Origin of the sequence: Knoellia pratensis, from assembly GCF_042666395.1 — a bacterium.
GTDB lineage: Bacteria > Actinomycetota > Actinomycetes > Actinomycetales > Dermatophilaceae > Knoellia > Knoellia pratensis.
The window spans coordinates 226,833-340,305 of record NZ_JBHTDJ010000004.1; the positions used below are offsets into that span (position 1 = coordinate 226,833).

The 113,473-nt window shown below is 68.3% G+C and carries 106 protein-coding genes, 3 tRNA genes and 2 pseudogenes (2 of these 111 only partly in view); 80 read left to right on the forward strand and 31 right to left on the reverse strand.

Translation table 11 applies throughout. The features are described 5' to 3' along the window. The 4 genes from ACFQRE_RS17215 to ACFQRE_RS17230 form a co-directional block, all read left to right on the forward strand. On the forward strand, window positions 1-2,123 hold the 3' portion of the coding sequence (locus ACFQRE_RS17215; protein ID WP_380124779.1) for a bifunctional acetate--CoA ligase family protein/GNAT family N-acetyltransferase. Its footprint begins 553 nt before the window's first position; 2,123 of the gene's 2,676 nt are visible here — the last part of the coding sequence; the start codon falls outside the window, past its left edge; its stop codon occupies window positions 2,121-2,123. A gap of 39 nt (window positions 2,124-2,162) precedes the next feature. After that, window positions 2,163-2,834, forward strand: a complete 672-nt coding sequence (locus ACFQRE_RS17220; RefSeq protein ID WP_380124781.1) for a DUF5998 family protein — start codon at window positions 2,163-2,165, stop codon at window positions 2,832-2,834. 104 nt (window positions 2,835-2,938) lie between these two features. Further along, on the forward strand, window positions 2,939-4,081 hold the full coding sequence (locus tag ACFQRE_RS17225; RefSeq protein ID WP_380124783.1) for an alkaline phosphatase family protein: 1,143 nt from the start codon (window positions 2,939-2,941) through the stop codon (window positions 4,079-4,081). Between the two features lie 11 nt (window positions 4,082-4,092). Then, the gene (locus ACFQRE_RS17230) at window positions 4,093-4,767 is read left to right on the forward strand and encodes a thymidine kinase (RefSeq protein WP_380124785.1); all 675 of its coding nucleotides are present in this window, start codon (window positions 4,093-4,095) and stop codon (window positions 4,765-4,767) included. A gap of 114 nt (window positions 4,768-4,881) precedes the next feature. Here the strand turns inward: ACFQRE_RS17230 and sepH are convergent, their stop codons facing one another. Further along, complete coding sequence (gene sepH, locus ACFQRE_RS17235) at window positions 4,882-6,105, reverse strand: septation protein SepH (RefSeq protein ID WP_380124787.1); 1,224 nt, start codon at window positions 6,103-6,105, stop codon at window positions 4,882-4,884. A gap of 115 nt (window positions 6,106-6,220) precedes the next feature. On the opposite strand from sepH, the gene ACFQRE_RS17240 reads away from it, so the two are divergent. The 7 genes from ACFQRE_RS17240 (at window position 6,221) to ACFQRE_RS17270 (ending at window position 11,066) form a co-directional block, all read left to right on the forward strand. After that, window positions 6,221-7,339, forward strand: a complete 1,119-nt coding sequence (locus ACFQRE_RS17240) for a ferrochelatase (RefSeq protein ID WP_380124789.1) — start codon at window positions 6,221-6,223, stop codon at window positions 7,337-7,339. Between the two features lies 1 nt (window position 7,340). Next, window positions 7,341-8,207, forward strand: coding sequence for an inositol monophosphatase family protein (locus tag ACFQRE_RS17245; RefSeq protein ID WP_380124792.1), 867 nt, complete (start codon window positions 7,341-7,343; stop codon window positions 8,205-8,207). Window positions 8,208-8,363: 156 nt separating this feature from the next. After that, on the forward strand, window positions 8,364-8,663 hold the full coding sequence (locus ACFQRE_RS17250) for a DUF4193 domain-containing protein (RefSeq protein WP_009774670.1): 300 nt from the start codon (window positions 8,364-8,366) through the stop codon (window positions 8,661-8,663). Window positions 8,664-8,738: 75 nt separating this feature from the next. After that, on the forward strand, window positions 8,739-9,233 hold the full coding sequence (gene dut, locus ACFQRE_RS17255; protein WP_380124794.1) for a dUTP diphosphatase: 495 nt from the start codon (window positions 8,739-8,741) through the stop codon (window positions 9,231-9,233). Further along, window positions 9,230-10,021 carry a DUF3710 domain-containing protein gene (locus tag ACFQRE_RS17260; RefSeq protein ID WP_380124796.1) on the forward strand — a complete coding sequence of 264 codons (792 nt, stop codon included), beginning with the start codon at window positions 9,230-9,232 and terminating at the stop codon, window positions 10,019-10,021. Before dut ends, ACFQRE_RS17260 begins: the two co-directional genes overlap by 4 nt. Further along, window positions 10,021-10,389, forward strand: a complete 369-nt coding sequence (locus ACFQRE_RS17265; protein WP_380124798.1) for an OB-fold nucleic acid binding domain-containing protein — start codon at window positions 10,021-10,023, stop codon at window positions 10,387-10,389. The genes ACFQRE_RS17260 and ACFQRE_RS17265 overlap by 1 nt, the downstream gene beginning before the upstream one ends. Continuing rightward, window positions 10,386-11,066: a DUF3159 domain-containing protein gene (locus tag ACFQRE_RS17270; protein ID WP_380124800.1), complete on the forward strand. Its 681-nt coding sequence runs from the start codon at window positions 10,386-10,388 to the stop codon at window positions 11,064-11,066. The genes ACFQRE_RS17265 and ACFQRE_RS17270 overlap by 4 nt, the downstream gene beginning before the upstream one ends. A gap of 13 nt (window positions 11,067-11,079) precedes the next feature. On the opposite strand, the gene ACFQRE_RS17275 is transcribed toward ACFQRE_RS17270, so the two are convergent. Together ACFQRE_RS17275 and ACFQRE_RS17280 are read right to left on the reverse strand one after the other, a co-directional pair. Next, window positions 11,080-11,766, reverse strand: coding sequence for a potassium channel family protein (locus tag ACFQRE_RS17275; protein WP_380124802.1), 687 nt, complete (start codon window positions 11,764-11,766; stop codon window positions 11,080-11,082). Window positions 11,767-11,784: 18 nt separating this feature from the next. Beyond that, window positions 11,785-12,447 carry a potassium channel family protein gene (locus ACFQRE_RS17280; protein WP_380124804.1) on the reverse strand — a complete coding sequence of 221 codons (663 nt, stop codon included), beginning with the start codon at window positions 12,445-12,447 and terminating at the stop codon, window positions 11,785-11,787. 64 nt (window positions 12,448-12,511) lie between these two features. Between ACFQRE_RS17280 and ACFQRE_RS17285 the strand changes: the two genes are divergently transcribed. The 4 genes from ACFQRE_RS17285 to acnA are packed head-to-tail and all read left to right on the forward strand — an operon-like array spanning window position 12,512 to window position 19,591. Beyond that, a complete protein-coding gene (locus ACFQRE_RS17285; RefSeq protein WP_380124806.1) occupies window positions 12,512-14,521 on the forward strand; it encodes an APC family permease in 2,010 nt (669 codons plus the stop codon). Further along, entirely contained in the window at window positions 14,518-15,828 is a 1,311-nt protein-coding gene (locus ACFQRE_RS17290; RefSeq protein ID WP_380124808.1) for a class I SAM-dependent RNA methyltransferase, read from the forward strand. The genes ACFQRE_RS17285 and ACFQRE_RS17290 overlap by 4 nt, the downstream gene beginning before the upstream one ends. Further along, window positions 15,825-16,733 carry a hypothetical protein gene (locus tag ACFQRE_RS17295; protein ID WP_380124810.1) on the forward strand — a complete coding sequence of 303 codons (909 nt, stop codon included), beginning with the start codon at window positions 15,825-15,827 and terminating at the stop codon, window positions 16,731-16,733. The genes ACFQRE_RS17290 and ACFQRE_RS17295 overlap by 4 nt, the downstream gene beginning before the upstream one ends. Window positions 16,734-16,777: 44 nt before the next feature. Next, on the forward strand, window positions 16,778-19,591 hold the full coding sequence (acnA, locus tag ACFQRE_RS17300) for an aconitate hydratase AcnA (RefSeq protein ID WP_380124813.1): 2,814 nt from the start codon (window positions 16,778-16,780) through the stop codon (window positions 19,589-19,591). Window positions 19,592-19,674: 83 nt separating this feature from the next. On the opposite strand, the gene ACFQRE_RS17305 is transcribed toward acnA, so the two are convergent. The 6 genes from ACFQRE_RS17305 to ACFQRE_RS17330 are packed head-to-tail and all read right to left on the reverse strand — an operon-like array spanning window position 19,675 to window position 26,137. Beyond that, window positions 19,675-20,202, reverse strand: a complete 528-nt coding sequence (locus tag ACFQRE_RS17305) for a DinB family protein (protein WP_380124815.1) — start codon at window positions 20,200-20,202, stop codon at window positions 19,675-19,677. Continuing rightward, on the reverse strand, window positions 20,178-21,431 hold the full coding sequence (cobA, locus tag ACFQRE_RS17310; protein WP_380124817.1) for a uroporphyrinogen-III C-methyltransferase: 1,254 nt from the start codon (window positions 21,429-21,431) through the stop codon (window positions 20,178-20,180). The genes ACFQRE_RS17305 and cobA overlap by 25 nt, the downstream gene beginning before the upstream one ends. After that, the gene (locus ACFQRE_RS17315; RefSeq protein WP_380124820.1) at window positions 21,419-22,762 is read right to left on the reverse strand and encodes a sulfate adenylyltransferase subunit 1; all 1,344 of its coding nucleotides are present in this window, start codon (window positions 22,760-22,762) and stop codon (window positions 21,419-21,421) included. Before ACFQRE_RS17315 ends, cobA begins: the two co-directional genes overlap by 13 nt. Next, a complete protein-coding gene (cysD, locus tag ACFQRE_RS17320; RefSeq protein WP_380124822.1) occupies window positions 22,762-23,724 on the reverse strand; it encodes a sulfate adenylyltransferase subunit CysD in 963 nt (320 codons plus the stop codon). Before cysD ends, ACFQRE_RS17315 begins: the two co-directional genes overlap by 1 nt. Beyond that, the gene (locus ACFQRE_RS17325; RefSeq protein WP_380124824.1) at window positions 23,721-24,437 is read right to left on the reverse strand and encodes a phosphoadenylyl-sulfate reductase; all 717 of its coding nucleotides are present in this window, start codon (window positions 24,435-24,437) and stop codon (window positions 23,721-23,723) included. The genes cysD and ACFQRE_RS17325 overlap by 4 nt, the downstream gene beginning before the upstream one ends. Next, window positions 24,434-26,137, reverse strand: a complete 1,704-nt coding sequence (locus ACFQRE_RS17330; RefSeq protein ID WP_380124826.1) for a nitrite/sulfite reductase — start codon at window positions 26,135-26,137, stop codon at window positions 24,434-24,436. Before ACFQRE_RS17330 ends, ACFQRE_RS17325 begins: the two co-directional genes overlap by 4 nt. Before the next feature lie 158 nt (window positions 26,138-26,295). Between ACFQRE_RS17330 and ACFQRE_RS17335 the strand changes: the two genes are divergently transcribed. From ACFQRE_RS17335 to ACFQRE_RS17440, 22 genes are all read left to right on the forward strand, one after another. Further along, window positions 26,296-29,244 carry a helix-turn-helix transcriptional regulator gene (locus tag ACFQRE_RS17335; RefSeq protein ID WP_380124828.1) on the forward strand — a complete coding sequence of 983 codons (2,949 nt, stop codon included), beginning with the start codon at window positions 26,296-26,298 and terminating at the stop codon, window positions 29,242-29,244. A gap of 176 nt (window positions 29,245-29,420) precedes the next feature. Then, a complete protein-coding gene (locus ACFQRE_RS17340) occupies window positions 29,421-29,657 on the forward strand; it encodes a hypothetical protein (protein WP_380124830.1) in 237 nt (78 codons plus the stop codon). 64 nt (window positions 29,658-29,721) lie between these two features. Then, complete coding sequence (locus ACFQRE_RS17345; RefSeq protein ID WP_380124831.1) at window positions 29,722-30,153, forward strand: hypothetical protein; 432 nt, start codon at window positions 29,722-29,724, stop codon at window positions 30,151-30,153. A gap of 126 nt (window positions 30,154-30,279) precedes the next feature. Next, window positions 30,280-32,157, forward strand: a complete 1,878-nt coding sequence (gene dxs, locus ACFQRE_RS17350; RefSeq protein WP_380124833.1) for a 1-deoxy-D-xylulose-5-phosphate synthase — start codon at window positions 30,280-30,282, stop codon at window positions 32,155-32,157. Window positions 32,158-32,311: 154 nt separating this feature from the next. Further along, window positions 32,312-32,638 carry a hydrogenase maturation nickel metallochaperone HypA/HybF gene (locus tag ACFQRE_RS17355; protein ID WP_380124835.1) on the forward strand — a complete coding sequence of 109 codons (327 nt, stop codon included), beginning with the start codon at window positions 32,312-32,314 and terminating at the stop codon, window positions 32,636-32,638. 136 nt (window positions 32,639-32,774) lie between these two features. Beyond that, entirely contained in the window at window positions 32,775-33,443 is a 669-nt protein-coding gene (gene hypB / locus ACFQRE_RS17360; protein ID WP_380124837.1) for a hydrogenase nickel incorporation protein HypB, read from the forward strand. A gap of 137 nt (window positions 33,444-33,580) precedes the next feature. Next, on the forward strand, window positions 33,581-34,636 hold the full coding sequence (locus tag ACFQRE_RS17365; RefSeq protein ID WP_380124839.1) for an NADH-quinone oxidoreductase subunit B family protein: 1,056 nt from the start codon (window positions 33,581-33,583) through the stop codon (window positions 34,634-34,636). 76 nt (window positions 34,637-34,712) lie between these two features. Further along, window positions 34,713-36,473: a nickel-dependent hydrogenase large subunit gene (locus ACFQRE_RS17370; protein ID WP_380124841.1), complete on the forward strand. Its 1,761-nt coding sequence runs from the start codon at window positions 34,713-34,715 to the stop codon at window positions 36,471-36,473. Window positions 36,474-36,475: 2 nt separating this feature from the next. Next, on the forward strand, window positions 36,476-37,393 hold the full coding sequence (locus ACFQRE_RS17375; protein ID WP_380124843.1) for a NifU family protein: 918 nt from the start codon (window positions 36,476-36,478) through the stop codon (window positions 37,391-37,393). After that, window positions 37,390-38,055: a DUF5947 family protein gene (locus ACFQRE_RS17380; protein WP_380124845.1), complete on the forward strand. Its 666-nt coding sequence runs from the start codon at window positions 37,390-37,392 to the stop codon at window positions 38,053-38,055. Before ACFQRE_RS17375 ends, ACFQRE_RS17380 begins: the two co-directional genes overlap by 4 nt. After that, window positions 38,052-38,693: a DUF6084 family protein gene (locus ACFQRE_RS17385; RefSeq protein WP_380124847.1), complete on the forward strand. Its 642-nt coding sequence runs from the start codon at window positions 38,052-38,054 to the stop codon at window positions 38,691-38,693. Before ACFQRE_RS17380 ends, ACFQRE_RS17385 begins: the two co-directional genes overlap by 4 nt. Continuing rightward, a complete protein-coding gene (locus ACFQRE_RS17390; protein ID WP_380124849.1) occupies window positions 38,690-40,057 on the forward strand; it encodes a hypothetical protein in 1,368 nt (455 codons plus the stop codon). Before ACFQRE_RS17385 ends, ACFQRE_RS17390 begins: the two co-directional genes overlap by 4 nt. After that, window positions 40,054-40,173: a DUF6893 family small protein gene (locus ACFQRE_RS17395; RefSeq protein WP_380124851.1), complete on the forward strand. Its 120-nt coding sequence runs from the start codon at window positions 40,054-40,056 to the stop codon at window positions 40,171-40,173. Before ACFQRE_RS17390 ends, ACFQRE_RS17395 begins: the two co-directional genes overlap by 4 nt. 34 nt (window positions 40,174-40,207) lie before the next feature. Next, entirely contained in the window at window positions 40,208-40,414 is a 207-nt protein-coding gene (locus ACFQRE_RS17400) for a hypothetical protein (protein ID WP_380124853.1), read from the forward strand. Between the two features lie 25 nt (window positions 40,415-40,439). Next, a complete protein-coding gene (locus ACFQRE_RS17405) occupies window positions 40,440-40,754 on the forward strand; it encodes a hypothetical protein (RefSeq protein WP_380124855.1) in 315 nt (104 codons plus the stop codon). A 2-nt stretch (window positions 40,755-40,756) separates the two neighbouring features. Continuing rightward, complete coding sequence (locus ACFQRE_RS17410; protein ID WP_380124857.1) at window positions 40,757-41,236, forward strand: hydrogenase maturation protease; 480 nt, start codon at window positions 40,757-40,759, stop codon at window positions 41,234-41,236. Continuing rightward, the gene (locus ACFQRE_RS17415; RefSeq protein WP_380124859.1) at window positions 41,236-41,478 is read left to right on the forward strand and encodes a HypC/HybG/HupF family hydrogenase formation chaperone; all 243 of its coding nucleotides are present in this window, start codon (window positions 41,236-41,238) and stop codon (window positions 41,476-41,478) included. Before ACFQRE_RS17410 ends, ACFQRE_RS17415 begins: the two co-directional genes overlap by 1 nt. After that, window positions 41,471-43,750 (forward strand): carbamoyltransferase HypF, encoded by a 2,280-nt coding sequence (gene hypF / locus ACFQRE_RS17420; protein ID WP_380124861.1) that lies wholly within the window; start codon window positions 41,471-41,473, stop codon window positions 43,748-43,750. The genes ACFQRE_RS17415 and hypF overlap by 8 nt, the downstream gene beginning before the upstream one ends. A 28-nt stretch (window positions 43,751-43,778) precedes the next feature. Next, window positions 43,779-44,063 carry a HypC/HybG/HupF family hydrogenase formation chaperone gene (locus tag ACFQRE_RS17425; protein WP_380124863.1) on the forward strand — a complete coding sequence of 95 codons (285 nt, stop codon included), beginning with the start codon at window positions 43,779-43,781 and terminating at the stop codon, window positions 44,061-44,063. Beyond that, a complete protein-coding gene (hypD, locus tag ACFQRE_RS17430; RefSeq protein WP_380124865.1) occupies window positions 44,060-45,187 on the forward strand; it encodes a hydrogenase formation protein HypD in 1,128 nt (375 codons plus the stop codon). The genes ACFQRE_RS17425 and hypD overlap by 4 nt, the downstream gene beginning before the upstream one ends. Then, window positions 45,184-46,242, forward strand: coding sequence for a hydrogenase expression/formation protein HypE (hypE, locus tag ACFQRE_RS17435; protein ID WP_380124867.1), 1,059 nt, complete (start codon window positions 45,184-45,186; stop codon window positions 46,240-46,242). The genes hypD and hypE overlap by 4 nt, the downstream gene beginning before the upstream one ends. A gap of 12 nt (window positions 46,243-46,254) precedes the next feature. Further along, window positions 46,255-46,977, forward strand: a complete 723-nt coding sequence (locus ACFQRE_RS17440) for a DUF6390 family protein (protein ID WP_380124869.1) — start codon at window positions 46,255-46,257, stop codon at window positions 46,975-46,977. A gap of 136 nt (window positions 46,978-47,113) precedes the next feature. On the opposite strand, the gene ACFQRE_RS17445 is transcribed toward ACFQRE_RS17440, so the two are convergent. Both ACFQRE_RS17445 and ACFQRE_RS17450 read right to left on the reverse strand, forming a co-directional pair. Continuing rightward, window positions 47,114-48,127, reverse strand: coding sequence for a hypothetical protein (locus ACFQRE_RS17445; protein ID WP_380124871.1), 1,014 nt, complete (start codon window positions 48,125-48,127; stop codon window positions 47,114-47,116). Window positions 48,128-48,166: 39 nt separating this feature from the next. Next, the gene (locus tag ACFQRE_RS17450; RefSeq protein ID WP_380124873.1) at window positions 48,167-50,032 is read right to left on the reverse strand and encodes a helix-turn-helix domain-containing protein; all 1,866 of its coding nucleotides are present in this window, start codon (window positions 50,030-50,032) and stop codon (window positions 48,167-48,169) included. A gap of 163 nt (window positions 50,033-50,195) precedes the next feature. Here ACFQRE_RS17450 and ACFQRE_RS17455 point away from each other — a divergent pair, with 163 nt between their 5' ends. From ACFQRE_RS17455 to ACFQRE_RS17480, 6 genes are all read left to right on the forward strand, one after another. After that, window positions 50,196-50,999, forward strand: coding sequence for an ABC transporter ATP-binding protein (locus ACFQRE_RS17455; protein WP_380124875.1), 804 nt, complete (start codon window positions 50,196-50,198; stop codon window positions 50,997-50,999). Beyond that, window positions 50,992-51,699 (forward strand): ABC transporter ATP-binding protein, encoded by a 708-nt coding sequence (locus ACFQRE_RS17460; protein ID WP_380124877.1) that lies wholly within the window; start codon window positions 50,992-50,994, stop codon window positions 51,697-51,699. Before ACFQRE_RS17455 ends, ACFQRE_RS17460 begins: the two co-directional genes overlap by 8 nt. A 69-nt stretch (window positions 51,700-51,768) precedes the next feature. After that, entirely contained in the window at window positions 51,769-53,019 is a 1,251-nt protein-coding gene (locus ACFQRE_RS17465; RefSeq protein ID WP_380124879.1) for an ABC transporter substrate-binding protein, read from the forward strand. 21 nt (window positions 53,020-53,040) lie between these two features. Next, entirely contained in the window at window positions 53,041-53,910 is an 870-nt protein-coding gene (locus ACFQRE_RS17470; protein WP_380124882.1) for a branched-chain amino acid ABC transporter permease, read from the forward strand. Then, on the forward strand, window positions 53,907-54,944 hold the full coding sequence (locus ACFQRE_RS17475) for a branched-chain amino acid ABC transporter permease (protein ID WP_380124884.1): 1,038 nt from the start codon (window positions 53,907-53,909) through the stop codon (window positions 54,942-54,944). The genes ACFQRE_RS17470 and ACFQRE_RS17475 overlap by 4 nt, the downstream gene beginning before the upstream one ends. Next, window positions 54,937-55,686 (forward strand): 3-hydroxybutyrate dehydrogenase, encoded by a 750-nt coding sequence (locus ACFQRE_RS17480; protein ID WP_380124886.1) that lies wholly within the window; start codon window positions 54,937-54,939, stop codon window positions 55,684-55,686. The genes ACFQRE_RS17475 and ACFQRE_RS17480 overlap by 8 nt, the downstream gene beginning before the upstream one ends. Before the next feature lie 83 nt (window positions 55,687-55,769). On the opposite strand, the gene ACFQRE_RS17485 is transcribed toward ACFQRE_RS17480, so the two are convergent. Together ACFQRE_RS17485 and ACFQRE_RS17490 are read right to left on the reverse strand one after the other, a co-directional pair. Next, on the reverse strand, window positions 55,770-56,885 hold the full coding sequence (locus tag ACFQRE_RS17485; RefSeq protein ID WP_380124888.1) for a methyltransferase: 1,116 nt from the start codon (window positions 56,883-56,885) through the stop codon (window positions 55,770-55,772). A gap of 11 nt (window positions 56,886-56,896) precedes the next feature. Next, window positions 56,897-58,432 (reverse strand): helix-turn-helix domain-containing protein, encoded by a 1,536-nt coding sequence (locus tag ACFQRE_RS17490; RefSeq protein WP_380124890.1) that lies wholly within the window; start codon window positions 58,430-58,432, stop codon window positions 56,897-56,899. A gap of 94 nt (window positions 58,433-58,526) precedes the next feature. Here ACFQRE_RS17490 and ACFQRE_RS17495 point away from each other — a divergent pair, with 94 nt between their 5' ends. Further along, entirely contained in the window at window positions 58,527-59,021 is a 495-nt protein-coding gene (locus tag ACFQRE_RS17495) for a hypothetical protein (RefSeq protein WP_380124892.1), read from the forward strand. Beyond that, window positions 59,018-59,902, forward strand: coding sequence for a hypothetical protein (locus tag ACFQRE_RS17500; protein WP_380124894.1), 885 nt, complete (start codon window positions 59,018-59,020; stop codon window positions 59,900-59,902). Before ACFQRE_RS17495 ends, ACFQRE_RS17500 begins: the two co-directional genes overlap by 4 nt. Before the next feature lie 18 nt (window positions 59,903-59,920). On the opposite strand, the gene ACFQRE_RS17505 is transcribed toward ACFQRE_RS17500, so the two are convergent. Together ACFQRE_RS17505 and ACFQRE_RS17510 are read right to left on the reverse strand one after the other, a co-directional pair. After that, entirely contained in the window at window positions 59,921-61,189 is a 1,269-nt protein-coding gene (locus tag ACFQRE_RS17505) for an HRDC domain-containing protein (protein ID WP_380124896.1), read from the reverse strand. A 1-nt stretch (window position 61,190) separates the two neighbouring features. Beyond that, on the reverse strand, window positions 61,191-61,778 hold the full coding sequence (locus ACFQRE_RS17510) for a DUF3000 domain-containing protein (RefSeq protein ID WP_380124898.1): 588 nt from the start codon (window positions 61,776-61,778) through the stop codon (window positions 61,191-61,193). Window positions 61,779-61,896: 118 nt separating this feature from the next. Here ACFQRE_RS17510 and ACFQRE_RS17515 point away from each other — a divergent pair, with 118 nt between their 5' ends. The 6 genes from ACFQRE_RS17515 to hemE are packed head-to-tail and all read left to right on the forward strand — an operon-like array spanning window position 61,897 to window position 68,910. Then, window positions 61,897-63,414, forward strand: coding sequence for a pyridoxal phosphate-dependent decarboxylase family protein (locus ACFQRE_RS17515; RefSeq protein ID WP_380124900.1), 1,518 nt, complete (start codon window positions 61,897-61,899; stop codon window positions 63,412-63,414). After that, window positions 63,414-64,712, forward strand: a complete 1,299-nt coding sequence (locus ACFQRE_RS17520) for a lysine N(6)-hydroxylase/L-ornithine N(5)-oxygenase family protein (protein ID WP_380124902.1) — start codon at window positions 63,414-63,416, stop codon at window positions 64,710-64,712. Before ACFQRE_RS17515 ends, ACFQRE_RS17520 begins: the two co-directional genes overlap by 1 nt. Next, window positions 64,709-65,251, forward strand: a complete 543-nt coding sequence (locus ACFQRE_RS17525; protein WP_380124904.1) for a GNAT family N-acetyltransferase — start codon at window positions 64,709-64,711, stop codon at window positions 65,249-65,251. Before ACFQRE_RS17520 ends, ACFQRE_RS17525 begins: the two co-directional genes overlap by 4 nt. Next, entirely contained in the window at window positions 65,248-67,026 is a 1,779-nt protein-coding gene (locus tag ACFQRE_RS17530; RefSeq protein WP_380124906.1) for an IucA/IucC family protein, read from the forward strand. The genes ACFQRE_RS17525 and ACFQRE_RS17530 overlap by 4 nt, the downstream gene beginning before the upstream one ends. Window positions 67,027-67,035: 9 nt before the next feature. Continuing rightward, window positions 67,036-67,869, forward strand: a complete 834-nt coding sequence (locus ACFQRE_RS17535) for a DMT family transporter (protein ID WP_380124908.1) — start codon at window positions 67,036-67,038, stop codon at window positions 67,867-67,869. Between the two features lie 12 nt (window positions 67,870-67,881). Then, window positions 67,882-68,910 carry a uroporphyrinogen decarboxylase gene (gene hemE, locus ACFQRE_RS17540; RefSeq protein ID WP_380124910.1) on the forward strand — a complete coding sequence of 343 codons (1,029 nt, stop codon included), beginning with the start codon at window positions 67,882-67,884 and terminating at the stop codon, window positions 68,908-68,910. Here the strand turns inward: hemE and ACFQRE_RS17545 are convergent. Further along, window positions 68,899-69,867, reverse strand: a complete 969-nt coding sequence (locus ACFQRE_RS17545; RefSeq protein WP_380124912.1) for a DUF4349 domain-containing protein — start codon at window positions 69,865-69,867, stop codon at window positions 68,899-68,901. The genes hemE and ACFQRE_RS17545 overlap by 12 nt on opposite strands. Before the next feature lie 266 nt (window positions 69,868-70,133). On the opposite strand from ACFQRE_RS17545, the gene ACFQRE_RS17550 reads away from it, so the two are divergent. The 12 genes from ACFQRE_RS17550 to ACFQRE_RS17605 all read left to right on the forward strand — a co-directional run bounded on the left by ACFQRE_RS17550 (window position 70,134) and on the right by ACFQRE_RS17605 (window position 83,441). Beyond that, window positions 70,134-71,291, forward strand: coding sequence for a DegT/DnrJ/EryC1/StrS family aminotransferase (locus tag ACFQRE_RS17550; protein WP_380124915.1), 1,158 nt, complete (start codon window positions 70,134-70,136; stop codon window positions 71,289-71,291). After that, window positions 71,288-73,129, forward strand: a complete 1,842-nt coding sequence (locus tag ACFQRE_RS17555) for a hypothetical protein (protein ID WP_380124917.1) — start codon at window positions 71,288-71,290, stop codon at window positions 73,127-73,129. The genes ACFQRE_RS17550 and ACFQRE_RS17555 overlap by 4 nt, the downstream gene beginning before the upstream one ends. Further along, window positions 73,129-74,361 (forward strand): hypothetical protein, encoded by a 1,233-nt coding sequence (locus ACFQRE_RS17560; RefSeq protein ID WP_380124919.1) that lies wholly within the window; start codon window positions 73,129-73,131, stop codon window positions 74,359-74,361. Before ACFQRE_RS17555 ends, ACFQRE_RS17560 begins: the two co-directional genes overlap by 1 nt. After that, on the forward strand, window positions 74,358-75,365 hold the full coding sequence (locus ACFQRE_RS17565) for a TauD/TfdA family dioxygenase (RefSeq protein ID WP_380124921.1): 1,008 nt from the start codon (window positions 74,358-74,360) through the stop codon (window positions 75,363-75,365). The genes ACFQRE_RS17560 and ACFQRE_RS17565 overlap by 4 nt, the downstream gene beginning before the upstream one ends. Then, complete coding sequence (locus tag ACFQRE_RS17570; protein WP_380124923.1) at window positions 75,362-76,639, forward strand: ATP-grasp domain-containing protein; 1,278 nt, start codon at window positions 75,362-75,364, stop codon at window positions 76,637-76,639. Before ACFQRE_RS17565 ends, ACFQRE_RS17570 begins: the two co-directional genes overlap by 4 nt. After that, the gene (locus ACFQRE_RS17575) at window positions 76,636-77,154 is read left to right on the forward strand and encodes a hypothetical protein (RefSeq protein ID WP_380124925.1); all 519 of its coding nucleotides are present in this window, start codon (window positions 76,636-76,638) and stop codon (window positions 77,152-77,154) included. Before ACFQRE_RS17570 ends, ACFQRE_RS17575 begins: the two co-directional genes overlap by 4 nt. Before the next feature lie 61 nt (window positions 77,155-77,215). Next, window positions 77,216-78,241, forward strand: coding sequence for a cytosylglucuronate decarboxylase (blsE, locus tag ACFQRE_RS17580; RefSeq protein ID WP_380124927.1), 1,026 nt, complete (start codon window positions 77,216-77,218; stop codon window positions 78,239-78,241). Between the two features lie 52 nt (window positions 78,242-78,293). Then, window positions 78,294-78,983 (forward strand): hypothetical protein, encoded by a 690-nt coding sequence (locus tag ACFQRE_RS17585; protein WP_380124929.1) that lies wholly within the window; start codon window positions 78,294-78,296, stop codon window positions 78,981-78,983. Between the two features lie 28 nt (window positions 78,984-79,011). Next, on the forward strand, window positions 79,012-80,127 hold the full coding sequence (locus ACFQRE_RS17590) for a hypothetical protein (protein ID WP_380124931.1): 1,116 nt from the start codon (window positions 79,012-79,014) through the stop codon (window positions 80,125-80,127). 34 nt (window positions 80,128-80,161) lie between these two features. Then, window positions 80,162-81,589 carry a protoporphyrinogen oxidase gene (gene hemG, locus ACFQRE_RS17595; RefSeq protein WP_380124933.1) on the forward strand — a complete coding sequence of 476 codons (1,428 nt, stop codon included), beginning with the start codon at window positions 80,162-80,164 and terminating at the stop codon, window positions 81,587-81,589. A 4-nt stretch (window positions 81,590-81,593) separates the two neighbouring features. After that, on the forward strand, window positions 81,594-82,322 hold the full coding sequence (gene hemQ / locus ACFQRE_RS17600; RefSeq protein ID WP_380124935.1) for a hydrogen peroxide-dependent heme synthase: 729 nt from the start codon (window positions 81,594-81,596) through the stop codon (window positions 82,320-82,322). 207 nt (window positions 82,323-82,529) lie between these two features. Next, window positions 82,530-83,441, forward strand: a complete 912-nt coding sequence (locus tag ACFQRE_RS17605; protein WP_380124937.1) for a type IV toxin-antitoxin system AbiEi family antitoxin domain-containing protein — start codon at window positions 82,530-82,532, stop codon at window positions 83,439-83,441. A 102-nt stretch (window positions 83,442-83,543) separates the two neighbouring features. Here ACFQRE_RS17605 and msrB read toward each other — a convergent pair whose 3' ends face one another. Then, window positions 83,544-83,978, reverse strand: coding sequence for a peptide-methionine (R)-S-oxide reductase MsrB (gene msrB, locus ACFQRE_RS17610; protein ID WP_380124940.1), 435 nt, complete (start codon window positions 83,976-83,978; stop codon window positions 83,544-83,546). A 105-nt stretch (window positions 83,979-84,083) separates the two neighbouring features. On the opposite strand from msrB, the gene ACFQRE_RS17615 reads away from it, so the two are divergent. The 4 genes from ACFQRE_RS17615 to ACFQRE_RS17630 all read left to right on the forward strand — a co-directional run bounded on the left by ACFQRE_RS17615 (window position 84,084) and on the right by ACFQRE_RS17630 (window position 89,973). Next, window positions 84,084-86,225 carry an ATP-dependent DNA ligase gene (locus tag ACFQRE_RS17615; protein ID WP_380124942.1) on the forward strand — a complete coding sequence of 714 codons (2,142 nt, stop codon included), beginning with the start codon at window positions 84,084-84,086 and terminating at the stop codon, window positions 86,223-86,225. Next, complete coding sequence (locus tag ACFQRE_RS17620; protein ID WP_380124944.1) at window positions 86,218-87,384, forward strand: alpha/beta hydrolase family protein; 1,167 nt, start codon at window positions 86,218-86,220, stop codon at window positions 87,382-87,384. The genes ACFQRE_RS17615 and ACFQRE_RS17620 overlap by 8 nt, the downstream gene beginning before the upstream one ends. 181 nt (window positions 87,385-87,565) lie before the next feature. Continuing rightward, window positions 87,566-88,984: a dicarboxylate/amino acid:cation symporter gene (locus tag ACFQRE_RS17625; protein WP_380124946.1), complete on the forward strand. Its 1,419-nt coding sequence runs from the start codon at window positions 87,566-87,568 to the stop codon at window positions 88,982-88,984. Continuing rightward, on the forward strand, window positions 88,981-89,973 hold the full coding sequence (locus tag ACFQRE_RS17630) for an LLM class flavin-dependent oxidoreductase (RefSeq protein WP_380124948.1): 993 nt from the start codon (window positions 88,981-88,983) through the stop codon (window positions 89,971-89,973). Before ACFQRE_RS17625 ends, ACFQRE_RS17630 begins: the two co-directional genes overlap by 4 nt. Here the strand turns inward: ACFQRE_RS17630 and ACFQRE_RS17635 are convergent. Then, on the reverse strand, window positions 89,963-90,643 hold the full coding sequence (locus ACFQRE_RS17635) for a dihydrofolate reductase family protein (RefSeq protein WP_380124950.1): 681 nt from the start codon (window positions 90,641-90,643) through the stop codon (window positions 89,963-89,965). The genes ACFQRE_RS17630 and ACFQRE_RS17635 overlap by 11 nt on opposite strands. A gap of 50 nt (window positions 90,644-90,693) precedes the next feature. On the opposite strand from ACFQRE_RS17635, the gene ACFQRE_RS17640 reads away from it, so the two are divergent. After that, on the forward strand, window positions 90,694-91,620 hold the full coding sequence (locus ACFQRE_RS17640) for a polyphosphate kinase 2 family protein (RefSeq protein WP_380124952.1): 927 nt from the start codon (window positions 90,694-90,696) through the stop codon (window positions 91,618-91,620). 17 nt (window positions 91,621-91,637) lie between these two features. On the opposite strand, the gene ACFQRE_RS17645 is transcribed toward ACFQRE_RS17640, so the two are convergent. Both ACFQRE_RS17645 and ACFQRE_RS17650 read right to left on the reverse strand, forming a co-directional pair. Continuing rightward, window positions 91,638-92,300 carry a hypothetical protein gene (locus ACFQRE_RS17645; RefSeq protein ID WP_380124954.1) on the reverse strand — a complete coding sequence of 221 codons (663 nt, stop codon included), beginning with the start codon at window positions 92,298-92,300 and terminating at the stop codon, window positions 91,638-91,640. A 44-nt stretch (window positions 92,301-92,344) separates the two neighbouring features. Further along, window positions 92,345-93,988 (reverse strand): acyl-CoA dehydrogenase family protein, encoded by a 1,644-nt coding sequence (locus tag ACFQRE_RS17650; RefSeq protein ID WP_380124956.1) that lies wholly within the window; start codon window positions 93,986-93,988, stop codon window positions 92,345-92,347. A 115-nt stretch (window positions 93,989-94,103) separates the two neighbouring features. Between ACFQRE_RS17650 and ACFQRE_RS17655 the strand changes: the two genes are divergently transcribed. From ACFQRE_RS17655 to ACFQRE_RS17675, 5 genes are all read left to right on the forward strand, one after another. Further along, complete coding sequence (locus tag ACFQRE_RS17655; protein WP_380124958.1) at window positions 94,104-95,201, forward strand: YihY/virulence factor BrkB family protein; 1,098 nt, start codon at window positions 94,104-94,106, stop codon at window positions 95,199-95,201. A gap of 78 nt (window positions 95,202-95,279) precedes the next feature. Beyond that, window positions 95,280-95,352: transfer RNA gene (locus tag ACFQRE_RS17660), tRNA-Gly, on the forward strand. A gap of 24 nt (window positions 95,353-95,376) precedes the next feature. Then, a tRNA-Cys gene (locus tag ACFQRE_RS17665) sits at window positions 95,377-95,447 on the forward strand. 17 nt (window positions 95,448-95,464) lie between these two features. Beyond that, window positions 95,465-95,539 (forward strand) — tRNA-Val (locus ACFQRE_RS17670). A 137-nt stretch (window positions 95,540-95,676) separates the two neighbouring features. Continuing rightward, the gene (locus tag ACFQRE_RS17675; protein WP_380124960.1) at window positions 95,677-96,036 is read left to right on the forward strand and encodes a LuxR family transcriptional regulator; all 360 of its coding nucleotides are present in this window, start codon (window positions 95,677-95,679) and stop codon (window positions 96,034-96,036) included. A gap of 7 nt (window positions 96,037-96,043) precedes the next feature. Here the strand turns inward: ACFQRE_RS17675 and narI are convergent, their stop codons facing one another. Genes narI through ACFQRE_RS17700 form a run of 5 tightly spaced genes read right to left on the reverse strand, consistent with a single transcriptional unit; the run spans window position 96,044 to window position 104,193 of the window. Next, window positions 96,044-96,772 carry a respiratory nitrate reductase subunit gamma gene (gene narI, locus ACFQRE_RS17680; protein WP_380124962.1) on the reverse strand — a complete coding sequence of 243 codons (729 nt, stop codon included), beginning with the start codon at window positions 96,770-96,772 and terminating at the stop codon, window positions 96,044-96,046. Next, window positions 96,769-97,485: a nitrate reductase molybdenum cofactor assembly chaperone gene (gene narJ / locus ACFQRE_RS17685; protein ID WP_380124964.1), complete on the reverse strand. Its 717-nt coding sequence runs from the start codon at window positions 97,483-97,485 to the stop codon at window positions 96,769-96,771. Before narJ ends, narI begins: the two co-directional genes overlap by 4 nt. Continuing rightward, on the reverse strand, window positions 97,482-99,131 hold the full coding sequence (gene narH, locus ACFQRE_RS17690) for a nitrate reductase subunit beta (RefSeq protein ID WP_380124966.1): 1,650 nt from the start codon (window positions 99,129-99,131) through the stop codon (window positions 97,482-97,484). The genes narJ and narH overlap by 4 nt, the downstream gene beginning before the upstream one ends. Beyond that, window positions 99,131-102,847: a nitrate reductase subunit alpha gene (locus tag ACFQRE_RS17695; RefSeq protein WP_380125849.1), complete on the reverse strand. Its 3,717-nt coding sequence runs from the start codon at window positions 102,845-102,847 to the stop codon at window positions 99,131-99,133. The genes narH and ACFQRE_RS17695 overlap by 1 nt, the downstream gene beginning before the upstream one ends. Before the next feature lie 35 nt (window positions 102,848-102,882). Continuing rightward, window positions 102,883-104,193, reverse strand: a complete 1,311-nt coding sequence (locus ACFQRE_RS17700; RefSeq protein ID WP_380124970.1) for an MFS transporter — start codon at window positions 104,191-104,193, stop codon at window positions 102,883-102,885. A 196-nt stretch (window positions 104,194-104,389) separates the two neighbouring features. Between ACFQRE_RS17700 and ACFQRE_RS17705 the strand changes: the two genes are divergently transcribed. The 7 genes and pseudogenes from ACFQRE_RS17705 (at window position 104,390) to ACFQRE_RS17735 (ending at window position 109,480) form a co-directional block, all read left to right on the forward strand. Beyond that, window positions 104,390-104,812, forward strand: a complete 423-nt coding sequence (locus ACFQRE_RS17705; RefSeq protein WP_380124973.1) for a VOC family protein — start codon at window positions 104,390-104,392, stop codon at window positions 104,810-104,812. A 15-nt stretch (window positions 104,813-104,827) separates the two neighbouring features. Next, on the forward strand, window positions 104,828-105,226 hold the full coding sequence (locus ACFQRE_RS17710; protein ID WP_380124975.1) for a DUF2237 family protein: 399 nt from the start codon (window positions 104,828-104,830) through the stop codon (window positions 105,224-105,226). Between the two features lie 49 nt (window positions 105,227-105,275). Continuing rightward, window positions 105,276-106,052: an isocitrate lyase/PEP mutase family protein gene (locus ACFQRE_RS17715; RefSeq protein WP_380124977.1), complete on the forward strand. Its 777-nt coding sequence runs from the start codon at window positions 105,276-105,278 to the stop codon at window positions 106,050-106,052. A 208-nt stretch (window positions 106,053-106,260) separates the two neighbouring features. Continuing rightward, window positions 106,261-107,385 (forward strand): annotated as a pseudogene (locus ACFQRE_RS17720) (GAF domain-containing protein); the annotation flags it as partial. A gap of 149 nt (window positions 107,386-107,534) precedes the next feature. Further along, window positions 107,535-107,798, forward strand: a complete 264-nt coding sequence (locus ACFQRE_RS17725) for a sensor histidine kinase (RefSeq protein ID WP_380125851.1) — start codon at window positions 107,535-107,537, stop codon at window positions 107,796-107,798. A gap of 127 nt (window positions 107,799-107,925) precedes the next feature. Beyond that, window positions 107,926-108,792, forward strand: a pseudogene (locus ACFQRE_RS17730) (universal stress protein); the annotation flags it as partial. 40 nt (window positions 108,793-108,832) lie between these two features. After that, entirely contained in the window at window positions 108,833-109,480 is a 648-nt protein-coding gene (locus ACFQRE_RS17735; protein WP_380124979.1) for a response regulator, read from the forward strand. Here ACFQRE_RS17735 and ACFQRE_RS17740 read toward each other — a convergent pair. From ACFQRE_RS17740 to ACFQRE_RS17765, 6 genes are all read right to left on the reverse strand, one after another. Beyond that, on the reverse strand, window positions 109,447-110,079 hold the full coding sequence (locus ACFQRE_RS17740; RefSeq protein ID WP_380124981.1) for a CBS domain-containing protein: 633 nt from the start codon (window positions 110,077-110,079) through the stop codon (window positions 109,447-109,449). The genes ACFQRE_RS17735 and ACFQRE_RS17740 overlap by 34 nt on opposite strands. A gap of 98 nt (window positions 110,080-110,177) precedes the next feature. Then, the gene (locus tag ACFQRE_RS17745) at window positions 110,178-111,263 is read right to left on the reverse strand and encodes an acetyl-CoA hydrolase/transferase C-terminal domain-containing protein (protein ID WP_380124983.1); all 1,086 of its coding nucleotides are present in this window, start codon (window positions 111,261-111,263) and stop codon (window positions 110,178-110,180) included. A gap of 152 nt (window positions 111,264-111,415) precedes the next feature. Further along, the gene (locus ACFQRE_RS17750; protein ID WP_380124985.1) at window positions 111,416-111,904 is read right to left on the reverse strand and encodes a pyridoxamine 5'-phosphate oxidase family protein; all 489 of its coding nucleotides are present in this window, start codon (window positions 111,902-111,904) and stop codon (window positions 111,416-111,418) included. Between the two features lie 132 nt (window positions 111,905-112,036). Further along, window positions 112,037-112,639 (reverse strand): hypothetical protein, encoded by a 603-nt coding sequence (locus tag ACFQRE_RS17755; protein WP_380124987.1) that lies wholly within the window; start codon window positions 112,637-112,639, stop codon window positions 112,037-112,039. A 102-nt stretch (window positions 112,640-112,741) separates the two neighbouring features. Next, entirely contained in the window at window positions 112,742-113,146 is a 405-nt protein-coding gene (locus ACFQRE_RS17760) for a DUF1003 domain-containing protein (protein ID WP_380124989.1), read from the reverse strand. A 106-nt stretch (window positions 113,147-113,252) separates the two neighbouring features. Further along, window positions 113,253-113,473: the 3' portion of a hypothetical protein gene (locus tag ACFQRE_RS17765; protein WP_380124991.1), read on the reverse strand. 175 nt of this gene lie beyond the right edge of the window; only the last 221 of its 396 coding nucleotides appear in the window; its start codon lies beyond the right edge, outside the window — the gene reads right to left on this strand; it ends in the stop codon at window positions 113,253-113,255.

Consider the following 113,473-nt stretch of genomic DNA (forward strand, 5'->3'; position numbering starts at 1 on the left):
CCAAGGCCGTCGCGATGTCACGTGAGCATCGCGCCGAGGCGATCAGCGTCAGCCGGATGCTGCGCCCCCAGACGGTTGCCGTCATCGGGGCCGGACGCTCGACGGACTCCATGGGGCACCACTTCCTCAAGAACCTCCTCGACGGGGGCTTCACGGGCAAGGCCCACCCCGTCAACCGCAATGCCAGGAAGATCCTCGGTCGCAAGACCTACGACACGATCGGTGACGTCCCCGGCCCGGTGGACCTCGCGGTCATCGCGGTCCCGGCCGACAAGGTCCTCAAGGTCGTCGACGAGTGTGCCGCCGCCGACGTCGACGCGCTGCTCATCGTCAGCGCGGGCTTCGGTGAAGGTGGGGGAGAGGGCGGTGACGAGCTGCAGAGCGAGCTCGTCCGGCGCGCTCGCGGATCGGGCATGCGCATCGTCGGACCCAACTCCTTCGGGCTCATCAACACCGACCCCGCGCTCTCGCTCAACGCCTCGCTGTCGCCCGGCATGCCACGGATAGGGCACCTGGGGCTCTTCGCGCAGTCAGGGGCCCTGGGCATCGCGGTCCTCGCGTCCGCGGCCCGACGCAACCTGGGCATCTCGTCGTTCGGGTCGGCCGGCAACCGCGTCGACGTCTCCGGCAACGACTTCATGCAGTACTGGATCGACGACGCAGACACCCACGCGGTCGGTCTCTACCTCGAGTCCATGGGCAACCCGCGCAAGTTCTCGCGCATTGCCCGCAACCTGGGCCGGATCAAGCCGGTCATCGTCGTCCAGTCCGGTATCTCGGCCTACGGCGCACCTCCCGGACACCGCGTGCGACGGACCAAGGTGCGCCCGGCGGTCTTCGCGGCGATGCTGCGCCAGGCCGGGTGCATCCGCGTCTCCAACGTCCACCAGATGTTCGACGTCGCCCAGCTCGTCGTCCACCAACCGCTCCCTGCAGGGCGCCGCGTCGCCATCGTCGGAAACTCCTCGGCCCTGGGTGCCCTCTCGGCCGGTGCGGTCGCGGGTCGCGGGCTCAAGGTCACGCACGGCCCCGTCAACCTCCCGTCGGAAGCCACGGCCCAACAGTTCCGCGAGGCTCTCACCAAGGCGTTCCAGGACCCCGACGTCGACTCTGTGCTGACCTGCTTCATCCCGCCGATCGTCGCCCACGACGAAGAGGTCACCGAAGCTGTTCGCTCGGCGGCCCGCAACTCCGACAAGACCTGCGTCGCAACGTTCCTCGGCATGCGCGGGGTCAACTCGTCGACCCACATGGATGAGGGCGGGACGGGACAGGCGATCCCGATCTATGCGATGCCCGAGGATGCGGCCTACGCCCTTGCGAAGGCGACCAAGTATGCCGAGTGGCGCAACAAGGACCACGGTGTCCCCGTGGCGCCCATCGGCATCAACCGGCGGGTGGCCGAGGACGTCGTCCAGACGGTGCTGTCGGTCAGCCCGGAAGGTCGTCGACTCGACCCCGACGAGACCTTCGCTCTCCTCACGGCATACGGGATCGAGGTCTGGCCCTCACGCAAGGTGACGACGATCGGGGAGGCCGTCGAAGCGGCCGAGGGCATCGGCTATCCGGTGGTCCTCAAGTCTGCGGCCCCGATGCTGCGCCACCAGGGCGGGATCACGGGGGTGCGCGTCGACCTTGGGACGGAGCAGTCCGTCCGTGAGGCGTGGGCGTCCCTGCACGAACGCCTCTCGCCCCTGGCGGCCGGGCAGCTCGAGGTCCAGCGCATGGCCACGCCCGGAGTGGCCTGCGTCGTGACCGCGGTCGAGGACCCGCTCTTCGGCCCCGTCGTGAGCTTTGGCGTCGCCGGACTGCCCACCGAACTGCTCGACGACATCGCCCACCGCATCCCGCCCCTCACCGACGTCGCCGTGTCAGAGCTGATCTCCTCGGTCAAGGCGGCACCCGTGCTCCATGGTCACCGGGGCTCCACGCCGGTGCACCGCGCAGCACTCGCGGACCTCATCGCTCGGGTGTCGGCCATCAGCGACGACATGCCCGAGATCGCGTCGCTTCGCCTCAACCCGGTCAACGCCCACCCCGGCGGGGTCGAGGTCCTGGGGGCCGAGGTGACGATCGCGCCGACCGCCCGACGCACCGATCCCGGGCGGCGCTCGCTCACCTGACCTGTGGACGGGCGGGCACCGCGGCCGCGGTGCGGCAGAATGGACCCCATGATGCGTTCGTTCGACGTCCCCACCCTGCCGGTGGACCTCACTGCGGCGATCGAGCGAGCCGGTTACTACCCGGCGCTCGTTGGCGATGTCGTCGCTGCGGCGCTCGCCGGTGAGCAGGTGCGTTCACACCTCGTCCACCTCGAGACGACGTTCGACCGCGACGTCATCCGCCGCCACGTCACCGTGCTCGTGCTCACGCCGTCGCGTCTCGTGATCGCTCACGCCGACGACCACGCCGATGAGGCTGCTGGCGCTGGTGTGACCGACGGCGTCGGTTCGGGCGGGGTTGCCGCGTCCGATGGCGCTGCTGAGGGTGCGGGACTCGGTGGCCAGGAAGTCGCCACCGCCACGACCGAGAGCATCCCCCTGTCAGCCGTGCGTGGCGTCATGTTGACCCACGTCGTGGCCGACCCCCAGAACTACGTCCCCGGCTCGCTCGGGCGCGAGTTGACTCTGACGCTCGGCTGGGGCGCCGTGAGCCGCGTCGACCTGCTCCCCGCCACCTGCGGTGACCCCGGGTGCGATGCCGACCACGGCTACGACGGCACGATCTCCAGCGACGACATCGCCCTGCGCGTTTCGGCGACGGCAGACGGCGACGTGGCCCTGCAGCAGGCGATCGCCTTCGCCCACGCCCTCTCGGGTTCGCTGGGCCAGTGACGGAGCAGGAGCCGCCGGTTTCGCGCAAACCGCGCAAACCGCGGCACTCGCGCGCGTCCCGTGGTTCATCCCCTGCAGCCCCGGGATCGCAGCCTGCCCCTTCGGTGTCCCCCGTGCTCGGCGTGCCGGCGCCGGCGTATGGCGAGGGTGGACTCAGCGACGTCCTCCCATCGGTTGCCGCATCGATCGGCGTCCCCGGTGGCGCGGCCCGATGGGCACTCCCGCCGGCGCGCAGTGCTGTGGTGGTGCTCGTGGACGGGTTGGGCTACGACCTCCTGCGGCGCCGCGTCGGCCACGCTCCTTGGCTGCGCTCCCTCTTCGATGACGGACGACGTGTTGTCAGTGGCTTCCCCTCGACGACCGCGTCCTCCATGGGGTCCTTCGGCACGGGCCTCGTCCCCGGAACTCACGGCATGCTGGGCTACGAAGTCCTCGTGCCCGGGGAGGACCGGCTCCTCAACGAACTGTCGTGGGAGGACGGACCCGTCCCCGAGAGATGGCAGCCGCGGGCAACCTGGTTCGAAAAGGCCGCGGCAGCCGGGATTGACGTCATGCGGACCGGCCCGGGCTTTTTCGACGGGTCCGGCCTCACCCGTGCTGCCCTGCGAGGTGGGCGTTTCGTCGCAGCCAAGGAACTCGACGCGCGCATAGACGCGACCCTGGCACACGCGCGCTCGCAACCAGCCACGCTGACCTACCTCTACTGGGGCGACCTCGACAAGGTCGGTCACGTCCACGGCTGCGAGTCGTGGCAGTGGGGCGACGAGCTCGAGACCATCGACCGCGCGTTGGCGCGACTCGCCGACGGCCTGCCCGCCGACTGCTCGCTGACCATCACCGCCGACCACGGCATGGTCGACGTGCCCATGGCCGACCGGATCGACGTCGCCCACGATGCCGAGCTCGCGGCCGGGGTGCGGCACACCGGGGGAGAGGCTCGAGCTCCCCAGCTCTACTGCGAGACAGGCGCTGCCGATGACGTGCTGGCGACCTGGCGCGCTCGCATCGGTGATTTCGCCTGGGTGCTCTCTCGCGACGAAGCCGTCGCCACTGGGTTGTTCGGCGCGGTGCGATCCGAGCACCTCGCACGCATCGGGGACGTCGTCGTCGCCATGCGCGAAGCCCGTGCTGTCGTCGACTCCCGCCATCAACGGCCGGAACTGTTGGCCCTCATCGGACTGCACGGCTCGCTCACCGAGGACGAAGTACCCGTGCCGATGTTCCATGTCCCACCGAAGTCGATCTAAGGTGTCGCCTCGTGGCTGAGTTGGTGTTCTTCTCCGGGACGATGGACTGCGGCAAGTCGACCCTCGCGCTCCAGATGGATCACAACCACCGGGCACGCTCTCGGGTGGGACTGATCTTCACCAAGCTCGACCGCATGGGTGAGTCGGTCCTGTCCTCGCGGCTCGGGCTCTCGACCCAGGCCCACGAGGTCCACGACGACCTCGACTTCTGGGACGTCGTCGTCGATTTCCTCACCCGCGGGCAACGAGCCGACTACCTCATCTGTGACGAGTCGCAGTTCTACACCGCGCCGCAGATCGAGCAGCTCGCCCGCGTCGTCGACGAACTCAACATCGACGTGAACTGCTTCGGCATCACCGCCGACTTCCGCACCGAACTCTTCCCCGGATCCAAACGACTCTTCGAGCTCGCCGACCGCGTCCAGGTCCTCCAGGTCGCGGCTCTGTGCTGGTGCGGCGCGCGAGCCACCCACAACGCCCGCCTCATCGACGGTGTCATGGTCGTCGAAGGTGAGCAGGTCGTCGTCGGAGACACCGCAGCCAGCGACAGCCTCGTCGAGTACGAAGTCCTCTGCCGACGTCACTACATGCGCCGCATGAGCAGCCACGCCGCGCGCCTTGCCTCGGCCACCCCGGACGTCCTCCCGTTCGACCTCGACGTCTGCGCTGTGCCTCCGCGCGACTGATTCTCGGGTATGCCGCGTCATTTCGGCGCCGCTGGCGCGAGGGACGCAGAGCGTGGTCGGGGGCGCAACTAAGGCTGCGCCTTTCGTCAGGATGAGCGCCGCTGGTGCCGAGCGTCAGGTGGTGCTGCCTCCGCGCCCGCCGCCGAACATGATGTCGTCCCAGCTGGGAACACTCGGACGGCCCTTGCGGCCCGAGGTCTTGCGGGGAGTCGGCTTCGGCGCGACGGGCTCGGGCTCGGCTTCGTCGAGGTCACCTACGACGTCGTCGTCAGCCTCGAGGTGTGCGTCATCCACGTCAGGGTCATGCAGGTCGAGGTCGTCGTCCGCGTCGCCGGCGGTGGCGCTGAGGTGGGTGACGTTGGTCAGGGCGCCCTCGTCGAGGTCGTCCTCGTCCATGTCGTCGAGCTCGTCTTCGGGGGCTTGGTCGTCGAGGTGGGCGGCGACGGGGTGCTTGCCACGAGCGGCGGGAGGTTCGGGCGCGTCGGCGGTGTCAATGACGAGGTCCTCGAGGGGGAGGGCGTCATCGCGGGGGGATTCCTCGACCGGAGTGTGCGTGGGTGAGGAGCGACGGCGACCGCGGCGGGACCGGTTCGACTGCTCCCGCATCGCGGCCATGAGGTCGATCGGCTCACGAGACTTCGCGCGAGGGGAGGGCTTTTCGGATTCCACCCCGCCTTCGGCCTCGACGTCGAAGACGGCACTCGCGCGGTTGGCGTTGGTGGCGACGTGGGGTGTGGGGATGGCCGAGTCGGCCGAGGTCTGTTCGCTCAGCCACCTGGCCTCGTCGTTGCCGGGCACGAGCGAACGCAGGCGGGGGTCGAAGCGCCAGGAAGCAGTGCGCTCACGGCCACCAGCAGGGAAGAGGGCGGTCACCGTCCACTGGCCGTCGTCGAGTCGGGCGGAGTCCCAGCGCACGAGCTCGCCCGGGACGCCGCGTGCCTTGAACCGCTCTTCAGCGCGACCGCCGAGGGTCTGCTCGGCGCCGGCGTTGCGGCCAGCGCCCGAGTTCGTCCCGACGATGCAGTTGCGAGCCTGGTTGGCGACGTACTCACGTTCGGCCAGGACAGGACCCTCGAACCGCTGCACCTTCTGGATGGTCCACCCGGCGCGATCTGCGACCTCCTCGGTCGACAAGCCGGAACGGATGAGCGACTGGACGTCGCGCGGACGCAGGCCTCCATCGATCTCGATCTGCAGCTGGCCCAGCCGGGGCCGGTCGCGGCGCGCGGCAGCGCGCATCGCCTCGTCGAGGGCAACGCGGTAGCGCTTCCCGTCGGCGTCGGAGAGAAGGACGTGCTCGCCGTCCTCATGGACGCCGATGAGACGAAGGTCCTGCATCACAGATCTCCCGGGCAGTGGTCAGGTCACCCTCGACTGTGCCACCCCGAGCCCCTTCGACAAAGCAGCCCACGCCGGTCGTGGGCAACGATCCGCGGCTCGTTAGGTTGGAACCATGCCGAACATGTCCGACGACGACGCTCTTGCCCCCTATGACGCTGTGCTCCTGCTCTCCTTCGGTGGGCCCGAGGCCCCCGACGAGGTGGTGCCGTTCCTGCGCCGGGTGACCGCCGGACGCGACGTCCCGCAGGAGCGGCTCGAGGAGGTGGCGACGCACTACCACCACTTCGGTGGCGCCAGCCCGATCAACGGCCAGAACCGGCAGCTCCTGGCCGCGCTCGAGGCCGAGCTGACCCGTCGCGGGTCGACCGTTCCTGTCCTCTGGGGCAATCGCAACAGCGAGCCGTTCGTCACCGACACCCTGCGCGCGGCCCGGGCCGAGGGACAACTGCGCATCTGCGTCGTCGTGACTTCTGCCTACTCGTCGTACTCCGGCTGCCGTCAGTACCGCGAGGACCTCGCCGCCGCCACGGAGGAGCTCGGTCTCGCCGCAGTGGACCTGGAGATCGACAAGGTGCGTCCCTACGCCCTGCACCCCGGCTTCACCGCCGCCAACACCGAGCACCTCGTGGACTCGGTGGCCGCCATCGACGCGTCGAAGCTTCCGATCACCCGCCTCCTGTTCGTCACCCACTCGATCCCCGAGGCCATGGACGACACGTCCGGCCCGGGCGACGCTGACGGCAACCTCTATGTCGAGCAGCACCTGCGGGCAGGCCACCTCATCGCGCAGGGACTCGCCGAGCGTTCCGGCGTGACCCTGCCGCAGGAGCTCGTCTTCTGCTCGCGGTCGGGCAGCCCGCGCACGCCTTGGCTCGAGCCCGACGTCAACGACCGGATCGAGGAACTCGCCGCCGAAGGTGTGACGACGGTGGTGCTCGCCCCCATCGGATTCGTGTCCGACCACATGGAGGTCGTCAACGACCTCGACCGGGAGGCGCGCGAGACCGCCGAGCGGCTGGGCCTCGAGGTCGTGCGCGTCCCCACGGCCGGCACCCACCCCCTCTTTGTCGAAGCCCTCGTCGACCTCCTCGAGGAACGGGCCGCCGAGGCGCGCGACGAAGTCGTCATCCCTGCACAGGCCGACGGCGGCGATCTGCGACCCTCAATCTGTGACCCGGGCTGTTGTCCCAACCTCCGGGCGGCACTCCCGGCCCTCTGCGGACAGGACTGACATGCCACCGACTGCTCATGACCTCACGCTCCCTGACGATGCGCTGGCCGCAACGCTCGAGGCACTTGCCGCCGACATTGCCCGGTCCGCAGGCCGACTCGTCGTCGACGAGCGGCCGGACGCCGTCGAGGTGGCCACGACGAAGTCGAGCGCGACCGACGTCGTCACCGTCATGGACCAGCGCTCGCAGGACCACCTCATCGCCCGCCTTCGCGAGGCACGCCCCGATGACGCGGTCCTCGGCGAGGAGAGCGGGGGAGCCTCCGGCACGTCCGGCATCACCTGGGTCATCGACCCGATCGACGGAACGGTGAACTACCTCTACGGCATACCCGCGTATGCCGTGTCCGTCGCCGCCGTCGTCGGCGACCCGAAGACGCACGGGGCCTGGCGACCGTTCGTGGGCGCGGTCTTCAACCCGGTCACCGACGAGCTCTACCTCGCGCGTGCCGGTGGTGGGTCGCGTGTCGTCGTCGCCGGTGGCGTCGAGCGCCAGCTGTCGCCCACGGCCTGTGACGAGCTCGGTCAGGCCCTTGTCGGAACCGGCTTCGGGTATGCCGCGGAGCGCCGTGACCGTCAGGGTCGCCTTGTGCTCGACCTGCTCCCGCAGATCCGGGACATCCGCCGGATCGGCAGTGCGGCGCTCGACCTCTGCGCCGTGGGAGCGGGTCAGCTCGACGCGTACTACGAGACCGGACTCAACCCGTGGGACCTCGCTGCGGGCTGGCTCATCGCCACCGAGGCCGACGCCGTCGTCGGGGGCCTCGACGGACCCGGCGAGGCGCTCACCTGGGCGTGCGCTCCCGGGCTCGACCCGATCTTCGGAAGCCTGGTCGTAGAGGGCACTGCGCGGCACCTCAGGGACTAGTCTCAGATCCCCGGTGGCGCTTTGCGCCCAGATGATGCACAATCGCCGCTCGCACGGGCACAAAATCAACACTTCATGCGTTGACTGGGCCAGCAGGGATGCCAGCCTCCGACATTTCGCCGGAGGAAGGCCACACGACATTGGGAAAGGAGAGCCATGGCGACCGATTACGACGCCCCACGCAAGACTGACGATGAGCTGTCGGAGGACTCCATCGAGGAGCTGAAGACTCGTCGCAACGACAAGCGGTCCTCCAGCGTCGACGTCGACGAGACCGAGCAGGCCGAGGGATTCGAGCTCCCCGGAGCTGACCTCTCAGGTGAAGAGATGTCGGTGCGGGTCATCCCGCGTCAGGCCGACGAGTTCACCTGTTCGCGGTGTTTCCTCGTGCACCACCGCAGCCAGCTGGCGAGCGAGAAGGCGGGCCAGATGGTCTGCCGCGAGTGCGCCGCCTGAGCGTCATCAATGCAAGACCAGCGTGGTCGACAGTGTGGTCTGATCACGCCGGTGTCCGAGATAGGGTCAGTCCCCGTGACTGGCCCTTCTCGCATTCCGGTCGCCTTCCGGCGGCTCTCCCCGAAGGCCCGCATCCCGGCATACGCCTCTGATGGCGACGGTGGTGCGGATCTGACCGCAGTGGCCTCCGTGACTCTCGCCCCCGGCGAGCGGGCGCTCGTGCCGACCGGCATCGCCATCGCGCTTCCCCCGGGAACGGTCGGGCTCGTCCACCCGAGGTCGGGGCTGGCAGCGCGGCACGGGATCACCGTCGTCAACGCCCCCGGAACGGTCGACTCCGGTTATCGCGGAGAGATCCTCGTGAATCTCGTGAACCTGGATCCACGCGAGACGTTCACCGTCGCCGTGGGCGATCGCATCGCCCAAATCGTCGTGCAGGAGTATCTCCACGCCGACTTCAGCGAGACCGACTCGCTCCCGGACAGCGTCCGGGGTGACACTGGACATGGATCCACCGGAGGCTTCGGCACGACGCCTTCGGACACCATCGAGGAAGTGACCACACCGTGAGCATCTTTCGCCGGCGCAAGGCCGACGCAGAGACCGCCGTCGAGGCAGAGTTCGCAGTCGACGCCGACCTTGACGCCGACGCGTCCGAGAACGCGTCCGAGAACGCGTCCGACGACGTGACGGCGACCGTTCCTGACGCGCCCGTCGACCGATCGTCCGGGCCGTTCGACGCCACCGAGGTCGACGACGACGACGGCCGCCTCGACCTGGGCTCGCTGCGCGTCAGCGGCGCGGAGGGGATGGAGCTGCGCCTCGAGATCGACCAGGAGCAGCAACACGTCATTGCCGCCACGGCAGTCATCGGCGAGTCCGCCCTGCAGCTGCAGGCCTTCGCCGCTCCTCGCTCGGGTGGCCTGTGGGCGCAGATCCGCTCCGAGATCGCTGTCGCGATCGAGACCCAGGGCGGCACGGCTGACCTGGAATACACCGAGTTCGGCACCGAGCTGCGCACGCGCATGCCCAGCGCGGGCCCTGATGGCCGCACCGTGTTCGCACCCGCGCGTTTCATCGGCGTTGACGGCCCCCGCTGGTTCCTTCGCGGAGTGATCTCCGGTCGCGGAGCGATCGACGAGGCCTCTGCCGCACCGCTGCTCGACATCTTCCGCGAGACGGTCGTCGTTCGTGGCAGCGACCCGATGGCACCGCGCGAGCTGCTGCCGTTGGCCCTTCCGCAGGAGGAAGCGGCTCCCATGCCTGCCGCTCCCGACGGCGAGACCGCGCCCGAGGCGACCTCCACCGACGACCTCAATCCGTTCGAGCGTGGGCCAGAGATCACCGAGGTGCGTTGATGGGACTCAAGGAACGACTGCGGGACCTCGCTCGGACCGACACCCAGCTCGAGGCCGACGAGATCCGTCAGCGCACGATCTCCGACCCCGGCGCCGCCGTGGCGTGCGCGGGCAAGCTCGTCGAGCGCAAACAGGCCACGGTGGCGGGCTCCGTCCGCTGCATCACCCTGCCGCCGCGCCAGGGGATGCCGGTGCTCGTGGCCGAGCTCTTCGACGGCGAACGCTCGGTCAACCTGGTCTGGATCGGTCGGCGTCGCATCGCCGGCATCGAGCCAGGCGTCTTCCTCGTCGCAGACGGTCGGATCGCCATGGTCAAGGGCCAGCCGGCGATCTTCAACCCCACGTACCAGATCGTTCCGACGAAGTGACCTCAGACGCGGGCCCGCACGTGGGTGCTGACGAGAGATCGGCCGCCGAGACGGTCGAGGAGCTCATCCGCCACCGCCTGTCGGCGGCACTGGGCGGCTGGCGTGGCTCGCTCGAGACGGCCCTGCCCACCATTGCGTTCATTGCGCTGTGGAGCTGGCGCCAGGACCTCAAGCTGGCCGTCTGGACCGCCGTTGCGGTCGCCGTGGTGCTGGCCGTGGTGCGACTCGTCCAGCGCTCGAGCCTCCAGCACGTCTTCGGTGCTGTGATCGCCACCGGCTTGGCTGCCTTCTTCGCGATGCGCAGCGGCAAGGCTGAGGACGCGTTCCTGCCGGGCATGCTCATCTCCGGCGCCTACCTCGTCGGCACCCTCGCCTCGATCCTCGTGAAGTGGCCCGTCGTCGGCTTCCTCGTCGGCGCTGGCGACCCCCGGGTCGCCGAGGATCCCTTCGGGTGGCGACGTGACGCGGGCATGGTGCGGGTCTGCTCGCGCCTCACCTGGGTCCTCGTCGCGCTCTACGTCATAAGGCTCTCCATCCAGATCCCGCTCTACCTCGCAGCGCAGGTGGAGGCTCTCGGCGTCGCCAAGATCGTCCTCGGCTGGCCGTTGTGGCTCGGGGGAGTCGCCGTCATGGGCTGGCTGCTCGTGCGCGGCAACACGCCCCAACAGCGCGACTGAACCCCGAGGTCACTCAGTCGTCGAGCTGACGCTTCTGACGCGTTCCCGGGCTGAGCATCGACTCGAGGTCTGACTCACCGTCGGTCGTCGTGATGAAGAGCAGCTCGTCCAACGGCTCGAGCGCGTCATCACGGCTGGGCGCGATCGGCGCACCTCCACGGATGATCGCGGTCAGGACCGTGTCGGGAGGGAAGGCGATGTCGCCAACTCGACTTCCGGCATACGGGCTGCCTTCCGGCAACGTCATCTCGACCATCGCGGCACGACCCTGCTGGAACTCGAAGATGCGCACGAGGTCACCGACCGAGACGGCTTCCTCGATGAGGGCGGTCATGAGTCGCGGGGTCGAGACGGCCACGTCGACGCCCCAGGCGTCGTCGAACATCCACTCGTTCTTGGGGTTGTTGACGCGAGCAACGGTGCGGGGAACGCCGAACTCGGTCTTGGCCAGGAGCGAGACGACGAGGTTGGCCTTGTCATCACCGGTGGCGGCCACGACGACGTCGCAGTCGGCGACCCCGGCCTCGGTGAGGGCGCTGAGCTCACAGGCATCGGCCTGCAACCACGCGGCATCCGCGACCTTGGCGACTCGCTCGCCATCGGCGTCACGGTCGATGAGGAGGAGCTGGTGTCCGTTGCGGATGAGCTCGCGGGCGATGGACCGACCCACACTTCCGGCTCCGGCGATGACGACGCGCATTGCTTGTGGTCCTTGCTGTCAGTTGGCCGGGGGAGCGGCGTCGAGGATCCGCTCGGCCTCAGCGAGGCGAGCACGGTCGAGTGCGAAGTGGACGAGGTCGCCGTCCTGGTGGACGGTGTCGCCCGTCGGAATAAGGCCCTCGCCGAGTCGCGTGACGTAGGCGACGCGTCCGCCGACGATCTCCTCGATGTCGAAGACCCTGCGGCCCACCCAGCCGGTGTTGACGGGCATCTCGGCGATGACCACCCGGCCGCTGGGGTCGGTGAACTCGGGGACGTGGCCCTGGGGGAGCAGCCGGCGCAGGACCTGGTCACTCGTCCACTTGACGGTCGCGACCGTGGGGATGCCGAGGCGCTGGTAGATCTCGGCGCGACCGGGGTCGTAGATGCGCGCGACGACGTTCTCGACGCCGAACTTCTCTCGCGCCACCCGCGCCGCGAGGATGTTGGAGTTGTCGCCGCTGGAGACTGCAGCGAAGGCGTAGGCGTCGGCAATCCCGGCCTCCCGCAACGTATCCCGGTCGAATCCGAGACCGACGACGCGCCGCCCCTCGAAGGACGCACCCAGTCGTCGGAAGGCCGACTCGTCCTGGTCGATGATCGCAACCTCGTGGCCGGCTCGTTCGAGAGCTCTGGCCAGGGAGGCGCCGACGCGGCCGCAGCCCATGATGACGAAATGCACACTCCGACGCTACACCGGCGAACGAGTGTCCCGCCGGGGTGCGCTGATGCATAGAGTGGCGCACGTGAGTTCCTCAGGTCGCGTGGTCAAACGCGTCATCCTCGGGCGGGCCATGCGATCGGACCGATTGGGCGAGACCTTGCTCCCCAAGCGCCTCGCCCTTCCCGTCTTTGCCAGCGACGCCCTCTCCTCCGTGGCGTACGCGCCCGACGAGATCCTGCTGACCCTCGGCCTGGCCGGAGGTGCCCTCGCGGCAACGCACTCCTGGCAGATCGCGCTCGGTGTCGTCCTCGTCATGGCCGTCGTCGTCATGAGCTATCGCCAGAACGTGCACGCCTACCCGTCCGGTGGTGGCGACTACGAGGTGGCCAGCGTCAACCTCGGGCCCAAGGCCGGCCTCACCGTCGGCAGTGCACTCCTCGTCGACTACGTCCTCACCGTCGCGGTGTCCGTGTCGTCGGGTGTCCAGAACGCAGCCTCGGCCTTCGAGTTCCTGCGCGGGCACGAGGTCGCGACGGCGGTGACGCTCGTCGTCCTCCTGACGGCCATGAACCTGCGCGGAGTCCGCGAGTCGGGCAAGGCGTTCGCCGTTCCCACCTATCTGTTCATGGTCACGATCATCGGCATGGGCATCGTGGGGTTCTTCCGCGAGGCCACCGGATCGCTTCCGCCCGCCGAGAGCGCGGCCTACGAGCTGGCTCCCGAGCCCGGAATGGGAGCCCTGGGCACGGCCGCGATGGCGTTCCTGCTGCTGCGTGCCTTCTCGTCGGGCTGTGCTGCCCTCACCGGTGTCGAGGCCATCTCCAACGGTGTCCCGGCCTTCCAGAAGCCCAAGAGCCGCAACGCCGCGACGACGCTCCTGCTCATGGGGGTCATGTCCGTCACGATGCTCGCGTCGATGGTGGCGCTGGCCCGCTGGACCGGTGTCAAGATCGCCGAGGACCCCGAGACGCAGCTCCTCAAGGACGGTGTGCCGATCGGCGCGGGCCACGTGCAGGACACCGTCATGGGGCAGGTGTCCAAGTCCGTGTTCGACGGGTTCCACCCCGGCGTCGTCCTCGTCTCGATCGTCACCGGCCTCATCCTCATCCTTGCGGCCAACACGGCTTTCAACGGGTTCCCGGTGCTCGCCTCGATCCTCGCGCGCGACGGCTTCCTCCCGCGCCAGCTCCACACCCGCGGCGACCGGCTCGCCTACTCCAACGGCATCCTCATCCTGGCCGGGGCCGCGGCGGCGCTGATCGCCCTCTACGACGCCCAGGTCACCAAGCTCATCCAGCTCTACATCGTGGGCGTCTTCGTCTCGTTCACGCTGAGTCAGGTCGGCATGATCCGGCACTGGAACCGCCTCCTGGCGGTCGAGCGTGACGGACGCACCCGGGCCCGCATGCACCGCAGTCGCACCATCAACGGCGTCGGCGCCGTCATGTCCGGCCTGGTCCTCCTCGTGGTCCTCGCCACGAAGTTCATGCACGGCGCCGGCTACGCCATCGCCGCCATGGCCGTCCTCTTCTTCCTGATGATGCGGGTCCGCCGCCACTACGACCGGGTGCGTGACGAGTTGCGGGTCGACGAGTCCGACACCCAGCAGCAGCTCCTTCCCTCACGGGTGCACGCCATCGTGTTGGTGTCCAAGGTTCACAAGCCGACCCTGCGCGCGCTCGCCTATGCCAGGGCGACCCGTCCCTCGCTCCTCGAAGCCCTCACCGTCGATGTCGACCCCGAGGAGACCAAGGCGCTGCAGGCCGAGTGGGATCGGCGCGACATCCCCGTTCCGCTCAAGGCCCTCGACAGTCCCTACCGCGAAATCACGCGTCCCGTCGTCGACTACGTCAAGTCGATCAGGTCGGGCAACCCGCGGGACATCGTCGTGGTCTACATCCCCGAATACGTCCTCGGCCACTGGTGGGAGCAGGCGCTGCACAACCAGAGCGCGCTCCGACTCAAGGGGCGCCTCCTCTTCACGCCCGGCGTCATGGTGTCGAGCGTGCCGTGGCAGCTGGCATCGTCTGCCGGCGCCGAGCAGCGGTTGGACGGGCCCGTCGCTGGTGACGTCCGCCGCGGTGAGGGATGAGCGAGATCCCTGCGGCGCCAACCGCCGACGAGCTCACTGTCGGCGACGAGGTCGTCGTCGAGTCCGGACCCATCGCCCACGGTGGCTTCGTCGTCGCCCGGCACGAGGGCCGCGTGCTCTTCGTCCGGCACACCCTCCCGGGTGAGCGCGTTCGGGTGCGCATCACCGAGGGCGGTCCGGGCGACCGCTTCCTGCGGGCTGACGCCGTCGAGGTCCTCGAGGGCTCACCTGCGCGAGTCGAGCCGCCCTGCCCGTATGCCGGCCCCGGACTGTGCGGTGGCTGCGACTTCCAGCACGTGGACCTGGCAGAACAACGCCGCCTCAAGGCGTCCGTCGTCATGGAACAACTGCAGCGACTGGCGCACGTCGAGCGTGACGTCGTCGTCGAGCCGGTGCCCGGCGACGACAACGGTTTGCGCTGGCGCAGCCGCACCGAGTTCGCCGTGGGCGCGGATGGTCGTGCGGGCATGCGTCGGCACCGAAGCCACGACCTTTTGGCCATTGACGACTGCCTCATCGCCAGCGAGCGCGTTGTGGGCACCGGTGTCCTGCACGGCTATTGGGCTGGTGAGAAAGCTGTCGACGTGGTCGCTCCCAGCGAGGGTGCTCCTGTCGTCGTCCGCATCCCCTCAGACGAGAGCGTGGCACCGGTGGTCACCGAAACGGTTGCAGCGCAGTCACTCTCACGCGACTTCGACGTCAGCGCGCGCGGCTTCTGGCAGGTTCACCCCGGCGCGGCCGCGACCTTCGTCGACGCCGTCATCGACGGACTGCGACCCCAGCCGGGTGAGCGTGGCCTCGACCTCTACGCCGGTGTCGGGGTTTTCACGTCGGCTCTCGCCCAGGCCGTGGGGGAGCGCGGACAGGTCATCGCCGTCGAGTCCGATGCCACTGCCGTGGCTCAGGCCCGACTCAATGTCGAGGCTGTCACGCCCTGGGTCCACTACGTCCAGGGTCGCGTCGACCACGTCTTCGGCGTCGAGTCGACCGGTCGCGTGGCCGGGTCCCGCAAGGGTGGTCGACGCCGGGCCGCACCTCGCCGTCCCAACAGCGCCATGCCGCCGACCGCCGACGTCGTGGTCCTCGACCCACCCCGCACCGGAGCCGGCAAGGCCGTCATCACCGCGGTCGTCGCCCTCACGCCTCGCGCCCTCGCCTACGTCGCGTGTGACCCGTCTGCGCTCGCCCGCGACACGGCATACCTCATGGAGCGCGGCTACGCGCTCACGTCCTTGCGGGCCTTCGATGCCTTCCCCATGACGCACCACGTCGAGTGCGTCGCGATCTTCGAGCGCGACGAGACGTGACCTCAGCGGCCGGCGACACGGCATACCGGGTTCTCGATGCAGGGACGCGCGCCTTCTGGCGCACCGTGGGCCGCCGCGTCGACCTTGACGGTGAGCATGCATGGCTGCGGGCACCGGCCGCTGACACCGGCACGATCGGTGAGTCCTGGCTCGATGCGGCCGCAGCGTCCATCGACGGGTCGGTTGACCGTGGCACAGGGGGAGGCCTCGTGCCCGACCTCGGCGCCTTAGACGGCCCCAGCTTCGCGGCTGACTCGCTCGACCCTGCCGTCCGACACTTCTATGAGCACACCGACGAGTGGACGATGGACGCCTGGTCGAGCTGGTCCCCCGTCTTCCAACCCGGTGGCCTCCTGGTCGAGCACCTCTTCGGGCGCCGGCTCCAACAGCTGGCCCTTCCTGTCCAGCCGCTCGACGTGAGCCACGGAATCGACAGCGAGATCGTGGCGATCCGTGGCGCGGACGACGTCCAGGTGTGGGCCGCGTGGTTGCGTCGGCTTCGTCGCAGCGGTCAGTTCCTCTTCAGTGGTGCGTATGCCGTCCGCGCCCTTCCCGGGGCCGATCGGCCCGGCATCCACGTCACCTTCCCGCTCGAGGGCGGCAACGTCCAGGTCTTCCTGCGGCCGTGGGTGAGGGACGACGGTGCCCTCGTCCTGACGTCGACGAGAGGTCCGTTCGGCGGTCACGGTGCCTACGTCCTCGTCCACGGGCGAGGTGACGACGCCTGGGCGGCGAAGGTGCCGATCCACGAGGAGTTCATCGTCTTCGTCGACGACCGGGGAGACCTGCGGACCGATCACGAGCTCAGGTTCGGGCCGGCGCGCGCACTGCGTCTGCACTACCGGATGCGGCGTGGGAAGGTTGGACAGGACGGCCCCTCCACTAGTATCTTGACATCAAGATAATTGGTGGACCGACACACGCGATGACGCGCGGAAGGAGCAGGCTCGTGACGAGCACTGACAGCTTCAAGGCACACGGCGAACTCCAGGTGGGCGACAACGCCTACGACATCTATCGCCTTTCGGCGGTCGAGGGGAGCGAGACGCTTCCCTACAGCCTCAAGGTCCTCCTCGAGAACCTCCTGCGGACCGAGGACGGCGCCAACATCACGGCCGACCACATCCGCGCCATCGGCAGCTGGGACGAGAACGCCGACCCCGACACCGAGATCCAGTTCACGCCCGCCCGCGTGATCATGCAGGACTTCACCGGTGTGCCCTGCGTCGTCGACCTCGCCACCATGCGCGAAGCCGTCGCCGACCTGGGTGGCAGCCCCGAGAAGATCAACCCGCTGGCTCCCGCCGAGCTGGTCATCGACCACTCCGTCATCATCGACGTCTTCGGCCGCTCCGACGCCTTCGAGCGCAACGTCGAGATCGAGTACGAGCGCAACAACGAGCGCTACAAGTTCCTTCGCTGGGGCCAGACCGCCTTCGACGACTTCAAGGTCGTCCCCCCGGGCACCGGCATCGTCCACCAGGTCAACATCGAGCACCTCGCCCGCACCGTCATGACCCGCGAGCTCGACGGCAGGACTGTCGCCTACCCCGATACGTGCGTCGGCACCGACAGCCACACGACCATGGTCAACGGCCTCGGCGTTCTCGGCTGGGGCGTCGGTGGCATCGAGGCCGAGGCGGCCATGCTCGGCCAGCCCGTCTCGATGCTCATCCCGCGGGTCGTGGGCTTCAAGCTGTCCGGCTCGATCCCCGACGGTGCCACGGCGACCGACGTCGTCCTCACGATCACCGAGACCCTGCGCAAGCACGGCGTCGTCGGCAAGTTCGTCGAGTTCTACGGTGAAGGCGTCTCGGCCGTGCCGCTCGCCAACCGCGCGACCATCGGCAACATGAGCCCCGAGTTCGGCTCGACCTGTGCGATCTTCCCGATCGACGAGGTCACGCTCGACTACCTGCGCCTCACCGGCCGGTCCGATGAGTCCGTCGCGCTCGTCGAGGCCTACGCCAAGGAACAGGGCATGTGGCTGCACGCCGGCCCCGACCAGCCCGAGGCCCGCTACTCCGAGCGTCTCGAGCTCGACCTCTCCACGGTCGTCCCCTCGATCGCCGGCCCGAAGCGCCCGCAGGACCGCATCGCGCTCACCGACGCCAAGGAGGCCTTCCGCAAGGTCCTCCCGACGTACGTCTCGCACGAGGAGGGTGACGACGGCTCCGCCTCGTCGTTCCCGGCCAGCGACCCGACTCCGCAGGGTGCGCCCGAGGGCCAGAACGGTGGCGACAAGCCGGCCGACTCCGGCTCCGGCAGCGACCGTCCGACCAAGAAGGTCGCGATCACGATCAACGGTCAGGCCACCGAGGTCGACCACGGCATCGTCGCGATCGCCTCGATCACGTCGTGCACCAACACGTCCAACCCGTCGGTGATGATGGCCGCGGCCATGCTCGCCAAGAACGCCGTCGAGCGAGGCCTGACGGTCGCCCCGTGGGTCAAGACGTCCATGGCGCCGGGCTCCAAGGTCGTCTCGGACTATTACGAGAAGGCCGGCATGTGGCCCTACCTCGAGAAGCTCGGCTTCCACCTCGTGGGCTACGGCTGCACGACCTGCATCGGCAACTCGGGCCCGATCATCGACGAGGTGAGCCAGGCCGTGAACGACAACGATCTTGCCGTCGTCTCGGTCCTGTCGGGCAACCGCAACTTCGAGGGGCGCATCAACCCCGACGTGAAGATGAACTACCTGGCGTCGCCGCCGCTCGTCATCGCCTACGCCCTCGCGGGCACGATGGACTTCGACTTCGCGACCGACTCCCTGGGCAAGGACAAAGACGGCAACGACGTCTTCCTCAAGGATTTGTGGCCGACGCCGCAGGACGTCGAGAACACGATCGCGACGTCGATCACCAAGGAGATGTTCACGACCGACTACGCCGATGTCTTCGCCGGTGACGAGCGTTGGCAGAGCCTGCCCACCCCCGAGGGCAACACCTTCGACTGGGATGCCGACTCGACCTACGTCCGGAAGCCTCCGTACTTCGACGGCATGAAGATGGAGACCACGCCGGTCACCGACATCGACGGCGCGCGCGTTCTCGCCAAGCTCGGCGACTCGGTCACGACCGACCACATCAGCCCGGCCGGTTCGATCAAGGGCGACAGCCCCGCGGGTGTCTACCTCGCCGAGCACGGTGTCGAGCGCAAGGACTTCAACTCCTACGGCTCGCGTCGCGGCAACCACGAGGTCATGATCCGCGGCACGTTCGCCAACATCCGGCTCAAGAACCTCCTGCTCGATGGCGTCGAGGGTGGCTTCACCCGCACCTTCATCGACACCCCGGACGTCAAGGCCGGCGAGCAGTCGACGATCTATGACGCGTCGGCTGCCTACCAGGCCGCTGGTGTGCCGCTGGTCATCCTGTCCGGCAAGGAGTACGGCTCCGGCTCGTCTCGTGACTGGGCTGCCAAGGGCACTGCGCTCCTGGGTGTGCGCGCCGTCATCGCCGAGAGCTACGAGCGCATCCACCGCTCCAACCTCATCGGCATGGGCGTCATCCCGCTGCAGTACCCGGCGGGCCAGAACGCTGAATCGCTCGGCCTCGATGGCACCGAGACGTTCTCGATCTCGGGGATCACCGCCCTCAACGACGGCACGACCCCCAAGACGGTCAGGGTCTCGGCCGTGCGCGATGGTGGCACCCCGGTGGAGTTCGAGGCGGACGTCCGCATCGACACCCCCGGTGAGGCCGACTACTACCGCAACGGCGGCATCCTCCAGTACGTCCTGCGCTCCCTCGTGAAGTAGCGAGCCACGTCGCAAGGACGACGACGCCGGTATGCCGTGAGGTCACGGCATACCGGCGTCGTTGCGTTTGTCGGTGGCTGGGCTCAGCCCATCGTCTTCTGGCCGTCGAGGGCTTCGCGGATGATGTCGGCGTGGCCCGAGTGCTGCGCGGTCTCGGCGATGATGTGCAGGAACGAGCGCCGGGCACTGCGCACCGCGCCGTCCTCGAACCACGGCGCCTTCGGGAGCGGCTGCGTCGCGCTCAGGTCCGGCAGGGACTCGACGAGGGCGTCCGTGCGCGCGGCAACCTCCTCGTAGTCGGCGAGCAGTCCCGTCAGGCTCTCGTTCTCGGTCATGCGGTGGGAATCCATGAAGGCGGCTGCCTCGGGTGGAGGGTTGCTCCAGTCGACGTTGTCCCAGTCGATCTCGGGACTCTCGCGCGGACCGTCGACGATGAACCGAGCCCACTCGGCCTCGGTCGCGGCCACGTGCTTGATGAGACCACCCAGCGTCAGCTCACTGACGGTGGTGCGCTCTCGCGCCTGGTCGTCGGTGATGTCCTGGGTGGTGAACCGGAGGAAGCGACGGTGCTGTCTGAGTGATTCGATCAGGTCAGAACGTTCGGTGTCCATGAGGTGACGCTATCGGTGGCGAGCGACAGGCGCACGACATCGCCGACGACGACGACTGCGGGTGACTCGACGCCGCGGAAGAGCGCGAGGTCGGCGATGTCCGCCAACGTGCCGATCGTGACGCGCTGGGTCGGGAGGTAGCCGCGTTCGATGATGGCGACGGGGCAGTCGCCTGAACGTCCCTCTGCCACAAGGGCATTCGCGCTGGCACGAAGGGTGGACACGCCCATGAGGAGGACCAGGGTGTGGTCAGAGCCGGGTGGGAGTGTCGGGATCTGCTCGTGGCCCGAGACCACGGTGAACGCCTTGGCGACGCCGCGGTGGGTGAGGGGGATGCCGGCCGCCGCAGGCACGGAGACTGCGCTCGTGACGCCGGGGACAACCTCGACGGGTATGCCGTGTGCCTCGCACGCGAGGCGTTCCTCACCTCCGCGTCCCAGGACATAGGGGTCGCCACCCTTGAGGCGAACGACTCCATGGCCGCGCTCGGCCTCCTCGACGAGGATCGCGTTGATGCGGTCCTGGGGGACGGGGTGGTGGCCGGGGGTCTTGCCCACGTCGATGATCCGCACCGACTCCGGGAGTCGCGACACGACACCGCGGGGAGCGAGGCGGTCGACGACCACGACGTCGGCGCTGGCAAGGAGCTCGTGGCCGCGGACGGTGAGCAGGCCGTCATCACCGGGGCCGCCACCGACGAGGGCGACCCATCCGGTGGTGCGCGGGCGGTGTCGACGGAGGTCGAGGCCACCACTGCGCAGGGCGAGGTCGATGCCGTCACGCACGGTGGTTGCCAACAGGGGGTCGCCGCCGGCATGGATGGCCACCGTGACGCTGCCGTCATGAGTGGTGACCTTGGTGCGGGCGGGGATGCTCGCAGCGGTTGCCCGCGAGTCGGTGGCGTCGACGCACCACACCCTCAGCGCGTGGGAATCGGTACTGATCGTGGTGTCGACGTCGGGGTCACCAGTGGCCGTATGGGCAAGCCAGGCGCCGTCGAGGTCGCTCGGCCCGACGTAGTCACGCTGGAGCCAGGTCACCCGGTCGGGGTGCTCCGCGACGAGGTCGTGGACCTCTTCGCAGATCCAGGGGGAGACCAACCGCACGACCGCGCCTTCGTCGAGGAAGGCCTGGAGGCGGCGACCCGTGACCGGTCCGCCACCGAAGACGGCGACGAGTCGGCCGGTCAGGTCGAGGACGACCGGCAGGGCAGACTTCAGATCTCCCATGCCTCATCACCCTCGGGCTGCGTCGGCGCATCTGCTGCGGTCGGCAACGTCGCTCCCACCATGCCGGCAGCGACCGTGCGACCGTCGTGGGCGTCGATGAGGAGGAAGGACCCGCCCAGTCGGGAGGTCGAGTAGTTCTCGACGGGGACAGGGCTCGCGAGACGGAGCGTCACCAGTCCGATGTCGTTGAGCTCCAGGACATCTGCCGGGTCCGACGTCATGGAATCGAGGTCGAGTGCGCCGTCGATGGTGCGCACTGCGGACTGCACCGTGCGCGACCCGTGCTTGAGCAGGAGCCGTTGGCCGGGACGGAGTGGGGCATCGCCGAGCCAGCACACGACGGCCTTGATGTCCTGGGTGGGCTCGGGTGCATCCGCCACCGAGGAGATGACGTCTCCGCGGGAGATGTCGATCTCGTCGGCGAGACGCAGGGTCACCGACTGGGGCGCGAACGCCTTGTCGAGGGAGCGGTCGCCGAGGTCGATTCCGGTCACGGTCGTCCGACGTCCGGAGGGAAGCACGACGACCTCGTCACCGACGCGGACGACGCCCGAGGCGACCTGTCCGGCATACCCCCGGTAGTCGCGGTGGGCCTGATCGCGCGCCGCGCCCTGCGGGCGGATGACGAGCTGGACCGGGAGCCGGAAGGCCGCGTGGGACGGATCCTCCGACGGCGGCAGCTGCTCCAGCAGTTCGAGCAGGCTCGGCCCGGAGTACCACGGCGTTCGCGACGAGCGCGTCGCGATGTTGTCGCCATCAAGAGCGCTCACCGGGATGGCGATGGCGTCCTCGACACCAAGTTCACGGGCAACGGTCTGAACCTCGGCGTTGACCCGCTCGTAGACCGCTTGCGAGAAGTCGACGAGGTCGATCTTGTTGACGGCCACGATGACGTGGGGGACCCGGAGCAGGGCGGTCACGGCGAGGTGGCGTCGGGTCTGCTCGAGGACCCCCTTGCGGGCGTCGACGAGGAGCACGACGACGTCGGCCGTCGAGCTCCCGGTGACGGTGTTGCGGGTGTATTGCACGTGACCGGGGCAGTCGGCGAGGACGAAGGAGCGCTGGGCTGTCGCGAAGTAGCGGTAGGCGACATCGATGGTGATGCCCTGCTCGCGTTCGGCACGGAGGCCGTCGGTGAGCAGCGCGAGGTCGGCCGCCGTGAGGCCGCGATCGCGCGACACCCGCTCGACGGCGGCGAGCTGGTCGGACAGGACGGACTTGGTGTCGTGGAGCAGGCGACCGACGAGGGTGGACTTCCCGTCGTCCACGGAGCCGGCTGTCGCGAGGCGCAGGAGAGTTCCCCTGGTCGGTGCCGTCGTGGTGGTAGTCATCAGAAGTAGCCCTCCTTCTTGCGGTCTTCCATGGCGGCCTCGGAGACCCGGTCATCGGCGCGCGTGGCACCGCGTTCGGTCAGGGTGGAGGCGGACACCTCGACGACGATCTCGGCGTTCGTGCGCGCGGGCGACTCCACGGCACCTGTGCAGGACATGTCGCCGACGGTGCGGTAGCGGACGAGACGTGTCTCGACCGGCTCGTCGTCGCGCGGCTGGCTGTAGGGACCGACCGACAGCCACATGCCGTCGCGGCTGAAGACCTCACGCTCATGGGCGTAGTAGAGGGGGGCCAGGGGGATGTCCTCGCGCTCGATGTACTTCCAGACGTCGACTTCGGTCCAGTTGCTGATCGGGAAGGCGCGCACGTGCTCGCCCGGCCGGTGCCGCGGGTTGTAGAGGTTCCACAGCTCGGGCCGCTGGTTCTTGGGGTCCCACTGGCCGAACTCGTCACGCAGGGAGACGATCCGTTCCTTGGCGCGAGCCTTCTCCTCGTCGCGCCGTCCGCCGCCGAAGACACCGTCGAAGCGGTGCTCGTTGATGGCGTCGAGCAGTGGCACGGTCTGCAGGGCGTTGCGCAGTCCATCGGCGCGCTCGCGCAGGCGCCCGTCGTCGAGGTAGTCCGGCACACTGGCGACCTCGAGACGGAGCCCGAGTCGCTCGACCGTCTCGTCGCGGTAGGCCAGCACCTCGGGGAAGTTGTGGCCGGTGTCGATGTGGAGCACGGGGAACGGGATCGGCGCCGGCCAGAAAGCCTTCGCCGCCAGGTGCAGCATGATGACGGAGTCCTTGCCACCGCTGAAGAGCAGGACGGGCCGCTCGAGCTCACCGACGACCTCACGGATGATGAGGATGGCCTCGGCCTCGAGGGCGTCGAGCTGGCTCAGGACGTGCACGTCGTCGAGGACTGCGCGCTCGACGGCATCGGTGTCGGCTTCGGTGTCGATGATGGAGGCGCTCATGTGTGGATCCCGCATTCGGTCTTGGAGAGTCCGGCCCAACGGCCTGATCGGGGGTCCTCGCCGGGTGCGACCCGCTTGGTGCACGGCTCGCAGCCGATCGACGGATACCCGTCGGAGAGAAGGAGGTTGATGGGCACGCCGTTGTCGAGGGCGTAGTCCGTGCCGTCATCGAGGGACCACGTGACGAGGGGGTTGATCTTCACGAGGCCGTGCTTCTCGTCGAAGGTGACGAGGGGAGTCTCGATGCGGGTCGGTGCCTCGTCGCGTCGGACCCCGGTCACCCACGCCTCGTAGCCGGCCAGGGTGCGGGCCAAGGGCTCCATCTTGCGCATCGCGCAGCAGGAGGCCGGATCGCGCTCATACAGACGAGCGCCGAACTTCGCGTCCTGCTCGGCGACGGTCAGCTCGGGGAGCACGTCGACGATGTTGACATCGAGCTCGTCGGCGACCCGGGCGCGGGTCCCGATGGTGTCGGAGAAGTGATAGCCCGTCTCGAGGAAGAGGACGTCCACGCCGGGCGAGCTCTGCGAGATCAGGTGCGGGAGAATGCCTTCGGCCATGCTGCAGGCGACGGCAAGTGTGCCCGGGAAGTTCTCGGCAGCCCATCGGGCGACACCTGCGGCGTCGGTGTCGTCGAGCAGGGCGCCCTCGGCAGCGAGAGCGCGAAGCTCCTCCTCGCTGCGCTTGGTGCTGCGCCTGGTCAGGGTGCTCATGTCAGCTCCTCGTCAGTGACTCGGTGTGCCCAGGTGGCGAAGGACTCGCCACCGGTCCGCTGCTCCAGGAAGCGACGGGTGATGCGTTCGACGTAGTCGGCGAGGTCGGTCGACGCGATCTTGAGGCCGCGAACGGTGCGACCCAGACCGGCCTCGTCGCGCTCGGGGGAGGCGAGGCCGCCACCGAGGTGGACCTGGAAGCCGGGTACGTTCTCGCCGGCGTCGTTGGTCGTGATGAGTCCTTTGAGCCCGATGTCGGCGGTCTGGATGCGGGCGCACGAGTTCGGGCAACCGTTGACGTGCAACGAGATCGGGGTGTCCAGCTCGACTCCGGCGAGGCGCTCCTCGAGCTCGGCGATCACCGCGGTCGCGGTGTCCTTGGTGTCGACGATCGCGAGCTTGCAGTACTCGATGCCGGTGCAGGCCATGGTCGTGCGACGGAACGGGCTGGGTGCCGCGGTGAGCCCGAGCTCCTCGAGGCCGGCGGTGAGCTCGTCGACGCCCTCCTTGGGGATGCCGAGGACGACGAGCTTCTGGTGGGCGGTGAGGCGCACCCCGTCGCCACCGACACGTTCGATGAGGTCACCGAGCCGGCTGAGGATGGTGCCGCTCACGCGACCGACGATCGGGGCGGCGCCGACGTAGAAGCGGCCGTCCTTCTGCGGGTGCACGCCGATGTGGTCACCGGGACCCTTGGCCGGCGCGGGGGCCGGGCCGTCGGGAAGCGTGCGGCCGAGGTACTCGGTCTCGAGGATCTCGCGGAACTTCTCGGGACCCCACTCCGCGAGCAGGAACTTCAGGCGGGCCTTGGTGCGCATCCGGCGATAGCCGTAGTCGCGGAAGATCTGGATGACGCCGTGCCACACGTCGGGGGCGTCAGCCTCGGACACGAAGACGCCGAGACGTTCGGCGAGTCGGGGCGCGGTGGAGAGAGCACCACCGACCCAGAGGTCGTAGCCCACCCCGAGCTCCGGGTGCACGACCCCGACGAGCGAGATGTCGTTGATCTCGTGCACGACGTCCAGGCTCGGATGGCCGGTGATCGCCGTCTTGAACTTGCGCGGCAGGTTGGAGAGCTCGGGGTCGCCGAGCCAGCGGTCGGTGATGACGCGGATCAGTTCGGTGGGGTCGATGATCTCGTCGGCGGCGATCCCGGCCACGGGGCTGCCGAGGAACGCGCGAGGCGTGTCGCCACAGGCCTCGGTCGTCTGCAACCCGACGGCCTCGAGTCGGCGCCAGATCTCGGGCACGCTCTCGATGGCGATCCAGTGGTACTGGATGTTCTGCCGGTCGCTGATGTCCGCGCTCTCGCGCGCAAAGTCGGACGAGATCCCACCGAGGACGCGCAACTGGTCGGGGGAGAGGACCTGGCCGTCGGTGCGCACACGCAGCATGAAGAACTTGTCCTCGAGCTCGTGCGGCTCCAGCGACGCGGTGCGTCCGCCGTCGATGCCGGGCTTGCGCTGCGTGTAGAGGCCCCACCAGCGGAAGCGGCCGTGCAGGTCGTCGCCCGGAATGGCGTCGAACCCGTCACGCGCATAGATCGTCTCGATGCGCTCGCGCACGTTGAGGCCGTTGTCCTGCGCCTTGAACGTCTCATTGGGGTTGAGCGGCTCGCGGCCGTCGACGGCCCACTGGCCGTTGGACCGGCCGGTGCGCGGCGGCCGCAGTGCGCGGCTGCCGGAGGCGACGCTCGTCATGGATCCTCGTTCCTCAATGGGGTGCCAACACTGATGGAAAGCATAAGCGTCAGTTATGGCGCTGGAACGGCGGTCCACGATGTGGCCAGGACCAAGCCCTGAGAATGTGGGGATTCTGGGGCCCTGCGCTATGGCGGCTGCAGGTGGATGATCGGCTCATGGATGTCCAGCCGGTTCTGGTCGGCCGCGAGCGTGAGCGTGCGGTCCTCCAGTCGGTGGTGGACCGCGCCTTCTCCGGCGAGCCCGGCCTGGTCCTCGTGCACGGAGAGGCAGGTATCGGGAAGACGAGTCTGGTTCGTGAGGTCACCCGGTCGGCCGAGGCTGTTGGCGTCCACCTCCTGCTCGGTCTGTGTCTTCGCTTCGGGTCCGACGTGACGAGTTACCTCCCCTTCACCCAGGCCCTGACCCACTGGTTGCGAACCAGCACAAGTGACCTGCCGCAGAAGTTGAGTTCCTTTGGTCGCCTCGACGACCTCATTCCCGCGTTGGGCAACAGGCCGGTCGGCGTGGCGCTACTCCAGATCGGTACGGTGCTGGACGCGCTGCAGGCCGACCGGCCCACGGTTCTCGTCATTGATGACCTTCAGTGGGCCGACCCCAGCTCGTTGGATGTCCTGTCGTACCTCGTTGCTGGGTTTGCGAGCGGGCAACGGCTGGCAATTCTGGCCAGCTATCGGGACACGGATCTGGTTGACGGCCATCGGTTGCATGGCTGGCTGGCCGATGCCGCCCGGATGCCGTCGGTGAGCAAGCTGCCGCTTGGGCGGCTGGATGTGTGGTCGGTGGAGGAGATGGTCCTGTCCCGAGGCGGACCCGACGCTGACGCCGGCCTGGCTCAGGAGGTCCTTCGGCGCTCAGGCGGCAATCCCTACTTGGCAGACCTGCTCATCAGCGACGCCCGGGCGAAAGGTGCAGGTGTGACGGCGTCGGGTGGACGTCTGGCCGACGCGCTGTTGGCCTCCTGGCACCGACTGTCGGCTCCCGGCAGGAAGGTGACGCAACTCCTCGCCGTCGCTGGCGCCCCAGTGGCCTTCGAAGTCCTGCGGGACCTAGCGGCCCGCCACGCGGTCGACCCAGAGGGCACCGCCCAGGCGGTGCGTGAGGCTTCTGCGCAGGGCATTGCGATCGAGACCGAGTCAGGTGCCATCTGGTTCAGGCATCCTCTGCTTGCCGAGGCAATTGCGGGCGGCATGAACGGCTGGGAGGCGGCACAGCTGCATGGCGAGTTCGCCGCTGCTTGGCAGGACGCAGTCACAGTCGATGAGCGGGATCGGGCCAGCTTCTTGGCGTTGCACTACGTGGCGGCCCGTGACTACGACAAAGCCTTCGCCTGGTCTCTGAGAGCTGCTGATGAGGCGGAACTGGTTCGGGCTTGGGAGGAGGTGGCCAGCCACCTGTCGACAGCAGTAGGGCTGTTGGAGAAGGTATCCCGGGGGGAGACAGAACAGGTGGACCACGTGGGCCTGCTGCTCCGTGCGGGACGCGCGTGCGAAGCCTCGGGTGACGATCGTGCGGCAGTCAGTCACTACGAGGCGGCCCTTGCGAGGGTGGACCGCGCAGAAGATTCACTTCTGGCGTCACGGATCCTCCTTGAACTGCACGTGCTTCGTGACATGGCTGGGTACGGATCGACGTACTTGTCCCTTGTCGAGCCAAGGGAAGTGCTCGAACTGACCGAAGGCTCGCCCCATGCGCCCGAACGATCCCTGGCCTTTGCGCACCTGGCATTTGCCGAGGTCTTCAACGGCATGGCAGAGGCGGGCGCGCATGCCGAGATGGCTGTGAAACTCGCCGAGACGGTCGACAGTCCTGCGGCCATGATCTGGGCACTGGGGACCCGGGCACAGACCAAGTGGGGGACGGCCGAGGGCATTGCGGATGCTGAACGAGCATTCGCCCTGTCAGTGGAAACGCAAGATCCACAGTTGCTGTGCCGATGCGCCATCTTTCTCAGCAACAGCTATCAATCGGCGGGGCGGTACGCCGATGCAGCGAACGTGACAGGAGGTGCGTACTCCACCCTGTTGGATGCAGGTCAGTTCGATTACGCCTCATCTGTGGGCGCGACAGCCGCATTATGCAATTTTGTCCTGGGGCGCTGGGACACGGTCCGGCCCGTGGTGCGCGAATTGCTCACGCTCGCGCGCAGCGACAACACTGCTGGGGAGGCGCGCTGTGTGGCGGCATTGCTCACGGCTCACGAGGGCAACGTGCGAGCGGCTGCACTCCATCTGCGTCGGGCACAAGAACTCATGACCACGGCCGCCCCCGTCGGCGACATCTTGGCCTATACCCAGATTCAGTTCAGCATCATCACTGGCCACCCGCTGGATGCGCTCGAACTCATCGAACGGCACATGGCCGAAGTGGTCCAGATCGACGCCGTCGCTGCTGACGAGTGGCTCGAACTCGCCTCCCGGGCCGCCGCTTCGGTGGCTGAGTTCGAGCCGAGCATTGATGCGCAGAACTTCGCCTTGGCCTGCTTCGAGAGGATCGAGGCCGCTCGGGGGCTCGAGCCCTCACCATTCGCGGCTGCAGAGACGCGAGACTTGGTCCACCCGGCGTTCGGTGCGCTCCATGCGGCCCAGCGCGCGCAGTGCCGGGGAGTTCGGACGGGACTGGTCGAACTGTGGGAGGCGGCATCCACCGCCACCGAGCGGGCCGGCATGCAGTACGAGCATGCACGCGCGCTCTACTGTCTCGCCCGACACCTTCTCACCCACCGGCTCGATCGGAGAAGGGCTACTGCGGCGCTCGTCACGTCACGCCAACTCACGAGACAACTGGGAGCAGCGACCCTGAGCCACGACGTGGACAACTTGGCCGCGCAGGCCCATATTCACCTGCCCATGAACGATTCGGGTGGCCAAAGGACAGAAAGGGCCACATCTACGCTCCTGGCCAGCCCTCCCTTGACCAAGCGAGAGCGAGAAGTCGCGGACGGCCTGCTGTCAGGGGAGACGTACGCCCAGATCGCCGCCCGCCTCTTCATCAGCGACAAAACAGTGAGCAGTCACGTTTCCAGCGTGTTGAGGAAAACCGGCACAGCGAGCCGGATCGAACTGGCAGAGCTGGCACACAGACGTCGGGGTGCAAGCGGAAAGTGACGGCGATCGTGTGCGGCCGGCTCACACGGGCTGCGACCGATGCGTCCATGGTGGGGACCAGGGCGGATCTGAGGGTCTTGACCCGAAAGCTGAGGGGCCGAGTCGGATGCCGGTGAGGGTCCCGTGGCGGGAGCGTGAAGAGGTCGAAACAACACCTCCCCACCAAGGACACTCACATGAACTCCTGCCCGAACCGCACACGGCGAGTCTTCGCCGTGGCAGCCACCACGACGCTGCTCTTGGGCGTCACTACCTTCCCAGCCTCCGCGCGTCCCGACCCCGGCGAGGCGCTTGCCACCACCATTGACACCTGGCACCAGTGCCCCCTCGAACGCTTGGACACCCAGTACGTCAGGTGCGACAACCTCACCGGCAACGGTGTGCCAGCACCGACGTGGGTGCCCGAGTATTGAGGGCCACCACTCTTGATGTCGCCAACTGGTCGCTGATCCCCGCGACTGGCATAGAATCGAACGTATGTTCGATACGTCTGCACGGCCGCCGCTGCGCCGTGCAGCGAGCCCCGGGGCGCCGGGGGGAGCAAGCCGGCCCGGGCCACCGGGATGGCCCGACCGGGTGCCACCTCCCGAGGCGCCGGGCTGGGAGGTGCCAGCCGTCGGCTGGCTGCTCGACCACTGTCCATCGGACTACCGCATGTATGCCGTGTGGCGCCGACATCCGATCGCCCTCGCCTGGGTGACCACGCACCACCTGGACGGACAGCTGGGAGCCATGCGGGCGGCATACCGGGGTCTTCGGGTCGACCTCACCGACCACGTCGAGCCCGAAGGGATCGCTGCCGCGCTCGCGGCCCTCGAGGCCGAGGGCGCTCGACTTCTCGCGGCCCGCCGCGCCGCTGGGCTGCTGCTGGAGGCGATGCACGGCCACGCCTTCGTCCCGCGCCTGTGAAGTGGACGGGTGTGGGGTCCGTGAACGTTGTGTGTGGGAGGTGTCGTGGTCACCGGCGGGGGCGGCGGTGAGCACGGCAGCGCCTAGACTCTTGCGGATGGACAACGGCACCGAGAAGGAGAGCGCGTGAGCGTGTTGGAGCGCATCCAGGGACCTGAGGACCTCAAGGCCCTGACCCGCCCCGAGCTGGCGACGTTGGCGCAGGAGATTCGGACCTTCCTCGTCGACGAGGTCTCCCGCACCGGTGGCCACCTCGGACCCAACCTCGGTGTCGTCGAGCTGACGATCGCGATCCACCGGGTCTTCGACAGTCCACGTGATGCCGTTGTCTTCGACACGGGTCACCAGTCCTACGTCCACAAGCTCCTGACCGGCCGCCACGACTTCTCCTCCCTGCGCAAGCAGGGTGGCTTGTCCGGATATCCCAGCCGGGCCGAGTCCGAGCACGACGTCGTCGAGAGCTCCCACGCCTCGAGCTCGTTGTCGTGGGCCCACGGCATCGCAGCGGGACGTGTCATTGCAGACGAGCGCGACCGGCATACCGTCGCGGTCATCGGCGACGGCGCACTCACCGGTGGCATGGCCTGGGAAGCCATCAACAACATCGCCGCCGAGAAGGACCTGCCGCTCGTCATCGTCGTCAACGACAACGAACGCTCCTACGCCCCGACCCGCGGCGGACTCGCGGACCACCTCGCGACCCTGCGCACGACGCGCGGCTACGAGCGGTTCCTCGACTGGGGCAAGTCGGCCCTGAACCGCACACCCGTCGTCGGTGGCGCGATGTACGAAACGCTCCACGGCGTGAAGAAGGGCATCAAGGACATCGTCGCGCCGCAGGGGCTCTTCGAGGACCTCGGCCTCAAGTACGTCGGCCCCGTTGACGGCCACGACGAGGCGGCGCTCGAGCAGACGCTGCGTCGCGCCAAGGCGTTCGGTGGCCCGGTGCTCGTCCACGTCATCACCCAGAAGGGCAAGGGCTACGACCCCGCCGTCAACGACGAGAGCGACCAGTTCCACGCCGTGGGTGTCATCAACCCCGAGACCGGCCTGCCGCTCGAGATCTCCGGGCGCAGCTGGACCGACGAGTTCAGTGACGCCCTCGTCGAGCTGGGGGAGGAGCGCGATGACATCGTCGCGATCACCGCGGCCATGATGATCCCGGTCGGGCTCGACGCGTTCTCGAAGCGCTTCCCCGACCGCACCTTCGACGTCGGCATCGCCGAGCAGCACGCCACGACGATGGCTGCAGGACTTGCGTATGCCGGCCTGCATCCGGTTGTCGCGATCTATGCCACCTTCCTGAACCGCGCCTTCGACCAGTTGCTCATGGACTGCGCACTGCACAAGGCTGGTGTGACGTTCGTCCTCGACCGCTCGGGTGTGACCGGCCCCGACGGCGCCTCGCACCACGGCATGTGGGACATGTCGCTCGCCGGCATCGTCCCCGGTCTGCACCTCGCCGCTCCGCGTGACGGCTTCCAGATCCCCTTGGCCTTGCGCGCGGCGGTCGACATCGCCGACGCGCCGTCGGTCATCCGCTTCCCCAAGGGGTCGGTCGGTGACCCGATCGAAGCGGTGCGTTCGGTCGATGGGGTCGACGTGCTCGTCGATCCCGACTCGAGTGACGACGAGGTCGACCTGCTCCTGGTCGGCATCGGTTCCATGGTCGCGACGGCTCTCACCGTCGCCGACAAGCTCGCCGCCGAGGGGCTACGCGTGCGCGTCGTCGACCCGGTCTGGGCGTTGCCGGTCAACCCGGTCCTGGCAGAGCTGGCCGGTTCGTCCCGTCGCGTCGCCGTCCTCGAGGACAACTCGGTGTCCGGCGGAATCGGTTCGCACATCATGAAGTCGTTGCGAGACAGCGGCATCGACGCTCCCGTGGACCTCTTCGGGCTGCCGCGCGAGTTCCTCGACCACGGTTCGCGCGGACAGGTTCTCGACCGTGTCGGGCTCACGCCCGACGCCATCTCGACACGGCTCCTCGACGCCGTCCGCGTCTGACCCCAGCGAGGTTCGTGACCAGTAGGTCACGCAGGCCGGGCCCGGCGAGGTCGACCATGCGCATCACGGCACCCCTGACGGGAGGTTGTACTGGCTCCCGAGCCGTTGCGAGTTCGGGGCCCGCGGACCTACGGTGGGGACGAGAGGCGGACCCATGCACGAGCTGGCCATCGCGGAGAGCGTGGTGTCGACGGTGCTCGAACGCACCAGTGGCCGGGTGCGCGTCGTGCGCCTGCGGGTCGGGCGGATGTCAGGAGTGGTGCCGGACGCGCTGATGTTCTGCTTCGAGCTCGCCGCCGCGGGCACCTCCCTCGAGAGTGCGACGCTCGAGATCGAGGAAGAGGTGGGGCGCGCGCACTGTCGCGACTGTGACAGTGACTTCACGATGCGAGATGCGTTCCTCCTGTGCGACTGCGGGAGTGCCGACGTGGAGCTGCTGTCCGGCCGCGAGCTCCAGGTGACCTCGGTGGAGGTGGCCTGAGATGTGCAGCACCTGTGGCTGTGGCGAGGCCGACGTCCGTGTGACCACGCTTGACGCCGCAAGGGAGGCCGGACATGGCCACGACCACGGACACAGTCATGGACAGGGCCACGGCACTGAGCACCGTCACGACCACGTGCATCTCGAGCCGGACGACGAGCTGCGCACCCACACCCTCGAGCTCGAAGTCGCTGTGCTCGCCAAGAACGATGGGTTGGCGGCGCGCAACCGGTCCTGGCTGGCGCAGCGCGGCATCACCGCACTCAACCTGATGAGCTCGCCCGGAGCCGGCAAGACCACCCTGCTCGAACGCACCATCGCCGCGACCGACAGCGCGGTCAGCGTGATCGAAGGCGATCAGGAGACTGTTTTTGATGCCGAGCGCATCAAGGCCGCCGGCGCCCGGGCCGTGCAGGTCAACACCGGAGCGGGCTGTCATCTCGACGCCACGATGGTGGCCCGGGCTCTCGAACAGCTGCAGCCGGACCCCGAGAGCATCGTGTTCATCGAGAACGTCGGCAACCTGGTGTGCCCGGCGCTCTTCGACCTCGGGGAGCTGCGCAAGGTCGTCGTGATCTCGGTAACCGAGGGGGACGACAAACCGCTCAAGTATCCCCACATGTTCGCCGCCGCCGACCTGGTCGTCATCAACAAGACCGACCTGTTGCCGTACGTCGACTTCGACATCGAGCGACTGGCCGCTGACGCCCGCAAGCTCAACCCCGACGTGCAGCTGATGCCCCTCTCGGCGAAGACCGGAGACAACCTCGAGGAGTGGCTGGCCTGGTTGGCCCGGCCGGCCTGAGCCACGTCACCGCAGAGGTGACTCTTGACAAGTGCTGCGCTGAGGGCTCAGATGGACAGTGGGAGTGACGCAGGTCACACAGACGACGATCTGCGAACCAGCAGAGGACCGGAACGGCCCTCAGGGAGTTGGCGCAGATGCCCACGGCCGAAGCAGTGAAGGCGGAAGAAACTCTCATCCACGTCCTGTGGATCAACGCTGGCCTCAGTTGTGATGGCGACTCCGTGTCGCTGACGGCCGCGACCCAGCCCAGCATCGAGGAGATCGCGCTCGGCTCCCTCCCTGGGCTGCCCCAGATCGCGGTGCACTGGCCGTTGATCGACTTCGAGTGCGGACCCCAGGGCGGGCGGGACGACTTCCTGGAGTGGTTTCACAAGGCTGATCGCGGTGAGCTCGAACCCTTCGTGCTCGTCGTCGAGGGATCCATCCCCAACGAGAAGCTGCACGACGAAGGCTACTGGTGCGGGTTCGGCAACAACCCCGAGACCGGGCAGCCGATGACGACCAGTGAGTGGCTGGACCGACTGGCCCCGAAGGCCACCGCGATCGTCGCGGTCGGCACGTGCGCGACGTACGGCGGCATACACGCGATGGAAGGCAACCCGACGGGCGCGATGGGCGTGCCCGACTACCTCGGATGGAGCTGGAAGTCGAAGGCAGACATCCCCATCGTCTGCGTGCCCGGGTGCCCGGCACAGCCGGACAACATGGCGGAGACGCTGACCTATCTGCTCTACATGGCCACCGGCCAGGCACCGATGATCCCGCTCGACGAGGCCCTGCGACCGACCTGGCTCTTCGGGCAGACCGTGCACGAGGGCTGTGACCGGGCTGGCTACTACGAACAGGGCGACTTCGCGACGGAGTACGGCTCGCCCAAGTGCATCGTCAAGCTCGGGTGCTGGGGCCCGACGGTGAAGTGCAACGTCCCCAAGCGCGGCTGGATGAACGGCATGGGCGGTTGCCCCAACGTGGGCGGCATCTGCATCGGTTGCACCATGCCCGGCTTCCCGGACAAGTTCATGCCCTTCATGGACGAACCACCGGGCGGCAAGCTCTCCACGACCACGGTCGGGCTCTACGGCAACACCATGCGTCGGCTCCGTCAGGTGACGACCAAGACCTTGGACAAGGAGCCTAAGTGGCGCACGCCCGGCAGGACGCTGACCACGGGGGCCAAGCGAACCTGGTAGCTCCCAGTTCTCCCACCCCCACCGCAGACGACCGAGAGGCAGCGGGATGACGTCGAGGATTCCAGCACCCAGCAGCATGACCGAGGATGCGAACGGCCTGACCGAGATGGCGTGGGACCCGATCACCCGCATCGTCGGCAGCCTGGGCATCTACACCAAGATCGACTTCAAGCAGAAGGTCGTCGTCGAGTGCAAGAGCACGAGCTCGATCTTCCGCGGCTACTCGATCTTCATGAAGGGCAAGGACCCGCGCGACGCGCACTTCATCACCAGCCGCATCTGTGGCATCTGCGGTGACAACCACGCGACCTGCTCCTGCTACGCCCAGAACATGGCGTACGGCGTGAAGCCACCGCACCTCGCTGAGTGGATCGTCAATCTCGGCGAGGCCGCCGAGTACATGTTCGACCACAACATCTTCCAGGAGAACCTGGTCGGGGTGGACTACTGCGAGAAGATGGTCGCGGAGACCAACCCCGGTGTGCTCGAGCTCGCGAACACCACAGAGTCGCCGAACGCGGAAGCCCACGGATACAAGACCATCGGCGACATCATGCGGTCGCTCAACCCGTTCACCGGTGAGTTCTACCGTGAGGCTCTGCAGGTCAGCCGATGGACCCGCGAGATGTTCTGCCTGATGGAGGGTCGGCACGTCCACCCCTCGACGCTCTACCCGGGTGGCGTGGGCACGGTGGCGACGATCCAGCTGATGACCGACTACATCACCCGGCTGATGCGCTACGTCGAGTTCATGAAGAAGGTCGTCCCGATGCACGACGACCTCTTCGACTTCTTCTACCAGGCACTGCCGGGCTATGAGCAGGTCGGCAACCGCCGCATCCTGCTGGCCTGCTGGGGTTCGTTCCAGGACCCGGAGCACTGCAACTTCGAGTACAAGGACATGACCAACTGGGGACGCAAGATGTATGTCACCCCCGGCATCGTCGTGGACGGCAAGCTGGTCACGACCGACCTGGTGGAGATCAACCTCGGCATCCGGATCCTGCTCGGCTCGTCGTACTACGACGACTGGGAGGACCAGGAGGTGTTCGTGGAGAAGGATCCCCTCGGCAACCCGGTCGACCGGCGGCACCCCTGGAACCAGCACACCAACCCGAAGCCGCAGAAGCGCGACCTCGACAACAAGTACAGCTGGGTGATGTCACCGCGCTGGTTCGACGGCAAGGACTACCTCGCCCTGGACACGGGCGGTGGCCCGCTCGCCCGGCTGTGGACGACGGCGCTGGCCGAGCTCGTCGACATCGGCTACGTGCAGTCGACCGGCCACTCGGTGAAGATCAACCTGCCCAAGACCGCGCTGAAGGGCCCGGTCGAGCTGGAGTGGAAGATCCCGCAGTGGAGCAACACCCTCGAGCGCAACCGGGCACGCACCTACTTCCAGGCGTATGCCGCAGCGTGCGCGCTGCACTTCGCCGAGAAGGCGCTGGTCGAGATCCGGGCCGGCCGCACCAAGACCTGGGAGGCGTTCACCGTGCCCGAGACGGGCATCGGCTGTGGCTTCACCGAGGCAGTGCGCGGGGTGCTGAGCCACCACATGGTCATCCGCGAAGGGAAGATCGCCAACTACCACCCCTACCCGCCGACCCCGTGGAACGCCAACCCGCGTGACTCCTACGGGACCCCCGGGCCCTACGAGGACGCCGTGCAGGGGCAACCCATCTTCGAGGAGAACGATCGCGAGCACTTCAAGGGCATCGACATCATGCGCACGGTGCGCAGCTTCGACCCGTGCCTTCCGTGCGGTGTGCACATGTATCTCGGAGAGGGGCAGAAGCTCGAGCTGATGCATTCGCCGACCCAGTCCGTCAGCGGATAGCGATGGGCGAGGTCAAGGGGGCCGAGCAGCTGCGAGCCACGGGCGAGCGCATCGACGCGCTGCTGGATGCCAGTGGCTCGGGCGGAGTGGTGGCGCGCGAGCGCGCCGAGGAGCTGGTGCGGCTCGTGGCCGATCTGTACGGCGCGGGACTGGAGCGCATCCTCGACATCACCTACGACGCGGGGCAGCTCACCGACGAGGTGCTGGCCGCGCTGGCCGCCGACGACCTGGTGGCCAGCCTGCTGCTGGTGCACGGCCTCCACCCCTACGACGTGGGCCAGCGCGTGGAGCAGGCGCTCGAGAGCGTGCGGCCCTACCTCGGCTCGCACGGCGGCGACGTCGAGCTTCTCGAGGTCAGCGACGAGGGCACGGTCCGGCTGCGCCTGCTGGGCAGCTGCGACGGCTGTCCCTCGTCGTCGGTGACCCTCAAGCTGGCGGTCGAGGGCGCGATCGAGACCGCGGCCCCCGAGATCACCCGCATCGAGGTGGAGGACGCCGAGCCGAGCGGTGCCCAGACGCTCATCCCGATCTCGTCCCTGCGCTCCCGTCTTGACGAGGCCCCGGGCACCACCGCGTCCTGGGAGCCGCTTCCCGGCCTCTCGGACCTCAGTGCCGGTGCCATCAGGACGGTCGACGTCAGCGGCACGATGGTCCTGGTCTGCCGGCTCGGCGACGAGCTGTTCGCCTACGCCGACCGTTGTGCCCGGTGCGAGGGGTCTCTCGATGGCGCAGCCCTGTCGCGACGTCTCGGCGCAGTGGTGGGCGAGGCCGTGCTGCGCTGCCCGGCTTGCCGCGCCCACTACGACGTACGCCGCGCTGGTGCCTGCCTCGATGACGAGACGCTGCACCTCATCCCCGTCCCGCTGCTCACCGATGGCGGCGTCACCTCAGTCGCGGTCGCCACTCCGGTCCCGTCATGAGCGCCCCCGGGGGCTCCCCGCTCGCCTCGCTCCGACGGATCACCAGCACCCGGCCGGCGCCGGTGGTGGGAGAGCGCTGCGAGATGTGCGCAGCGGCCATCGCGCAGGAGCACCAGCACGTCGTCAACCTCGAGAGCCGGGTGCTGATGTGCACTTGCCGGGGGTGCTACCTGCTGTTCACCGCCGAGCACGCCGAGCTGCGCTATCGCGCGGTGCCCGACCGCTATCTCTCGTTCCCCGACTTCGAGTTCGGCGCCCGCGAGTGGGATGAGCTGCAGATCCCGGTCGGGCTGGCGTTCCTGTTCAAGAACTCCGTGCAGAACCGCATCATCGCGTTCTATCCCGGTCCGGCTGGCGCCACCGAGTCGGAGCTCCCGCTCGATGCCTGGGACCGCATCGTCATGGCCAACACCCAGCTCGACCACCTGCGCGCCGACGTGGAGGCATTACTGCTGCGCGGTGCCGACCGGGAGCACCCCGACTTCTCTGCACACGTCGTCCCGATCGACGCCTGCTACGAGCTGGTCGGGCGGTTGCGGTCGCTGTGGCGCGGTTTCGACGGCGGCACCGAGGCGCGCTCGGCGATCGACGACTTCTTCGTGATGGTGGCGCAACGCAGCAGGCCGGCTCCGCCCGCGCCGGACCTGGCGGGTGTCCCGTGAGCAGCTACGAGTTCACTGTCGTCGACGTCTTCGCCGAACCGTATGCCGCCGCGCCGCAGCTCACGGCGAGGCTGCGAATCCGGGAGACGAGCGGCGAGACCATCCACGCGATCGCGCTGCGTTGCCAGGTCCGGATCGAGCCGCAGCGCCGTCGCTACGAGGAGAGCGACGAGAGCGGCCTACGTGCGCTCTTCGGCGACCGCGACCGCTGGGTCGACACCCTCAAGCCGTTCCTGTGGATGCAGTGCAACTCGATGGTCCAAGGGTTCACCGACATCACCGAGGTCGACCTGGCGCTGCCTTGCACCTACGACTTCGAGGTCACCGGCTCGCGCTACCTGCACGCCATCGGCGGCGGTGACATCCCCATCGTCTTCCTGTTCTCGGGCACCGTCTTCACCAAGGGCACCAACGGTTTCGGCGTGGTTCAGGTGCCCTGGGACTGTGAGGCCTCCTACCTGCTGCCGGTTCAGGTCTGGCAGCAGATGATCGCGTCCTACTACCCGAACACCGGATGGATCCGCCTCGACCACGACGTCCTGACCGCGCTGGCCGCTTTCAAGGCCCAGCACGGCCTCACCACCTGGGAAGAGACGGTGCAGAACCTCCTCGCCACCAGGGACGGAGCCCAGCCATGACCCCGTCGCCGAGCCTCGATCACGTCCGGGCCATCGCGGACGCCGTGCTCTACGAGGGCTACCTGCTCTACCCCTACCGCGCCAGCTCCTCGAAGAACCAGTCCCGCTGGCAGTTCGGCGTCCTCGGCCCACCCAAGGCATCGGCCGCGAGCTTTGCCGAGGAACCGGACCTGTCCTTCCAGTGCCTGCTCGCTCCTGCGACAGGTGCGGCCACCATCAGCGCGCACCTGCGCTTCCTCCAGCTCCAGGTGCGTTCCGTCGAGCGGTACGCCGACGGCGACTTCGAGCCGGTGGCCGAGATGGTTGTCGACGGACTGTCCGTGCTCAGCTGGGAGGAGGCCGTCGAGTGCGAGGTCGCCCTCTCGCCGTACCACGTGGGCGGTCCACCTGTCGTCACCACCGTGGAGATCCCGGGCGGTGAGGAGGTCGAGCCGGTCCTGGACGCAGCGGGCGCGACGGTGGGCCGGATCCTGCGCCGACGGTTCCCGTTGCGCGCAGATGTCAGCGTGGGCGCAGAGGCCGACGACGGGTTCACCCGGCTCTGCGTGGCGGTGACCAACGCCCACCCCGACGAGGTCCACGGCAAGGACGACGCGATCCGGTCGTCGATGATCGGCACCCACGTGCTCGTGGTCGCCGACGGGGTCAGCTTTGTCTCGCTGCTGGAACCCCCCGAGGACGCGGCCGACGCGGCCGGGAGGTGCACGCAGCGGCGGTGCTTCCCAGTGCTGGTGGGACCTGTTGGCTCGAGCGATGTGGTGATGGGCTCGCCGATCATCCTCTACGACCACCCCGAGATCGCCGAGGAGAGCGCCGGCGCCCTGTTCGACTCGACCGAGATCGACGAGATACTGAGCCTGCGCGTGATGACGATGACCGACGCCGAGAAGGCCGAGGCCCGGGCCACCGACCCGCGCGCCGCCGCCATCATCGACCGGTGTGACGCGATGTCACCCGAGACGCTGCGCGACCTGCACGGGGTGCTCCGTGACCCGAACCGGGTCCAGGCACCTGCGGTCGGCACAGAGTTCGACACCGGCGACGTCCCCTGGTGGGACCCGGCCACGGACGAGAGCGTGCGGCCCGACACCGACAGCGTGGTCATCGACGGCATGAAAGTGGCGCGCGGCAGCCTGGTGAAGGTCCACCCGTCTCGGCGGGCCGACGCCCAGGACCTGTTCTTCGCCGACCAGGTGGCCCGCGTCACCGCCGTGCTGTCCGACGTCGACGGCAGCACGCATGTCGCGCTGGTGCTGGTCGAGGACCCCGCGGCCGACCTGCACGAGCAAGTCGGGCGCTTCTTCTACTTCGCCCCGGATGAGCTCGAACCACTGGACCAGGCACGAGAGGAGAGTCACCCATGAGAACCGTTGGCCGGCTGACCACCATCGTCGGCGTCTGCATTGCAGCAGTCGCAACGTTCGTCGGGGTCCGTTCGATCCCCGACATCAAGCGTTACCTCAAGATCCGCCAGATGTGAGGCGTCCTGAGCACCATCGAAAGAGGAGGTTGGCATGAGTGACACACCAGGAGAACAGCTTGACGAGGAGCCGCAGGAGGAGCGCGGCCCCGAGGGTTCGCGCGACACCGGATCGGACGAGCCCGGTGGAGGCCCGGTCGACCGTCCAGCCGGGACTGCCGACGAGGACGACGACACGGGCATCGACCCGCAAGAACCCCAGGACCCGGAGTCTCCGGACCTGCTGTCCGGTGGCGGATAGGCCGACACGAGGAAAGGAACACGCCATGACTACGATCCCCAACCCGGACGACCCGGACACCGAGGGCAAGACCGTCCCTCCGTATGACGGTCGCAAGGATTCGGGCGAGGTGGGCGGCCCGGAGGAGACGACCCAGGACGGTGTCCACACCGGCGGAGCCGGTCGTCCGGCGGAGTCCGACACCGACGAGGTCGACGACCCCACCGAGACCGAACGCGGTCAGCATGCCTCGCCGGCGGATGACCAACCGGCCGAAGGGGCCGACGAGACGTCTGGCCCCGGCGGGACGTCGGGACCTTCGCACGAGCCGGGCACCGGACGGGCAGAGGACAAGTCCTGACGATGAGAGTGCTGGTGGCCGGCATCGGCAACCTCTTCTGCGGCGACGACGGGTTCGGTCCCGAGGTCGTCCGCCGACTCGCCGCGTCCGGGACCCTGCCCGAGGAGGCGCGTGCGGTCGACTACGGCATACGCGGCATGCATCTGGCCTACGACCTTCTCGAGGGGTACGACGCGCTCGTGATCGTCGATGCCCTGCCAGGCGATGGCGACCCGGGCACGCTCGCCGTGCTCGAAGTAGGACAAGGTGACCTCGGTGCCGGGGCGTTCGACCCGCACGGCATGGCTCCGGTCGCCGTCCTGGCCAGCCTCTCCGACCTGGGCGGCACCCTTCCGCCGACCTACGTCGTGGGGTGCCGGCCGGCCGATCTCGGCGACGGGATCGGGCTCTCGGACGAGGTCGAGGCCGCGGTGCCCGAGGCGATGGAGGTCGTGCTCGCCGTACTCCGCGAACGCTTGCCCGCACTGGACGGGGCCGGCTGATGTGCCTCGGGATCCCTGGCCAGGTCGTGCGAGTCCTGGAGGGCAACGCCGGGATGCTCGCCCTCGTCGACGTGCTCGGTGCGCAGCGGCCGGTCAACCTCGGGATGCTCGAGGACATGGCGGTCGAGCCGGGCCAGTGGGTGCTGATCCACATGGGCTTCGTCGTCGAACGTGTCGACGAGGCCGTGGCCGAGAAGGCGATGACCGCCCTCGAGATGATGGGTCGCGCGCGCGATGGCTGAGCAACGGATCCGAAGCAGGTTCGAGGTCTCCGGTCTCGTGCAGGGGGTCGGCTTCCGCCCGTTCGTCTACGTGACAGCGAGCGAGCTCGGCCTCACCGGCAACGTGGCCAACACGCCGTCCGGGGTGGTGATCGAGGTGGAGGGTGCCCCGGCCGCGGTGGCAGAGCTGGGACACCGCCTGGCCCACGCCCCACCGCCGCTGGCCCACATCGAGGAGGTCACCGAGTCCCGGCAGCCACCGCGTGGCGGCACCGGCTTCAGCATCGAGGACTCCGCGGCCGGCGAGGGCCGCACCTTGGCATCGCCGGATGTCGCGACCTGCGACGACTGCCTCCGCGAGCTTGCCGACCCCGACGACCGCCGTCACCGCCACCCCTTCATCACCTGCACCAACTGTGGCCCGCGGTTCACGATCATCACGCGCCTGCCCTACGACCGGGCCGCGACCACCATGGCTGGGTTCGCCATGTGCGACGCCTGCCGCCAGGAGTACGACAACCCGGCGGACCGCCGCTTCCACGCCCAGCCGATCGCCTGCCGCGACTGTGGCCCCACCCTCGAGCTTGTCGGCTACGGGCCGCGGGCGGAGGGCGACGACGCCGTATGCCGTGCGCGTGACCTCCTCGCCCAGGGGCTGATCCTGGCTGTGAAGGGGCTGGGCGGCTACCACCTGGCGTGCGACGCCCGCAACGAGACGGCCGTCGCCGAGCTGCGCCGACGCAAGCAGCGCGGCGACAAGCCGTTCGCGGTGATGGTTCGCAGTGCCGAGGTGGCCGAAGGGCTCGTGACCATGGGCGAGGCCGAGCAGCGACTGCTCACCGGCCATCGCAAGCCGATCGTGCTGCTGCCCCGTGCCGGCCCCCAGGGGCTCGCTCCTTCCGTCGCGCCGGGCAATCCGGATCTCGGACTGATGCTTCCCTACACTCCGCTACACGTGTTGTTGTTGGAGGCGCCCGGTACCGACGCGCTGGTGATGACCTCTGGCAACCTCTCCGGCGAGCCGATCGTCACCGACGACGACGCGGCCCGCGAGCGGCTGTCCACGATCGCCGATGCCTGGCTGCGGCACGACCGACCCATCCACGTGCCGTGCGACGACTCGGTCGCCCGCTTCGTCACCGGCGTCGAGCTACCCCTACGCCGGTCGCGCGGTCACGCACCCCTACCGGTGGCCCTCCCGTTCGAGGTCGACCCGGTCCTGGCCGTCGGAGCAGATCTCAAGAACACCTGCGCGCTCGCCTCGGGTCGCTATGCGTGGTTGAGCCAGCACATCGGCGACCTTGACGACCTCGCCACCCAGGCGGCGCTGACCGCGTCGGAGACCCACCTCGAGGAGCTCACCGGCATACGGCCTCAGGCCCTCGTCGCCGACGCGCACCCGGGCTACCGCTCCAGCCGTTGGGCGCGCGAGCATGCTGGCGGACGAGAGGTCCGAACCGTCCAGCACCACCACGCGCACGTGGCCTCGGTGATGGGGGAGCACGGTCTGGGCAACGACGACACCGTCATCGGCGTCGCGTTCGACGGCACCGGCTACGGCACGGACGGCGCGATCTGGGGCGGTGAGGTTCTGGTCGCCGGCTACAAGTCGTTCCGGCGGGCCGCCCACCTGGGCTACGTGCCCTTGGCCGGTGGTGACGCCAGCGTGTTGCGGCCCTATCGGATGGCGCTGGCACACCTGTGGGCAGCCGGCATCGCGTGGTCCGACGACATCGCGGCCGTGGCGGCGTGCCCGAAGACGGAGCGAGGAGTGTTGGCCCACCAGCTGTCGACCGGTCTGGGGTGCGTGCCCACATCGAGCATGGGCCGCCTCTTCGACGCCGTGTCCTCTCTCGTCGGGGTCCGGCACACCGTGGACTACGAGGCCGAGGCCGCGATCGAGCTCGAGTCCCTGGCGCGCTCCGTGCCGGTCCCGGATCCCTACCGTTTCGAGATCCTGGCACCCCACGGCGGCCCCGCGATCGCGGACCCGGCACCCGTCCTGCGGGCAGTCGTGGACGACCTGCGTCGTGGACAGCCGGCAGCCCATGTCGCGGCGCGTTTCCATGCCGGTGTCGCGACCCTCGTCGCTGATCTCGCCGACCAGGAAAGACGGCAGACCGGTCTGGACGTCGTCGTCCTGGCCGGCGGGGTGTTCCAGAACGCCCTGCTGCTCGACAGCTCCACCCAGCTGCTGGAGGCGCGTGGCTTCACGGTTCTGCGCTCCCGGCTGCTTCCACCCCACGACGGCGGCATCGCCTTCGGACAGATCCTGGTCGGCTCGCAGAGCTGACCTTCGCCACCAGCAAAGGAGAGCGCACATGTGTCTAGCAGTCCCAGGTCGCGTCCTGTCCGTCGAGGACCAGGACGGTACGACCATGGCGCAGGTCGACTTCGGCGGACTCCGCAAGGAGGTCTGTCTGGCCTACATCCCCGACGTACAGATCGGTGAGTACGTCATCGTGCATGTCGGTTTCGCGATCCAGCGGCTCGACGAGAAGTCGGCGCTGGGCACGTTGGCCAACTTCGAGAAGCTCGGCATCCTCGAGGAAGAGTTCGGCGACGGCTTTGCCCTCGCCGCCAAGCAGGCAGGAGAATCGCAATGAAGTACCTCGACGAGTTCAGTGACCCGGTGCTGGCCGGCAAGCTGGTGGACCAGATCCACGCAGTGACCACTCAGCCCTGGGCGATGATGGAGGTGTGCGGCGGGCAGACGCACTCGATCATCCGACACGGCATCGACCAGCTGCTGCCCGAGGGCCTCGAGATGATCCACGGCCCGGGCTGCCCGGTCTGTGTGACGCCGCTCGAGCTCATCGACAAGGCCTTGGCGATCGCCGAGCAGCCGGGTGTCATCTTCTGCTCGTTCGGCGACATGCTCCGAGTGCCCGGCAGCAGCAAGGACCTGTTCTCGATCAAGAGTGCCGGCGGTGACGTACGGGTCGTCTACAGCCCGCTCGACGCGCTCAAGCTGGCGCGCGAGAACCCCGACCGGCAGGTCGTGTTCTTCGGCATCGGGTTCGAGACCACGGCGCCGGCCAACGCGATGACCGTCTACCAGGCGAAGAAGCAGGGCATCGCGAACTTCTCCCTGCTGGTCTCGCACGTGCTCGTCCCACCGGCCATCGCGGCGATCATGGAGTCCCCGAGGTGCCGGGTGCAGGCGTTCCTCGCGGCCGGCCACGTGTGCAGCGTGATGGGCACATCGGAGTACCCCGCTCTGACCGAGAAGTACAAGGTGCCGATCGTGGTCACGGGGTTTGAGCCGCTCGACATCCTCGAGGGCATCCGGCGCACGGTGATCCAACTCGAGTCGGGTCGGCACGAGCTGGAGAATGCGTACTCCCGGGCCGTCACCGCCGAGGGAAACGTGGCGGCGATGGCGATGCTGCGCGACGTCTTCGAGGTGACCGACCGCACGTGGCGCGGTATCGGGATGATCCCGCAGAGCGGGTGGAAGCTGTCCGAGCGATACGCCGACTACGACGCGGAGACACGGTTCTCGGTCAGCGACATCCACACCGACGAGTCGGCTCTGTGCCGCTCTGGTGAGGTGCTCCAGGGCCTCATCAAGCCGCACGAGTGTGCGGCGTTCGGCAAGGAGTGCACGCCACGCAAGCCACTGGGCGCGACCATGGTCTCGTCCGAGGGCGCGTGCGCGGCCTACTACACCTACCGGCGCCTCGACCACCTGGAGCTGTCCGAGACCCGCCTGGTGGAGAGCCGATGAGCAACGACCTGGACTTCGAGGGCTGGGTCTGTCCGCTGCCGCTGCGCGACACCCCGACGATCGTGATGGGCCACGGGGGCGGTGGAGCCATGTCCGGCGAGCTGATCGAGCAGCTCTTCCTGCCGGCCTTTGGGGGCGCTGCCCGCGCCGAGCTCGGCGACTCGGCCGTTCTGGAGGTGCCCGCCGGCCGGCTGGCCTTCTCGACGGACTCGTTCGTGGTGAAGCCGATGTTCTTCCCGGGTGGTTGCATCGGTGACCTCGCGGTCAACGGCACCGTCAACGACCTGGCGATGGTGGGGGCAACTCCCCTCTATCTCTCGACGGCGTTCATCCTGGCCGAGGGCACCTCGATGACGGACATCGGCCGCGTCGCGATGGCCATCGGCAAGGCGGCCGAGGTCGCGGGAGTGCAGCTCGTCACCGGTGACACCAAGGTGGTGGACAGTGGCAGCGGTGACGGCATCTTCATCAACACTGCCGGCATCGGCGTCATCCCCGACGGCATCGACATCTCGCCGGCTCGGGCCCGGGTCGGCGACGTCATCCTGGTGAGCGGCGACATCGGCGTGCACGGCATCGCGGTGATGAGCTGTCGTGAAGGGCTCGAGTTCGGCACGACGATCGAGAGCGACTGCGCGCCTCTGCACGGACTGGTCGCCGACATGCTTGCCACAGGGGTCGACGTGCACGCGCTGCGGGACCCGACCCGCGGGGGAGTCTCGGCCACCCTCAACGAGATCGCCAAGGCTTCCGGCGTGGGCATCGAACTGGTCGAGAAGGACCTGCCGATCCCGGCCGAGGTCAAGGACGCGTGCGGCCTGCTCGGCCTTGACCCGCTCCAGGTCGCCAACGAGGGCAAGCTGATCGCGATCGTGGCGGCCGAGGATGCCGACGCGGTGCTGGCCGCCATGCATCAGCACCCGCGCGGTGCGGGTGCGCGCCGCATCGGCACGTGCGTCGGGGAGCACCCGAAGATGGTCGTGGCCCGGACCGGTCTCGGCGGGACCCGCGTCGTGGATCTGCCGATCGGCGAGCAGCTACCGAGAATTTGCTGAGCGTCTGTTGCCATGAGTGACGAGGGGGCTCTGAAGTTCGCGCGCTACGCCTACCCGCCCAACGAGCTCGGCTACTGCGGTCCCGACGGTGCGCACGAGATGCTCGTGCCCGGCGCGGTGGCCGAGATCGAACGGCGGGCGCGGCTGTTCGACGGAGCCTGGGTCTACCTGGAGTTCCTCGCCGGGGTGCTCGGCACCGACGACCCTCTGTCGACGCCGGTGGTGGAGGCGTACTGGATCGGCAACGACCTGCTCTCCGCCGTTGATCCGGCCGCCCTCGTCGACCATCTGAGGGTGGCGTTCGACGGTCAGGTCGGCGGGACGTGGCGGGAGTCGGCCGACCGGGCTCGCGCGCACCACAGCTACCAGGTGTTCGAGGTCTATCCATGGGCGGCGATGCTGCTTCGTGGGCTGCCGCCCGGTCCTGCGGTGTCGGTGCTCGACCGCTGCCGGATTCGGTCGGGGGTCGTCAGCGAGGTCGACGGCGAGTGGGTGGTGGTGACGTCCCGCCTCCTGACCTGGGACGGTGGCTCCTTGACCCCGTCGCCTCACCGGGCCGAACGCGCCCGGTGGTCGGTCGACGGCAGGAGCCTGCTGTCGCCACCGGACGTGGGCGACACGGTGGCGCTGCACTGGGACTGGGTGTGTGACGTCCTCACGCCAGATCAGGCCGACCGCATCCAGCAGATCGAGGAGACCCAGCGAACCGCCGTTGGGCTGGACAGGCAGGCGTAAGGGGCCCGGAGAGCTCAAGGGCGGTGACCGGGAGGCCATCATCGGGAGTGCCCGGTCAGGTCAGGGTGCCGTACACGAAACCAGGTCGGCACGTGGTGATGCGGTGACCACCTGGGCCAGACGCGTCGCGTCCCGCTCAGGTGGTACGGGGTGGCTGGTCGGCCAAGTGGGCGCGAAGGGCGACGTAGACCTTGCGGACGCCGATCGCGCGCTGCAGGTCGTCTTCGATCTGGGAGAAGAACTCGCGGCGGTAGTTCTGGTCGATGACCGCCTGCACCGTGAAGTAGAGCCCGGCGAAGCCCGACAGGAAGACGGCGACCGAGAACAGCTCGTTGCTCACGAGGTGCAGCCCACCCGTCTCATAGGTCGGGGCGTGGCCGACCCACGACTCGATGACGTCAGGCTGGATGGCGATCGAGCCGAACACGACGAAGAACGTGAAGACGATGAGGGCCAGGCTGACGACCTGGATCGCCTGGGTGATGAACAGCATGAGGAGCAGGTTGTTGCGCTGGAGCCCGCGCAGTCGGATGCCGGCAACCTCACGGGCCAGGTGCGGTTCGTCGAGGATCTCGCGGGCGGCCGAGGCGACGGGGGTGCCGGCACAGGACGCAGCGAGGCGCTCGCCCTCGACCTCCGCCCCCAACCGACTGATCTCCTTGTCGAACGACGGGGCGAGGAACGCCACCGCGAGGACGACAAAGACCGCGACGGTCGACCACAGGAGGGGTCGACTCAGCGACGACGCCACCTGCCAGACCTCGGTGTTGATGAAGAGGAAGGTGATGAACAGCAGGAGGAAGGGCAGGGCCCGGGTCGCGAGCGGGACGAGGAGCGACCGCCCTTCCCAGGCGTGGGCGAGCGCCCATCGGCCGATGAGCGGGACGCGGAACACTCGTGCGCCACGAAGCAGCCCGACCAGTGCGGCGGAAACGATCGCAGCCCACACCGCGTCCGGCCACGAAGCGTTGGCCACCTTGGCCAGAACCCCGGCGCCAACTCCGATGACGAGGGCGATTCCGGTCCACAGGAGGACCACCCGCGCGGCGAAGGCGCGGCGGATCGACTCGTGCCCGGCCTCGACAAAATAGGGGAGTCCGTGGTCGTCGAACCACTGCTCGCACTTGGCGACGTCGTTGGGGGTGAGCACGCGCACAGCCTCTCAGGTGATCAGGGTGATGTGCGGTTCTCACCGGGCCGTGGCGGACGCGAGGTGCCGCAGTCGCAGCGCCAGTTGCAGCTCGAGAGCGCGTTCGGGGGACTGCCAGCCGTCGCCCACGAGGCGCGTGATGCGCTCGAGACGCTGGGCCACGGTGTTGGTGTGGACGTGCAGTCGCGTGGCCGCGTGGCGCGGGCTGGCGCCGGCCAGGAAGTAGGCCTCGAGGGTGCCCACGAGGTCGGTGCCCCGCGACGTGTCGTAGTCGTGCAGGGGACCAAGAACCGAGTGCACGTATGCCGTGACCTCCGGTTGGGTGCCCACGATGAGTCCCGCGAAACCCAGGTCAGCGGCGGCCGCGCCATCGCCGCGACGCCCGAGCGCGACGAGCGCCTCGGCCGTGCGGACGGCCTCGGTGTGTGTCGCCGCGAGGTCGGTCCCCAAGGTTCCTTCGGCCTCGTTCACGGGACCAGCCGCTCCCACGGTGACGATTTGGTTGCGGGACAGGCGTTGCGCCAGATCGGTTGCGGCAGAACCGGGTTCGACGCCAGGCACGAGAGCCACGACGTGGCCCTCGACCTCACCGACGAGGCCGACGCCACCGAGGGCGGCGCTGACCGCGAGCACGAGTGAGCGGGCCGTCGCCGCCTCGGTCCCGATCACCGCGAGCAGGCAGACGGGTTCGCGCAGGTCGAGGCCGAGCGAACGGGCGGCCGGGAGCAGGAGACCGAGATCGGCGTGACCGCTCACGAGGCCCGAGACGAGGTCGGTGCGTTGCTGCTGGCGGGTCTCGGCCCGGTTGCGCTCACCGAGCAGGACGAGGGCTGTGACGACGGCGGCGCGCTCGACGGTGCGTTCGTCGGAGTCGTCCATCGAGGACACCTCACCGATGACGAGGGTGCCGAGCGGCTCACCGGCCGCGGCGATGCCGATCGCCCACGCGTCACCGAGCCGGGACAGCCGTCCACCGTCGACGCCACCGTCGACCTGCGTCATGAGGTCGCGCAGGGCCTCACCGGTCGGCGGAGCCTCACCCGCCACGCTGCGTGGTGCACCGTCGAGATCGAGCAGGAGTGCCCACCCGCCGAGGAGTTGGGTCAGGGACTCGGTGAGGTCGTCGACCCCGCCACCCTCGAGGACGATCTCGGCGAACCGGTCGTGGGCGGCGGCGGCGCGTTCGATCCCGGCGGCGTAGTGGCTCACTCGGTCGGTGGCGTTCGACAGGGCCGCGAGGGTGCGTGAGGACTCCTCGACGGCCCGGACCTGGACGATCGTCACGGCTGCGAGTGCCGCGAGGGAGCCGAGCAGGGCCACCTCGTCGTGGGTGAAGGACCGTGGAGTGCGGTTGGAGGCGAAGAGCACTCCGACAAACTCGTCCTTGACGAGCAGAGGAGTGCCGCAGATGGCCACGAGGCCCTCGTCGCCGACGGCGCCGTCAATCGAATGAGTGTGCCGGAAGCGGGCATCGGCGAAGTAGTCGGCGGTCCAGTACGGCTTGTGCGACTGAGCGACAAGGCCTCCGAGGCCGGCGCCGAACGCCAGCCGCACGACCTGGAACTGGGCCGAGACCGAGCCCGCCGTGGCGCGCATGAAGGTGTCGCCACGCTCGTGGTCGAAGAGCGTGAGGTAGGCGACGTCGGTCCCCATGAGCCCGCGGGCCCGCCGGACGATTGCATCGAGGACGACGGACGGGTCGCTCATCGAGGCCAGCTCGCCAGCCGTGTCGACGAGGGCGGCCAGCTGCTGCTCACGTCGGCGTTGCACATCGAAGGCGCCGCTGATCCGGATGGCGAGGTCGCGGGCGTGCGGATCGACGTCGAGGGAGGCCAGGTCGCCGGCGGATGCTCCTGAGGCGAGCATCTCGAGCAGGCGAGTGCCCACGTCCACGTCATCGTGCATGAAGCCGATCCTAGGCGCCCCACCCGGCCACCGCATGGGCCTCCACGCCATGAGAACGGGCAGACCATGGTTCCCCAAGCCATGTGAGCCCGTTTGGGTCCGGCCTAGGGTGAGGCTTCACCGCCTGCAGATGTCCTGCACCGCGGAGCACAAGGAGGTGCTGGTGAGCGCGAGCCCATCGACCACAACGACGTCCCCGTCGGCAGCGTTGACGCCGATCCTGCGGACCGTCGACCTGACGAAGGACTTCCGCGGCTTCACCGCTGTGGGCGGCGTGAACCTCGACGTCACCGAGGGCACGATCCACGCGCTCGTCGGCCCCAACGGTGCCGGCAAGACCACCCTGTTCAACCTGCTCACCGGCTTCCTCACGCCGACCTCGGGGCAGATCCTCCTGCGCGGTGACGACATTGCCGGGAAGCAGCCGGAGCAGATCGCCCACCTGGGGGTCGCCCGCTCCTTCCAGATCACCAGCCTGTTCGACGAGATGACCTTGCTGGAGCACCTCGAGCTCGCGCTCGCCTCACCGACCGGGATCGGCTATCGGTTCTGGACGTCCCGCAAGCGGCTCGGCGCCTTCCGCGAACGGTCGATGGAGCTCCTCGGCGAGGTCGGACTCGCCGACCGCAGCGGCCAACGAGCCGGCTCCCTCGCCTACGGCCAGAAGCGGGCCCTCGAGATCGCGCTGGCGCTGGCTCTCGACCCCTCCTTGCTCCTCCTCGACGAGCCCACCGCAGGCATGGGCCTCGAGGACGTCGATCGGACCATCGCCCTCGTCAGATCAGTCTCCGACGGGCGCACCGTCGTCTTCGTCGACCACAACATGCACGTCGTCGGCTCCCTCGCCGACAACGTCACCGTCCTCCAGTCGGGCGAGGTGCTCGCAGAGGGGACCTATGACGAGGTGCGGGTCGACGAAAGGGTCATCACGGCATACCTCGGAGAGTCTGGAGACACACATGAGTGACACGTTGCTCACGGTCGACAAGCTCTCGGCGTTCTACGGGGAGGCGCAGGTGCTGCGCGACGTCTCCATCGACGTCGCACCCGGTGAGGTCGTGACCCTCGTCGGTCGCAACGGTGCCGGAAAGACCACGTTGCTGCGCTCGATCATGGGCCTGCACAAGGGAACTCGCGGTTCGATCTCCTTTGCCGGGACCACCCTTGATGGCCGCTCCGCCGACAAGCGGGCCCGTCTGGGACTCGGCTGGGTGCCCGACGACCGCGGGATCTACGCCACCCTCACCGTCGCCGAGAACCTCAGCCTCCCGCCCGTCGTCGACAAGGCCGCAGCCTGGAGCCTGGACAAGATCTACGAACAGTTCCCGGTGCTGCGCGAGCGTCGCGACTTCCCGGGCACCAAGCTCTCGGGCGGTGAGCAGCAGATGCTCGCCATGGCTCGCCCGCTGAGGGCGGGGTCACGGCTCCTGCTCCTCGACGAGCCGAGCGAGGGACTCGCGCCGGTGATCGTCAACCAGATCGGTCAGATCATCCGCGACATCAAGGCGCAGGGGGTCGCGGTCCTTCTCGTCGAGCAGAACGTGAAGTTTGCGTCGACCGTGGCCGACCGCCACAACCTCCTCGCCCAGGGCGAGGTCGTCGAGAGTCTCGACAACTCCGAATTCCAGTCCCGCACAACGGAACTGCTCCAGCACCTCGGCATGTAGCCGAAACGCACAGAACTGCACCCCAGCATCGGACCGCCGGGCACGGCATACACACCCCAGGAGGGGAACATGCGAAACACCAAGATGATCAGCCTTGCGGCCATGGTGGCCAGCTCAGGCCTGCTGCTCACCGCGTGCGGCAGCGCAGGCGGCGGCCCGGCGAAGGCCAGCGGCAAGATCAGTGACGACAAGATCGTCCTCGCCGTCCTCAACGACCAGTCCGGTGTCTACAAGGACCTCTCCGGCACCAACTCGGTCGAGGCCGTGAAGATGGCCGTCGAGGACTGGAAGGCCGCCCACAAGGACGATGCGGTGAGCAAGAACATCGAGGTCGTCACGGCCGACCACCAGAACAAGCCCGACATCGCCAACACCAAGGCGCAGGAGCTCTACGACCGGCAGAAGGCCGACATCATCCTCGACGTCCCGACCTCGTCCGCGGCCCTCGCCGTCGCGACGCAGGCCAAGGCGAAGAAGAAGGTCTACATCAACATCGGCGCCGGCACGACCGCCCTCACGGGCAAGCAGTGCAACAAGTACACGTTCCACTGGGCCTACGACACCTACATGCTCGCCAAGGGCACGGGTGGCACGCTCACCAAGGATGGCGGCAAGAAGTGGAACGTCGTCTACCCGGACTACGCGTTCGGTCAGGACATGACCAAGTCGTTCGAGGGCCAGATCAGCTCGGCCGGCGGTGCGATCGGCCAGAAGGTCCCGACGCCGTTCCCCAACGACAACTTCGCGACCTACATCACCAAGGCTGCGGCGGACAAGCCTGATGTCATCGGCACCATGCACGCCGGTGGTGACCTCATCAACTTCGTCAAGCAGTACAACCAGGCGGGGATCAGCGACCAGATCAAGCTCGCTGTCGGCCTGATGTTCATCACCGACATCCACAGCCTCGGCGCGGACCAGTTCAAGGGCGTCACGTTCACCGACGCCTGGTACTGGAACTTCGATGACCAGAACCGCGCGTGGGCCGACAAGTTCCAGGCCAAGACCAAGACCCGCCCGTCGTTCGCGCACGCAGCGAACTACTCCGCGGCCTACAACTACCTCGAGGCCGTCCAGGAAGCCGGGTCCGACACCGGTGACGACGTCGTCGCCAAGCTCGAGGGCAAGAAGATCAACGACTTCTTCCTGCGCAACGGTGAGGTTCGTGCGGCGGACCACCGCGTCATCCACGACGCCTACCTTGCCGAGGTCAAGCCCCAGTCCGAGGTCACCGAGGAGTGGGACCTCGAGAAGATCGTGGCCACCATCCCCGCGGCCGACGCCTTCAAGCCGGTGGCCGAGTCCGGCTGCTCGATGTGATGAAGGGTCTTTGAGAACCTGATGAGTGCATTCATCCAGTACACGCTCCAGGGTCTGGCGACGGGCGGCTTCTATGCCCTCGCCGCCCTGGGGCTGGCGGTCATCTTCGGTGTCATGGGGGTGGTCAACTTCAGTCACGGCGCCATGTACATGCTCGGCGCCGTTGGGTCGGCCGTGCTCCTCGACGTCGCAGACATCCCGTTCTGGGGTGCGCTCGTCATCGTCCCGATCCTCCTCTTCCTCTTCGGGGTCCTCGTCGAACGGTTGCTCGTGCGATGGCTCCTCACGCTCGATCCGCTCTACAACTTCCTGCTCACCTTCGGCCTGACGCTGCTCATCGTCGACCTGGTCAAGCGCAAGTACGGCGTCTCCGGGTTGCCGTACGAGCTGCCGGCGGGACTCGAGGGGCGGGTGAGTATCGGCGGGCTGAGCCTGTCGAGCTACCAGCTGTTCGCGGCGTTCTTCTCGGTGGTGCTCTGTGTCGCCGTGTGGATGCTCCTCACCAAGACGCGCATCGGCATGATCGTGCGCGCCTCGACCGAGGACGCCGAGCGCACCCGTGCCCTGGGCATCAACGTCGGTCGGTGGGTGACTCCCGTGTTCGGCTTCGGGATCGCCCTGGCCGGTGTGGCCGGAGTGCTCGCGGCACCGTTTCGCGCGATCACGGCCGACATGGGCAGCAACTTCATCATCATCCTGTTCGCCGTCGTCGTCATCGGCGGGCTCGGTTCGATCCTCGGCGCAGTCGTCGCCGGGTTCCTCGTCGGGCTCGTCGAGGCGTACGGCCAGGCCTACGCACCGTCCTACGCGCAGGTCCTCATCTTCGTCCTCATGGCAGCGGTCGTCCTCGTCCGCCCGGCAGGACTCTTCGGCCGCGAGGAGGCCTCATGAGTGCCCAGCTCACTGAGACGACGCGTGTCGAGACGGCCGCTTCGGCGGCACCCGACCGCAAGCTCAACCCGTTCGTGCGGGCCGGACTGCTCGTCGGTGCACTGCTCCTCGTCCTCGCCCTGCCCTGGTACATCTACCCGCCCGTCGCGATGGACATCATGGCGTGGGGTCTGTTCGCGATCTCCGTCGACCTGCTGCTCGGCTTCACCGGGTTGCTGAGCTTCGGGCACGCGATGTTCTGGGGCACGTCGGCCTACGTCACCGGACTCATCGCCACCCGCTCCGGGCTGCCGTTCCATGTCGCGGTCCTCGGTGGTGCCGTCGTCGCCATGATCATCGCGGTGCCCACGGGCTATCTCGCCGTGCGCCGGACCGGGATCTACTTCGCCATGGTGACGCTGGCGTTCGCCCAGATGATCTTCTTCATCGCCAACCAGGCGCGTGACCTCACGGGTGGCGAGAACGGCCTGCAGGGCATCCCCAAGACGTTCTTCGGGGTCGAGCTGGTCGAGACCGATCCGTTCTACTTCTACTACGCCGCGCTGCCGCTCATCCTGCTCGGGGCCCTCATCGCCTGGCGCACGGTGACCTCGCCGTTCGGTCGGGTCCTCCTCGCCATCCGCGACAACCCGGCCCGCGCACGAGCACTCGGCTACGACGTCGAGCGCTACAAGATCATGGTGTTCGTCATCTCGGCCGGTATCGCAGGCCTCGCCGGGGGAGTGTTCTCGGTCAGCCACGGCTTCGCGTCATTGCAGGAACTCATCTGGCAGACGTCCGGCAAGGTCGTGCTCATCACCGTCCTCGGTGGCATCGGCACCCTGTGGGGTGGTCCGCTCGGAGCGGCTGTCGTCGTCCTGCTCGAGGACAACCTGGCGTCCTCGGGCTTCAACGGCATCGGCATCATCACCGGCACGATCTTCGTCCTCATCGTCCTGCTCTTCCGCAAGGGCATCTGGGGCACGGTGGCCGATCTGGTCGCCCGGATCCGCGGCCGCGCGGCAGCTGCGGCACAGGGGAAGCGTGATGCTTGACGGTCGCACCGCGCTCGTCACGGGCGCCGGGAGCGGGATCGGCGCCGCTGTCGTGGATCGCTTCGTCGCCGAGGGAGCCCGGGTGCACGCGGTCGACATCGACAGTGACGCCCTCAAGGCGCTCGTCGACCGCCTCGGAGCCGAGCGGGTCACCCCGTGGGTCGTCGACCTGTCCGACCTCGACGCCCACGCGGGGCTGCCCACGGACATCGACGTCCTCGTCAACAACGCCGGCATCCAGCACGTCGCACCCGTCCACGAGTTCCCGGTCGAGGAGTTCGAGCGGATCCACCGGATCATGCTGCTCTCGCCGTTCCGGCTCGTGCGTGCCTGCCTTCCCCACATGTATGCCGCTGGCTGGGGTCGCGTGGTCAACGTGTCGTCCGTGCACGGGCTGCGGGCGAGCGAGTTCAAGTCGGCCTACGTCTCGGCCAAGCACGGCCTCGAAGGGCTCAGCAAGGTCGTGGCCCTCGAGGCCGGCGACAAGGGCGTCACGAGCAACTGCATCAACCCCGCGTATGTGCGAACTCCGTTGGTGGAGAAGCAGATCAGCGCACAGGCGCAAGCACACGGCATACCCGAGTCCGAAGTCCTGGCGGAGGTCATGCTGACACCAGTGGCCGTGAAGCGGCTCATCGAGCCGGCCGAGGTCGCCGACCTCATCGGCTTCCTGTGCGGACCCTCGTCGGCGTCGATCTCGGGGACGTCGTTCAGCATGGACGGCGGCTGGACCGCCCACTGACGGTCACACCGACTTCGTGCCCCAGACGGACACACAGACGTCGGCCACGGCCCCGCAACGTGTCCGTCCGGGGCACGAAGTCGTCAGGGGGTGCGCTTGCGCGAACTCGTCACGGTGAACTTGGTCGTGCGCTGGACCTGCTTGGTGGAGCCAATGGTCTTGTCGAGGATCGGCCGGTAGTTGAGCGGCGTGTTCCAGACGACCCAGAGCTCACCGCCGGGTTCGAGCGCCCGGGCTGCTTCCGCGAAGAGGCGTTCGGCCAGACCCGTGTGCACTGCGGCACCGACGTGGAAGGGCGGGTTGAGAACGACGAGCTGCGCCGAAGCCGTGGCGACGGTCTCGAGTCCATCGGCGCGAACCACCTCGACACGGTCACTGACACCGTTGGCGGCCGCTGTCGCGAGGGTCGACGCGATGGCCGCAGCCGACTGGTCGGTCGCGAGGACCTGGAGTTCGGGGCGAGCCAGGGCGAGAGCCGCCGCCACGACACCGCTGCCGCAGGCGAGGTCGATGGCCCGCTCTGCCTGACGCATGTCCGGGATGTGCTCGAGCAGCAGGCGGGTGCCGATGTCGACGCCGTTGCCGGCGAACACTCCACCATGCGCTGCAAGGGTGAGGCCCAGGTCGTCGTGCCGCTGCTCGCGCGGCCAGGACTCGGCAACACCTTCGCGCGGCCCCGTGACGTGGAGCGCGCGCGACTTCTGCCGGGCGCGGCTGGGCCGCACGTCGGTGAAGTGGTTCGCGAGAACGTCATTCATCGTCAGCGCCATGTGCTTGACCCGGCCGCCCGCGACGAGGTGCACGTCGGGGTGGGCGTGGGTCGCGATGAGCTGGGCGATCTCGTCGAGCTCGTCGAGCGAACGAGGGAGCTGCACCAGCACGAGGCGGGCGTCCTGCACCAGCGCCGCATCGAGGGCGTGGTGCTCGAACCCGTCGACCCGACGGCGAGCGGCGTTGGCATCGAGCGCGCGTTCACCGAGGACGCCGTCCTGGTGCACGCGCACGCTGGTTGCGCCACCGTCGAGGGCGCCGAGGGTCAGGGCGCCGTGACGGTCGCCGATGACGACGACCTCCTCGGGGAGCGCGCCGAGCACTTCCCTGGCCTCATCGAGGATGAGCGAGTCGCTGGCGTCCCACGCCTGGAGGTTGGAGGCCTCGACATCGGGCCAGCGGCGCAGGTCGTTCCAGTCAGTCGTCAAGATGTCGATGATCAGATGTCGCGGAAGATCTCGATGGTGGCGCCGAGGGCGTTGAGCCGCTCGGCGAGGTCCTCGTAGCCGCGGTTGATCACGTAGACGTTGCGCAGCACCGACGTGCCGTTGGCCGCGAGCATCGCGAGGAGCACGACCACACCGGGTCGCAGCGCCGGTGGACACATGACCTCGGCCGGACGCCACTTGGCGGTGCGACCGGTGATCATGACGCGGTGCGGGTCGAGCAGCTGCACCTGGGCGCCGACCTTGGTCAGCTCGGTGAGATAGATGGCGCGGTTCTCGTAGACCCAGTCGTGGATCATCGTGGTGCCCTCGGCGCAGGCCGCGATGAGCGCGAAGAACGGCAGGTTGTCGATGTTGAGGCCCGGGAACGGCATCGGGGCGATCTTGTCGATCGGGGCCGTGAGCTGGCTCGGCAGGATGGTGATGTCGGCGAGGCGGGTGTGACCGTTCTTGGCGACGTACTCGTCGGACAGCTCGTACCGCAGGCCCATGCCGTCCAGGGTCGCGAGCTCGATCTCGAGGAACTCGATCGGCGCACGCTCGATGGTGATCGAGGACTCCGTGACGACGGCCGCTGCGATGAGGCTCATGGCCTCGATTGGGTCCTCGCTGGGGGAGTAGTCGACGTCGACGTCGATCGACTCGCAGCCGGTGACCGTGAGGGTCGTCGTGCCGATGCCGTCGATCTGGACGCCGAGGCGCTCGAGGAAGAAGCAGACGTCCTGGACCATGTAGTTCGAGGACGCGTTGCGGATGACCGTCGTGCCCGGGTGCAGGGCGGCGGCAAAGAGGACGTTCTCGGTGACCGTGTCGCCACGCTCGGTGAGCACGATGGGCTTCTCGGGGCGCGTGGTCTTGTCAACCTTGGCCTCATAGAAACCGTGCGTCGCCGCGACATCGAGACCGAACGACTTCAAGGTGGTGAGGTGCGGCTCGACGGTGCGCGTGCCGAGGTCGCAGCCACCGGCGTAGGGCAGCGAGAACGCGTCGAACTGGTGGAGCAGCGGGCCGAGGAACATGATCACCGTGCGCGTGCGGCGTGCAGCCGCGACGTCGATGGCGTCGAGGTCGAGCGTTGCCGGCGGAATGATCTCGAGGTCGCTGCTGTCGGGGAGCCAACGCACCTTGACACCCATGGAGGTGAGGACCTCGATGATGCGGTTGACCTCCTCGATGCGCGCGAGGTTGCGCAGCGTCGTGCGGCCCTTGTTGAGCAGGGCGGCGCACAGGAGGCCGACGGCGGCGTTCTTGGACGTCTTGACCGGGATCGAGCCGGACAGCTTGGCGCCGCCGACGATCCGGAGATGCTGGGGGCCGCTGTGGCCGAGGGAGACGAACTCGCTGCCGAGCGTTTCGCCGACGCGGGCGAGCATCTCGAGGCTGAGGTTCTGACGGCCCTGTTCTATGCGGGCAACGGCGCTCTGACTCGTGCCGAGCTTGTCCGCGAGCTCGTTCTGGGTCAGGCCCTGATGGCGTCGTGCATCCCTGATGAGGGTGCCGATCCGGGTGAGGTAGCTGGACTCAGTCATGCCGAATAGCGTATGTCAGATATGAGATAACGCAACTCTGCGCGCCACGCGCAGGGTCCCCGGAAGAGCCCCTGACGTCTGCCACCATGGCGCTATGACAGGGGCCCCGACGCGTGAAACTCTTCCTTGGTATGCCGTGTGCTGGCGGTTGGTCGTGAGCGTGGCGGTCGTCGTCATCGTCGCTCTGGGCAGCTTCATCGGCAACGACGGGTGGTGGCCGTTCTCGCCCATGTCGCAGTACGCCTTCTCGGTGAAGAACGACGGCGTCATCAACTCACTGACCATGGGGGCACTCACGGTGGACGGCGAGGAGGTTCGGGTGCCGTTGTCCAAGGAGAAGATCGGCATCGAGCGCGCCGAGGTCGAGGGGCAGGCTCCGCGCATCATCAACAATCCGGGCCTGCTCCAGGACGTTGCGGTGCTCCACCGCCGCCGGCTCGGCCACGAGCCCGCCTATCGCACCATCTGGTTGCAGAACACCCAGCGAGACATCCGGACGGGCACCACGACGGTCAAGACCCTCGTGTCGTGGGACGTCGTCGACCCCGCCGATCCCGCGCCGAGCGGCATCTCGCAGGACGCACGATGAGGTCGGTGCGCGCCTTCTTCGCCCCATCGCTGCCCCTCGCCCGAGTGGCGTGGCTGCGACGGTTCATCTACGCGTTCGTGTGGCTGGACGTCTTGTGGATCGTCACCGATCCCCTTCCGCACGGTGACATCCCGGCGAGTCTCTACCGAGGGCTCAGCGTCCGGTCCCTGCTCGGGATGCCGGCGCCGTCTCCCACCTATGTCCGGGTGCTCCTGGCGCTCATCCTCATCAGCTCATTGTGTGCGGCGTTCGGGCGCTTGCCACGGTTGGCCGGGCTGGTCTGCGCGGTCGGAATGCTCGACTGGGTGAGCAACGCCTTCGCCTACTCCAAGGTCGACCACGACCACTTCGCGCTCATCGTGGCCCTGTTCGTGCTGCCCTCCCTGGGCCGAGCCAGCACCCGCGATGTGGATGTTCGCTCGGAGTCCGCGGGCTGGGCCATCCGCATGATCGAGATCGGCGCCGTCTGCGTCTATGCGTTGTCGGCCTGGGCCAAGATGCGCTTCGGCGGGTGGGGCTGGGCCAACGGGGCGACCCTCATCTGGGCGCTCACGCGCCGACCCAACGGCATCGGACCCTGGGTCGGGTCACACCCAGCACTGACCCACGCGCTCCAGTGGATCGTCCTCGTCGCCGAGTTCTGCGCGCCGGTCATGCTGTGGCTGCGGGGGAGGGCGCTCCAGGTTGCACTGCTGTTCTGGGCGGGCTTCCACCTGAGCACCTACCTCATGCTCAAGATCCACTTCCTGCCGTTGGCGGTCTGCCTGCTCGCCTTCCTGCCACTGGAGCGGATCGGGTCGGTGCGTGATCGAGTGGCGTTTGTCCGTTCGCGCCGGGCAGGCAAGGGGTCGGCCGGGGTGAGCGCGCAGGTTGCCGAGTAAAGAGGGGCCCGAGGGCTGTCAGCTGGCGTCGGGGTGGGCCGCGAAGGCCCGGGCCAGCATCGGCGCCACGATCTCTGCCTGCCACTGCCGCACGCCGTAGTCGTGGAGCGCATCGGTGAACCCGGCCTCGTCACGCTCCGTCGGCGGGCGCCAGACGGCACGACGCAGCGGGTCTGGCGAGATGACGTTCTCGATCGGGATCTCACGTTCTTCGGCGTATGCCGTGAGCTCGGCTCGCGTGGCCGCCAACCGTTCCGCGGCGATCGGGTCCTTGTCGGCCCAGGAACGTGCAGGCGGCGGACCGTCGGAGCGGATCGTGCGGGGCGGTAGGTCTGCCTCGTCGACGGCGTTGGCGCGCTTGACCGCGGCCACCCACTGACGGCCGTAGCGCGAGATGGCCCGGTGCCCGCTCGGGAGGTCGGCCGGCACCGTCGGTGCCTCGACCGCGATGGCGATGAGGCCGGCGTCGGGCAGGATCCGTCCGGGTGAGGTGTCCCGGTCGCGGGCGATGTCGTCGCGGGCGTACCAGAGCTCGCGCACGACGGCGACGCCGCGACGGCTGCGGATCGTGTTGAGTCCGCTGGTGCGACGCCACGGGTCGACCCGCTCGGTGGGCTCCCAGGTGAGTAGCGCCTCGAACTCCTGGCGGGCCCACTCGGACTTGTCCTGGCGCGCGAGGTCGACGCCCATGAGGTTGCGCAGCTCGGTGAGCACCTCGACGTCGAGCGCTGCATAGCGCAACCACGGCTCGGGCAGGGGGCGCGTCGACCAGTCCACGGCCGAGTGTTCCTTGGCCAGGGCGAGGCCGAGGTAGTGCTCGACAACGGCTGCGAGTCCAACGCGCGGGAGGCCCAGCAGGCGGGCGCCGAGCTCGGTGTCGAAGAGCTGGACCGGGCGCAGCCCCACCTCCGCAAGGCAGGCAAGGTCCTGGGTCGCAGCGTGCAGGATCCACTCGGCGCGACCGATGGCGTCGTTGAGGGGGGAGAGGTCCGGGCAGGCGATCGGGTCGATGAGCCAGGTTCCGGAGCCCTCACGGCGCACCTGGATGAGATAGGCGCGCTGGCCGTAGCGATAACCAGAGGCCCGCTCGGCGTCGACCGCGACCGGTCCCTCGCCGGCGGCGATCGCCGCGGCTGCCTCGGTGAGTCGACGCTCGGACTCGACGACGTCGGGAGTGCCGTCGGCGGGCTCGTTGAGCGGCGTGGGAGGCGGCTGGGCCGGTTCGATGTCCGGAGCGATGTCGGCGTCCTCGGTGGAGGCAGACGAGGCGGAAGGAGCGTCGGTCATGTCAGCGGCGGGGCCCGGGCAGGGCGACGACGCCCTCGGGCAGGGGAGGGAGCCCGGCGATGGTGCAGAGCAGGTCGGACCAGGCGAGGAGGTGCAGTCCGGCATCGGGTCCGACGGGGGTCCACGACGCGCGCACCTCCATCTCGACGCTGGCCGGACGATCGGCCAGGCCGGCGAAGCTCTGGCTGACGACGCGGGTGACGGTGCCGGCTTCGTTGATTGCTTCGACGTCGCGGTTGCCGAGGGCGTCGACGAGCCAGGACCAGCCCACTTCACCCAGAAGCGGGTCGGCGGCCAGCTCGGGTTCGAGCTCGGCACGGGCGAAGGTCACGACCCGCCACTCGCCGCCCCACGGCTCGGGTGCCGACGGGTCGTGGAGAAGAACGAAGCGACCCGAGGCCAGCTCGTCCTCGTCGTCTGCGGCGGAGCCGAGCACATCGGCGGTGAGCGCCACGGCATACGGAGCGATCCGTTGCGGTGCAGGCACCTCGGTGATCCGGACCTCGGGACGCAACCGGACGTGCCTGAGTGCCTCGAGAGCCTCGGTGAACTGCGGAGACTCGCGGCCAGGAAGAGAGCGGGTTGCCACCTGATGAGGGTATGCCGGGTGCATGGGTTCGCGTCGAGGCCACGCCGGAGGTGGTGACGCCGTGGCCACCATGCACCGGCTTGCTTAGGTCGTCCTAACTAAGGTTAGGCTCACCTACATGACCATAGATGAGTCGTCACCCGCCACGTCCCTGCTCACCGCACGCACCGCCGAGGCCTGCGCCGACGCGGTCGCCGCCACCGCACGTCTTGCTGCCGAAGCGATCGCCGGAGCGCCAGCGCCGTTCAGTGGTGCCACGCCCGGGCCCCTGGGGCGCGCCGTGGCCGCGATTGATCTCGACGTCCCGATGAGCGGCATGCCCGCCGTGCTCGACGAGGTGCGAGACCTCTACCTGCGCGATGCCGTCTACTTCCACCACCCGCGCTACCTCGCCCACCTCAACTGTCCGGTCGCCGTCCCCGCCGTGGCGGCCGAAGCGATGCTGACCGCCGTGAACTCCTCGCTCGACACGTGGGACCAGAGCGCGGGCGCCACGCTCATCGAACGTCGCCTCGTGGACTGGACCACCGAGCGGATCGGCCTCGGGCCCGATGCCGACGGCATCTTCACGAGTGGCGGCACCCAGTCGAACCTGCAGGCGCTCCTGCTCGCCCGCGACGAGGCCCTCAGGGCTCACGCCGAGATCCCTCGCGCCGAGGCCCTGGGCCGGTTGCGGATCTTCGCGTCGGCCTCTGGCCATTTCAGTGTGCAGCGTGCCGCCCAACTCCTCGGGCTCGCGCCGGAGGCGGTCATCGCCGTCCACACCGACGACTCCGAACGCATGTGTGTCGACGCGCTCGTGGCGGCGGTGTCCGAGGAGCGCCGCGTCGGCAACCTTCCGTGCGCCGTCGTCGCCACCGCTGGAACGACGGACTTCGGCAGCATCGACCCGCTCACCGAGATCGCCGACGTCGCTCTCGCCCACGACCTCTGGATGCACGTCGACGCGGCGTACGGGTGCGGGCTCCTGGTGTCCCGGCGCCGCGCGTTGCTCTCGGGGATCGAGCGCGCCGACTCGGTGACGGTCGACTTCCACAAGTCGTTCTTCCAGCCGGTGAGCTCCAGTGCGGTGCTCGTGCGGGACCGCACCACGCTGGGCCATGTCACGATCCGGGCCGACTACCTCAACCCGGTCGAGCACGCCGACCGACGCGGCATCGAGGACCAGGTCGACAAGAGCCTGCAGACGACTCGACGCTTCGACGCGCTCAAGCTGTGGTTCACGTTGCGCGCCATGGGCCCGGACCGGGTCGGTGAGCTCTTCGACACCGTCATCAACCTCGCTTCAGCGACCGCGCGTCACCTCCGGCTCGACCCGCGCTTCCGGGTGGCGGTCGACCCCGTGCTCAGCACCGTCGTCTTCCGCTGGATCCCCACCACCCACGAGACCCTGGGGGCTGTCGATCCTCGGGTCGATGCCGCCAACACCGGCGCCCGCGAGGCGGTCTTCTCCAGCGGGGAGGCCGTCGTTGCCTCGACGAAGATCGACGGCCGCACGTGGCTCAAGTTCACCCTCCTCAACCCCGAGACGACCCTCGCCCAGGTCCTCGAGGTCGTCGACCTCCTCGCCGACCATGCCGAGCGGGCCTTCGATGCCGCACCGGAGTTCGTCGTCACGGGCAGGGAGGTCGCCTGATGCACGACGTCATCGGAATCGGTCTCGGCCCCTTCAACCTCGGCCTCGCTGCCCTCCTCGACCCCATCGACGACGTGGACGAGGTGTTCCTCGAGGCGCGCGACGAGATCGCCTGGCACCCGGGCATGCTGCTGCCCGACAGCCGGCTGCAGACGCCCTTCATGTCGGACCTCGTGACGATGGCGGACCCCACGTCGCGTCACTCGTTCCTCCAGCACCTCAAGGAGACGGGTCGCCTCTACCCGTTCTACATCCGCGAGTCGTTCTATCCGCTGCGCCGTGAGTTCGACGCCTACTGCCGGTGGGTGTCGCAGCGGCTCGAGAGCGTCCGCCTCTCGCGTCGGGTCATCTCGGTGACGTTCGACGAGGACCGGCTCGCCTATGTCGTGCGGGCGTCGACTCCTGACGGCGAGGAGACGTATGCCGCCCGCTCGCTCGTCGTGGGGACCGGCACTCCGCCGCACGTCCCGGACAGCTGTGCCGGCCTGCCGGCCGAGGTGCACAACTCGACCTACCTCCGGCGCAAGCCGCAGTTGCTCGAGTGCCGTCGCGTCGTCGTCGTGGGCAGCGGCCAGAGCGCGGCCGAGATCTTCCAGGACCTGCTCGCGACCGACGACGGTCGCGAGCGCGAGATCATCTGGCTGACGAGGTCGCCGCGGTTCTTCCCGCTCGAATACACCAAGCTCACCCTCGAGATGACCTCCCCGGAGTACGTCGACCACATTCACGCCCTCCCGCCGGAGCGTCGAGAAGCCCTCATCGCCTCACAGGCCCAGCTCTACAAGGGCATCTCGGGTGACCTCGTGGACGACATCTACGACGCCCTCTATGCCGCGGGTGTCGATGGGCCACCCAACGCCCGCCTCTTCACGAATACCGCTGTGACGGGCTCGATCCAGGAGACGGATGGTACCTACCGGCTCACGGTGAAGCACGCCGACACCGGTGAGGAGCGCGACATCGAGACCGACGGACTCGTCCTCGCCACCGGCTACAAGCACGAGGTCCCGGCCTTCCTTGCGCCCGTCGCCGATCGCATCCGCTGGGACGAGCGAGGCCGCTTCGACGTGACCCGCGACTACCGGGTCGACGTCGATGGTCCGCCCATCTGGGTCCAGAACGCCGAGCTCCACACACACGGGTTCGCCGCCCCGGACCTCGGGATGGCGGCATACCGGAACTCCTTCATCGTTCGTGGGATCACGGGCCGCGCGGTCTACCCGATCGAGACACGCATCGCGCACCAGGAGTTCGGCCTGCCCGAGGTCGCGCCGCTCCGACAGGACGTGTCGGTATGACGACCTTCACGCTGCGCCCGGTCGACCCGGTCGCGGACGCACCGACCCTGCACGCCTGGGTGACCCACCCCAAGGGGCACTTCTGGCAGATGGCCGACTCCGATGTGGCGGCAGTCGAGAGCGCCTATGTCGAGATCGACGTAAACCCATCTCACGAGGCGTTCATCGGCATGGCCAACGGTGAAGCGGTGTTCCTCGTCGAGCGTTACGACCCGGCGGGTGATCCCGTGGGGGATGCCTACTCCGTGCAGCCGGGTGACGTCGGGATGCACGTGCTCGTCGCCCCGACCGACGCTCCGGTGCCCGGGTTCACCCGTGAGGTGTTCGCCATGATCATGCGCTGGCTCTTCGAGGACCCCGCGGTCCAGCGCGTCGTCGTGGAACCCGATGCCGACAACCGCGCCGTCCACGCCCTCAACGAGTGGGCCGGCTTCGCGGTCCACTCACGCGTGTCCCTGCCCGGCAAGGACGCTCTCCTGAGCTTTTGCACCCGAGCCGACCACGCCGCATCCGCTGCCCGCCGAGGAGCCGCCGCATGAACACTGCACCCCATTCGCCCCAGCACCTGAAGCCCGAACACTGGGCCCGTGCGACCCGCTGGCTCGTCCGCAAGGCGTTGGCCGAGTTCGCCCACGAACGCATGCTCGAGCCCATTGCCCTCGGACGCGGAAGGTATGCCGTCCGCTCGAGTTCCGGTGCGGCATACGAGTTCTCGGCACGTCTCCTTCCACTCGACCACTGGCTCATCGCGCCCGACTCGATCATGAGGACGGTCGACGGCGAGGTGCGAGAACTCGATGCGCTCGAGCTGTTCGTCGACCTGCGCGCCGACCTCGACCTCGGCCCCAAGGTCCTGCCGCTGCTCCTCGAGGAGGTGTCGGCAACGCTCAGTGCGCAGGCCTATCGCTGGTCCGTCCCCCAGCCGAAGAGCAGCGAACTCGTCGGTGCCGACTTCCAGCTCATCGAGTCGTCGATGCGTGAGGGGCACCCCTGCTTCGTCGCCAACTCGGGACGGATCGGCTTCGATGCGAGCGAGTACGAGCGCTACGCCCCCGAGGCGGCGCCTGACGTGAGGCTCGTCTGGCTGGCCGCCCGGCGCGAGCGCGTCACCTTCGCCGTGGGTGCGGGCATGACGCGTGATCGTCTGCTGGCGCAGGAGTTCTCCGACGAGACCCGCACCCGCTTCGAGGCCGTCCTCGGGGAGCGCGGAATGTCGCTCGAGGACGTCCACCTGCTGCCGGTGCACCCGTGGCAGTGGGACAACCGGGTGACGACGACCTTTGCCGCCGACCTCGTCCGGGGTGACCTGGTCCTGCTCGGTCACGGCGACGACGTGCACCGACCTCAGCAGTCGATCCGCACGTTCTTCAACACCTCGGCGCCGGAGCGCAGCTACGTCAAGACGGCGTTGTCCGTCCTCAACATGGGCTTCCTGCGCGGTCTCTCCGCGGCATACATGGAAGTCACCCCGGCGATCAACGACCACGTCGCCGAACTGGTGCGCGGCGACGAGACGCTGCGAGGCAGCGGGTTCGACGTGCTGCGCGAGCACGCGTCGGTCGGCTATCGCAGCCCCACCTACGACGCCGTCGCCGAGAAGGGTGACCCGCACCTCAAGATGCTCGCCGGCCTGTGGCGCGAGAGTCCCGTGCCTCTGCTGCGTGACGGGGAGACGCTGGCGACGATGGCCAGCCTGTTGCACGTCGACGAGGTGGGGGAGTCCTTCGCCGCAGCCCTCGTCGAGACCAGTGGACTCACCCCGGAGGAGTGGGTGCGTCGCTACCTCGAGGCCTACCTCGTGCCGGTGACCCACTGCCTCGTCGCCCACCAGCTCGCCTTCATGCCCCACGGCGAGAACCTCATCCTCCTGCTCAAGGACGGCGTCGTCGCGCGCGTCATCATGAAGGACATCGGCGAGGAGGTCGCGATCTTCGACACGGAGGTCGCGCTCCCTGCGGCCGTGGAGCGCGTGCGGGTCGCGGTCGAACCGTCGATGCAGGCGCTGTCGATCCTCACCGATGTCGTCGACTGCTTCCTCCGCTTCCTCGCTGGCGTGCTCGACGAGGCCGGGACGATTGACGCGGAGGACTTCTGGGCGATTGCACGAGACGTGCTCCGGGACTACGAGGACACGCACCCCGAGCTCTCCTCGAGGCTCGAGGCGCTCGACCTGCGCGCGGCCGATTTCGACCTCTCCTGCCTCAACCGGTTGCAGCTGCGCAACAACCAGCAGATGGTCGACCTGGCGGATCCCGTCGGTGCTCTGGCGTTCGCCGGTCGGATCGCCAACCCACTGGCGGGCGCGCGCTCCTAGGCTGCGTGGGTGCTCTCACTCCTTGCCCTCGCGTCGTCGGCCGTATGGGGGACCTCGGACTTCTTCGGTGGCCTCATGGCCAAGCGGCTGCCGGCCGTGGCGGTCGTGGGGATCACGCAGGGCCTGGCGTTCCTCCTGCTCTGCGCCGTCGTCCTCGTCCGGTGGGTGCTCGGCCACCCGCCGGAGTGGGGCAACTGGGTGGGCTGGGCCGTGCTGGCTGGGCTCAGCGGCGCCACAGGTTTGGTCGCCTTCTACACCGCGCTGGCCAGCGGCACCATGGGCGTTGTCGCACCGATCGCCTCCATGGGGGTCCTCGTGCCCGTCGGTCTGGGCGTGGCCTCGGGTGAGACGCCCTCGTCGTGGGTGTGGATCGGGATCGTTGTCGCTGTCGTCGGAATCGTGCTGGCCTCAGGTCCAGAGATCTCCGGCGCCGTCTCGCCGCGGCCGGTGATCCTTGCGGGCGTCGCGGCGGTCTGCTTCGGAATGGCGCTCTTCGCGCTCGACCGGGGTTCTCGCGACTCGCTGCTCATGACGCTGTGGGGGATGAGGTTCACCTCCGTCGTCGTGTTTGCGACGGCGGCGATCGCGCTGCGATCGGTGGGCGGTGCCGGGCGCGCGCACCTGTTGCCGTTGGCCCTCATCGGCTGCGCCGACCTGCTGGCCAACGCGCTCTTCGCCACGGCCTCGTCGCGCGGTCAGGTGAGCATTGCCTCGGTGCTCGGCTCGCTCTACCCGGTGGCGACGATCCTGCTCGCCCGGATCGTGCTGGGCGAGAGGCTGCGGACCATCCAGCAGGTCGGCGTCGTGTGCGCCCTCGCTGGCGCCGGCATCATCTCCCTCTGAGAGGATCACGCGGTGATCTCCGACAGCGCGCTCGTCCTTGCCGCCACCCGCCAGCCCGTCCCGCACACCCCCGTGTGGTTCATGCGCCAGGCCGGCCGCTCGCTGCCCGAATACCGCGCGCTGCGTGAGGGCACGGTCATGCTCGAGGCCTGCCGCACCCCAGACCTCGTCACCGAGATCACCCTCCAGCCCGTGCGACGCCACAACGTCGACGCCGCGATCTTCTTCTCCGACATCGTCGTGCCGCTGGCGGCCGTGGGCGTCGACCTCGACATCGTTCCCGGCACGGGTCCCGTGGTGCCGGCACCGTTCCGCACGCGCGCGGACCTCGACCGCCTACCGGCCCTCACGCCCGATGCCATCCCCGACATCACCGAGTCGGTCCAGCGACTCGTCAGTGAGCTCGGGTCGACCCCGCTCATCGGCTTTGCCGGCGCACCGTTCACCCTCGCGTCCTACCTCGTCGAGGGCGGACCGTCGCGCACCCACGAGCAGACCAAGGCGCTCATGCACGGCGACCCGCAGCTGTGGAACGACCTCTGCGAGCGCCTGGCCCAGATCTCCGGCGCCTTCCTGCGCGTCCAGGTCGAGGCCGGAGCCAGCGCCATCCAGCTCTTCGACTCCTGGGTCGGCTCGCTCTCGCGAGCCGACTACACGGCATACGTGCAAAAGCACTCGGCCACCGCGCTCGCCGCGGTCGCCGACCTCGGTGTGCCGCGCATCCACTTCGGGGTGGGCACTGGTGAGCTGCTCGAGCTCATGGGCGAGGCCGGGGCCGAGGTTGTTGGTGTCGACTACCGCGTGTCACTCACCGACGCCGTCGCGCGCATCGGAGACGGGTATGCCGTGCAGGGCAATCTCGACCCGGCTCTCCTGGGTGCCCCGTGGGAGGTGCTCGAAGCGCGGGTGCGCGCGATCGTCGACGAGGGCCGCAACGCTCCGGGGCACATCTTCAACCTCGGTCACGGCGTCCCGCCGCACGCCGACCCCGACGTCCTCACGAGGATCGTCGAGGTCGTGCACGAGCACTCAGCCCGCTGACGGGGGCATCGGTCCAGGTCCGGCCGGCTGGGCCATCGCTGCGACGAATGCGGGGCGGGCGGTCCGACGACGACGCATCCACCAGATGACGGGTGCGAGGACGACGCCGATCGCGACGGCGAAGGGAAGCACCGCGCCGACGACCGTGACGAGGACCGCCAGGGACGCGGTGAACGCCGACCAGCCCGCCTTCAGGCCCGACAGGAAGCCACCGGCCGCGACCGGCTCGAAGTCGTCCGTGGACAGCGAGATCGAGATCGGCGACATGCTCACGGAGTCCTTGAGGTTGGCGAGCTGAGCGGTGAGGGCGTCCAGCTCGGCCTGTCGCTGCGACAGCTCGTTCTCGAGGGCGATCAGGTCACCCACGCTGGTCGCCTTGGAGAGGAGCTCCCGAATCCGGGCAACGCTGGTGGTCATCGACTTCACCCGGGCCTCGGTGTCGACGTAGGTCCCCGTGACGTCCTCGCTCGAGCTGTTGCGGACCTGCACCTCTCCCACCTTCTCGATGAGGGCGATCGTCGCGTCGAGGGAGGCCGCTGGGACGCTGATCGTGATGGATCCGGTCGTGTCCCGCCCGCTCTCACCCGCGTAGAGCTCCTCGGACAGCACCGCTCCGCTCTGCTGCGTGGCAATGGTGCGGATCCGCTGGGCCGATGTCGTGAGCGAGTCGACCTTGAGCTGGAGGTTGGCGCGTCGAACGAGCTTCTGCCCCACGCTTGCTCGCGCCTGGTTCGCCGACTCGGACTTGGCTGCCGTGTCCCCGTCGTAGGTCTTCCCGGCCTTGTCCTGTGGCGCGATCTCCCCGCTGGCGGGCATCCCGCCGTCGCTACCGCTGGCGGAGTCGTCGCCGCTGCCCCCGCACGCGCTGAGACCACCCATCGCCAGGAGGCCGGCGAGGGCGACGCCGGCGATGCGGCGCCGGCGGAGCCCCGAGGGGCGCAGAACCTGCTTGCTCATCGTGCTCTCCACTTCTCCGGACGGAACCGGTGCTCGAAACGTGTTTGGTGGTGAGACTGCTCCTCGCAGGTCACGGGTTCCCTCGATCCGGGTCACGAGTTGATGACGTCGGCAACCGGGTGGTCCACGCGGCCGATGCTGGCCCGGAGTGGCTAGTTATGTATGCTCCCGGCGAGCCACGATGACGTAGTTCATCCGGGGGGATGTGGTTGACCCTTTTGCGCCCCCGCGGCTCCGATGCATCACACCGATCGGAAAGTGTCTTCATGCTGCGCAGCCACCCCTATGGGGCCCAGTTCCTGTCGGCCAAGGACAGCCCAGAGCTGTTCGAGGCCCTCGATGAGCGCGTCCTGTTCCGCTACAGCGCCAAGAACCCCAGCGTCTCGGACCGTCTCGAGGCCCACGCTGCCGAGCGGTTCGGCGTCGCAGGGGCGTTGACCTGCCCCAACGGGACACAGGCCCTGCGTCTGGCCCTGCTCGCCACCCGACCGGTGTCGGGCAGCCGGATCCACATCCCTGCCGTCACGTTCGTTGCCGTCGCGGGTGCAGTGCTCTCCCTCGGGCTCATCCCCGTCTGTGTCGACGTCGACGACAACTTCGCTCTCGACCCGTCCCTGCTGCCGGAGGATGCCGAGCGGGTCATTGTCGCTCACATGGACGGCATGGTCGCGCCGATTCCGCAGGGCCCCGAGTTCGTCATTGAGGACTCGGCCCAGGCCATGGGCGGTCGGCACGCGGACGGTCAGGCCGTCGGATCGGTGGGCTTCGCGGGCACCTTCAGCTTCCACCACGCCAAGGTCCTCACCTCGGGTGAGGGCGGACTGGTCGTCAGCCGCTTCAGCCACGCACGCGACCTCATGCGCAGCTACTCCGACCACGGTTCGGCCCGGGAGCAGGGCAAGTACCCCCAGTGGAACGAGGGTGCGTTCTTCGGCGAGAACCTCACCAGCAACGAGGCCGTGGCAGCCGTCCAGCTCCAGCAGTTCCGCGCTCTCGACCACATCCTCGAGCGGCTCGAGCGCCATCACACTGCCGCGGTGTACGCCCTGGCCGGAGTCGACTCGGTGAGCGTGGTGCCCCGCACCGTCGGTGACCCCAAGGTCTCGGTCCACCTCGAGTTCGACGACCCCCGGACCCGCACGGAGGTCCAGGCGGAGCTCGATGCTGCCGGTCTTCCGTCGTGGAGCCTGGACAAGTACCTCCTTCCCGACCACCCGGTGCTCACGAGCAAGGCTTCGCTGTTCGCCGACGGCTATCCGTGGTCGCTCGACCCCGAGGCCACCCACGTGTCCCGCGACGGGTTCGAGTCGACGCGGGCGCACCTGGCCCGCCGCCTCGTGCTGCCACTGGCCCCGGAGATGAGTGACGGGGAGCAGGACGACCTCGTCGCGCGCTACGTCACCGCCCTCGGAGCGTCGACGTGACACAGGACCTTCAGCTCGCCCAGCCGTTGTGGCGCGCCTGCAACAACGTCGACGAGTTCCTCCGTGAGGCGAACGCCCACGTGCTGGGTGCACCCGTTCCGGTCCTCACCGAGGATCGCGCCGACCTGCTCGAGAGCCTGACGGCGGCACAGGACCTCTACGAGCTCGACAGCACTGTGCCGCGCTCCGGTACCGCCGTCGTCCTGGGTCTCGACGGTGAGGTTCGCACTGCCGTCGAGGCGCTCCTGGCCAAGCGGGTAGAGGTGCTCCGCGACTCCATCGAGGCGTATGCCGTTGAGCCGGTCGGGGACCTGATCGTCGTGGCGCCCTACCCACAACTCGACCACGGGATCCTCGACCGGGCGCGCGTCACGGCCCAGGCGACTGGCGCGACGGCCCGCCTCATCACGGGCCGCGACGCGGCATCGCTCACGTGGTTGCTCGCGAAGCAGATGGTCCGGCGGCGCGACACGCTCGTCCGTTCCGCCGTGGTCAGTGGAACCGCCAACCTTCCACTGGACCAGGGCGACGTCGTCGTGATCGGCTCGCGTGACGTCGAGACGGAGCCCGTGGACCAGCTGTTGCTGGGGCAGGCCTGGCGACAGGTGGTCTTCCACGGGCACGGGACCGAGGACAGCATCAACCTCGGAGAGTTCACCGTGTGCGGCCGAAACGACGCCGTTGCGGACGTCGCAGCCACCACGGTTCGTCCCAAGTGCGGCTACGGACTCGGCTGCTACAAGTCCGATGACACGCTCATCTCCCTCGCTCGGCTGCGCGCCTCGCACGTCGTCATGGCCTCCTGCTGCAACGCCACCTTTGCGCCGAACCGCCTGTACGGCGCCAAATACCTCTTGCTGCTCAACGGGATCGACGGTGTCGCCCAGAGTCTCTTGGTCTCGCCGATGGTCCACGACGCCGATCACGCCGAGCTGGCTTCCTGGCTTCCGGCGATGCGTCGGCAGGAGCTCGTGGCGTCCGGTCCGGCCATGTCTGACATCCACCCGTTCACACCCTTCGTCAACATCGGCCTGCCACCGACGCCGGGGGAGCCGGTGGCGCCGACCACCCTCGACCTGCCCGACACCACCCGTGTGTCCGAGCTCAGCACGACCGTGCAGGGCCTGCTGTCGAGTGGACTGCTGTCGGCATCGCACCCGATGCACAAGGGTCTGCTCGCGCTCGCCCGCAAGATCGAGTCCGAGATGGCCCGCGGCGTCAGAGGGACGGCCGACCGTTGGGCGGAGTTCACGACCTCGCTGCGCGCAGACGTGCAGTCCCTCGACCTCCGGATCGCCAAGGGCATCGCCCGCGACCCCGAGGACCCGATCCTCGACTTCCCCCAGTACTTCGGCGACCGGAGCGAAGTTGACCCCGACACCGTCGCGGACGTGACGTGCATGTGTGGGCTCGAAGCAGTGGAGTGGAAGCGACGCCCGCTACTCGGACACCTGTTGGTGACCACCGCCATGGTCTGCCCCCGTTGTGGCGACGTGCGTTTCAGCACGCCGGGGGCACCCGACGTGTCCGTGACCATGCCCACCGACCTCACCGCAGGTGACGCGATCCCGGGGCAGCTGACCCTGTCGTCACCGACCGACCGCGTGGTCCACGTCGGCATGTTCGTCCCTCGCTACATGCGCGAGGCCTACCCGACACCGGCCCCGATCAAGGTGAAGATCCGGGGCGGCGAGAGCGCCACCGTCGAGCTCGTCCTCGCGGCCCACGAGGACGTCACCCCACAGGCCTACTACGCGACGGCCTATGCCGTCAGCGACCTTTCGCTCGTCACAGTCCGTCAGCGATTCGCGATCCACCCCCGTGGAGGAACCCCCTGATGCAGCTCCCCGACACCTATCGCCAGTTCCTGTCGAAACCCGGGCCACGCACCGCCATGGGGTGGTCCGTCCTCGGCCGGCTCCCGCTCTATCTCACGGCCCTGGCCGTTGCCCTCTTGAGCATCGAGCGCAAGGACAGCCTCGTCACCACGGGCGGTCTCCTCGCGGCATACAGCGTGGGTAGTGCCGTGGCGGGACCACTGGTGGCCCGGTGGATGGATCGGCGGGGTCAGGCCGTGCCGCTCATCGCCACTGCCGTCACCCATGTGGTCAGCCTCGCGACGTTCAGCCTGACCGTCGCTCCGACGGTTGGCCAGGTCGCGCTCATGGCTGTTGCCGGCGCTACCATCCCGCCCACCTCGGCCAGTGTGCGTGCGCTCTGGGGGACCCTGCCGCTCGGTGAAGACGGACGACGAGGTGCCTACGCCCTCGAAGCCGTCCTCGGTGAGGTCTTCGTCATCGCGGGTCCCATCGGTCTGTCAGCAGCCCTGCTCGTGTCCACGCCCACGGTGGCGCTCATCGTCGGGTCCTGCATGACCGCCGCAGGCGCCATGGGCCTGGCCACGACCGGGGTCTCGCGTGCCTGGCGAGCCGAAGAGAGCGAGGGGGGACGCCACATCCTCGGACCGCTGTCCAAGCCGGCGTTCGTCGGTCTCCTCGCCGTGATGCTCACCGCCGCAGCAGCGGCCGGGACGTTCTCACTACTCATCCCCGTGTTCGCCGAGAACGAGGGCTCGGCCGACCAGGCCGGTCTGCTCTTCGGTTGCTGGGGGATCGGAAGCGTCATCGGTGGCCTCTGGTTCGGGCGGCGCAAGCCCTCCACAACACCGATCACCCGGCAGTTCCTGATCGCCCTCGGCCTCGTAACCATCGGGCTGGCGCTCCCGATCCTGGCGCGCGACGTCCCGACCATGATCGCGGCGCTCGCCGTCGGTGGTGTGGCCATTGCACCGTTGAGCATCGTCGAGTACGAGCTGATCCAGCGCATGGCACCCAAGGCCTACATCACCGAGGCCTTCACCTGGGTGCAGACCGCCAACGTCGGGGGCAGCGCGATCGGCGCCCAGGTGACCGGCCTGGTGGTGGCCGCCAAGGGCATCACGGCCGGACTCTGGCTGGCGCCCCTGTGCGGCGCAGTCGCCGTCCTCCTCACCCTCGGCCTGGCCAAGGTCTGGAACGCCGCAGCGATCCCGGCGCCCGCCGACGCGGAGGAGGTGACGGCAACCCGATGACGACGACGACCAACATCGAGTCGGGTGCACGTGTCGCCGGGCCCTCGGCCCACCACGTCCTCGACCTCGGCATCGGCGACGCGGAGCAGATCCACAGCCAGGCCCGTGACTGTGCCGCGAGGTACGCCAACACCGAGGACCCGCAGTTCCACGAGGACCTGGGTGAGCTCGCCGAGCACTGCCCACCGGCACTGCGCCGTGGCCTGCGCCGGTTCCGCACCTCGGTCCACGCAGAGACGCTGATCGTCCGCGGGCTCACCGTCGACGACGAGGCGCTCGAGCCGACCCCTCCGTCCTGGTCACAGGCCCGCACCGTGGGGGTGCACCACGCCTTCACCGCAGCGCTCGTGGCGTCCGCCCTGGGGGAGTGCATCGGGTGGGGCACCCAGCAGGCCGGGCGACTCATCACCGACATCGTCCCCACTCGCGGGATGGAGGAGAGCCTCGTGAGCTCGTCGAGTGCCCTCGAGCTCGGGTGGCACACGGAGGACGCCTTCAGCGACTACCGAGCCGACTATGTCGGGCTGTTCGGGCTTCGCGACACCGGCGCGGCCGCAACCACCATCGCCTCCGTCGACGTCGACGAGCTCCCCGCCGCGGTCCGAGCGACGCTCTTCGAGGAGCGTTTCATCACCCACCCGGACGACGCCCACGACAGCGAGGCGGGCGCGGGACTGCGACCCACGCCGATCCTGTCCGGTCACCGGGAGGCACCTCTGTTGCGCATCGACCGCGACTTCACCGAAGTCCACACGGCCGATGACGACGTCGCGCACGCTGCTCTGCGCCACGTTCGCGCCCACCTCGACGAGCGCATCGTCGAGGTGCCGATGCGGCCCGGAGACATGGTCTTCCTCGACAACCGCAAGGTCGTCCACGGTCGGCGCCCCTTCACCCCCAGGTACGACGGCACCGATCGATGGCTCAAGCGGGTCAACGTCGTCGTCGACCTCACTCGCACCGCCGCCGGACGGCATGACCTCGAAAGAAGGATCATCGGATGACCCAGCCCCTGCTCGACTCACGTCCAGTGTCCGCCGCGAACGGCCGCCCCGAGCACCGTCGCAGCGTCCTCGTCGTCGACGCGCGACCGGGCACCTTCACGGACCGGGCGTACGAACGCACCGACGTGGACATCGTCCTCCTGCGTTTCCCCGGTGAGATCGACCCGACCTACCGCGAGCGCACCGAGCACCTGCCGTGCTTCGAGGTTCGGGCGGAGGAGAGCGACGCCGCAAACGCCGATCGCTACACCGAGTTCGCTGCCGGTCTGCCCCAGGCCCCGACGTACTTCTGCAACCCGCATGAGCCGCTCCAGGCGCAGGCGCAGGCGTTTGCCGGTCTGGTCGGCCTTCCCCACCTCAGCCCGCTGCAGGTGGAGCGGGTTCGCAAGAAGCCGGCGATGAAGGAGCGCTACGCCGAACTGGGTATGCGGTGTGCAGCGTTTGCTTCGGTGAGCACGGCGCAGGACGTGGTCGACTTCGCCGACCGCACTGGGTGGCCGGTCATCGTCAAGCCGACGGACTCGTTCGCCTGCATCGACACCTATCGCGTCGAGGGACCCGAGGGCATCCCCGAGCTGCGCAGCGAGCGGGACTGGACGGTGGAGGAGTTCATCCAGGGCCGCGAGTTCCAGCTCTGTGCTCTCGTGTTGGACGGCCGGGTGACGGCTGCCTATCTCTCCCTCAACCCGCGCCCCATCCTCGAGGTCCTCGACGGGGCGATGAACGCCAACATCACCTTCGCCCGTGGAGAAGTGCACCCCGTCGACGAAGTGGAGCTGTGCCAACGACTCGTCGACGCCTTCGAGATCGACCACGGCTACTTCCACGGCGAGTGCTGGGTCACCGAGGAGGGTGAGTTCGTCATGGGAGAGGTCGCCGCGCGCATCTCCGGATGCGAGGTCCCCGAGAACCATGGGCGGGCCTATGGCTGGGACGTCCACCGCTCCATCCTCGACACCTATGTCGGCCTCGAGCCGACGCTGGACTATTCCCGGGATCGGTCGGTGGGCGACCTGCTGCTGCCGACCGGGCACGGCGTGGTCACCCGCGTCTCCGACTGGGCGGACCTCGAGGCCCTCGAGGGTGTGACCGGCGGCCGGATCAAGGTCACCGAGGGCGAAGAACTGAGCCCGCCGCGCGCTTCCATGGCGTCGAGCGGATACGTGCACGTCGAAGGGGAGAACGTGGCCGAGGTCATCGAACGCATGCAGAACATCCTGGACAACTACGTCATCGAGATCGACGGTCGCCAGGCGACGGGAGCCGTGGCATGAGTGCGCCCCAGACCGTCTTCGTGGGCGGCCCCATCCAGTACGCCCGACTTCCCGGTGCCTCGCACTTCGACCTGCGCCTGCGCGCCCTGCTCGACGGGGTCCATGACGTGCTCCGCGACGCCGGGCACGAGGTCACGTCTGCCCACGTCGCGGAGGACTACGGCGACGGAGTCGTGCCGACCCCGGACCACGTCACGACACGGGACTTCACCTTTGCCCGCGACTGCGACGTCTACGTTGCCTGCCTGCCCATGTCGGACGGCCGGCCCTACCGCAGCGACGGAACCCACATCGAGCTCGGGTGGATGTCTGCACGTGGCGCTCGCTGCGTGATCATGTGGGACCGCGAGCACGCCGACGCCTACTCGTTCCTCGTCCAGGGCCTGCCGTCGGTGAGCCCCGTCGTGTTCGTCGACCTCGACGACTTCTTCGCCGACCCGGCGATCCTGCTCGGCGCGATCGGCGACGCCGCCGGTCGTTCGGCGGCCGACCTCGTGACGGCGAACGCCGAATGACCCCCGTCCGAACGCTCTCGTCCCTTTGCCCAACGCCGATCGCCCCCGAAGGAACTGCACTGTGACGATCACCCTCACGCAGGCCCGCACCACGCCGCGCAGCGACCGCTCGAAGTACCTGTTCATCCGGGTGCAGGAGGCCTGCAACGCCGACTGCTTCTTCTGCGAGTTCGCTCTGTCCAAGGACCCTTACCGGTTCCCACTCAGCCAGATGGAGCAGCTGGCCTCCGAGGCTCGTGAGCAGGGGGTGGGCGTCATTCGGTTCACCGGAGGTGAGCCGCTGATGCACCCGCAGGTCCTGGAACTGGTCCGCGCCTGCTCGGAGCAGGGACACGAGGTCTCGATGATCACCAATGGTGTCGCGTTGGCTCGCTACGCCGATGAACTCGTCGAGGCCGGACTCAGCCAGGTGATCATCAGCCTCGACAGTCCCGACCCGGACACCCACAACACCTACCGCCGGACGCCGAAGTTGTTCGAGAAGGCCGTGGAGGGACTGGCCGCGCTGGACGGACGCGTCCTCGCGCGCGTCAACACGGTGGTCGGGCCGCACAACTACGCCGACATGACCCGCATGCAGGAGGTGCTCGAGGGCCTCGGCGTCGCCCAGTGGGAGCTGTCGCCGATCAAGCTCGCGCGCCCGGTGCGCTACCCCGATCCGGCGCACGTCATCGAGACCTGTGCATCCATCTATGACGCCTCGCGCCCCGGTGCGCTGATCCCCATGGGTGAGCCCTTCTATGGTGCGACGGCCATGGAGCAGGAGGCCTACTTCGAGACCGGTCAGGTGCCGCGCCCCAACGGAGCCGTCTGCCATGTCACGGACGACGTGCGCTTCCTCGATCCCAAGAACGGGCGCCTCTTTGCCTGCAGCCTGCTGCCGCACCGCGACCCCACCGGGATCGAGAGCGGTGACGCAGGTGGCGTCGACGGTGGGGTCATCGACCTGGGCACGCCTTCGTTCCGACTCCACCAGGAGCATTTCCGCGAGCGCGGTCCCCAGGTGTGCCAGGGATGCTCGACCACGGCTGCGGGCTACAGCAACACCGTGGACGCGCACGGGGGTGTCGAGCTGTGGAGCTACTGACACCGGGACCGATCCGGACTGCAACCCTCACTGCAACCCTCGGGAGCGAGGGATGAACCGCCTCCTCACTGCGGTCCGCCTGCCCGCCACGCCGTCGGTGGCCGACCTCCTGGTCGTCGAGATCATCGGTGCCTCGGCCAAGGACCTCGAGATCGACTCTGCGCGCGTCCACGACGAGGGGAAGGCCTCCGCTGTCCTGTGCATCGGCACGCTGCCCGACCTCAGCGCCCCGTCGCCACTGCTCGTGCGCGGATCCCGGCCGGTCCCGGGCGAGGACGGGATCCGAGGACTGCAGGTGTGCACGGATGCGTCACCGCGCATGTCGTCCAGCGCGGGCTACGCCTCGGGTATGCAGCACGTCGGCAACTTCCTTCCGCCGATTGCGCGCACGCCTGCCCGGACGGGACCGCTCGACCTCACGGCCCAGTGGTTCGTCGACCCGGATGCCGTCGGTGAACACCACGTTCTGGCGCTGCTGGGCGCAGCGACCGAGGTGACGACGTATGCCGCGAGCCCGGTCGTGTCCGTCGCGCTGGCGCTCGGGCTGACCGTGCACGTCGACGAAGGACCCGACACGGGTTGGGACGTGCTGCCGGAGCACCTCGATCTCGCGGACTCGGCAGAGGTTCTGGGGCACGTACGCCAGACGTTCACACCACTCACCGCACGCGACAAGGCCGATGCCGGAGCGGGACCGCGCGTGGCCCGTCTCCTGCGGCAAGCGGCATACCTTCCGTTCTGATGCTTCGACCCCAGGAGGGGACATCCACATGGAGACCACAGTGACGACGACCGCGGGGCCGACCCGGCGCATCCTGTGCAGCTCGGTCGACTTCGGCTTCGGCTCTGCCGGCAAGATGCTGAGCATCCTCGAGCACCTGGGGGACTGCCGACTCACCGTCGTGGGCTCGGAGCTCCTGGCCAGCATCACCTCCACTCCCGGTGACGGAGCGTTGGGGCCAGCGCTCGAGTGGATCGAGAAGGACGACATCCGGGTCGAGGACTTCGACGCCGCCCTCGTCATCCTCGACCCCGTCCTCGCGACCGAGCTCACCGAGCGGGGTCTGCCGGTGGTCTACGTGGACAGCCTGCCGCACATCTGGGGGCCGGCCGATCCGATCTGCACGGAGGTGTTCGCCTACTGCGCACAGGCGACGACACAAGGCGAGCAGCGCTTCGAGGCGCTGGCCGACGTGCACGCACTCGACTGGGTCGAGCCGATCATCAGCGTGCGGGAGCCGGGGGAGCGCGACGAGGAACTCGCGGTCGTCAACGTCGGCGGGGTGCACTCTCCGCATCTGGTCGGTGGCACGTCTCCCTACGTCGCCACCGTCGTCCTCCCCACTGTCCACGCGTTGCTCGCGGCTGGCCGCACGGTCCGGGTGGCCGGGAACGTCGGTGGCCCCGTGGCTGAGGCCCTGACAGAACTCGGCGTCCCCTCCGGTGTCATGGCGCGACCCGACTTCCTCACCCTCGTCGGGTGCGCCGGCCTCCTCGTCACCTCGCCCGGCATGACCGCGATGCTCGAAGCCGGTGCCGCCCGGACGCCGACCATCCTGCTTCCGCCCCAGAACCTCAGCCAGATCCTCAACGCCGACTGCCTCGCTGGCCAGGTCTCGCACCGTCGTATCGACTGGCCGGACCAGTGGCTCAGCCGAGCGACCGTCGAGGCGGCCCGGATGCACGGCGAGGAAGCCGCGCTCGACGTGATCTACGCCGGCATCGAACGCATCGCTGACCGCCCCGAAGCGTCCGACTGGGTGCTCGCGCAAGTTGCGGATCGCCTCGTCGACGCTGACTCCTGGCTGTCCGACCGGGTCGCCGCTGTGGGCACGGACGGTGCGCGTCGCGTCGCGACCCACGTTCGCCGGGCCGCTGCCGCCTGAGATCGTCCTTCCTGCTCCGTGGCAGGCTGAGCGCGTGATCGTGTCGACCGAGCCCCTTGAGTGGCGCCCCAGGGTGATCGTCATCGGGGGTGGCATCGCCGGGCTCACAGCGGCGCGCGATCTGCTCGTGTCGATGCCGAGAGCCAGCGTGGTGCTCGTTGACGCCTCCGACCGGGTGGGTGGCAAGGTGCGTCGCGAGGAGATCGGCGGGCACCTCGTCGACGTCGGTGCGGAGGCGATGCTGGCCGTGCGACCCGAGGCCCTCGATCTCGTAAGCGGGCTGGCCGACCCGGCGGATGTCGTGACACCGACCACGACCTCGGCGCGTGTCTGGTCGCGCGATGGGCTGCATCCGTTGCCGCGCACCCGAATTGGCGTCCCGTTCGCCGATTCCGTAGTGGCCGGGCTCCTCACCACCGACGAGGAGTCGCGCATGCGCGCCGAGACCGAGGCGCCCGACGTGGGCGATGACGTGTCCGTTGCCGACTACATCGGTGGTCGGTTGGGCTCCGCTGTCGTCGACCGTCTCGTGGAGCCACTCCTCGGCGGTGTGTATGCCGGTGAGTCCCGTCGGTTGTCCCTGCGGGCCACGATGCCCGCGGTCTGGGCCATCGCGCAGGCTCGCGGATCCCTGCTCGCGCCACCGGTCGTCGACCCCCAGGCGGGCACGGCGCGGCCGCCGTTCATCGGCATTGCCGGTGGCGTGGGCAGGCTGGCCGACCTGCTCGCCGCCGACATCGAGCAGCGCGGGGGAGTCATCGAGTCGGGCACGATCGTGCGCGGTCTCGAGCGCACCCAGAGTGGATGGTCCGTCCTCAGCGGACCGACGACCCAGCCGCGCCGGCTCGAGGCGGATGCGGTCGTCGTGGCCGTGCCCCCGCCAGCCGCCGCGCGGCTGCTGGGGCCGGTCTCCGCATCGGCCAGCACCGCCCTGGCCGAGATCGAGATGGCCTCGGTCGCCGTCATCACCCTTGCCGTTCCGAAGGCCGAGGTCGCATCGTGGGAGGGCTCGGGCTTCCTCGTTCCTCCGGTCGATGGTCGTGGCATCAAGGCCAGCACGTTCAGCTCCGCCAAGTGGGGCTGGCTCGCAGCGGAAGGTGACGACACGGCATACCTCCGGGCGTCTGTGGGACGCGCGGGCGAGACGGCGTCGCTGCAGCGCGACGATGCCGAACTCGTCGACCTTGCCGTTCGCGAGATCTCCGAGGCGGTCGGCGCCCCACCGCTCACTCTCGTCGACAGCCACGTCCAACGGTGGGGTGGCGGTCTGCCGCAGTACACCGTGGGACACGTCAACCGCATCGCCCGCGTGAGCCAGGCGGTCTCGGAGGTTCCTGGTCTCGAGGTCGCGGGCGCGGCCTACCGGGGCATCGGGATCCCGGCCGTCATCGCGTCCGCCCACGCAGCGGCCGCGGCCACGACGACCCACCTGAGGGCGGTCGCGGCGCGCGCGGGAGAATGAGGGCATGAGCACCCCGACCGGCCGTCCCGCCCCGACCAAGCCCACCCCCACCCAGATGCGCGAGATCAACGAGTCGATCCGCTACACGATGTGGTCGGTGTTCGAGGTGACCGAGCCGCTCGGCAAGGACGACCGGGCCGCGATGACGGCCGAGGTCGAGGAGCTCGTCGCCGATCTCGAGTCCGGCGATGTCGTCGTGCGCGGCTTCTATGACGTTGCGGGGCTGCGCGGCGACGCCGACCTCATGGTGTGGTGGCACGCGGAGCGCATCGAGGACCTCCAGGACGCCTATCACCGCCTGCTCCGGACGGACTTCGGCGCGCACCTGTCCTCGGTGTGGTCCAACGCGGCGATCCACCGGCCGGCGGAGTTCAACAAGAGCCACGTGCCCGCCTTCATGGCCGGTGAGGACCCCCGCGCCTATGTCTGCGTCTACCCCTTCGTGCGGTCCTACGAGTGGTACCTGCTCGAGGAGAACGAGCGTCGCGACATGCTGCGCGAGCACGGCCAGATGGCACGCGAGTTCCCCGACGTGCGCGCCAACACGATCTCGTCGTTCGCGCTCGGCGACTACGAGTGGATCCTCGCGTTCGAGGCCGATGAGCTGCACCGCATCGTCGACCTCATGCGTGAGCTCCGCCCGTCGCGGGCGCGGCTGCACGTGCGCGAGGAGGTGCCGTTCTTCACCGGCCCCCGCGTCGCCGTCGCGGACCTCATCGCCCGCCAGCGCTGACCCCAACCGTCGCCCGTTTCCCGCCGCCCCCGGAAAACGGGTCCGGAACAAGGGAACTGTTGTCTTGCTCGGGAACGGTTTACCTTGCTTGGGTCGGGGCATGCGTCGGCCCTGCGTCATCCCCAGCCCGGGCTTGCGGTGCTCCGTTGTCCACAGATGCGGAACGACCCCTACCGGCAGCGGGCTGTCGGACCTGAGTGTCGTGGGATGACTCTCGACGACCTCGTGCGGATCGCCAGCACCCAGCACGGCATGTTCACGACGAAACAGGCACACACCCTCGGGATCGGTCGCAAAGCGTTGCGCGACTGGGTCCGAGCCGGGGTGCTGCTCCACCCTTCACGCGGTTTGTATGCCGTGTCCTCCCTTGTCGACACCTCTCCCGTTGCGTGGCAACGCCACATGGCCGCGGGCGCGCACCTCCTCTACTCCGACGCGGCACTCACTGGTGTGACGGCCGTGCTGGCCCACGAGTTGCCTGTCTGGGGATGCCAACTCGGCCGTCCGGAAATACTGCGGCCGATTGAGCGGCAGGCGGGCGCGAAGCCGTTTCGCGTCCGGCCACTGCGAACCGAGCGGGTGGACGGGCCGTGGGGTCACTGTGTGCCGCTGGCGGAGGCCCTGGTCCAGCTGTGCCTGGACCACGGCATCCTTCAGGGAGTCGTGTCGGCTGACGCTGCTCTCCACCGGAAGCTGGTCACGCTGGACGAGCTCACAGCGGCGGTCAACGCGGTTGCCGCCTGGTCGGGGTCGCACCGTCCGCGAGCGATGATGACCCACGTCGATGCCAAGTGCGAGTCCGTGGCAGAGAGCCGAGCCCGCTTCGAATTCGGCTCACACGGCATACACGTTGTTTCGCAGGTGGAAGTGCGGCGAGCCGACGGGTCCCTCATCGGACGTGCGGACTTCGGTGTCGAGGGGACAAACGTGCTCGTCGAGGTCGACGGCAAGGTGAAGTATGCCGACGGGGATCCTCAGGTTCTCTGGAAGGAGAAGCGTAGGGAGGATGACATGCGCGCCGAGGGGAAGATCTTTGTGCGAATCACGTGGGCCGACCTCGAGACACCGGGAAAGTCGTCGGCGAAAGTCCGCCGAGCGATGTTGGCCGAGAGCGCGTGAGGCCAGACTGGTTCGCAAGGGAAAGAGTTCCCGAGCAAGAGATCAGTTCCCTTGTTTGAGACCCCTTTTCCGGGGGCGGCGGGAAAGGGGTGACTGGTGGGTTCAGTTGGTGGCGTCGGTGGCCGGACGCAGGGTCATGGCGATGCTGTTCATGCAGAAGCGCTGGTCCGTCGGGGTGTCATAGCCCTCACCCTCGAAGACGTGGCCCATGTGGCTGCCGCAGTTCGCGCAGCGAACCTCGACACGCGGGCGGCCCGGCAGCGAGGCGTCCTCGATGAACTCGACCGAGTCGCCGGCGAGCGGGCTGTAGAAGGACGGCCAGCCGCAGTGGCTGTCGAACTTCGTGCCCGAGGTGAACAGCTCGGCACCGCAGGCGCGACACGAGTAGACGCCCTCGGTCTTGGTGTCGGTGTACTCACCGGCGTAGGGGCGCTCCGTGCCGGCCTGACGCAGGACGGCGTATTCCTCGGGGGTGAGCTCGGCACGCCACTCCTCGTCGGACTTGGTGACGGCATACGTGCGGTTCGTGGGCTCCATGTCAAGAGCAAACCACGAAGTCCTCGGGAACGTTCCCGGGGCCTCGCCCTGCGCGGACGAGAGAGCTCAGCAGTCGGACAGGTCTCGATGACTAGGCTGAGCGGCATGGCGACCCCCACCACGATGGAGATCGACGGCCCCGATGGTGTCCGCGAGGTGCGCCTGTCGAGCCCCGACCGGCTCATGTGGCCCGGTGTCGGGATCACCAAAGGTGACCTTGCGGCATACATGGTCTCTGTCGGTGAACCGCTCGTGCGCGCCATCGGTGACCGACCGGTCACGCTGCAACGCTTCCCCGAGGGGATCGAGGGCGAGGAGTTCTGGTCCAAGAACCCGCCGAAGGGGATGCCGGACTGGATCCGGACCGTGTCGTGCCGCTATCCGTCGGGGCGCCGCCACTCGCAGCTCGTCGTCGATGAGCCCGCCGCTGCGGTGTGGGCCGTGCAGATGAACACTGTGACGTTTCATCCCTGGCCGGTCCGCACCGCCGACAACGACAATCCCGACGAGTTGCGGATCGACCTCGACCCGCAACCGGGCCGGAACTTCACCGACGCGGTCGAGGCGGCCATCGCGCTGCGTGAGGTGCTCGGCGAGGTGGGTCTCACCGCTTGGGCCAAGACGTCCGGCAACCGCGGCGTCCACGTCTTTGCTCGCATCAGGCCGAGCCACGAGTTCCTCGACGTTCGCCACGGCGTGATCGGCATCGCTCGGGAGCTCGAACGCCGCCTCCCTGACCTCGTGACCACGTCCTGGTGGAAGGAGGAGCGGGGTGAGCGCGTCTTCGTCGACTTCAACCAGGCCTGTCGCGACCGGACGATCGCGTCCGCCTACAGCCCGCGGCCGCTCGAGGGCGCGCCGGTCTCGATGCCGGTCTCGTGGGAGGACCTGGCCACCGTGGCTCCGGGCGACTTCACCATCCTCACCGTCCCCGAGATCGTTGCCGACCGCGGTGACGCCTGGGAGGGCATGGACGTCGCGGTCGGCGACATCGCACCCGCGCTCGCCCTGTGGGATGCGGACGTCGAGCGGGGTCTGGGCGAGCTGAACTTCCCGCCGGACTACCCGAAGATGCCAGGCGAGCCGCCGCGCGTGCAGCCGAGCAAACGTCGCACCGATCGGGCCGACGAGGACTACATGAAGCCCAAGGCCGAGCGCGACGCGGACCTTCGCACGCAGTGGGGTATGCCGGTCGTGCCACCGATCGCTCCCATGCTCGCCAAGCCCTCCAAGAAGCTGGTCGAGGGCGAGGTGAGCTATGAGCCGAAGTGGGACGGGTTCCGCTCGATCATCTATCGCTCCGGCGACCAGGTCGAGATCGGCAGCCGCAACGAGAAGCCGATGACCCGCTACTTCCCGGACGTGGTCGAGGCGGTGCGCGCGAACTTCCCGGACAAGTGCGTCGTCGACGGCGAGATCATCCTCATCCGCCCCGGCGAGGACCGGTTGGACTTCGAGTTGCTGCAGCAGCGCATCCACCCGGCGGCGAGTCGGGTCAAGAAGCTGGCGGCCGAGACGCCCGCATCCTTCGTCGCCTTCGACCTGTTGGCGCTGGGGGAGCGAGACCTCACGGGCGAGCCGTTCGAGGTGCGCCGCGCCGAACTCGAGAAGGCCTTCGCCTCGGTCGAGGCGCCCATCCATCTGACCCCCGCGACGCGGGACGTGGACGTGGCCAAAGGGTGGTTCCAGCAGTTCGAGGGGGCCGGTCTCGACGGGGTCATGGTCAAGCCCCTCGACGGCGCCTACGAGCAGGACAAGCGCACGATGCACAAGTACAAGCACGAGCGCACCGCGGACTGTGTCGTCGCGGGATATCGCACGCACAAGAGCGGTGACGACCTCGTCGGCTCACTGTTGCTCGGCCTCTACGACGAGGAGGGCGGCTTGGCCAGTGTCGGCGTCATCGGGGCCTTCCCGATGGCTCGGCGCAAGGAACTCTTCGAGGAGCTGCAGGAGTGGGTGACGGATTTCGACGATCACCCATGGGCCTGGGCCAAGCAGGAGGAGGGCACACGCACGCCGCAGAACTCCGCCGGTTCGCGATGGGCGGCAGGCAAGGACCTGTCGTTCACCCCGCTGCGCCCCGAGCGCGTCGTCGAGGTCCGCTACGACCACATGGAGGGTGTGCGCTTCCGGCACACGGCCCAGTTCGTCCGGTGGCGCACCGACCGTGACCCGCAGTCCTGCACCTATGCCCAGCTCGAGGAACCCGTCTCCTACGACCTCGCCGACGTCCTCGATGCCTGAACCGGCCGGAACCCGCCGGGCGGTCCGTGCGGCAGCTGCTGTGGGGGCGACCACCACGATCGCGAGCGCAGCAGGCTCACTGGCCGCGGCGGCATACTTTGCTCGTCGTGTCCTCACCCCGGAACGCGACCGGCCCGACGACGTGCAGATCCTCGACGTCCGCGGCGAGCGGGTCCTGCTGTCCGCGACGGCCGAGACGGTGGTGCCCGGCCGCTACGGGCTGTGGCTCGACAACGGGCTCGGGCACGTGCGTCTCGGTGGCCTCACCGGGTCGGACGTGGCGGAGGGAACCGTCGAGCGCGAGGTTCTCGGCGTCGACTCGGGCGAACTGGTCGTGGGTGGTGCCCGCTTCAACGGCTACCACTACGCGGGGACTCCGGATGTCGCCCTGGGGCTGCCCACCGAGCACGTCGACATCGTGGGAGAACTCGGGAGCATGCCGGCCTGGGTGGTGCCGGCCAGCGGCGGTCGTGGGTCGCGGTGGGCGGTCCTCGTCCACGGACGCGGCGCCCGTCGCGAGGAAGTCCTGCGGGCGCTGCCCTCGCTGCACGAGGCCGGATGGACCTCACTGGTGCCGACCTATCGCAACGACGAGGACGTCCCGGCCGGGCCGGACGGTCGCTACAACCTCGGCCTGTCGGAGTGGCGCGACATCGAGTCGGCCGTCGAGTATGCCGTGGAGTCCGGTGCCGATGAGGTCCTCGTCGTCGGTTGGTCGATGGGTGGCGCCATCGCGTTGCAGTTCCTTGATCGGTCGCCCCTGGCCGACCTCGTCTCCAAGGTGATCCTCGACGGGCCGGTCATCGACTGGGGCGACGTGCTCGACCACCACGCGCGAATGCACCGGGTGCCCAAGGCCGTCGGGGCGCTCTCACGCTCGATGATGGGTCGTCGCTGGGGCAAACGCCTCGTGGGGGTGCACGAGTCGGTCGATGTCGCGCAGACCGACTGGGTGCGCCGGGCCGACGAGCTGCGGCACCCGATGCTGCTCATCCACTCCGCCGACGACGAGTTCGTGCCCGTGGGCCCGTCGCGGCTGCTTGCTCAACACCGACCCGACATCGTCAGCTATGAGGAGTGGCGGGTTGCTCGTCACTGCAAGGAGTGGAACACCGACCCGGAGCGCTGGCAGCAGCTCGTGACCGACTTCGCCCGATAGGCCGATCTGTGGGCGGGGGAATAGCCCGGCAAGGGCTGCCGTTGGCGCCCACGTGTGCACCCCGTCGACGACCCCTGTCCTGTGGCGCAGGCTCCCCGTGGATCTGAAGCTGGACGCCAGCGACCGCTGTCTGCGCTGACCGCCTCCGCCCTCAGCCCATTCAGTGTTCAGGAGTCCCGTCATGTCCAGCACCACCCCTGATGCCGCAGCGTCCGCGCCAGCAACCACGACCCCACGCAAACGCTCCGGCGTCCCCTTCTGGGCGCAGGTGTTCATCGGCCTCGCTGTCGGCGTCCTGCTCGGGTTCATCGCCCGTCAGTTCGACCAGGCCTGGCTCGCCGAGACGCTCAAGACCGTCGGCGGGATCTTCGTCCAGCTGCTCCGCGTCATCGTCGTCCCGCTCGTCCTCACGGCGATCATCGTCTCGATCGCCAACCTCCGGCAGGTGACCAACGCCGCGCGCCTCGCGGGGGAGACCCTGATCTGGTTCGCGATCACGGCCGCAGCCTCGGTCGTCGTCGGCATCACCCTGGGCCTCATCACGAACCCTGGCGCCCACGCCACGCTCGACACGAGTGCAGGTGCGGCACCGAGCCACACCGGCAGCTGGCTCGACTTCCTCACCTCGATCGTGCCGGGCAACTTCCTCGGCCTCGAGGTGTCGACGTCCGCCGAAGAGGGTGGAGCGCTCAGCTCCAGCCCGGACTTCAACATCCTCCAGCTCGTTGTCCTCGGCCTGGCCATCGGCGCGGCAGCACTCGCTGTCGGCGCCAAGGCGGACCCGTTCATCAACCTCACCCGCAGCGCCCTCGAGGTCTTCAGCAAGCTCGTCTGGTGGGTCATCAAGCTGTCGCCTCTCGGCACCGCTGCCCTCATTGGTTCGGCCGTCGCCAACTACGGCTGGGACCTGCTCGGACCACTCGCCCTGTTCACCGCTGACGTCTACATCGGCTGCGCCGTCGTGCTGCTCGTCATCTACCCGATTGTGGCTCGTGCCAACGGTTTGAGCCCGGTGAAGTTCTTTGCAGGTGCGTGGCCCGCGGTCCAGTTCGCGTTCGTCTCGCGCAGCTCGATCGGCACCCTGCCGCTGACCCAGCGCGTCGTGACGCACAACCTCGGCGTCTCGCGTGACTACGCGTCCTTTGCCGTGCCGATCGGTGCGACGACCAAGATGGACGGTTGCGCGGCGATCTACCCGGCACTGGCCGCGATCACCGTCGCCCAGCTCTTCGGGGTGGACCTCGGTCTGACTGACTACCTGCTCATCGCCTTCGTCTCCATCGTCGGCTCGGCGGCCACGGCAGGCCTCACCGGCGCGGTCGTCATGCTGACGCTCACCCTCTCGACTCTCGGTCTCCCGCTGGAGGGCGTCGGCCTGCTCCTCGCCATCGACCCGATCATCGACATGATCCGCACCGCCACCAACGTGGCCGGACAGGCTCTCATCCCGACGATCGTCGCCAAGCGCAACGGTCTGCTCGACCAGTCGGTCTATGACAGCAACACGTTCGGTGGGGCCGATGCCCGACTCGAACTGGACGAGGACGAAGTCACGGTGGCCCCCGCCGCCGACGAGACCCGCATCGCGGTTCCCGCGTGACCACGGCAGGACCGCGGCTCTCGCTGCTCGACCTCGCCACGGTGGGCCGTGACCAGTCCATCGGTGAGGCCCTCGAGACCAGCGTGACCCTGGCGCAGAAGGCGGACTCGCTCGGCACGTTCGAGCGCCTGTGGTTCGCCGAGCACCACAACATGCCGTCGATCGCGTCGGCGGCCACCGCGGTCCTGCTCGCGCACGTCGCTGCCCGGACCGAGCGCATCCGCGTCGGTTCGGGCGGCGTCATGCTGCCCAACCACTCACCGCTGGTCATCGCCGAGCAGTTCGGCACGCTGGCCGAGCTCCATCCCGGTCGCGTCGACCTCGGACTCGGCAGGGCGCCCGGCACCGACCAGATCACCAGCCGGGCTCTCCGGGTGGATCCGCGCGCGTCCGACGGCTTCCCGGACGATGTCCTCGAGCTGCAGGGATACCTCGCCGACGAGAGCCTCGTGCCCTCGATCCACGCCTTCCCCGGGCGCGGGACCAAGGTGCCGCTCTACATCCTGGGCAGCTCGCTCTTCGGCGCCCAGCTCGCGGCCCGCCTCGGTCTGCCCTACGCGTTCGCGAGCCACTTCGCCCCGGACGCGCTGCAGCAGGCCGTTGACGTCTATCGCCGTGACTTCCAGCCGTCCGAGCAGCTGGCTCAGCCTTACGTCATCGCCGCGCTCAACGTCGTCGTCGCCGACGAGCAGGAGCACGCCGAGGCATTGGCGGCTTCCGTGCTTCGGTCTCGTGTGCGTTCGCTCGCTTCCCGCGTTCCGGCGTATGCCGGCGAGCTCGACGAGGCGACCGTCGACACCCTGATGGCGTCACCGGTGGCCGCACAGGCCCGGCACATGATGACCTACACCGGCGTCGGGGACATCGCGGCGGTGCGCGGCTACCTCGAGCAGTTCGCCGGCCTGGCCCGAGCCGACGAGCTGATGATCAACAACGGCGCACCCGGTCTCGACAACCGCCTTCGAGCCCTCGAACTTCTCAGCTCCTGACCTTCCAGAGGCCGAGGAGGGAGTCGTCCTCCTCGAGGAGGTGGACGACCTCGGTGTCGAGCCCGGATTCCCCACCGAGGGGTATGCCGGCGACAACGCGCAAGTGGTCTCCGCCGACGAGGCGGGGTGCCAGCGTGAGGGCGAACTCGTCGACGAGCCCGGCGTCGAGGAGGCTGTGGAAGAGGTGCGGACCGCCCTCGGCGAGGACTCGCGGCATACCCGCCTTGCGCAGGCGAGCCACGACGGCCGGGAGGTCGACCTCGTCGTCTCCCTCGATCCAGACATCGTCTGCGGCCGTGCGACCTGACGCAGCGCAGCTGACGAGGACGACGTCACCCTCACCGGAGGCAAGGGACTCGGGGAGATGTCCGCTGCGGCTGACGACCACAATAGGCTTGCTGCCACGCCGATAGCCCTCTGCGCGAACGGTTCCCGCGCCAACGAGGACGCAGTCGGCGAGCTCTCGCTGGAGGTGGAAGATGCGCCCGTCGGCCTCGGTGTTGATGGAGCCGCTCCGGCTGTCGGCACCCACTGCAGAACCGTCGAGCGTGCTGACGAAGTTCGCTCGCACGCCACCGCCCTCCGGCCAGGCGTAGAGCCGCGACAGGTCGTCCTCACTGAGCAGGCCGGGGGAGAAGGAGCGGGAGCGGTTGTCGAGGAGGAGGCGCACCTCGTGAGTCTGACACCCACGCGCGGCGCCTCGCCTGACAGGATGCGGGAATGGCGAAGAAGAGTGCAAAGGACAAGAAGAGCAGCAAGGACAAGAGGAGCAGCAAGGACGCGAAGGACGCGAAGCCCGAGGGCATCACCCCTGTGTCTTTCACGGAGGCCTTGCGCGCCGGTGACGGCTTCGAGCTCATTGACCTCGATCCCCGATCCACCCCGGGCTTCGACGGCGACAAGGCAGCCGGAGAGGAAGCCCTGGCGTGCCTCGGCGACCAGCTTGCCGAGCTGCAGGAGCGACTCTTCGCCGAGTCCAAGGGCGGCGGCAAGCGGTCGGTCCTGCTCATCGTTCAGGGCATGGACACGTCGGGGAAGGGTGGCATCCTGCGCCACGTCGTCGGGGCCCTTGACCCCCAGGGCGTCCACATCACCTCGTTCAAGGCGCCATCGGCCCTGGAACGCAAGCACCCCTTCCTGTGGCGCATCCGCAAGGCCCTGCCCATGCCCGGCCAGATCGGTGTCTTCGACCGCTCTCAGTACGAAGACGTCCTCATCGTTCGCGTCCACGATCTCGTGCCGCCGTCCCAGTGGTCGCGCCGCTACGCCCAGATCAACGCCTTCGAGAAGAAAATCGTGGAGTCCGGCACGACAGTCATCAAGGTCATGCTCCACATCTCGAGCGACGAGCAGAAGGCCCGCCTCGTCGAGCGCCTGGAACGTCCCGACAAGCACTGGAAGTTCAACCCCGGCGACCTCGACGAGCGGACGCACTGGGCGGCCTACCAGGAGGCCTACCAGGTAGCGATCGAGAAGTGCTCCACGCCGGCTGCGCCGTGGTTCGTCGTGCCGGCCGACCGCAAGTGGTACGCCCGCCTTGCGGTCACCGAGCTCGTCCTGGAGCACCTCAGGGCGCTTGACCCGCAGTGGCCGAAGGCCGACTTCGACGTCGAGGCCGAGCAGAAGCGGCTCGCCGAAACCCCCTGATCGGTTTCGCCCCGCCGTCAGCCCTTCTCGGGGTTCAGTCGGTCGAGCGTCTGGGTGATGAGCGACTCCAGTTCGGACCCGGGCGTGATGTCCGGGCGACCGACCAGCAGCGAAACATACGTGTCGCCCTGACAACTCTGAGCGGAGATCGCGACCGGATCGTCGGCGGTCGGGACGTACGCCGTGATGCTCCGTGTCTGCGGTGGCTTGCCCTGGACCTCGACGAGTGTGCTGAAGAACTCACAGGCTTTGCCCGGCGGCAGGGTGTTGCCCTCTTCGATGACCTTGGCTGCCTTCTCGAGCTGGGCCAGGACGTCGCTGCTCCCCATTGCGCCATTGGCCTTGAACTGCTCCACGACGCCGGGGAGAGCCTTGGCCCATTCATCAGCCGGGACCTTGGCAACCTGCAGTCCCACGGTCTCGAGTTCGCCGTACTGGCACGCCCGAATCGTGCTCCCCGTGATGGTTGTCCCACGACCCTCCAGCTTCTTCCCGGTGAGCGACACAAGCTCAGCCGCGGTGAGGAGTTCGCACTGTGCGTCAGCGGCTTCGGCCGTGCCCTTCGAGGCTGTCGTGCCGGCTCCCTCGTCCGGTTGCGAACAGCCGGTGAGGGCGAGAAGTGCCATCGCGACGGACGCGCCAAGGCGACCGACGCCGATCGCGACGTGGTGAGAATTCATGTGGTGATGCCCCCGGCTCTCGTCGATCAGTGCTGCCGAGGATGTTACGACCAGGCGCGGTTGAGGATCTGGGTGACCTCGGCCGCGCCGACGTCGTCGAGGGTGCCGAACGTCGCCGCCGGCCCACCTTCACCCAGCCGGCTCGCGATGAACGTGTCGGCGACGGCGTTCGGGGAGTGCTGGACGAGCAGTGCGGCCTGGAACGTGACCGCAAGGCGCTCCACGACGCGCCGAGCCTGCCAAGTGCCGTCATCGCTCCCGGCGACCGCCACGAGTTCGGGGACGGCATCGATCGCGCGGTCGAGACGGCGGTCGTGCCCGCGCGCGAGCGAGAGCTCCTTGTCGAGTGCGGCCACGCTGGCCGGCTCCCGCGTCATCGCGCGGAGCACGTCGAGGGCCCCGACGTTGCCCGAGCCCTCCCAGATCGAGTTGAGCGGCGCCTCGCGATAGAGACGCGCCAAGCCGTTCTCCTCGACATATCCCGCCCCACCGAGGCACTCGAGGGCCTCGGCCACCAACGGGGAAGTGCGCTTGCACACCCAGAACTTGCCCAGCGCAACGCCGAGGCGGGCGAACTCGGTCTCGCCCGCATCGACCGCGTGCGCCAGCCGGAAGCCGAGCAGTTCCGCAGCCTCGGCCTCGACGGCGAGGTCGGCGAGGACGTTGCGCATCAGCGGTTGCTCGATCAGCCGCGCGCCGAACGCCGAGCGGTGTCGGGCGTGGTGCACGGCACGGACTGCCGCTTGGCGCATCGTGGCCGACGAACCCAGGATGCAGTCGAGGCGGGTGGACGAGACCATCTCGATGATCGTGCGTATGCCGCGTCCGTCCTCTCCCACACGGACCGCCCAGGCCCGCTCGAACTCGACCTCTGACGAGGCGTTGGACCGGTTGCCGAGCTTGTCCTTGAGCCGCTGCAGCCGCAGGGCGTTGCGCGTCCCGTCGTCGAGCACGCGAGGCACGAGGAAACACGTCACTCCGGCCTCGGTCGTCGCCAACACCAGGAAGACGTCGCTCATCGGCGCCGAGAAGAACCACTTGTGGCCCGTGAGGCGATAGGTGTCGCCACCCTCGACCGGACCTCCCGGTGTCGCGACGGCCTGGGTGACGTTGGCCCGGACGTCGGAGCCACCCTGCTTCTCCGTCATCCCCATACCCGCGATCGCAGATCGCCTGTCCGAGAACCGTTTCAGCGCAGGGTCATAGTCGCGTGACGCCAGCAGGGGAAGCCAGCGATCAGCCAGGGCGGGGGAGGAGCGCAAGGCTGGAGCGGCGGCATACGTCATCGAAATGGGGCAGAGGTGACCCCCTTCGGCACGTGACCACGTCACGAAGCCGGCAGCACGCCGCAGGTGGGCGCCGGTGTCAGCCGGCTGCGTCCACGCTTCCGCGGTGAGCCCATGACCCACGGCGATGCGCATCAGGTCGTGATAGCTGCGGTCGTAGGCGACCTCGTCGACGCGGTGGCCGACGCGGTCGTGCGAGACGAGACGCGGGGTGTTGCGGTGGGCGTCGTCGGCCCACGCCTGCGTCTCGACGGCGCCAGAGAGCGCTCCGAGGGCGGCGACTTCTGCGACGTCCTCGGCTCGTCCCCACCGGCTCATCGCCTCGACGGCGACGGCATCAGTGGTGAAGAGGTTGTGACCGACGAAATCGGGCACCTGGTTCACGACGTCGTGGGTGTGCACGGGCGAAACGCTAACCCGCGACACAGTGGGCGAGAGAGAGTTGTGACCGGCTCGTGTCGCGCAAGCGTCGTGTCATGGGCGACCCGCCCGGAGCGCGGCAGATAGCGTGACCCGGGTGATCGATGCGAAGCGACGCCTGCGGCGGTGGCTGGCGCGGTTCCCTGCCCTGGAGTCGCTGGCGCGGCTCACGGTGGAGACGATCCGCATCTGCCTGCGCTATCGCGTGACGGGTTTGGCCTCCGAAGCCGGCTTCTTCGCGCTGCTGTCGTTGCCGCCACTCGTGCTCGGGCTCTTCGGCGGGGTCGGCTACGTCGGGCGTTGGCTGGGTGAGGACACCGTCGAGCAGGTGCGCCTCGCCATTGCCGAGTATGCCGCGCGCTTCCTCACCGACGACATCATCTCGAGGACGTTGTCACCCACCGTCGACGACGTCTTCCAGGACGGACGCTTCGACCTCATCTCGGTCGGCTTCGTGCTGTCCCTGTGGTCGGGTTCGCGCGCCCTCAACGTCCTCGTCGACACCGTCTCGATCATGTATGGACAGTCGGGACTGCGCGGGATCGTCCCCACCCGCGCGCTGAGCTTCTCGCTGTATGTCGTGTCTCTCCTCGTCGGCGTCATCACCATCCCGCTCGTGCTCATCGGACCGACGTTGCTCGGAGAGGTGCTTCCCGACGCGTGGGACTTCCTGACCCTGCTCTACTGGCCGGTCGTCTCCCTGCTCGTCATTGCTGCCTTCACGAGCCTGTATCACGTCTCCACGCCGCTTCGGAGTCCTTGGACGCGAGACCTCCCCGGTGCCGTGCTGACCCTCCTCATCTGGGTCATCGCGTCATTCGCGGTGCGGGGGTCGATCGCTGCCTCCCTGGGTGGGTCGTCGATCTATGGTCCGCTGAGTGCGCCGATCGTCCTGCTCATCTGGCTCTACATGCTCGCCATTGCGGTGCTCATCGGTGCCGCCCTCAACGCCGCCATCCGCAACCTCTGGCCGTCGGGGGAGCAGCGAGGGCTCCGGGAGCGTCTCGCGGCCTTCCTGCTGCCCCAGCGCGCCGCAGAGCGGGCTTCCCCCGTGGACGCGGGCGCCAAGGACGGCACCGAGGACGACGACCTGGACCTTCGCGGCATACGCGAAGCTGCACGCCGTCCACTGACTCCGATCCAGGACGACGAAACTCTCGTGATCCCCCGGATCCGGGTCGGATCGGGCCGCTGAAACGGGTGGGTTTGGAGTTCACGTCTGGGATCAGTTAATGTCTCTCCGCACGCCAAGAACGAAAGTTCGAAGCGTTTCGCGGATGTAGCTCAGTTGGTAGAGCGCAACCTTGCCAAGGTTGAGGTCGCCGGTTCGAACCCGGTCATCCGCTCGGAGGGTTAGCCACCCCTTAAATGGTGGAGTGGCCGAGAGGCGAGGCAGCGGCCTGCAAAGCCGTTTACACGGGTTCAAATCCCGTCTCCACCTCAAGTAGTACCCCTCGCGGGCGATTGGCGCAGCGGTAGCGCGCTTCCCTGACACGGAAGAGGTCACTGGTTCGATCCCAGTATCGCCCACCAAAGAACCGCAGCACAGGTCTCGCCACCTGAGCTGCGGTTCTTTTTCATGTGCCCGTGGTCCCGTGCAACGGGCCATTGGTCCCTGTCGCCCCGAGCTGTGATGCGGCACGGTGGAGGGGAGCGGAAGGAAGAACACGATGACCGAGACCACCCATGTCCACACTCGAGGCAGCGACGGCGTGGTGCGGCTGCCCGATCTCGCGGCCCGCCTCCTGGAGGAGGCGCACGCCCACAACTCTCAACGAGCCGCGGAAACCATCACCTCCGGGCCGTCCATGCGAGCCACCGTCATCGCCCTCGTTGCCGGCGCCGAACTGGCGGAGCACGAGTCCCCTCCCGCCGCAACGCTCCAGGTGCTGGTGGGGGAGACCAGACTGAGCGCCGCGGGAGGCGTGTGGCTCGCGCGCGACGGCGAGATCGTCGCCATCCCCCCTGAGCGCCACGCCCTGAGGGCGATCACCGATGCCGTGGTGCTGCTGACCGTGGCCCTGCACTGAGGAGACGTCAGCCGACCCGGTCCCAGCCTCGACGTGGTCGGTGGCTGCCCAGTTGGGCGTCGTCGCGGCTGCGGTAGACGATGTAGGGGCGGGTGAGGTACCCGAGTGGGGCGCTGAAGACGTGCACGAGTCGCGTGAACGGCCACAGCGCAAACAGCCCGAAGGCGACCAGTGCGTGCAGCTGGAATCCCAGTGGGGCCTCGGCCATCAGCGCGGCATCGGGCTGGAAGGCCAGGAACGATCGGTACCAGACGGACACACCCTCGCGGTAGTTGTACTCGCCGCCGATCGTCAGGATCGACCCGGCGATGGTGTTCCACATCCCCAGCACGATGACGACGCCGAGGAAGGCGTACATCACCTTGTCCATCACGGTGGTTGCGGAGAAGACCGGCCCGACGGTGCGTCGTCGGTAGATCAGGATCGCCATTCCGACGACGGTCATGACACCTGCCAGGAGACCGCCCCCCACGGCGGCCACGTGGTACGTGCGTTCGCTGATGCCGGCCCAGTCGGTCCAGGACTGCGGCACGAGAAGGCCGATGATGTGGCCAGCGACGACGCCGAGCATCCCGAAGTGGAACAGCGGACTCCCGACGCGCAGCAGGCGGTTCTCGTAGAGCTGGGACGACCGGGTGGTCCACCCGAACTTGTCGTAGCGGTAGCGCCACAGGTGGCCGACCACGAACGTCGTCAGGCACAGGTAGGGGAAGATGACGAAGAGGAACTCGTTCATGTGCGGGCTCCTGGGAACGACGGCATGGGTAGGGAGATGGGCTCGGGGACGGCGCTGGTGGCGGTGGGTGCCCCTGGGCTGAACTGCGGGTTGGCGAAGGGGGCGAGCCCGACTTCTTCCTCCGGTGGCCCTTCTGCTGCGAGGCGACGGACGGCGTCTCGTTCCTCCCCGCGAAGCGGTGGCAGCGTCGCGGTGACCGCGTCGATCAGGCTCGCCCACGGTGACGCCAGATCCCGCAGCGAGATTCGCAGGAGCTCAAGTCCGGCGCGGTGGTCAAGCATGAGGTCGCGGCCGAGCCCTTGGTCGACTGTGGCGGCGAACTCGAGCACGACGCAGAGATGGTCGGGCAGCTCCGCATCGTCGAGCTCGAACCCTGCGCGCAGGTAGGTCTGCTTGAAGCGCAGCAACGCCATCCCGCGTTTACGGGTGTCCCCGTGAGCGAAATAGGTCAGGAAGAGGTTGCACCGACGTCTGGTGTCGAAGGTCTCGACATACTCGGCCTGGAGCTCGGGCAGTGGCGTGCCCTCGAGATGGTCGAGGTGGGCCCTGATGGAGTCCCCGATCGCGAGTGGCAGACGGTGGGACGCCGACCTGAGCAGGTCGGCACGGCGCAGCAGGTCCTGGTCCGGGTAGTCGAGAAGCAGGGAGACCGACTGCCACACGATGGTGAGCTGGTCGGGAGGCAGTGCCGGTCTGGGTCGTCGCGCAGTCACGAGTCGGAGCCCGTCGGCGGGAACATCCCGGGTGGCGAGCCCTTGCCGTCCCAGTTGAGAAGGTTGACGCGACTTCGCTTGTTGGCGGGGCCGGTGAGGGAGTCGGAGGTCTGGCGGGCCTGCAGCATCTCGAAGTTCTCGACCGCGATCGGCGTCGGCGTTCCAGAACCTTCGCCGAACAGGTCCTGCTGCCCGCCGCCGTACTCCGAGACGGAGCACTCCGTGGACAGCTCCTCCAGGGAGTGGGCCTGCTCGGCGTGCGCGGCCGGGATGACGTAGCGCTCGTCGTACTTCGCGATCGCGAGGAGGCGGTACATGTCGTACATCTCCTCCTCGCTCATCCCGACTGCGGCGGGGATGGAGGCGTCAGGATCGCGACCCATGTTGATGTCGCGCATGTAGCAACGCATGGCGGCGAGCTTCTTGAGCACGGCGTCGACCGGCGCCACGTCGCCGGCCGTGAAGAGCTCGGCGAGGTACTCGACGGGGATCCGCAGGGCGTCGATCGCAGCGAAGAGGTTGCCCTTGTCCTCGGCGTCCTCCCCGGTCTCGGCAACGACGTCGACGACCGGCGACAGCGGTGGGATGTACCAGACCATCGGCATGGTGCGGTATTCCGGGTGCAGGGGCAGCGCGACCTTGAACGTGTTGATGAGCGCGTAGATGGGCGAGCGCTGGGCTGCGTCGATCCAGTCCCGGGCGATGCCTGCCTTCTCGGCCTCGCGGATCACCTCGGGGTCGAAGGGGTCGAGGAAGACGTCGCGCTGGGCCTCGTAGAGCCCTTGGTCGTCAGTGGTGGAGGCTGCCGCGAGCACCTTGTCGGCGTCGTAGAGCATCAGGCCGATGTAGCGCAGTCGGCCCACGCAGGTCTCGGCGCACACCGTCGGCAGTCCGACCTCGATGCGCGGGAAGCAGAACGTGCACTTCTCGGCCTTGCCGGTGCGGTGGTTGAAGTAGATCTTCTTGTAGGGGCAGCCCGAGACGCACTTGCGCCAGCCACGGCATTTGTCCTGGTCGACGAGGACGATGCCGTCCTCCTCGCGCTTGTAGATCGCGCCGCTGGGGCACGATGCCGCGCACGACGGGTTCAGGCAGTGCTCGCAGATCCGGGGCAGATAGAACATGAAGGTCTGCTCGAACTCAAACTTCACCTTGTCGGCGATCTTGGCGAGCATGGGGTCGCGGTGGGCGGTCGCGGTCGAGCCACCGAGGTCGTCGTCCCAGTTCGCCGACCACTCGATCTTCATGTTCTTGCCACTGATCAGGGACTTGGGCCGGGCCACCGGAGTGTGCTCCTGGGCCGGCGCGTCAGTGAGGGTGGAGTAGTCGTAGGTCCACGGCTCGTAGTACTCACCGATCGAGGGGAGCACGGGGTTGGAGAAGATCGTCATGAGGTTCTTCAGGCGCCCGCCGGCCTTGAGCTTCATGCGTCCTCGTTTGTCCAGCTCCCAGCCGCCCTTCCACTTCTCCTGGTTCTCGTAGGTGCGTGGGTAGCCGAGCCCCGGCCTGGTCTCCACGTTGTTGAACCAGATGTACTCGGTGCCCGAGCGATTGGTCCATGCCTGCTTGCACGTGACCGAGCAGGTGTGGCACCCGATGCACTTGTCCAGGTTCATGACCATCGCCATCTGCGCCATGACCTTCATCAGTACGTCACGTCCTGGCTTCGCTTGCGGATGATGGTGACCTCGTCACGTTGGTTGCCGGTGGGGCCGAGATAGTTGAAGGCGAAGGTCAGCTGGGCATAGCCCCCGATCAGGTGGGACGGCTTCACGAGCAGCCGCGTCAGTGAGTTGTGTATGCCGCCCCGCTTGCCTGACGTTTCGGCCAGCGGTACGTCGATCAGCCGGTCCTGTGCGTGGTACATGTACACCGTTCCTTCGGGCATCCGGTGCGAGACGATCGCCCGGGCGACGACGACGCCGTTGCGGTTGACCGCCTCGATCCAGTCGTTGTCCTCGATGCCGACCTTGGCTGCGTCACGATCACTCATCCAGATGTTCTGGCCCCCGCGTGACAGCGAGAGCATGAACAGGTTGTCCTGGTACTCCGAGTGGATCGACCACTTGTTGTGCGGTGTCAGGTAGCGCACGGCCAGTCCCTCGACCTGTCCGGCCGAACCGTCCGAGACGGTGCCGAGAACGGGTTCGGCGAACAGCGCCGCCATGTTGAGCGGCGGTCGGTACACGGGCAGGCCCTCACCGAGCTCGGTCATCCAGTCGTGGTCGAGGTAGAAGTGCATCCGCCCGGTCAGGGTGTGCCAAGGCTTCTTGCGCTCGACGTTGATGGTGAAGGGAGAGTAGCGGCGGCCACCGGTCTCGGAGCCCGACCACTCCGGTGAGGTGATGACGGGGACGGGTGGACCCTGGGTGTCGGCGAAGGTGATCTGCTTGCCCTCGTGCTCCTGCGCCAGGTCAGCGAGCTGGACGCCGGTGCGCTTCTCCAGGGTTTTGAAACCCTGGGTCGCGAGGTGCCCGTTGGTGGTTCCGGACAGCGCGAGGATCGCCTCGCAGACGTTGACGTCCTTCCTCAGCGACGGTCGGCCATCGGCCACTCCGCCACGCACGGTGCCGTTCTTGGCCCGTAGGTAGTCGACCTGCTTGCTCAACTCGAAGGTGACGCCCTTGGTGGTGGCACCGAGCGTGTCGACCAGTGGCCCGAGCGCGTTCATCTTCTCGGCCACTGCTCCGTAGTCACGTTCGACCTCGACCAGCTTGGGCATGGTCACCCCCGGGATCGGCTCGCACTCGCCCTTCTTCCAGTCGCGGACGATCCCGTGTGGGTTGGCCATCGCGTCCGGGGTGTCGTGGGTGAGGGGCACCGCCACCACGTCCTTGCGGACACCGAGGTGGGTGGCGGCGAGCTCGCTGAACTTCTCGGCGATCGTCTGCCAGGCGTCCCAGTCGGTGCGGGTCTGCCACGGCGGCGCAATGGCGGGATTGAACGAGTGCACGAACGGATGCATGTCGGTCGTGTTGAGGTCGTGCTTCTCGTACCAGGTGGCGGCGGGGAGAACGACGTCCGAAAAGATCGTCGTGCTGGTCTGGCGGAAGTCGATCGTCATCAGCAGGTCGAGCTTGCCCTCGGGTGCCTCGTCGCGCCAGGTCACGTCGACCGGACGCTGCCCCTCGGGTGTCTCGGTGGCGCGCACCGAGGAGTCGGTTCCGAGCAGGTGCTTGAGGAAGTACTCGTTGCCCTTCCCGGAGGAGCCGAGCAGGTTGGCCCGCCAGATCGACAGGATCCGCGGGTAGTTGCCCGGTGCGTCGGGGTCCTCGCCAGCGAAGTCGAGGTCGCCGGACTTCAGCTGTTCGACGACGTACTCACCGACGGGTTTGCCTGCGGCCGCGGCGTCGTCACTGAGGTCCAGGGGGTTGCGGTCGAAGGTCGGATACGAGGGCATCCAGCCCATCCGCGCGCTCTGGGCGATCACGTCGGCGGTCGACTTGCCCGCGAGCTGACCCTTGCCGGTGGTGGCGGAAAGTGTGTCAGCGCCGAACTGGTCGTAGCGGAACTGGTTGGTGTGCAGGTACCAGTAGGCGGTCTGGATCATGTTGCGGGGAGGGCGATTCCAGTCGAGCGCGTTGGCGATCTGGGTGTAGCCGGTGATCGGGCGGACCTTCTCCTGTCCGACGTAGTGCGCCCAGCCGCCACCGTTCACTCCCTGGCAGCCGGTGAGGTTGGTCAGGGTGAGGAAGGCGCGGTAGATCGTGTCGGAGTGGAACCAGTGGTTGGTGCCGGCGCCCATGACGATCATGGATCGGCCCTTGGACTCCTCGGCGTTCTGCGCGAACTCACGTCCGATCCGGGCGGCAGTTGCCGCCGGCACACCGGTGATCGTCTCCTGCCACGCGGGCGTGTAGGGCGCTTGCGCGTCGTCGTATCCCTTGTTGTCCCCGGTGGGCCAGGCCCCCGGGAGCGGCTGACCCAGGTGCGATCGACCGACGCCGTACTGGGCGAGCAGGAGGTCGAAGACCGTGGTGACCAGGTGACCGTCCACGCGGCGCACGGGGACCCCGCGGGGCAGGTCGGCGGCGGCACCATCGGGAGTGTCGAAGCGCGGCATACGCACGACGACCGACTCGGTCGCGGTGTCCAGGAGGGAGAGAACAGGGTCGACCTCGCCGAGGTCGAGGTTCCACTTGCCCACCCCGGCCTCGCCGTAGCGGTGGCCCAGGGATCCGTTGGGCACGACGGCCTCGCCAGTGCTGGAGTCGATGAGCACGGTCTTGAAGGCGGCGTTCTCCTCGTCGGCGTGGTCGCTGAGGTCTGCGGCGGTGAGGAACTTGCCGGCGGTGTACTCGCCGTCAGCCGCCTGCTCGAGGCGCACGAGGTGCGGGAGGTCGGTGAAGGACTTCACGTAGTCGGTGAAGTAGGGCGTCGCCCTGTCGACGAAGAACTCCTTGAGCACGACATGACCCATGGCCATGGCGAGTGCCGCGTCGGTGCCGGGCTTCGCGGGCAGCCACTCGTCAGCGAACTTCACGTTGTCCGCGTAGTCGGGGGCGACGGCGATGACCTTCTGGCCGCGGTAGCGGGCCTCGACCATCCAGTGCGCGTCCGGTGTGCGGGTGACCGGCAGGTTGGAGCCCCACATGATCAGGTAGCCCGCGTTCCACCAGTCACCGGACTCGGGGACGTCGGTCTGGTCGCCGAAGACCTGCGGGGAGGCGACGGGCAGGTCGGCGTACCAGTCGTAGAAGCTCAGCATGGAGCCGCCGATGAGGTTCACGAACCGGGCGCCGGAGGCGTGGGAGACCATCGACATCGCGGGGATCGGCGAGAATCCGGCGACCCGGTCAGGCCCGTACTTCTTGATCGTGTGGACGTGCGCCGCGGCGATGATCTCGCTGGCCTCGTCCCAGGTCGCCCTCACCAGACCACCCTTGCCGCGTGCCGACTTGTAGGCCTTGGCTCGCAACGGGTTCTCGACGATGTGTTCCCACGCCCGGACCGGATCGCCGTCGTGCTGGGCCTTTGCCTCACGAAACATCTGGAGCAGGACGCCACGGACGTAGGGGTAGCGGACCCGAGTGGGGGAGTAGGTGTACCAGGAGAACGCTGCTCCACGTGGACAGCCGCGCGGCTCGTACTCAGGGGAGTCCGGGCCGACGGAGGGGTAGTCGGTCTGCTGAGTCTCCCAGGTGATGATCCCGTCCTTGACGTAGACCTTCCACGAGCAGGAGCCGGTGCAGTTCACCCCGTGCGTGGACCGCACGACCTTGTCGTGGCTCCAGCGGTCGCGATAGAAGTCGTCGGCCTCCCGCCCCCCGACCTGCGAGATCGTCCGCAGGTCCTTGGAGACCGTCCCCTTGGTGAAGAACCTCCTGCTGCGAACGAGGGCCTCCGTGAGGGAACCATCCATTCCGACGTCGGGCGTGGACTTCTTGCGGGAGGGGGTCAACGAGTTTCCTGTCCTTGGGCGGCTGTTCGTCGAACGATGGTGATGGTGAGGAGCAGGGCCAGGGCAGCGGTGGCGCTGAGCATCCAGAGCCCGATGGCGTAGGAGTCGGTTCGGCCGTAGACGTAGCCCATGATCAGGGGCGGGACGAACCCGCCCAGACCTCCGGCGGCGCCGACGAGCCCGGTCACGCCACCGACGCGGGACGGCTCGGTGACCTTGGCGATGAGAGCGAAGGTGGCACCGCTGCCGGACCCCAGCGCGGCAGCCATGGCCAGGAACGCGATCGTGCCGATGCCCTGCAGTGGCGGTGTGCCCGCCGAGATGGCGGCGCCCACGACCACGACGCCAAAACCGGTGGCCAGCACCGGGATCGCGCCCACCTTGTCGGCGAGCCAGCCTCCGACCGGTCGCATGATGACGGCGACGAGGACGAAGCCGGCCATCCGGTTGGCCGCGTTGGCAGCGGTGAGCCCATGGGCGGTCTTGAGGTATGCCGGGAGGTAGACCGAGAACGCGACGTACCCACCGAAGGCGACGGCATAGAGCAGGCACGCCTGCCACGTGATGGGGAGCTTGGAGTTGGCCGAGATCCGCGAGGCCAAGGACGTGGTGGGCGCGACCACGCCGGGTGCGTCACGCAGGATCAGCCAGGCCGCAACGGCATACACGGCAAGGACCGCAGCGGTGATGAGGAAGGGGGACTTCGCGCCCAGCTGGTCGGTCAGTTTGACGGTGGTCAGAGCGCTGATGGCGGTGCCGCCCATGCCGGCACCGAAGATGCCGATGGCGAGGCCGCGCTTCTCGGGAGGGAACCAGGCATTGACGAAGGGCACGCCGACGGCGAAGGAGGTCCCGGCGATCCCGAGGACGAAGCCGCCGACCAGGAGCAGGGCATAGGAGTCGAGGGCGAAGAAGGCGATGAACAGGGTGGGGACGATGGTCACGCCCGAGACGAGGGGAAACATGACGCGGCCGCCGTACCGGTCGGTCAGTCCACCCACGATGATCCGACCGAGGGAGCCCACGACAACCGGGACTGCGACCAGCAACGCCACGTCCGACTCGGTGAGGGGACCCAGGGCGCCGGTCGTCCGGAAGAGCGGACCGAGGGGGCTGATCAGCGCCCAGGCCCAGAAGTTCACCGCAAAACCGAGGGTCGCCATCGCCAGCATCGCCCAGGGCGATCTGGTGGCTTCCGGAGCTGCGCCGTCTGGCGCCCCTGCGGTTGTCACGATCGTGCCCTCCCCTCGAGGCGCTCCCGGCCCACGATGGACCCCCTTGTCGGGTTTGGCAATGGCCGGACTCATGTTTTCGGATCTCCTCACTGGCCCACCCGTGATGGCGACGCCACACGGAAACCATCACAGCGGGACCGAGGAAGAATGACGAGGGCCAAAGGTCCCTGTTGCTCCCGAGTCGGGGCACCTGAAGGGAACTGACGCCGTCCTCCGCCGGTGAAGGGCGACAGTTGTTTTGCGGCTGGGCCTGTGTGAGTGTGCAGGGATGCCCCTACCCATTGAAGGTTTCGCCCACGTCCGCCTCACCGTGACCGACATTGCCCGCTCCCGGGCGTTCTACGAGTCGGTGTTCGGCTGGGACGTTGCCTTTGAGATACCTGACGGCGCCGATGACCAAACCCGTGAGCAGCTCGGGTTCCTCTTCGGTGGGGTCATCTACAGCTTCGGCGGCGGGCTCTTTGGCCTGCGACCCGTGGCGCCGTCGTCGGACGAGTTCTCCGAGGATCGGGTCGGGCTGGACCACGTGTCGTTCTCGGTCGCGTCGCTGGACGCGCTGAAGTCATCCGCTGCCACCCTCGACGAGCTCGGCGTCGCGCACGAGGAGATCAAGGACCTCGGCCAGATGGCGATCCTGGAGTTCCGCGACCCAGACGGTGTCGCGCTCGAGCTCACCGCCCCGCTGGCCTGACCGGACGGCTGAGACATGGCGGAGCGCAACGTCCTCGGCGGCGAGCTGGAGGTGTGCGGCACCGAGCCCCTGACGGGGTTCTTCCGCGACGGATGCTGCAGCTCTGGCCCGGAAGACCTTGGCAGCCACACCATCTGCGCGGTGGTGACGGCCGAGTTCCTCGAGCACCAGCAGGGCATCGGCAACGACCTGTCGACCCCGATGCCGGAGTATCGCTTCCCTGGGCTCGTGCCCGGGGATCGGTGGTGCGTGACTGCACACAACTGGGCGCGAGCACACCGCGAAGGAGCTGCCGCGCACGTCGTCCTTTCCGCGACCAACGTGGCAGTGCTCCAAGTCGTGCCGTTGAAGGTCCTGCAGGACCATGCCGTCGATGTCCCTCCGGACCTGAGCTCCATGACGTCCGAGCCGTAGCCGCCCGGGGACGCCCGGGGACTCCGGCGGTCGGCGTAGGTTGAAATGCATGACCACCAATGTCGAAAAGGCCCAAGAGCTGCTGCGCCTCCACCAGGTGCCGGAGCTTCTCGTCGTCGTCAACGTCTGGGATGCCATCACCGCGCGGGTCGTGGCGGACGCCCCGGGGACGAAGGCGCTGGCCACGGCGAGCCACTCGATCTCGGCGGCCTATGGCTATCCCGACGGTGAGCAGATTCCTCGGGACCTGATGATCGAGGCCGTGGGACGGATCGCCGCAGCTGTGGACCTCCCCGTGAGTGCCGACCTCGAGGCCGGGTACGGCGACGCAGGCGAGACCATCAGCCGGGCCATCGACGTCGGCATCGTCGGCGCCAATCTCGAGGACCAGCTCAGGCCGTTGCCAGATGCCGTGCGAGCGGTCGAGGCGGCCGTTGCGGCAGGGGAGAAGGCGGGAGTGCCGTTCGTCCTCAACGCCCGCACCGATGCCTTCATCAAGGCTGGCGACAAGGACCCGGCAGCCGTCCTCGCCGACGCGATCGAGCGGGGCAGGGCATATCTCGGTGCCGGCGCCGCGACCTTCTTCTGCCCCGGCAAGCTGGACGAGCCCACCGTGACCGCGCTCGTCGAGGCGCTCGGTCCCCAGAAGGTGAACCTGATCGGTGTGCCGGGTTCGCTGAGCCTGGCCGACGCCGGGCGGCTCGGTGTTGCGCGGGTCTCCTACGGGCCGTGGAGCCAGAACGTGGCTCTCACTGCGCTGGCCTCGCTCGCCGAAGATGTGTATTCCGGTGGCGCACTTCCCGAGGGGACCCGCAAGCTCAACTGACATCCGCCCGTCGGCGCCGACCGATGCGGCATACCCTGTGCGAATGGCCGAAAAGCGCGTGCGAGGCCAGACCCCGGTGAACCAGACCCCGATGAGCACGCCAGAGTCGACCGCCGCGGCGCTCTGGTCGCTGTCGGCTCTGCAGCTCGACGATCTGCTCGACGAGCTGCGCGCCCGCGCGGGCAGCGCGAGGGAGTCACAGGAGCGCATGGCGTCGTTGCTCGACGCGGTGGTGGCTGTCAGCTCGAACCTCGATCTTGCCGACGTGCTTCATCGCATCGTCGTGTCTGCCTGCGACCTGGTGGACGCGACCTATGGCGCCCTGGGGGTGTTGGGGCCCGGCGGTGAGGAGCTCATCGAGTTCGTCACGCACGGCCTGACCGACGACCAGCGTGCCGACATCGGGACACTGCCGCGCGGACACGGACTTCTCGGGCTGATCATCTCGAGCCCACAGCCCCAACGGGTGACCGACATCGGTGAGCATCCCAAGTCCTTCGGTTTCCCGCCGAACCACCCGCCGATGACGAGCTTCCTCGGCGCCCCGGTGCGGATCCGTGACGAGGTCTTCGGCAACCTCTACCTCACGGACAAGAGGCATGCCACGGAGTTCAGCCAGGACGACGAGGCGATCCTCGTGGCGCTCGCCGCAGCGGCCGGAGTCGCGATCGAGAACGCCCGACTGTACGACCGCACCCGGGGACAGCAGCTGTGGACCGATGTGGCGGGTCGTGCAACGCAGGGCCTGCTCGCCGGCGAGGCACATGACGTGGTCCTGGCCGACGTCGTCACTCAGGTGGCCGAGCTGACCGAGGCATCGTCGTGTTTCGTGGCACTCACTCGGGGCACTGACCTCGTCGTCGTGGCGTCGACGGATGGGGAGCCGGCGCTGGGCAGCTCGGTGAGTGACCCCAGCCTTCGCGCAGCAATGCTGGCCGAGGTGCGCAGCGTGCCCGACCGGACGGGCTCCAGTGGCACGAGGTCCACGGCGCCACTGGTCCTGGGCGAGGCTTCGCTGGGTCTCATCGTCGTGGACTGGACCGGGGACGAACGGTCCGACCACCTGGGCGAGCTGAGCACCTTCGCGCAGCGACTGACTGTCTCGCTCGTGGCGGCAACGGCTCAGACGGACAAGGCCCGCGCGGAGCTCTACGAGGACCGGGACCGGATCGCACGCGATATGCATGACCACGTGATCCAGAGGCTCTTTGCCACCGGCATGTCCCTGCAGTCGATCGTCAGGATGAGCGACGAGTCGGTGCGTCCTCGCCTCGAGAGAGCCGTCGACGACCTCGACGCGGCGATCAAGGACATCCGCCACACGATCTTCGCGCTCCACCGACCGATGGGGGTCCGCAAACTCGCCAGCGAGATCACCGCTGTCTGTCGCGACGCTTCTGTCACCTTGGGCTTCACTCCGGACCTTCGGCTTTCCGGCCGCACGAACGACTTGGGGGGCAGTTGGAAGCAGACGTCCTCGCGGTGTTGCGCGAAGGTCTCAGCAACGCCGCCAGGCATGCCGGGGCCACCACCGTCAACGTTGCCGTCGAGGTCAACGGCGGGGTCACCGTCAGCGTCGTCGACGACGGGCGGGGGCTCGACCCCAACCCCACGCGGTCATCCGGTCTCGACAACCTTGCGAGACGGGCTGAGCGGCGTGGAGGCACGCTGGTGCTGGAGCCCCACGAGCCGTCAGGAACTCGTCTCGTGTGGAGCGTTCCGCTTGATGAGGACGAGGCCACCTGAAGGACCAATGGCCCTGTGGCCAGCCTGGGATCACAGGCATGGTTGTGGCATGACCGACGTTCACGCCATGCGTGGCACCTTCGCAGAACCCTTGTCCGCCAGGGATGGTGGGGCGGTGGTCGTCGGCTACGACGAGTCGTGCGAGGGCACCAACGCTCTCGGGTGGGCGGCGTCGCACGCGGAAGCCTTCGGCGTTCCGCTCAAGGTCGTGTATGCCGCGAGAGCACCCGAGTTGGCGACGTCCCGTGGGGATGCGGTCCGGGTTGAGAGCGCCGAACGGCTGAGCCGGGCTGCTCTCGTGGCGCGCCGCGGCGCCGACCGGGCCAGGAAGCTTCAACCGGACCTCAAGGTGCATGGTCAGGGTGCCATCGGCAACCCCGCGGCCGAGCTCATCATGCAGTCGGCCAGCGCTTCGGTCGTCGTCGTCGGCCGACGCACCACTCGGCCCACCAACAGCCTCGGGTCGATCTCCTTCGCTGTGGGAACCCACGCGCGCTGCCCGGTGGTGGTGGTTCCCCTGCAGACGCATCGTCAGCTCGGGCCGGGGTGCCCGGTCGTGGTGGGCGTCGATGGCTCGGCGTCATCACAGGAGGCCTTGCTCTTCGCCGCTGCCACAGCCGACCGTGCTGGGGCCGACCTCGTCGTCCTCTCTGCCTGGGTCCGGCCTCGTCCCGAGCCGTGGATGCCTGAGCCCACCGAGGTCGACGAGCATCTCGACGTCGCTGCTGCGGGCGAGCTGGAAGCGGCTGGGCGCCACGTGCGAGCAGCGGTGGCGCTGGTCCACGAGAGGCACCCCGACGTGACCACGATCCATCGCGTCCACCAGGGACGGGCTCCTGACGCCCTCATCGAGGGGTCGGCTCGGTCGGGCCTCCTCGTGGTGGGCTCACGGGGGCGGGGCGGGTTCGCCGGTCTGATGCTGGGGTCGGTGAGCCGGGCGGTGCTCCGGCGGGCCGAGATCCCGGTCGCTGTCGTCCGCAATGGCGGGTTGTGACGCCCGGGCCGTAGCCTGTGCGTCAGGGAGTGTGATCAGCATGGCGAACGTCTATCTGCTCGATGACCACGAGGTGGTTCGCCGAGGTCTGAGGGAGTTGCTCGAGGTCGAGGATGACATCGTCGTCGTCGGTGAATCCGGGAGTGCGCTCGAAGCCACCCGTCGGATCCCGGCACTGCGACCGGACGTCATGGTGCTCGACGCGCGGCTTCCCGATGGATCCGGGATTGACGTGTGTCGTGATGTCCGGTCGGTCGATCCGTCCATCGCCGGCCTGATCCTGACGTCCTACGACGATGACGACGCGCTGAGGGCGGCGGTGCTTGCCGGCGCGGCGGGATACCTGCTCAAGGACGTCCGGGGAGTCGACCTCGTGAACTCGATCCGCCGGGTGGCAGCCGGTGACAATCTGCTCGATGCCGATGTGGTGGCGCGACTGCGCGCAGGTTGGGGCCAGGACGCGCAGGACCCGAGACTCGCGCCGCTCTCACCGCAGGAACGCCGCATCCTCGACCACATCGCCCAAGGGCTGACGAACCGGCAGATCGGTGCCTCGATGTCGCTGGCCGAGAAGACCGTGAAGAACTACGTGACCGCAGTGCTCATGAAGATGGGGATGGAGAGCCGAACCCAGGCTGCCGTCTATGTCGCGACTCAGGTGCCCCACGGCGGTCGCCGGTCTCCGTGATCGGCCCAGGTCCGTTGTCCGAGTGCCACGCTCCGGATGCCGGCAACGGTGGCGGCGGTGGCCATTGCGGCGTCGGCGAGGTTGCCGACTCGTGGGTTCACGGTGACGTGGCCGTCATGCACTGTCGCGCGCCATTCCGGGTGCCCTGCCTGCGCGAACGCGCAATGGACGGCGGTGCTGAGGACTGCGTCCGGCTGGGACAGGGTACGCAGGAAGTCGCTGCGACTCACCACCCCGAGGAGGCGGTGCTCGTCGTCGACGACCGGCATGCTCTTCCAGCCGCGGCGGGCCAGGGTCAACGCCACCTCTGCGCAGTCCTGCCGCAGAGTGGCGCAGCTGGGATCGGCCGTCATGATGGCCTCGATCGTGGGTTCGGCCGCCGAGGTTGGCGCGGTGGGGCGCAGGTGGGCTCGCGGGTCTGCCGGCAGGCGATGACGCAGGACGTCGCCCTCCGAGATGATTCCCACGACCCGCTGGTCACTGTCGACCACCGGAAGGGCGCTGATGCGAGCCCGTCCGAGCTTGGCTATGGCATCCTCGAGCGTCGCCTCGGAACGGATGCTCTCTGCGGGCGTGGTCATGACCTCGGCAACAAGCACGGGTCCCACCTCTTTCGTCTCGTTCGTTCCAGCATTCGTCGTCTTCACGTTGGGTGACAGGGGAATTGGTCCCGGTTCAGCACGGGGACCAAGGGGTCTCAGATGAGCCGGAGTTCCCGTGCGTCCTCCCACAGGTCGGCCCGAACGCAGGGGTGGGCCGCCTGCTCGATGAGGTGTCTCGCCTGGGCCCTGGCGTCCCACCCCATGATCTCGGCTGTGCCGTTCTCGGTGATCACGGCCGTGTGTTGGAACGAGGTGACCGGGCCCTCGAGAAGACCCACGATCGTCGACACGTTGGCCCGGGGGTGCCACGAGCGAAGGGCCATCAGGGCCTGACCGCCGGGGGAGTCCATCGCGCCCACGACGAAGTCGCACTGGCCGCCGAATCCCGAGTGGACCCGAGATCCGACATGGCTGCCGTTGGCCTGGTCGAAGAGGTCGACGGACAGGGCAGTGTTGATGCTCGTCATGGTCGGTTGAGCAGCGATCCGGCCCGGGTCGTTCACCGTCTCGGTGCGCAGCATGCGCACCCTCGAATTCGCGTGCAACCACGTCATCAGTGCAGGACCACCCACCGCGAACGAGGCCACAACCTGCCGCCCCCTGTCCAGGGCGCCGGCGTCGTGGAGGTCCATGATCCCGTCGGAGACCATCTCACTCCACACCCCGAGGCGGCGACGGGCGCTGAGCCGTGGCACGACGGCGTCGGGAATGGCACCGATGCCCAGCTGGAGGGTGGCACCGGAGCTGACGCGTGCCGCGACGTGTCCGCCAATGAGGCTGATGGCCTCGGACGTCGCTGCGGGTGAGGACTCCCGGCTCGGCTGTCCCGCTGGGGCAGTGAGGACTCCGTCGAGGTCGTGCGCGTCCAGCTCACCGTCGCCGTAGGTGAAGGGCATGGCCGCGTGGGACTCGGCGAACACCAGACCGCCAGCCGCCCGGCACACCGACATCGCGGCCGGGAGGATGTTGACCTCGGACCCGAGCGACCAGCGACCCGCGATCTGCTCAGAGACGGTGACGAGGACGACGTCGGGCACGAATCGCTGCGCGAGCAGAGTCGGCACGTGGGACAGTCGTGCGGGGAGGTAGGAAACGTCAGGTGTCCGCATTCCCGGCCCGACAAAGGGCGTCACGTGGGTGACACCCGACCGCGTCGGTATGCCGTGGGGTGCGTTGAGCATGAACAGCTCGTACCGCTCGACGGCCCCGTCCAACAGCCGGAGAAGCTCCCGGGGTGCGGAGGCGTTGCCACTGGCCACCACGCGTAGCGGTCGGTCGCAGCTGGTGGCCGCCCGACGGAGCGCCCTCGCCACCGAACCGCTGGTGGAAGGGCTCATTCGCCGGACAGGGCGAAGCGACGGCCAGTGATGGAGTCGGGCGTGATGCGCAGGAGGTGCGGCTTGCTGCCGGGAGACCAGGGCAACAGCGGCAGGTGCATGATCTTGATCGCCTCGTCCACGGCATACACCTCGGTGGCTCGGCCGCGCAGAACGACGCTCCAGGCCATGGCGGAGTCGAGGTCGCACCCATCGACCTCGAAGGCGACCACGCGATTGCGCGCCGCTGCGTGCTTGGTGCCGCCGGCCGTGCGGAGTACGACCGTGCCGTGGTCGACGACGTAGTTCACCGGGAAGATGTCCGGAACGTCGTCGTGGACCACGGCCAGGCGCCCCACGACGGCCCCTCGCAGAAGGTCCCACGACTCGCGGGGAGCGATGCTGTGCGTGCTCTCGGGGACCTCAGTGCTCCCGGTGCCCACAGCGCCCACACCGCCCACAGCGCTCACGCTGTGGGCTTCGGTCTGCGGCTGGTTGGTGTTCATGTCCTCATGCTCCGCCAGTGGCTGCCGCTTCCACAGGGTCAAAGGTCCCGGTACCGCCCGACGAGTGCGGGAGGAACGCACGACAACGCCTCGGCTCCCTGTCAGGAACCGAGGCGTTGTCGTTCGGGCGGCCTACTTGAGGATGGGGTGGCGCTGCACGAGAATCAGGCGCTCCCACCATCCACCAAGGCCGAGGGTGCGTCCCGCGCCCAGCCCAGCGAGGAGGATGAGGACGATGGCGTAGACGAGGTGGTCGTCCACGAAGGGGTTGTTCTCAGGAGGGAGCACGGCACTCCACATCATGACGAGCATGAGGGTTCCCGAAGCTGCCGCGATGCGCATGGCGACGCCGAGCATGAGCGCGACGCCGATGCCGGCCAGTCCCACCATGAATCCCCAGTTCGCCCAGGAGGCACCGGCGAATCCTTGGTAGAAGTCCGCCAGCGGGCCCTTGGTACCGAACTTGAGGAAGCCCAGCGTGGGCGATCCCTCGTGAATCCAGGCTGCCGGACCAAAGGTGTCCACGGCGCCCGTCTCCGCGTCGCGTCCCGTCGAGAAGCCCAGGGCGAGAAGCTTGTCGAGGAAGGCCCAGAGGAAGACCCAACCGAGGGCCAGTCGGGCAGCTGCTGCCGACCAACGGACCACGGCGCGGGAGTGGGGCTCTGCCGCGACTGCGTGGTTGGACTGGACGTGGACGTCGCTGGCATCGTGCCTGGTGCGAACTGTTGTGCTCATCGAATGCCTCCTAGGTGAAGCCAGCGAGGTTTGTGCTGGTGGGTTCACCTTGTCGTGGCGGCGGTCATGGCGACAGGGACCAAAGGCCCGTCATCGGCGATGTCAGTGATTGCCTTCAGGGATCACTCGACGATGCAGCTCCGTGGTGAGCCGGTGGATCTGTCGGGTGAGCTCGGTGTTGGTCTTGAGCTCGAGCTCGGACTCGATGAAGTCGTGGTCGGCCTTGGCCTGCTGGAACTCGGCCTGACGGTTCTGCCCGATGAGCACGAACGTCGACAGGAAGATCGCCTCCAGGGACACGACGAGCGTCAGGGTCGGCCACGGACTGCCCTCGACGAGGGTCATCCAGAGGCCGAAGGCGAGTGCGTGCAGGTAGACGAACGGCATCGATCCCGCGAAGGTCGTGATCGCATCGGCCGCTTTGAGCTGCAGGCTTTCGGCTCGCCGTAGAGCCATGGCTGCCGCGGCGGGATGGCGTACCGGTCTCGCTGGGTCAGTGGAGGTCATGCTGCCAATATGCACCTCGTCGCGTGCGAACCCGGGTGAGTTCGGGGCAACAACGACACCCTTGGTCTGCGCGGATCCCGCAGACCAAGGGTGTCGAGGACTGTTGCTACACCGTCGGCCAGTCGACCCAGGTCACCTCGCCACCACGCGCCGCTGCGGTGAGGACGACCCGGTCGCCAGGAATCGGGACAAGGTCGTAGCGTCCCTCCTCCAGGCTGGGGTAGACCAACGTGTGGACCGGCTGGGACGGGCCCGGTCGGGCCACGACAGCGACGTGCGGGTGGTGCTGATGGCCGCCCTCGTGGCTGTGGGAGCGGCCCTCCTGCC

Bases quoted from the DNA above. Each gene is read 5' to 3' on its own strand.
- ACFQRE_RS17330 (WP_380124826.1), bottom strand. From the start codon at position 26,137: ATGACGAGCGTCGCCTCCGGCAGCCGCGCACTGCGGCCGCCGCGCACC.
- ACFQRE_RS17220 (WP_380124781.1), top strand. From the start codon at position 2,163: ATGGACCCCATGATGCGTTCGTTCGACGTCCCCACCCTGCCGGTGGAC.
- hemQ (WP_380124935.1), top strand. From the start codon at position 81,594: ATGAGCACCCCGACCGGCCGTCCCGCCCCGACCAAGCCCACCCCCACC.
- ACFQRE_RS17550 (WP_380124915.1), top strand. From the start codon at position 70,134: ATGCTGCGCAGCCACCCCTATGGGGCCCAGTTCCTGTCGGCCAAGGAC.
- ACFQRE_RS17415 (WP_380124859.1), top strand. From the start codon at position 41,236: ATGTGCCTCGGGATCCCTGGCCAGGTCGTGCGAGTCCTGGAGGGCAAC.
- ACFQRE_RS17625 (WP_380124946.1), top strand. From the start codon at position 87,566: ATGTCCAGCACCACCCCTGATGCCGCAGCGTCCGCGCCAGCAACCACG.
- ACFQRE_RS17505 (WP_380124896.1), bottom strand. From the start codon at position 61,189: ATGACCGACGCTCCTTCCGCCTCGTCTGCCTCCACCGAGGACGCCGAC.
- ACFQRE_RS17745 (WP_380124983.1), bottom strand. From the start codon at position 111,263: ATGCTCAACGCACCCCACGGCATACCGACGCGGTCGGGTGTCACCCAC.
- ACFQRE_RS17615 (WP_380124942.1), top strand. From the start codon at position 84,084: ATGGCGACCCCCACCACGATGGAGATCGACGGCCCCGATGGTGTCCGC.
- ACFQRE_RS17470 (WP_380124882.1), top strand. From the start codon at position 53,041: ATGAGTGCATTCATCCAGTACACGCTCCAGGGTCTGGCGACGGGCGGC.
- sepH (WP_380124787.1), bottom strand. From the start codon at position 6,105: ATGCAGGACCTTCGTCTCATCGGCGTCCATGAGGACGGCGAGCACGTC.
- ACFQRE_RS17490 (WP_380124890.1), bottom strand. From the start codon at position 58,432: ATGACTGAGTCCAGCTACCTCACCCGGATCGGCACCCTCATCAGGGAT.
- cysD (WP_380124822.1), bottom strand. From the start codon at position 23,724: ATGAGCGCCTCCATCATCGACACCGAAGCCGACACCGATGCCGTCGAG.
- ACFQRE_RS17290 (WP_380124808.1), top strand. From the start codon at position 14,518: ATGAGCGAGATCCCTGCGGCGCCAACCGCCGACGAGCTCACTGTCGGC.
- narH (WP_380124966.1), bottom strand. From the start codon at position 99,131: ATGAAGGTCATGGCGCAGATGGCGATGGTCATGAACCTGGACAAGTGC.
- ACFQRE_RS17675 (WP_380124960.1), top strand. From the start codon at position 95,677: ATGACCGAGACCACCCATGTCCACACTCGAGGCAGCGACGGCGTGGTG.
- ACFQRE_RS17265 (WP_380124798.1), top strand. From the start codon at position 10,021: ATGGGACTCAAGGAACGACTGCGGGACCTCGCTCGGACCGACACCCAG.
- ACFQRE_RS17755 (WP_380124987.1), bottom strand. From the start codon at position 112,639: ATGAGCACAACAGTTCGCACCAGGCACGATGCCAGCGACGTCCACGTC.
- ACFQRE_RS17710 (WP_380124975.1), top strand. From the start codon at position 104,828: ATGGCGGAGCGCAACGTCCTCGGCGGCGAGCTGGAGGTGTGCGGCACC.
- ACFQRE_RS17480 (WP_380124886.1), top strand. From the start codon at position 54,937: ATGCTTGACGGTCGCACCGCGCTCGTCACGGGCGCCGGGAGCGGGATC.
- ACFQRE_RS17475 (WP_380124884.1), top strand. From the start codon at position 53,907: ATGAGTGCCCAGCTCACTGAGACGACGCGTGTCGAGACGGCCGCTTCG.
- ACFQRE_RS17460 (WP_380124877.1), top strand. From the start codon at position 50,992: ATGAGTGACACGTTGCTCACGGTCGACAAGCTCTCGGCGTTCTACGGG.
- ACFQRE_RS17390 (WP_380124849.1), top strand. From the start codon at position 38,690: ATGACCCCGTCGCCGAGCCTCGATCACGTCCGGGCCATCGCGGACGCC.
- hypF (WP_380124861.1), top strand. From the start codon at position 41,471: ATGGCTGAGCAACGGATCCGAAGCAGGTTCGAGGTCTCCGGTCTCGTG.
- ACFQRE_RS17305 (WP_380124815.1), bottom strand. From the start codon at position 20,202: ATGGACACCGAACGTTCTGACCTGATCGAATCACTCAGACAGCACCGT.
- ACFQRE_RS17345 (WP_380124831.1), top strand. From the start codon at position 29,722: ATGTTCGATACGTCTGCACGGCCGCCGCTGCGCCGTGCAGCGAGCCCC.
- ACFQRE_RS17395 (WP_380124851.1), top strand. From the start codon at position 40,054: ATGAGAACCGTTGGCCGGCTGACCACCATCGTCGGCGTCTGCATTGCA.
- ACFQRE_RS17400 (WP_380124853.1), top strand. From the start codon at position 40,208: ATGAGTGACACACCAGGAGAACAGCTTGACGAGGAGCCGCAGGAGGAG.
- ACFQRE_RS17500 (WP_380124894.1), top strand. From the start codon at position 59,018: ATGAGGTCGGTGCGCGCCTTCTTCGCCCCATCGCTGCCCCTCGCCCGA.
- ACFQRE_RS17325 (WP_380124824.1), bottom strand. From the start codon at position 24,437: ATGAGCACCCTGACCAGGCGCAGCACCAAGCGCAGCGAGGAGGAGCTT.
- ACFQRE_RS17240 (WP_380124789.1), top strand. From the start codon at position 6,221: ATGCCGAACATGTCCGACGACGACGCTCTTGCCCCCTATGACGCTGTG.
- ACFQRE_RS17695 (WP_380125849.1), bottom strand. From the start codon at position 102,847: ATGGATGGTTCCCTCACGGAGGCCCTCGTTCGCAGCAGGAGGTTCTTC.
- ACFQRE_RS17605 (WP_380124937.1), top strand. From the start codon at position 82,530: ATGACTCTCGACGACCTCGTGCGGATCGCCAGCACCCAGCACGGCATG.
- ACFQRE_RS17640 (WP_380124952.1), top strand. From the start codon at position 90,694: ATGGCGAAGAAGAGTGCAAAGGACAAGAAGAGCAGCAAGGACAAGAGG.
- ACFQRE_RS17340 (WP_380124830.1), top strand. From the start codon at position 29,421: ATGAACTCCTGCCCGAACCGCACACGGCGAGTCTTCGCCGTGGCAGCC.
- ACFQRE_RS17275 (WP_380124802.1), bottom strand. From the start codon at position 11,766: ATGCGCGTCGTCATCGCCGGAGCCGGAAGTGTGGGTCGGTCCATCGCC.
- ACFQRE_RS17450 (WP_380124873.1), bottom strand. From the start codon at position 50,032: ATGCACGATGACGTGGACGTGGGCACTCGCCTGCTCGAGATGCTCGCC.
- ACFQRE_RS17620 (WP_380124944.1), top strand. From the start codon at position 86,218: ATGCCTGAACCGGCCGGAACCCGCCGGGCGGTCCGTGCGGCAGCTGCT.
- ACFQRE_RS17425 (WP_380124863.1), top strand. From the start codon at position 43,779: ATGTGTCTAGCAGTCCCAGGTCGCGTCCTGTCCGTCGAGGACCAGGAC.
- ACFQRE_RS17335 (WP_380124828.1), top strand. From the start codon at position 26,296: ATGGATGTCCAGCCGGTTCTGGTCGGCCGCGAGCGTGAGCGTGCGGTC.
- narI (WP_380124962.1), bottom strand. From the start codon at position 96,772: ATGAACGAGTTCCTCTTCGTCATCTTCCCCTACCTGTGCCTGACGACG.
- ACFQRE_RS17575 (WP_380124925.1), top strand. From the start codon at position 76,636: ATGAGTGCGCCCCAGACCGTCTTCGTGGGCGGCCCCATCCAGTACGCC.
- ACFQRE_RS17375 (WP_380124843.1), top strand. From the start codon at position 36,476: ATGGGCGAGGTCAAGGGGGCCGAGCAGCTGCGAGCCACGGGCGAGCGC.
- ACFQRE_RS17715 (WP_380124977.1), top strand. From the start codon at position 105,276: ATGACCACCAATGTCGAAAAGGCCCAAGAGCTGCTGCGCCTCCACCAG.
- msrB (WP_380124940.1), bottom strand. From the start codon at position 83,978: ATGGAGCCCACGAACCGCACGTATGCCGTCACCAAGTCCGACGAGGAG.
- ACFQRE_RS17250 (WP_009774670.1), top strand. From the start codon at position 8,364: ATGGCGACCGATTACGACGCCCCACGCAAGACTGACGATGAGCTGTCG.
- ACFQRE_RS17570 (WP_380124923.1), top strand. From the start codon at position 75,362: ATGACCCAGCCCCTGCTCGACTCACGTCCAGTGTCCGCCGCGAACGGC.
- cobA (WP_380124817.1), bottom strand. From the start codon at position 21,431: ATGGGAGATCTGAAGTCTGCCCTGCCGGTCGTCCTCGACCTGACCGGC.
- ACFQRE_RS17495 (WP_380124892.1), top strand. From the start codon at position 58,527: ATGACAGGGGCCCCGACGCGTGAAACTCTTCCTTGGTATGCCGTGTGC.
- ACFQRE_RS17700 (WP_380124970.1), bottom strand. From the start codon at position 104,193: ATGAGTCCGGCCATTGCCAAACCCGACAAGGGGGTCCATCGTGGGCCG.
- ACFQRE_RS17645 (WP_380124954.1), bottom strand. From the start codon at position 92,300: ATGAATTCTCACCACGTCGCGATCGGCGTCGGTCGCCTTGGCGCGTCC.
- ACFQRE_RS17245 (WP_380124792.1), top strand. From the start codon at position 7,341: ATGCCACCGACTGCTCATGACCTCACGCTCCCTGACGATGCGCTGGCC.
- ACFQRE_RS17560 (WP_380124919.1), top strand. From the start codon at position 73,129: ATGCAGCTCCCCGACACCTATCGCCAGTTCCTGTCGAAACCCGGGCCA.
- ACFQRE_RS17760 (WP_380124989.1), bottom strand. From the start codon at position 113,146: ATGACCTCCACTGACCCAGCGAGACCGGTACGCCATCCCGCCGCGGCA.
- ACFQRE_RS17520 (WP_380124902.1), top strand. From the start codon at position 63,414: ATGCACGACGTCATCGGAATCGGTCTCGGCCCCTTCAACCTCGGCCTC.
- ACFQRE_RS17590 (WP_380124931.1), top strand. From the start codon at position 79,012: ATGGAGACCACAGTGACGACGACCGCGGGGCCGACCCGGCGCATCCTG.
- ACFQRE_RS17525 (WP_380124904.1), top strand. From the start codon at position 64,709: ATGACGACCTTCACGCTGCGCCCGGTCGACCCGGTCGCGGACGCACCG.
- ACFQRE_RS17750 (WP_380124985.1), bottom strand. From the start codon at position 111,904: ATGAACACCAACCAGCCGCAGACCGAAGCCCACAGCGTGAGCGCTGTG.
- ACFQRE_RS17365 (WP_380124839.1), top strand. From the start codon at position 33,581: ATGCCCACGGCCGAAGCAGTGAAGGCGGAAGAAACTCTCATCCACGTC.
- ACFQRE_RS17585 (WP_380124929.1), top strand. From the start codon at position 78,294: ATGAACCGCCTCCTCACTGCGGTCCGCCTGCCCGCCACGCCGTCGGTG.
- ACFQRE_RS17315 (WP_380124820.1), bottom strand. From the start codon at position 22,762: ATGACTACCACCACGACGGCACCGACCAGGGGAACTCTCCTGCGCCTC.
- ACFQRE_RS17370 (WP_380124841.1), top strand. From the start codon at position 34,713: ATGACCGAGGATGCGAACGGCCTGACCGAGATGGCGTGGGACCCGATC.
- ACFQRE_RS17565 (WP_380124921.1), top strand. From the start codon at position 74,358: ATGACGACGACGACCAACATCGAGTCGGGTGCACGTGTCGCCGGGCCC.
- ACFQRE_RS17440 (WP_380124869.1), top strand. From the start codon at position 46,255: ATGAGTGACGAGGGGGCTCTGAAGTTCGCGCGCTACGCCTACCCGCCC.
- ACFQRE_RS17465 (WP_380124879.1), top strand. From the start codon at position 51,769: ATGCGAAACACCAAGATGATCAGCCTTGCGGCCATGGTGGCCAGCTCA.
- ACFQRE_RS17410 (WP_380124857.1), top strand. From the start codon at position 40,757: ATGAGAGTGCTGGTGGCCGGCATCGGCAACCTCTTCTGCGGCGACGAC.
- ACFQRE_RS17530 (WP_380124906.1), top strand. From the start codon at position 65,248: ATGAACACTGCACCCCATTCGCCCCAGCACCTGAAGCCCGAACACTGG.
- hypD (WP_380124865.1), top strand. From the start codon at position 44,060: ATGAAGTACCTCGACGAGTTCAGTGACCCGGTGCTGGCCGGCAAGCTG.
- ACFQRE_RS17380 (WP_380124845.1), top strand. From the start codon at position 37,390: ATGAGCGCCCCCGGGGGCTCCCCGCTCGCCTCGCTCCGACGGATCACC.
- ACFQRE_RS17515 (WP_380124900.1), top strand. From the start codon at position 61,897: ATGACCATAGATGAGTCGTCACCCGCCACGTCCCTGCTCACCGCACGC.
- ACFQRE_RS17405 (WP_380124855.1), top strand. From the start codon at position 40,440: ATGACTACGATCCCCAACCCGGACGACCCGGACACCGAGGGCAAGACC.
- ACFQRE_RS17545 (WP_380124912.1), bottom strand. From the start codon at position 69,867: ATGAGCAAGCAGGTTCTGCGCCCCTCGGGGCTCCGCCGGCGCCGCATC.
- hypE (WP_380124867.1), top strand. From the start codon at position 45,184: ATGAGCAACGACCTGGACTTCGAGGGCTGGGTCTGTCCGCTGCCGCTG.
- ACFQRE_RS17735 (WP_380124979.1), top strand. From the start codon at position 108,833: ATGGCGAACGTCTATCTGCTCGATGACCACGAGGTGGTTCGCCGAGGT.
- ACFQRE_RS17355 (WP_380124835.1), top strand. From the start codon at position 32,312: ATGCACGAGCTGGCCATCGCGGAGAGCGTGGTGTCGACGGTGCTCGAA.
- ACFQRE_RS17705 (WP_380124973.1), top strand. From the start codon at position 104,390: ATGCCCCTACCCATTGAAGGTTTCGCCCACGTCCGCCTCACCGTGACC.